Consider the following 111,579-nt stretch of genomic DNA (forward strand, 5'->3'; position numbering starts at 1 on the left):
GGCGCGACGCCAGCGCCATGGGTCTTAATGCCACCAGAAATTTCGATCTCGCGTGCGGAACCGCCCGGCTTGATGCTGAGGCCGATGGCGGACAGGCTGATGACCTTGCCCTTGACCAGCGAGGGCCTGGTGCTGCCGAAGGTCTCGATGCCCCGGCGCACGACAAGCCGTCCGTTGGGCTGGCTGATCTGGATCCCCACGGCGCCATCCGCATGGGTGGTGATGCGGTCGAACTCGGCCTGATCGACCGTGCCGGTATAGACGTTGAAGCCCCGGGCGCCTTGGCCAAAGGTTTCAATCGGCGCGTTCACTTTCAACTCATGCACGATGCCGAAATTGACAAAACCGATGCCGCTGGGGCCATGCGAGGTGATCTTCGCCTCTGCGGTCTAGCGATCCACCACGCCGCAGTTGTCCAGCACCATGTCGTTGACGCCGTAAAAGTCATCACCGGGCCGCGATTGCGCACCACATCGACATGCGCGCCATAGACGGTGAACACCCCGCCGGTGATCTGGTCCGGCGTGCCCGGCGCAATGCCGCCATCGCTGTAAACCGCATCGGTTTCCAGCCGTCGCACGCTCAGCTTGCCAGCCTTGTCACCACCGCCGCTAACAAAGATACCGCAGCCACGCACCGGCGCGCCATCCCGGCCCGCCGAGAGGCCGACAAGATCGGCGCTGATGGTGACATCAGTGTCTTGCTGCATGTTCCACAGCGTGAACGCCCCCTGCAGCACAGCCATGCCATAGCCCTGCGGCCGATCTGTCTCGTCGCGCGCATCCGCCGACACGATATCAAGATCCTTCACATCGACATGGCCACTGCGCACCTTGTCCCGTGCCAGAATTTGCACCCGCCCCGTGACGATGATCCCGCGCACCTCGATCCGCCCAAGGCTGGCAACCGAGGTGTCATTGAAGATCGCGCGTTTTTCCACCGAGGTCTGCAGGCGGATGCTGTGGATGCGGTTATCGGTGGACAGCTGAACCCCGTCGCGGCCCTCCGCGAACGTGATGCCAGAGCCGGGGTCTGCGCCGCGCAGCGATTGTCCCGGCGAAAGGGTGATGCTGGGCGCGTTGGTCAAAGCGTCTTGCACCACAATCAGATGCGCGGTTTTATCCTTGTGCGTCGCAACCAGCGCCTAAACAGATGCAACAGTTTTTTCCACGGAAGACATTTGGCATCTTCTCCGTTGTATAGGATGAATACCTCACATGTGCAGACTGCCTCCGGATCTACTCAAGGCTCCTTTGCGCGCAAGCTTCGCCATCAAGCATCTGTGAAGCTAGGTCGGTCCGACAGCCTGCCGGGACCCAGCACAGAAGCGGGTCATCCGGCTGGTCCTTATCCCGGATCGGGCTGTTTTTCGCCCGACAGATGGCCCGCAAACCTGCCTGACTGGCGCAGCTGAACCTATTCCAGCGGCTGTTCCGGCCCGACGATATGCACCGCCAGCAGGCAACCGTTTGGCGTGTAGGAATTGTGCTCGGTGCCATCGCGGTAAAACACCAGATCGCCAGCGCGAAACACCGTGCCGTCACTTTCAATCAACTCGCCCTCAAGTATCAGGAACTGCTCATGCCCCATGTGGCGATGGCTGCGCGTCGTCATCCCCGCTGGCATCCGGTAGACATGAAAGCCGGTGCCCAGCGGCAAATCCGTATCATGCTGCAAGATCGCATCGCCCAACGCCAGACCATCGGGATAGACAAATTCCTCAAACTTCGCGGTGTGGATATTGGCAATCCGGCGGTCGTCCGCTGCCATCGGTTTCATATTCAGGGTCATGTCAGCAGCCTTTCAGTTGGAAAAATGCGGCGCGCGATAGACTTCGCGGCCCTTGAACAGGGTCATCAGCACCCGCGTTTCGGCAATCGCATAGGGGTGGACGCTGTAGATATCGCGATCCAGCACGATCAGATCGGCAGAATAACCCGGCGTCAGCGCACCCGTGTAATGCCCGCGCCAGCAGGCGGCAGCGGCATGGGTGGTATAGCCCAAAACCGCTTCGGCCACGGTCAGGCGCTGATCGGGGAAGAACGGCTCCGCCACCCCGCGCGCCCGTGGTGGTTCGCGCGTCACCGCCGTGCCGATAATCTCAAACGGGTTCAGCGTGGTCACCGCCCAATCCGAGTTGATGCAATAAGGCGCGCCTGCGTCGATCAGCGACCGGAACGCATAGGTCTGCGCCGCACGCGCCGACCCAATCATCAGCATGGTTTCATCCGGGATGATCGGATCGTTGCAGGCCCAAAGCGGCTGGAGGTTCGCCATGACGCCCAGCGCCGCAAAGCGCGGGAAATCGGCAGGATCCACCACCTGACAATGCGCAATCTGGTGCAGCGAAGGCCAAGCCCCATTCACAGCCCGCGCCGCCGCAAACCCGTTCAGCGCGGCATGGGTCGCGGCATCACCAATGCAATGGACGTGAATCTGAAACCGTTCCGCATCCAGCGCGGTAAACAACGCGTCGATCTGAGCTTGCGGGAACATCAGCGCGGCATTGCCCCCGGCGGTATCCGCATAGGGTGCCAGCATCGCCGCCGTGCGGTTCTCCAGCCCGCCATCCAGGAAAAACTTCGCCGCGTTCAGGTGGAAATCCCGCCCGCCATGCGCCGCACGAAGCCTGCGCAGTCGGGTCATCATCGTCTCCACCGTATCGGCAGCCGTCACCAAACAAGCCCCCGCCACCCGCAGCGTCAACGCATCCTTTGCCAGTGCCCCGCCGTAAATCCGCGCGTGATGATCCAGAATCCATGGATCAATCACCCCGGTGATGCCGTGCTTGTTCGCCAAAGCCTGCCCCGCCAACACCCCCTGTCTGTGCACATCATCCCCGGTTTGCGGCAACCGTTGCGTGGCCCAGTTGATCGCCTCCTCATGCAGCATCCCCGTCGCCACGCCGCGCGCATCGCGCACGATATGACCGTTCAACGGGTCCGGCGTATCCGCCCCCACGCCGATCATCACCAAGGCTGCCGAGTTCAAACAGGCGTTGTGAAAATTGCCATCGTAGATCAGGCAAGGCCGATCGGGCACCACCGTATCCAACACCTCGCGCGTCAGATTATGATCGCCAAAGAAGCCGCACTGCCAGCCCGCGCCCCAGATCATCGGCCCAGACTGCGCCGCCGTATGTGCCGCCATCACCGCCTGAATCTCGGCCAGCGTCACGCAATCATACAACTGCGCGGTTTCCACCAGATCCGTCCCGCCATTCAGCAAATGGATATGCGCGTCTTGAAACCCAGGCAGCACCAGCCGTCCGCCCGCATCAATCCGCCTTGCCCCCAGCGCGCGCTCCTCAGCAGCCTCGCCCAGCGCCACCACCAGCCCATCGCGCAACAGCACCGCCCCCGTCAGCGGACAGGCCGGGTCCATAGTGCGGATGCGGGCGTTGTAAATCAAAGTCTCAGTCATGGTGCTCCCTCGGCGGTACATCCAACGCCCGCTCGCGCAGCAAGGCCAGCGGATCTTGGCAATCTAAAGGCGAGCATATCCGATAAACCTCCAGCGCTGCCTCTGAAATTACCCCCGCCTGATACAAAGTCATCGCTGCCGCATAGCGCTGCCGCCCAGATCCCGGCAGACCCAGCGGAATATGCACCCCTTCAGTCATTGTCACGATACGCCAACCGCGCATCCGCATCGCGCCGCTTCTCGGATCGGTTCAACAGATACCCCGCCAAAGCCACACCACAACCGACCACCAGCACCGTCAATGTCGCCAAAGCGTTAATATCCGGCGTCACCCCCAGCTTGACCTTCGACCAGATCAGCAGCGGCAAGGTGGTGTTGCCCGGCCCCGTGGTGAACGAGGTGATCACCACATCATCGAGTGAAATCGTGAACGCCAGCAACCAGCCCGACAGGATTGCCGGAAAGATCACCGGCAAGGTCACATCAAACAGCACCGCCCAAGGCTTCGATCCCAAATCCATCGCGGCTTCTTCAATGGCGCGATCCGCTTGCAGCATCCGCGACTGAATGATCGTGGTCACAAACACCATCGAAAAGGTGATATGCGCCAGCGTCACCGTGGTAAATCCGCGCGCCGATGGCCAACCGAGGAATTTCGCCATCAGAATGAACAGCATCAGCGAGGATATTCCGGTGATCACCTCGGGCATGATCAGCGGTGCCGTCACCAACCCGGAAAACAACGTCCGCCCTTTGAACCGCCGGAACCGCGCGAGGGTAATTCCCGCCATCGTGCCCAATATCGTCGCCGCCGTGGCAGAAGTGACCGCGATCTTCAGCGACAATAGAAGCGCCGCACCAACCTGCTTGTTTGACAGCAATGAGACATACCACTTGGTCGAAAACCCGCCCCAGACCGTCGCCAACCGCGATCCGTTGAACGAATAGACCATCATCGACATGATCGGGATGTAGAAGAACGCGAAGCCAAAGCACATCACGGTGATCAGGAAGACGGGGCGGCGTCTCATGGTTCCTCTCCCGCTTCGGCCTTGGTCTGATAATGCGTGTACAGCATCATCGGCCCGACCATCAGCAGCAGCAACGCAATCGCCACCGAAGCCGCCATCGGCCAATCCGAAGCCGAGGAAAACTCATCCGCAATCACCCGCCCGATCATCGGGCTGGACGCATCCCCCACCAGCGTCGGAATAACCAACTCCCCCGCCGCCGGGATGAATACCAGCATCGCGCCCGCGATAATCCCCGGCAGCGATTGCGGCAAAGTCACATCAAGAAACACCCGGAACGGACGCGAGCCCAAATCCATCGCCGCCTCATCCAGCACCGGGTCCAACCGCTCCAGATTGGCATACAAAGGCAGGATCATGAACGGCAGGTAGGTGTAAACCATCACCAGAACCACCGCGAAATTGCTGTGCATCATCGGGATGCTCGACAGATGCCAGCCCGCCGGGGTCAGCGTATTATAGGCATCGGTGAGCAAAGCATTGAACCAGGAATTCTTCCCCATCAGCCCCATCCACGCGTAAACCCGCAGCAGGAACGAAGTCCAAAACGGTAAAATCACCAGCATCAGCAGGATATTCCGCCAACTCGCCGACACCCGCGTCAAGGCCAGTGACATTGGGTAGCCCAACAGCAGGCACAACACCGTCGCTGTCGCCGCGTTGCTCAATGAGACTAAAAACGCCCTTATGTAGAGCTCATCATGCAACAGCCGGGAATAGCCGACAAAGCTGATCCACGGATGATCACCACCATAGCCAAACGGCGGCGCGGTTGGCGTGCGGCTGCCAAAGGAAATCGCCAACACCAGACAGAACGGGATAAAGAAAAACAGCAGCAGCCAGACATATGGCAACCCGATGATAACATCGCGAAAGCCCCGACCCTGTAGCCAATGCGCGATCCGGTTGCGCATCATTCCACCAGCAAAATTGCCGCAGCCGGCGCGAAGCTCAGGTAAACCTGATCATCCCAATCCGGCCGCCCGCCCGCGCTCCGGCCTGCATTGACCGAATGCACCGAGATCAACTCGCCCGACGGCAAAGTGATGCGGTAGAGACTATCCTTGCCGAAATAGGCCAGATCCTTGACCTGACCCGCAATCACATTCGCCCCCTCGGGCCGCACCTGACTGATCACCAGTTTCTCGGGCCGTACCGCCAAAGTCACCTCTTGCCCCACGTTCAGCCCCGGCACCGCGCGCGCCTGCACAGCGCCCTGAAAGGCCGCGACCTCTACCGTGGCCAAATCGCCCGCCAAGGCTCGCACCTTCGCCGGAAACGCCGTAATAGAGCCGATAAACCCCGCAACGAACCGTGAGTTCGGGTATTCATACACCTCGGTCGGCGCTCCGACCTGTTTCACCCGCCCCTTGTCCATCACCGCGATCCGGTCCGAAAGCGTCATCGCTTCCTCCTGATCATGCGTCACCACGATGAAGGTCACGCCAGTGCGCTCCTGAATGGACATCAGCTCAAACTGGGTATGCTCGCGCAACTTTTTATCCAAAGCCGCCAATGGCTCGTCCAGCAACAACAGCTTCGGTTGCCGCGCCAAAGCCCGCGCCAAAGCCACCCTTTGCCGCTGGCCGCCAGAAATCTGATGCGGTTTGCGATGCCCAAAGGCCGTCAACTGCACCAGTTCCAGCATTTCAGCCACCCGCGCCTTGCGCTGCGCTGCCGTCATATCCTCGTGCTTCAGCCCATAGCCGACGTTCTTCTCGACGCTCATATGCGGGAACAATGCATAGCTTTGGAACATCATATGCACCGGGCGCTGCCACGGCGGCACGCCCGCCATATCCTGCCCGTCGATGAAAATCTGCCCAGCGCTGGGCTCTTCAAACCCCGCCAGCATCCGAAGCAAGGTGGTCTTGCCACAGCCCGACCCACCCAACAGCGAGAAAATCTCGCCCTGCGCCACGGTCAACGATACGTCTTGCACGGCTTGAAATGTGCCGAATTTCTTCGACACATTGTCTATACGGATGAACGGATCAGCCACCCTAACCCGCCTTGATCTCGGCCCAAATCCGGGTGATTTCGCGATCCTGCTCCTCGGATTGTGGCGCGGGGGTATAAAGCCGCTTCAAGGTTTCCGCATCGGGGTAGACCGCCGGGTCCCCGGTGATCGCCGGATCGACCAGAGCCGTCGCGGCTTGGTTGGCATTGGCATAGCCGGTGAAATTGGTGCAGGCCGCAATCACATCAGGCCGCAGCAGGTAATCAATAAACTTATGGGCGCCTTCGACGTTCGGCGCATCGCTGGGAATGCACCAGTTGTCAAACCACGCCGGAGCCCCGGTTTTCGGCACGAAATATTGCAGGTCGATCTTGATCCCCGCCTCTGCCGCCCGCGTCTTTGCCACGCCGTAATCGCCCGACCAGGTATTCGCCACGCAAATCTCGCCATTCGGCAGGGTGTTCAGATAGTTGGCATTGTCGAAGGTGGATACATATTGCCGGATCGGTGCCACCGCCTCGGCCATCTTGCGATATTCCGGTTCCCGCGCCGAACTGGCATCTAAGCCAAGATAGCTCAGCACCATGAAGCCAAAATCTGTCGGGCTATCCAGCAGCGAAATCCCGCAATCTGCCAGCTTCGCGGCGTTCTCGGGGTTCAGCAGCGTGCCCAAATCCGACAAATCCGCATCTGGCAGCCGTTCCTTCACCATGTCCATGTTGAAGGTGAAGCCCACCGAGCCCCACATATACGGCACGCCATATTGGTTTCCGGGATCAAAGCCCTCAACGATCTTCAAGATCGCCGGGTCCAGATTGGCCCAGTTGGTCAGCTTGGCACGATCTGGCTTTTGATACACACCAGCTTTGATGAAACTCGCCAGCTTCAGGCTCGACATCAGCACCACATCATAGCCGGTCGATCCCGCCAACATCTTGGCCTGCATCTCTTCCGCCGAGGCGTAAAGATCGTAAACCACCCCCACCCCGGTTTCTTTCTCAAAATCCGCCAGCGTCGTCTCGCCGATGTAATCCGACCAGTTGTAGACATTCACCGTCGCTGCCGCAGCCCAGGATGGCCGGGCATAGGGCGCGGCCAAAGTGCCGCCAAGCAGTCCAAGCGCGTGGCGCCGTGTCAGTGTCATGGCCGTCTCCCTGATTTTATGGTTTTCATGCAGGTTAACCCTGCGATTTTGACTGGCAAATCAATTCGTCATTGCGTGCTGCGATTTCCGCTTCGGGCGGGGCCTTTGCCAAAGTCATCACCGGCATCAGCGCACGCAAGGAATCATGGTGCCGCTTCAGCCCATATTCGAGATCCGACAGATGAAAGCCCTCAAACGCGGTGGACAGCATCGACTCGTTCGACCAGATCGACAGTTGCTGATCCTCAGCCGAGGTATCGCGGTCAATCCGATACGCCAGATACCGCGCCGCCTTCATGCGACGGCTTTCTACTGGCTGCCGATAAATCCGCCCCGTCACACGCGTCTTCCCCGGTGAGATCGGGATTTCCTGATAATACTGCACCGACTCCGGCGTGAAGGCGAACACCGCATTTGGAAACAGCCCGTAATAGGTCCACTCCGTTTGCAAATGCTCAGGCAACCATTCCTGCCGCTCGGTGATCGCCAGATACATCTTCACCGACCACCGCCGCGCCTGGGCATCGCCAAACGTGCCAATCGACACGTTCAGCCCGCCATCCAGATGCAGATCTCGGTAGGTCCGGCCATACAAATCCTGCAGCGCCGGATGCGCCATCGGCACATGGTAGCCTTCATTGTCGACATCACGCACCGATTTCCAGTTCACCGGCAGTTCCGTCGCCCAATGCGGCATATCCAAGGGCAGCACACCCTCGCTGCGATAGCCCTCAAAATCGGCGTCATAGGGGGCCAGCATATCCGCCACCGAGGGCTGCGGCCCCGCAAAGAACCGGATGAAGATAAAGCCGTGGAAAATCTCCATCTCAATCGGCTTCAACCCAAACTGGCTCCGGTCGAGCGCGCCAAAGCTGGAAGGCTGCGCCGCCCCCCGCAACGACCCGTCCAGATTATAAACCCAGCCGTGAAACGGGCAGACCAAGGCCCCTTTGCAATGCCCCTTCTCACCATCCACCACCCGCGCGCCACGATGGCGGCACAGGTTATGAAATGCCCGCACCACGCCATCCTGCCCCCGCATCACCACCGCGCGCTCGCCCAAAAGGTCAAAGCCCAGCCAATTCCCCGGCTCGGCCACATCATTGACATGCCCCACCACCTGCCAATACGTCAGGAACAACTTGTCGCGCTCCAAGGCAAACATCGCCTCAGAGTGATAGGTCCAAGCCGGAAGCCCACGGCGATCCCAATCATTCGGAATTGTCAGGCTGGCTGCATCATGTTGGGTCATCAGCTGACCTCCATTTCTTGTAAAAGCCATTGGTGAAAGCGGTGAATCTCATATTCCTCGGGCATCAACGTGCCACCGCGATAGGCAGGAGAGGCCATCCCCCGCTGGTTCATCTCTGCCGCTTCGCCATCCTGCCGCAGCACGATCTTGGCAAATGCCGCCACCTCGCAGGCATCAAACCCCGGCTGCGCCAAGGTCTCGGGCGAGAAATGCCACGCCACCACCAGCGCCGTGCGCAATGGCCCCAGCGGCACGATCCGCACCGAGCGCACGTGATCAACATGCGCCACCACATAAGCCGTCGGCCAGTAGGTGACGAACTGATACCCCGCCGCCCGCTCCGCTTCGGTCAACCCCCCAAACACCGGCCCACAAGCCGCGCCCGTAGGCGTCCAGCTTTCCGCCCCCAGCTTGAGGTTCCCCGACGGCACTTCCCCCGCCCAACCCACAGCCTCCGACGCCGCCATGATCCCCTGCGCATAAACAGGCACGAGGTCGCACAATTCAGGATGTATCCCCGGACAATGCAGACATTCCGAGTAATTCTCCCAAAACACCTTCCAGTTACAGGCAATCTCGGTCCGCCAGACATGCCCCGTCACCAGCCGCTGCATCGGCCAATGATCCAGCACGTCCAAATCCACATCCGCCACCAAATCGCGCGGCGACTCTGCCGTGTTCAGAAACAGAAACCCCGCCCAAACCCGCAACGCCACCGCCAGCAACCCATGCGCGGCGCGATCAAAATCCGAGGTCGGCACCGCATGACCCGTCGCCACCAAGCGCCCGTCATCCGCCGCATAGGCAAAGGCGTGATAGGGGCAGCGGATCAGCTTGCCCAACGGCTGCACCGCCTCCCGGCACAATTCCGACCCGCGATGCCTGCAAACATTGTGAAACGCCGAAACCCCGCCCTCCGCCGCTCGGCACACGATCACATCCGCCGCACCGACCTGCACCCGCCGCATCATCCCGCGGCCAAAATCCTCCAGCCGCCCAACGCAAATCCAGTTCCGCGCGAACACCGTTGCCATCTCGCGCGCATACCACTCCGCATCGGCATAAACCGTCGCCGGAAGCGTCGTAGGGCAGAACTCCAGTCGTGGCGAAGGTAGGGGCGAGATCTGAGTCATGGCAAACCAGTGCTGTTTCCTGATGCTCGCAAGATTCTGACTGGTCTGTCAATCAGAATTTGTATAGCTTACCAAAAGCGATATTTCAGCTAAGAAAGCGCCATGAATCACGCACCCACCATTCCCCCGCCGCGCAAACTGTCGCGCGAAACCCGCCGCGCCCAGGTGATTGAGGCCACCATCGACGTGCTGGCCGAACAGGGCTACGCCCGCACCACCCTCACCGATGTGGCGCGCCGCGCGGGCATCTCGCATGGCCTCGTCAACTTCCATTTCCAGACCAAAGACGCGCTTTTGGCTGAAACCCTCGGCTATCTCTCCGACGAATACCGCCAGAACTGGGACACAGCACTAGAGGCCGCCGGACCATCCCCTGCCCACCAGCTCGACGCCCTGATCCGCGCCGATTTTGAACCCGCGATCTGCACCCCGGCCCGCCTGTCCGCATGGCTGTCGTTCTGGGGCGAGGCGCAAAGCCGCCCGCTCTACCAAGCCAAGTGCGGCGAGAATGACCGGCTTTACATCACCAAACTGGAAGAAATCTGCGCCGCGCTACTTCGCGAAGGTCGCTACCCCGGCGACCCCATCCTGATCTCGCGCGTCCTGCGCGTCACCTCCGAAGGCGTCTGGGTCGACCTGATCTCCACCCGCGAACCCTATTCTGCCACCGAGGCCCTCCAAACCGTCCAAGCCGCCGCCATGGCGTTCTTCCCAAGGCATTTCGGGGCGGAGGGGTTGTTGTAGGGGGGGGGGGCGTCGCGAAAACACTTCCAAACAGACAGAACCCCTCTAGACTGGAAGTTGCCTTCGGGCGGCGGATGAGGGAAACCTCGCTTAGAGGCCATTGCGGACACCCCCTTACGTTGCCAAACCTGAGCAGGTTACTGATTGCCCTGTATCGCTTTCAACAACTCCATCAGCCCCTCGGTATACGGATCGCCCGCATCGGCCGTGACGCCATCAGCTTTACCGCGCAGGGCCACGGCGGTTGCGATAGCTGCACCATGGGTAAAATCGACAAGGATGTTGACCCATACTGCCGCCTTGCTTTGCGTCACGTCCGCGTCAATCAAGAACTTGGCTATGTCCTCGGTTATCCGTTGCGCCTGCAGCGGGAAGACATCTGGGCCGCTGAAAATTAGCAGCGTAAGTTCGGGATGCCTGACAACGCAGGCATGATAGGCGTGCAGAAGTGCCTCCACCCGGCACAGACCCCCTCCAGACTCTGATACCGAAACGCCAGAGTAGACTTGATCGGCAATGGACTTGATCAAGCTATCACGGTCCCCGAAATGGTGGTAAATCGTCATCGGATTCACCCCAAGACGCTTGCCCAAAGCGCGCATGGTGAAGCCATCGGCTCCGCTGGAATCCAGCAATTGCAGCGCGGTAGCCAACATGTCCTCGCGTGAGGGGATGGCCTCCTCGCGCGATGGACGCCCTCTTGGGCGGTTCATGTTGCGATCCGGTAGTGCGACTGCACAAGGCCCGATTTGAAGCGGCGGGTATTGTCGTGGACGAGCGGAATGTCGAAGGAAAGCTGGCCAAACAGAGCTCGACCCTGTCCAAGCAGAATTGGCACACTTGAAATCACCATCTCGGTAATCAGTCCGGCGCGAAGGAACGACTGGATGATCTGCCCGCCATCCACATAGACCCGTCGGCATCCTTGAGCCTCTAACATGGCCATAACCTGTTCGGGTGACTTGTCCGTGATTTCGACTTTGCCTAGAAGATCCTCAGGAAGCGGCTGATCTTTCAATGTCCGCGACATGACGAGAACACGGCGGGTGTAGGGCCACGGCTTTACATGCCGAATCCCCTCATAACAGCCGCGCCCCATCACGATGACGTCGATGTCCTTGATGAAAGCATCATAACCATGATCTTCGGTGGGGTCGTCTCGTTCAAGCAACCAGCCGATGTCGCCGTCTTCGCGGGCGATAAAGCCGTCCAGACTAGTTGCGATGAAGACATGTCCGGTGATCATGGCGAACTCCATTAATTATACGATGTATATTTATGGATTGCCGAGATCACATTGTCAATCTGTCACCTCTCTCTGATCATCTGTAAGGTGGGAATGTCCAATGCGTTAGCATAGCTACCGCATCCCTGCCTTTGCCGACTCGAGGCATTCCATGCGCCGTTGCAAGGCCGTTTCGACGCTGATCCGGCAACCCCACCCCAAAAATGGTTAACCCTTCATTAAAAAATTCGTAACCCACTGATATAAAACAGTAAACCAAAGGTCCCAACTCGGGACCACACCCAACCCCCCAAATCCCACCCCCTTCACAACCGCGTGCCACCCCTCCAAACCACCCTTGCACCCGCCCGGAGCTTGAGGGATTGTCCCGCCATGCCCTCCGCCCGCATCCTCCCCCTGATCGTCGCGACAGCCCTGCTGATGGAGAATATTGACAGCTCCGTCCTCTCCACCTCCCTGCCCCAGATCGCCAAAGATCTGAACTCCGATCCGATCCACCTGAAGCTGGTCCTCACCACCTACCTGCTCGCCCTCGCAGTCTTCATCCCCGCCTCGGGATGGATGGCCGACCGGTTCGGGGCGCGCAAAATCTTCCGCCTCGCCATCGTCGTGTTTGCCCTAGGCTCCATCGCCTGCGCCCTCTCGACCAACCTGATCGAACTCGTCGCCGCCCGCGCCCTGCAAGGTCTGGGGGGCTCGATGATGACCCCGGTGGGCCGCCTGATCGTGCTGCGCGGCACCCCGCGTGCTGGGCTGGTTGGAGCGCTGGCCTGGCTGACCGTGCCCGCCTTGCTTGGCCCGGTGCTCGGCCCCCCCTTGGGCGGCTACATCACCACCTACTGGGATTGGCGATGGATATTCTGGATCAACATCCCAATCGCCGTGCTGGGGGTGATCCTCGCCACCCTGTTCATCCCCGACCTGCGCGAACCTGAACCGCGCCGCTTTGACACCGCGGGCTTCCTGCTGCTTGGCCCCGGCCTTGCGGGCTTTCTGACCGGCGCGACGCTGATGGGCCTGAACCTTGCCACCCCGCTGGCCGTGTTCGGCTTGACTGCCACGGGTGCCGGCCTGATAGCCCTCTACGTCCGCCACGCCCTGCGCACCCCCGAGCCGATGGTCGACCTGCGCCTGCTGGCGCTGCCCACCTTCCGCATCTCTGTCACCGCAGGCACGCTGTTCCGCGTCGGAGTCGGCGCCCTGCCCTTCCTGCTGCCCCTAATGCTGCAACTTGGCTTCGGTCTGAACCCGTTCCAATCCGGTATGATCACCTTCGCCTCAGGCATCGGCGCACTGGTGTTGAAATTCGCCGCCCAACCGATCCTGCGCCGCTTTGGCTTCCGTCGGGTATTGTTGGTCAACGCGCTGATTTCCTCGGTGTTCATCCTCGCCCCGGCCAGCTTTACCCCGCAAACGCCGTGGCTGCTGATGCTGGGCGTGTTGTTCGTGGGCGGCCTCTCGCGATCCCTGCAATTCACCTCGGTGAACGCCATCGCCTACGCGGAAGTACCCTCCGAGCGACTGTCCTCGGCCACCTCTTTCACCGCCGTGCTGCAACAACTTTCCGGCTCTATCGGCATCACCTTGGCCGCAATGACGCTAGAGGGCGCGGGCTATTTGCGCGGCACATCGGCCACCGATCTGGGCAACTTCCCCGTGGTGTTCATCGTAATCGCCTTGCTGTCGCTCTCCTCCGCCATGATCTTCGCCAAGCTCTCGCCGCAAGCTGGTTCGCAACTGGTCCGCTCCGCCGCCGATTGACCTGCTTGGATTGACAGCAGACGGCTTTCCGCCGACTCTGACCAAAACGAAAGGCCCGCGCATGGACATTAACCTGACCTTTGAGCGCCCCGAAGAAGGGCCGAAATCCGGCCCCGTCACCATCGGCTGGTTTCTGACGCAAGACAAAGGCGCGGTGCTGTATGACCCGCCCGAGCGGGTGCTGTTTCGCCAAGCCAACAAGACCCACGCCAAATCGGCCAGCCGCTGCCCGGCGGTGATCCAGTTGGAAAGCCGTTATTTCATGATCAAATGCCCATTTGACATGCATCTCGGCTTTGGCCGCGACGACAAAGGCAAACCGCATCTGATCAACCGGGCCGGGGCGGCCTCGACCATCCGCGCCAACAAGCTGGGCGAGGTGATGACTTTGGTGTCAGAAACCGAATGGCGCTACCCGGATCGCCCGACCGTGCAGATGTCGCTGCCCTACTGCTTTATCGCGGATGAGCTGGTCTATATCACCCAACTTTCCGCCTTTGCCCACTATCGCCGCGAACAACTTCCCGGCACGATCTTTGGTGGCCGCTTTCCGTTGAACATCTGGCCGCGCCCGCTGATGTGGGCATTTGAGTGGCACGAGCCCGAAAAGGATATCATCCTGAAACGCGGCGAGCCTTTGTTCTACTGCCAGTTTGAAGCCGAAGGCCCGGATCGGCCGGTCCAGGTGATTGAGGCCGAAAAGACGCCTGAATTGCAGAAGTATCTGGAGCAGATTGGTGGCGTGGTGAATTACGTCAACCAGACCTTCGGGCTGTTCAAAGCCGCTGAGGCGCTGCGGCCGAAGAAATTGCTGACGCCGAAGGAACGTGGGTAGGGTGGGTGCAACCCACCGCTCGGACCGCCGGGTTGCACCCACCCTATGCGTTTGCCTGAAAAGGGGTTTTCCATGCGCTGCTTTCTGGAAATCTACGATCTTGCCAGCGAAACTTCGCGCGTTGTCTTGCAAACGGATCGCCACATCGAGGCACCAAATTGGAACCCTTCCGGCGAGACCTTATTGATCAATGCCGAGGGGCGGTTGTTTCGCGTGGCCCTTGATGCCCCTGCGCTGGCCCCTGTGGAAACCGGTGTGGCGGTGAAGCTGAACAACGACCACGGTATCAGCCCGGATGGCAGCCAGATCGTGATTTCCTCGCATCATGAGGGCCAAGGCTCGCAGATTTATCTGCTGCCTGCCAAGGGGGGCGATCCGATCAGGATTTCGCCCGAGGCCCCAAGCTGGTGGCATGGCTGGTCAGCGGATGGTAAGGTGCTCGCCTATGTTGCGGCGCGGGGCGAGAAGAAGGTGATCGACGTCTACACCTTGCCTTTGGGGGGCGTTGAGTCGCGGTTGACCATGGGGGAAGGCCATTGCGATGGACCTGACTTCTCCGCCGACGGTCGCCAAATCTACTACAACTGCGACCGCGACGGCCACGCGCAGATCTGGGTGATGGCAGCGGATGGCACGGGTCAACGCAAGCTGTTCGCGGATGACTACGTCAACTGGTTCCCGCACCCCTCACCCGACGGTCAGCACCTGCTGTATCTGGCCTATCCGCCCGGCACGCTTGGTCACCCGGCAAACCTGCCCGTAGCACTCTGCATGTGCGACCTCCGAGGTGAGAACCGTCGCCGGATTTTAGAGTTCATCGGCGGCCAAGGCACAATGAATGTGCCAAATTGGGCACCGGATTCCAGTGCCTTCGCCTATATGCGTTACGAACCCTGAATAGGGCCAACCTGAAGCGGAGTTGGCGGCCGCACCCCCATCATCCGGTGGGTGTTGCTCCAGACCGAGATATAGACCTCTGCCGTCCCGCTGGGTGACAAATGCTCAGGCGTCAGGCCGACAATCCGCACCCGCAGATGATCGCGGTGGCGTAGGGGTTCGGTCATAACAGCGGTCGCGGCTGGCCCCAACTGGCCCAGATGCCGCAGACTGCGACGCGGCAGCAGCCCCAGCAAAGGCCGCTTCGCCTGCGCGTAAATCCCGATCTTGCCATCCGTTTGCAACTGCAACTCTGCCGCATCGCCAATGCACAAGCCACTTTTGCCGATATGTAGCTGCAAGTCTTGCACCGGGGCCTTGTGAATCAATACCTGCAAAATATCCTGCATCCGCGCTGCCTTTTTCTAGTTCTGGTTTCCGATTGGGCTGCAAACCCGTCGCAGGGCAAGACCGTTCAGCCCCCCGCAGGTTGCAAACACCAGAACGGGCGGCATCGTGCCGACCCCATCTGCTCGAATAGGCGGATTCGTGTTCTTATCTGCGCAAACCCAGCATAAATTTGCCAGAGTGTCCTTGATCCACAGCATTGCAAAGCAAACCACAACTCCCCAAATATCGCACAAGGCCACCGCGATGGGCTGGAGATCCGGGCATCGTTGGGGCGCTTAGCAAAAGGAGTGATACCGATGAATTTAGAGAAATTCACGGAACGGTCGCGCGGTTTCATCCAAGCAGCGCAAACCATTGCCATGCGGGAAAGCCATCAGCGGCTGGCGCCCGAACACCTGCTGAAAGCCATCATGGACGATGATCAGGGGCTGGCCAGCAACCTGATCCGCCGCGCCGGGGGGGAACCTTTGCGCGTCGTGGAATCTTTGGCTTTGGCGATGGGCAAGCTGCCGAAAGTCTCGGGTGACGCACAGCCGTTCATGGACCCGAACTTGGTCAAAGTGCTGGATGAGGCTGAGAAAGTCGCCAAGAAATCGGGCGATTCGTTTGTTCCGGTTGAGCGTCTGTTGATGGCGCTGGGCATGGTCAAATCTGCCGCGAAGGATGCCTTGGACGCAGGTGCTGTCAGCCCGCAGAAGCTGAACTCTGCGATCAATGACATCCGCAAGGGCCGCACGGCGGATTCTGCCTCCGCCGAGGAAACCTATGATGCGCTGAAGAAATACGCCCGTGATCTGACCGAGGCCGCCGAGCAGGGCAAGATTGACCCGATCATTGGCCGCGATGAAGAAATCCGCCGCGCCATGCAAGTGCTGTCGCGCCGCACCAAGAACAACCCGGTGCTGATCGGCGAACCCGGCGTCGGCAAGACCGCGATTGCCGAGGGCCTTGCCCTGCGCATCGTCAACGGTGACGTGCCGGAATCCTTGCGCAACAAGAAACTGATGGCGCTGGACATGGGCGCTTTGATTGCCGGTGCGAAGTATCGCGGCGAATTTGAGGAGCGTCTGAAAGGCGTTCTCAATGAGGTCACCGCCGCCAATGGCGACATCATCTTGTTCATCGATGAGATGCACACGCTGGTGGGCGCTGGCAAATCCGATGGCGCGATGGACGCCGCTAACCTGATCAAACCGGCGCTGGCACGGGGTGAGCTGCATTGCGTGGGGGCGACGACCCTTGATGAATACCGCAAATACGTCGAGAAAGACGCCGCATTGGCCCGCCGCTTCCAGCCTGTGATGGTGTCGGAGCCGACGGTTGAAGACACCATCTCAATCCTGCGCGGTATCAAGGAAAAATACGAACTGCACCACGGCGTTCGCATTTCCGACTCGGCATTGGTCGCGGCAGCCACGCTCAGCCATCGCTACATCACCGACCGTTTCCTGCCCGACAAGGCCATCGACCTGATGGACGAAGCCGCCAGCCGGTTGCGGATGGAGGTGGATTCCAAGCCCGAAGAACTCGACCAGTTGGATCGGCAGATCTTGCAACTGCAGATCGAAGGCGAGGCGCTGAAGAAGGAAGATGACGCGGCCTCCAAAGACCGTCTGGAAAAGCTGGAAAAGGAACTCTCCAACCTGCTGGAACAATCCGACGCGATGACCGCCAAATGGCAGGACGAACGTGACAAGCTGGAAGTCGCCCGCGATCTGAAAGAGCAACTCGACCGCTTCCGCGCCGAGCTGGATCAGGTCAAGCGCGACGGCAATTTGGGCCGTGCGGGTGAATTGTCTTATGGCATCATTCCTGGACTAGAAAAGAAGCTGGCCGAAGCGGAAGCCCGTGAAGGTGATCTGCTGGTGTCCGAAGCCGTCCGCCCGGAACAAATCGCCGAAGTCGTCGAGCGTTGGACCGGGATTCCCGTCGCCAAAATGCTGGAAGGCGAGCGTGAAAAGCTGCTGAAGATGGAGGAAGAACTTGGCAAACGCGTGATCGGCCAACAAGCCGCAGTTACCGCCGTGGCCAACGCTGTCCGCCGGGCGCGGGCTGGGCTGAATGACGAGGGGCGGCCTTTGGGCAGCTTCCTGTTCCTAGGGCCAACCGGGGTGGGGAAAACCGAACTGACCAAAGCTGTCGCCGAGTATCTGTTCGACGATGACGCGGCGATGGTGCGGATTGATATGTCCGAATTCATGGAGAAACACTCGGTGTCCCGCCTGATCGGCGCGCCTCCGGGCTATGTCGGCTATGACGAAGGCGGCGTGTTGACCGAAGCCGTCCGCCGCCGCCCCTATCAGGTGGTGTTGTTCGATGAGGTGGAAAAGGCACACCCCGACGTGTTCAACGTGCTGTTGCAAGTGCTGGACGATGGCATGCTGACCGACGGTCAGGGCCGCACCGTCAGCTTCAAGCAAACGCTGATCGTCCTGACCAGCAACTTGGGCGCGCGGGCGTTGTCGGAACTGCCGGAAGGGGCTGATCAGCTGGGCGCGCGGGCGCAGGTGATGGAGGCGGTGCGGCAGCACTTCCGCCCGGAATTCCTGAACCGTCTGGACGAGCAGATCATCTTTGATCGTCTGAACCGCGTTGATATGGCCGGGATCGTGGAAATCCAGTTGCGCAAACTCGAAGCGCGTCTGGCTAGCCGTAAGATCACGCTGGATCTTGACCCGCAGGCGAAGGCTTGGCTGGCCGATGAAGGCTACGATCCGGTGTTCGGCGCGCGTCCGCTAAAACGGGTGATCCAGAACCATCTGCAGAACCCGCTGGCCGAGATGATCCTGTCGGGAGACGTACTGGATGGCGCGACGATTAAGGTCAGCGCCGGGGCCGATGGGCTGATCATCGGTGACCGGGTGTCAGCGTCTCGGCGTGAGCGTCCGGCGCAGGCCGTGGTGCATTAAACACCCCGCTTTGCGAAACCAAAGCAGCCCGCCCTTGTTTACAGGGGCGGGCCTTTCCATTCAATGCTCGGCAAGCTGCCCAAAACACTTGCGGGCGAGCCCGAGGCGCGCTCAGATGGTTTGCCAAACGCCTGTTGTTCAAGAACACTCGCCAACCTCTACTTAAAAGGCCAAACATGATCCGCCATATCGTCGCGCTGCGCTTTCCGGCTGGCACATCTCAGCAAACCAAAGATGATCTTTATGCGGCGCTGGCCGGGTTGAAATCGCAGATAGATGGTATCCTGTCATTCCACGTTTCGCGAAACGTCACCGTTGAGCCGCTGTCGCGTGGGTTTGATGATGTATTCTGGTTCGATTTTCGTGACACGGCGGTGCGCGACGCCTATCTGGTTCACCCCGCCCATCAGGCCATCGGGGCGCGGATCGTGGCTGCCACAGAAGGCGGCGCTGAGGGAGTGTTCGTGTTTGACGTCGCGGTACCATGAGCCCCGAAGATCGCGCCTTTCTGACCCAGTTGTTCAGCACCGCCGTCCGCGCCGCTGACCCCACTCAGGCCCTGCGTGCCCATCTGCCTGCCCGTCCAAAGGGTCGTGTCGTGGTGATCGGGGCGGGCAAAGGGGCGGCACAACTGGCGGCGGCGTTTGAGGATTTGTGGGATGGGCCGTTAGAGGGCGTGGTGGTGACCCGTTACGGCTACGGCTGCGCGACAAAGCGGATCAAAGTAATGGAATCGGCGCATCCGGTGCCGGATCAGGCCGGGTTGGCGGCCTCAGCCGCGCTGTTTGAGGCGGTGCGGGGGCTTTCGGCGGATGATCTGGTGGTGGCGCTGATCTGCGGTGGCGGCTCGGCTTTGCTGCCCTTCCCGCCGGGGGATCTGACGCTGGAGGATGAGGCGGGGTTGAACCGGGCTTTGCTGGCCTCGGGCGCGCCGATTTCGGTGATGAACGCGATCAGGAAGCAGGTGTCGGGCATCAAGGGTGGGCGGTTGGCAGTGGCCTGCCATCCGGCGCGGGTGGTTTCCTTGGTGGTGTCGGACGTGCCGGGGGATGATCCGGCACAGGTGGCCTCGGGGCCGACGGTGCCGGACCTTGTTAGCCGCGAAGATGCGCGGGCGATGGTGGCGGCTTGGCGGATTGAATTGCCTGCAAAGGTCGCGGCTTGGTTGGCCGGGGACGAGGGGCGCGCGCCCGATCCGGGCGATCCGGCGTTTGCGGGGCATGAAGTGCGGGTGATCGCCTCGGCGCGGATCAGTCTGGAGGCGGCGGCGGCGGCTTCTTCGGTGCCTGCAGTAATCTTGTCCGATGCGATTGAGGGTGAGGCGCGGGATGTCGGGCGGGTTCATGCCGCGATTGCGCGGGAGGTGGCGAGCCGGGGGCGGCCCTTTGCGCGGCCTGTGGTGATCTTGTCGGGCGGTGAGACGACGGTGACGTTGCGGGGCAAGGGGCGGGGCGGGCGGAACTCGGAGTTTTTGCTGGCGCTGGCTTTGGCGGCTGAGGGGGTGGAGTTCGCGGCCTTGGCGGCGGATACGGATGGGATCGACGGCTCGGAAAACAATGCCGGGGCCTTCGCGGACGGCGGCTCGATGGCGCGGCTGCGCGGGCTGGGGCTGCATCCTGCAAAGCTGCTTTCGGGCAATGATGCCTACTCGGCGTTTCAGGCTTTGGACGATCTGTTTGAACCGGGACCGACCGGGACCAATGTGAACGATTTCCGGGCGATTTTGATCCGGTGAGGCGGTGGTCCCAACTCGGGACCTTTTTTATGTGTTGTAAATCAATATGATGTAGTGGTGGATTTAAGGATTTGTTAAGGAATGGGTGGTTTGAGAGATGCGCGACGAGTTTAGCTTTGTGAATGTGGCTCTGCACTTTGAACACAAACTTACCTGAAAATGGCGGGGTGAACCCCGCCCTACGGTGATTGTGATTGTGCTTGAAATGGTCCATTTGATCAAAATAGTTCACCGCCGCAGGGCGCACCCGAAATGTTGGTTTCCGTCACCGATGCCAAAGGCCAGTTGACCGAACTGGTGCGCCGCGCCGAAGCGGGGGACGAGGTTGTGCTGACCGGTCATGGTCAAGCGGCGGTGCGGCTGGTGCCGATAAGGCCACGGCCCGACGCCAAAGCCAGACATGCGCTGTTGCAGGCGGTGCGGGCGAGTGCTGTCGCAAAAGCCACGGCGGGGGCAGATGCAGCGCGCAGTCAGGACTTTCTGTATGACGACGATGGTTTGCCGAAGTGATCGCGGTGGACACCTCGGCCCTGATGGCCGTTCTGCTCGGGGAGCCGCAGGCCGAGGCTTGCATGGTGGCGCTGGAACAATCCGGCGATCTGTTGATTTCCACCGGGACGGTGGCTGAGGCGCTGATTGTCGCCGCGCGGCGCAATCTGGGCGCGGAAATGACGCGGCTGATCGAGGGTCTTGGCTTTGAGATCGTCTCTGTCAGCGCGGCAGCGTCTCGGCGGATTGCGGTAAGCTATGCGCAATGGGGCAAGGGGATTGATCCGGCGGGGCTGAACTTTGGCGATTGCTTTGCCTATGAAGTGGCACAGGAGCATGATTGCCCGTTGCTGTTTGTCGGCAGCGATTTCGCCCGCACCGATGTGCGATCGGCGCTGTCTGTGGCTTAAACTTACCCCGACAGTTTCGCCAACGCCGCCTTCAGCCCCGCAACCTTCGCCCGGTCGGTGCGCTTTTCGCTGCCGGATTGGAAGCCGAAGGCGAGGGCTTCGCCGCCGCTGGGCTGCAGGCTGGAACAGGAGGCGTGTATTTCGCGCAAAGGGAGATGGGCGAGTTTTGGCAATATTTCCAGTGAGATGCCTGATCCGGGCATGATGATCAGGTCTTGGCCTGCGATTTGCATCATGGCTTTGAGCGTTTCGGTGCCAGCGGCAGCGGTTAAGGCACCGCCGGATGTTAGGATGCGGCGGAAGCCTAGGGCTTTGGCGAGAGTGACGGCTTCGGGCTTGTTCGGGGTCAGGTCGATGCAGCGGTGCAGCGTGGTGTCTAAGCCTGCGGCCTCGTCCAGCAGCACCCGCAGGACGGCTTCATTCAGCCGGCCGTCATGGTGGCTTGCGCCGAGAACGACGCCTTTGAGGCCCGCTTGCCGGGCGGCGCGGATGTCGGCGCGCATCACCTCGACCTCGGTCACGGTATAGGTGAAATCACCGGATCGCGGGCGGATGATTGGGTAGCACAGTGCGCCGGATTGCGCGGCCAGTTGCATCAGGCCAAGCGTGGGTGTGAGACCGCCGAGGGCGAGGGCGGCGCAAAGCTCGATGCGGTCGGCCCCGCCTGCGATGGCTTCGGTGAGGCCACCGGGATCATCGACGCAGACTTCCAGCAGGATTTTAGCCATATTTGGCCTCCCCCGCAGCTGCGGCTCCGGCGAGGCCCGCGTCAGCAGAGACGATGGCGGGAACGACCAGCGATGTATCGGTTTGGCGCAGGATGCGGGCGCGGGTGGCGGCATCGAGGGCGGCGATCAGGGTATGGTCGTTGGCAAGGCCGCCACCGACGGGAACGATGTCAGCCCCGATCAGGTTGACCACCATGGCGAGTTGGCCCGAGAGCAGATTAAGCCAACGCGTGACGGTTGGGCTGGGGCCGACTTTCCATGCGGCGAGGATGGCTTCGGCGCTGGCGTCTTGCCCGCTGAGGTGTTTGTGCAGGCGTTCCAACCCACGCGCGCCTCCGATGGTGTCAAGGCAGCCGATTTGGCCGCATCCACAGGCAAAGGCGGGGTCGTGGACGACGGGGCCATGGCCCCATTCGCCGGCATAGCCGCCCGGCCCGGTGACGATCTGCCCGTTCAGCACGAGGCCACCGCCAACCCCGGTGCCAAGGATGATACCGAAAACGTTACGGTGACCTTTACCCGCGCCCGTGATGGCTTCGGCCATGGCAAAGCAATCGGCGTCGTTCAGGATCAGCACAGGGCGGTTCAGGGCGGCTTGCAGGTCGGCGGTGACATTGCGGCCATCCAGACAGGGGATGTTGGCGACTTTGATGCGGCCCGTAGCGGGATCGACGACTCCGGTGATTGAGATCGCGATGGCAGATTCGGTGCTGTGAAAGGCGGCGAGGGCGGCGGTGAAGGCGGCGAAATCCTGCGCGGGGGTGGCGGTTTCGCCTAAGGGTTCAAGGCTGCCGTTGTGGCTGCGCGCCGCTTTGATGCGGCTGCCGCCGATATCGAAGACTAGGATCATGTGGCGCACTCCTTGACAGGCTTCTCTGTTGGCCGCATGACGCCGGAAATCAAGGGAGATCGCAATGCCGGATGACCGTTTAATCGTGGCGCTGGATGTGCCGAACATCGTGCAGGGGCTGGATTTGGCCGCGCGGTTGGGCGATGCGGTGTCGTTTTACAAGATCGGGCTGGGGATGCTGACCGGGGGTGGTTTTGCTTTGGCCAACGAGCTGAAGCAGGAGCAGGGCAAGCGGGTTTTCCTCGACATGAAGCTGTTCGACATTGGCGCGACGGTGGAAGCGGCGGTGCGCGGCATTGCGCAGTATGATCTTGATTTTCTGACCGTGCATGGCGATCCGCAGGTGGTGCGGGCGGCGGCGGAGGGACGGGCCGGGAGCGGCTTGAAGATTTTGGCGGTGACGGTGCTGACCTCACTCGACCGTTCGGATCTGGACGCGAATATGATCCGGGCGGGGGATCTGCGCGAGATCACGATTGAGCGGGCCGCTAGAGCGTTGGAGGCGGGGGCAGATGGGGTGATTGCCTCGCCGCAGGAAGCCGCTGCGATCCGAGCTTTGCCGCAAGCGATGGGTAAGCTGATCGTGACGCCGGGGGTGCGGCCTGCGGGGGCGGCTTTGGGCGATCAGAAACGAGTGGCGACGCCAGCGCAAGCGATTGCGGATGGGGTGGATCATATCGTGGTCGGGCGTCCGGTGTGGCAGGCGGCCGACCCAGCAGCGGCGGCGCGGGCGATTGTGGCGGAGATGACGTCACCGCAGGTAAGGGCACCAAATCGGTGAATTGGGCGGGTTAGAGACTGTTTTGGAGTGCTGCTGGATATGGCGAGCGGGGGTTTCACACCCCCGCACCCCCGTGGGATATTTGAGCGCAGAGGATAACAATTTTAGATAAGTTTTAGCGACTGAACTCGGCGGTGGTGCCCCAGAGTTGTTTGATACGTTCGTCGCGGCCACAGCTTTCGCGGTAGAACTTGTAGGCGTTTTGCTTTTCCTTCGGGCCACGCCGGGTCAGCACCAGATCGGTGCTTTTGTAGTAATCCTGATGATAGGCCTCGGCGGGCCAGAAGGTTTTCGCGCTCAGAACCGGGGTGACGATGGTTTGGCCAAGCACGGCTTGGGCTTTGGCGATTTCAGCCTTGGCGATCTGCTTTTCGGCGGTGTTAGAGACGAAAATGGCGGAACAGTGGGTTTTGCCACGGTCGCAGAATTGCCCGACCGCATCGACGACATCGGTCGAGTGCAGGAACTTGTCGATCACTTCGTCATAGGTGATCTTCACCGCCTCGTAATGGCCATCGTGATCGTGATAGGTGGGGTTTTGCGATGCACCACCAGTGTAGCCGGACACCACATCCTTGACCCCCGGCACGCTCTCAAAGTTCGATTCGACGCACCAGAAACAACCACCTGCGAGCGCGGCGGTTTGTGTTTTGGCTGTGGCGGCACTGGCGAACAGGATCAGGGCGAGGCTGAGGCGGATCATTTTGAACTCCATTTCTTTGGATAAGCCAAAGGGTCGCGCGCAATTCGAGCAATTCACCCATCCGTGATGGTCATGCCATGGTGATGGCCCCCTTGGCCTTTCTTCTGCGCCGCAATAGCGTGGCGGGCAAACAGGAGATCGCCATGACCGACCACGTTTCCACCCATCAGGCCGAGGAAGACGCCCGCAACGAGGATATTCTGATCTATGTGAACGGGCGCATCGGGCCGAAAGCGCAGGCGGTGGTGTCAGTTTACGATTCAGGCTTCATGCTGGGCGATGGGGTTTGGGAGGGGATCCGGCTGTATAACGGCCGCTGGACCTTTTTGGATGAGCATATTGAGCGGTTGTTTGAGGCGGCGAAGGCGATTGATTTGGATATCGGCCTGACGCCGGAACAGGTGATTTCAGCCGTGTTAGAGACGCAAAAGGCCAATGGTATGGTCACGGACGCCCATGCGCGGCTGATGCTGACGCGGGGGGTGAAGACGCGGCCGTTCCAGCACCCGAAGCTCAGTCAGCGCGGGCCGACGATGGTGATTATCATGGAGCATTCGCGCCAGAAATTACCCCGCCCGATCCGGTTGGCGACGGTGCCGCATCTGCGGGGTTTGCCGATGACTCAGGACCCGAAGCTGAACTCTCATTCCAAGCTGAACTGCATTCTCGCCTGCATCGCGGCGGAAAAAGCCGGGGCGGATGAGGCGTTGATGCTGGATGTGAATGGTTTTGTGAACACCACCAATGCTTGCAACTTCTTCATCGTGCGCAAGGGGGCGGTTTGGACCTCGACCGGGGATTATTGCATGAATGGCATCACCCGCCAGAAGGTGATTGATCTGTGTCGCGCCAACGACATTCCGGTGCTTGAGCGCAATTTCAGCCTTGTAGAGACGTATTCGGCGGATGAGGCGTTTCTAACGGGGACGTTTGGCGCGCAAACTCCGGTGGGGTCAATTGACGGGCGGGTGATTGGATCCGGGCAGATGGGGCCGATGACGGAACGGTTGCGCGGGCTGTATAAGGCGATGGTGGAGGCATGAGCGGGGTTGGAAAACGCATCGCGATGTGGTCGGGGCCGCGCAATCTGTCCACCGCAATGATGTACAGCTTTGCGGCGCGCGGCGATTGCACGGTGTGGGATGAGCCATTTTATTCCGCTTATCTGGAATATACCGGGATTGATCATCCGATGCGCGACGAGATTATCGCGTCGCATGAGCCTGACCCGGATGTGGTGGCCTCTATCTGCAAGGGCCCAGTGCCGGGCGGCAATGCGGTGTTTTACCAAAAACATATGACCCTGCATATGATCCCGCAGTTTGATCGGCGCTGGATGCGGTCTTGCAGCAATGTCTTCTTGATCCGGCATCCGGCGCGGGTGGTGGCGAGCTACGCCAAAAAACGCGAGGGCACGACGCTGGCCGATATCGGCTTTGTGCAGCAGGCGGAGTTGTTTGATGAGGTGGCTGCATGGTCGGGCAGCACTCCGGTGGTGATCGACAGCGACGATATTCGCGCCGACCCGGAGGCGATGCTGCGCAAGCTATGTGCTGCGATTGAGGTGCCGTTTACCCGCAAAATGCTGCACTGGCCTGCGGGGGGAAATGAGGCCGATGGCGCTTGGGCACCGCATTGGTACGCGGCGGTGCATCGTAGCACCGGATTTGAAGGGGCCGAGGGGCCGCTGCCAAATTTGGGCGGAGTGTATGCGGATTTGGCGGCGCAGGCGCTGCCGTATTACGAAAAGCTGGCGGCGTTCAAGATTTAGCCGAGCAGTTTTGCCAGACCCATCGCAACGGCAGGATTGCCGGAAACCTTCAATTTTCCTGTCGCCAGTGCCATCATCGGGTTCAGTTTGCCTTTCAGCAGGCTGATCAGATTTTCTTGGCTAAGGCGCAGGGTGCAATCTGTGTCGCGGTCTCCGGTGCTGGCAGTTCCGTCGGCCAGAACGATCAACCCGTCTGCACCACAATCAAATTTCAAGCTGCCGGAAAAGCTTTTGATTTCCAAAACCTTGCGTATCTCTGCCGCGATGTGTTCCAGTGCCATGATGCTCTCCGTGATCTGCGGAACAGGATAGGGTGGCAAGCATCACAAGCAAGCGTGCCGCCGCGTCACGGCAGCGGCGAAGGGGGCCAAGTTCAGCCCCCTCCGCAATTTTAGCCCTTATCAGCAACCCGCGCGTTGCGGCTGGCGATCAGGCGGAGGCGCAGGGCGTTGAGGCGGATGAAGCCTTCGGCGTCTTTTTGGTCGTAAGCGCCAGCATCTTCTTCGAAGGTGACATGCTTTTCGGAATAGAGGCTGTAGTCGGACCAGCGCGCGACGGTGCGGGCGGAGCCTTTGTACAGCTTCACGCGGACGGTGCCGGTGACGTATTCTTGCGTCTTGTCAATCAGCGCCTGCATCGCCTCCCGCTCGGGCGAGAACCAGAAGCCGTTGTAGATCAGCTCGGCATAGCGCGGCATGATGCTGTCTTTCAGGTGGCCCGCGCCGGAGTCGAGGGTGATCTGCTCGATGCCGCGATGCGCTTCCAACAGGATGGTGCCGCCGGGGGTCTCATAAAGGCCGCGCGATTTCATGCCGACGAAGCGGTTTTCCACCAGATCGAGCAGGCCGACGCCATGCTTGCCGCCGATGTCGTTCAGGCGGGCGAGGATGGTGGCGGGGGAGAGGGTTTCGCCGTTGATCGAGACGGCATCGCCATGCTCGAAACCGATTTCGACATATTCCGGGGTGTCGGGGGCTTTTTCCACTGGGGTGACGCGCTGATAGACGAATTCTGGGGCTTCCACAGCCGGGTCCTCCAGCACTTTGCCTTCGGACGAGGTGTGTAGCAGGTTGGCATCAACCGAGAACGGCGCTTCGCCGCGCTTGTCTTTGGCGATTGGGATTTGGTTGGCTTCGGCGAATTCCAGCAGTTTGGTGCGGCTGGTCAGATCCCAGAGGCGCCACGGGGCGATGACTTTGATGGCGGGGTCGAGGGCAGCGGCGGAGAGTTCAAACCGCACTTGGTCGTTGCCCTTGCCGGTCGCGCCATGTGCGACGGCATCAGCGCCAGTTTCATGCGCGATGCGAACCAGATGCTGCGAGATCAGCGGGCGGGCGATGGAGGTGCCGAGCAGGTAGAGGCCTTCATACAATGCGTTGGCGCGGAACATCGGGAAGACGAAATCGCGCACGAATTCTTCGCGCACATCGACGACATGGATATTCTCGGGCTTGATGCCCATCAAAATCGCCTTTTGCCGCGCCGGTTCGAGTTCTTCGCCCTGCCCCAGATCGGCGGTGAAGGTGACGACCTCGCAGCCATATTCGGTTTGCAGCCATTTCAGGATAATCGAAGTATCCAGACCGCCGGAATAGGCGAGGACGACTTTCTTCGGGGCAAGCTTGGCGGTCATTGGGGAACTCCACTGCGGGTTTCGCCCGCGATTATCGGGAAATGGCGGCGAGGGCAAGGCGGGGCGGTTGACAGGGGGGGATTGGGGTGAATCAGTACAGCTAATGGTAGCGTTGGAGGTCCTCGTGAAGAGCTGGCTGATTTTAGTTCATTCCGTGCGGCAGGTGTTTGGAAATCTGGAGGCAGCGTTGCGCGTCTCGGGTTTGCTCTATCTTGCGCAGGTGTTGGTGCAGTTCTTAGTCTTGGGTTCGTTGCTTTCCCTGAGCGTAGCAGAGCGGCAGGCAATGGTTGAAAGTGGCCGCTTTCCATGGATAGGCATGTTTATCTTCCTGCTGGTGGCGGTGGTTGGTAGCCTGTGGATCGCCGTGGGCTGGCACCGCTACGTGCTGACTGAAGATCACCCCGGTATCGTTCCGCCGTTTCATGGCGACCGGATGTTGGGGTATTTCGGTAAAGGCGTATTAATTGCGCTGATTATGATCGTTCCTTCAATGATTGCGGGCGCGGTTGGGGGCGCTCTGGCGAGTATTATTACGTCCCCCAGCAAGGGGGTCAGCTTTGTCGTCGGAACCCTGCTGATCTATGTGATTCTGCTGCCGATCGGTGCCCTGGCGCTGCGGCTTAGTACAATGTTGCCCGGGGCGGCCTTGCGCGCAGGTGTCCCTGTTTTCAGCGGATGGGAGGCAACGAAGGGCGAGACCGGAACGTTCATCGCTTTGGTGGTGCTATGGGCCGTAATCGCAGGATTGATCCAAGTGATCGGCACCTATGTTTTTGGCAGTTTCTTCATCCTCGCCTTCGCGTGGCAAGTGTTGTCCGAATGGGTGATCTTGATGGTTGGCATCTCGATCCTGACCACGCTTTACGGACATTACGTCGAAAAACGCCCCTTGGTCTGAGCGCGGTTGACAGGATCGCCTGCGGCTGACTCTGTAAAGCATTGGTTAAATCATGGAGGGTCCTATGAAAGGCGTGCAGATTTTCTCACATTCGATGCGGCAGGTGTTGGATAATCTTGGCCCGGCGCTGAAAGTGTCGGGGGTGCTGTATTTGGTGCAGGTGGTGATCACTGGGGCGCTGGGTTATGCGGTGGCCTCCACCGGGATGAACGGAATGGGCGGCGGTATGGGACTGGGCGTGGTTTTGGTGCTGGTGGTCTCGCTGATCACGGGCATCTGGATCGCAGTGGCATGGCATCGCTACGTGTTGCTGGGGGAAGAACCTGCGGGATATGTCCCGCCGTTTATGGGCGAGCGGATGGGGTCGTATTTCATCAAATCTTTGCTGATCGGGTTGGTTTTGATGGTGCTGGGCATGATCCTGGGCATGGTGGTTGGGACGTTGTTTGGCCGGCTGCTGATGGGCAACATGCTGGTCGGGATGCTGCTGATGGCAGTGATGGTGCAGGTGCCGATGATTTATCTGGGCCTGCGGATGGCGGCGGCGCTACCGGGCACGGCTTTGGGGCAGAACCCACCGCTGATGGCTGGTTGGGAGGCAACGACAGGCGAATGGCGGCCGTTGCTGCAACTCGCGGTGATCATGGCTTTGGCGCTTTGGCTAGTGAATCTGATCAGTTGGTTCGTGTTTGGTGGCTATGGCGTGACGGCGCAGCTGTGGCAAGTTATCGCGGGCTGGCCTGTCACCATGGTCGGGCTGTCAATTTTGACGACGCTTTATGGCCATTACATTGAAAAGCGGCCGCTGGTCTGACTTGCTTTTCGGCCTCTGGCGGGCGTAATCGGGGATATGAGTGATTTTTCTGATGCCGCCCGCCAATCCACCCGTGCTTTGCGCGAGTTATTTCCGCGCACGCCGCTGCAGCGCAATGATTATCTGTCGCGGCGCTACGGTGCCGAGATTTGGCTTAAGCGGGAAGATTTAAGCCCGGTGCGCAGCTATAAATTGCGCGGGGCGTTTACGGCGATGCGCAAGGTGCGGGCTAATAATCCGGGCCAGACGGCATTCGTCTGTGCCTCGGCGGGCAATCATGCGCAGGGCGTGGCGTTTGCCTGCAAGCATTTCGGCGTGAAGGGCACGATTTTCATGCCAGTGACGACGCCGCAGCAGAAAATCGACAAGACGCGGGCGTTCGGTGGCGATGCGGTGCGGATCGTGCTGACCGGGGATTATTTTGACCAAACTTTAACAGCGAGCCAGAAGTTTTGCGCCGAGCAGGGTGCGCATTTCCTGTCGCCGTTTGACGATGAGGATGTGATCGAAGGCCAAGCCTCGGTCGCGGTGGAGATGCTGGAGCAGTTGGGCCGCGCGCCGGATTTGGTGGTGCTGCCGGTGGGTGGCGGCGGTCTGGCCTCGGGTGTCACGCGGTTTCTGCGGGTGGAAGCACCAGGGACTGCCTATCGTTTCGTTGAACCTGTCGGCGGTGCCAGCCTGACCGCGGCGCTGGCGGCGGCGGAGCCTGTGAAGTTGAAGTCGATCAACAGCTTTGTCGATGGCGCAGCGGTGGCGCGGCTGGGCGATAAGACCTTCGCGGCGCTGTCTTGGGTGAAACCCGCCGAAGTTCTGCTGGCCCCCGAAGACCGGATTTGCGTGACGATGTTGGAAATGCTGAATGTCGAGGGCATCGTGCTGGAACCTGCGGGAGCGCTTTCGGTGGATGTGTTGCAGAATTTGGCTGCAGAGATTGCCGGGAAAACCGTGGTTTGCGTGACTTCGGGCGGGAATTTTGACTTTGAGCGGCTGCCGGAAGTGAAAGAGCGCGCGCAGCGTTATTCTGGGGTGAAGAAATATTTCATCCTGCGGATGCCGCAGCGCCCCGGTGCGTTGAAAGAGTTCCTCGGCATGCTCGGGCCAGAGGATGACATCGCGCGGTTTGAATATCTGAAGAAATCGGCCCGCAACTTTGGTTCAGTTCTGATTGGGATTGAGACCAGCCAAGCCTTGAATTTCAAAAACCTGTTCGATCAGCTGGACGCCGCTGCTTTCACCTACCGCGACATCACCAATGATGAGATTCTCGCCGAGTTTCTGATCTAAGCCGCGCTGGCCTTTTGCCCCGCCACCAATGCCGTTTTGGACGCCTGATAGCTGCTGCAAACCTGCGCCAGATCCACGCCCGCATCACCAGCTGCCGCGCGGCGTTCGCCATCCTGACAAAACGCGGCGAATTGCGCGAAGCCTAGGTTCAGCGCTGCACCTTTCAGAAAATGCAGATCCGCCTCAAGCGTCTTGGCCCCGACGGTCTTGGAAATCCGCCCAATCACCTCATCGGCTTCTTCCAGAAACATCGCGACCACTTCGGCGAAATCATCTTCGCCGATCTCTGACCGAAGCTCATTCACCCTATCCCATGCGATCACAGCACACCTGCCTTTCACCACCCCATGAAGCCAGATTGCGCGCCATCGGTTAACAATCGGTAACTGCTAACACCCCAGATAAGCACAGTTTTAAGTTTCACTTGCCGTTAAGAGGTTGGGTGCAGACAGGAAAAAACCAAAGGTGAGGCCCGTGTTGTGAAATCCGCTTTTCTTCCGCTGACAGAGCTTGCCCGCAGGCCCGGCGCCTTTGCGCAGCTCCCGGTTTTGGTGGTGGATGACAGCAAGGCGCAGCGCAAAATCCTGCAAATGCAGCTGACCCGCTGGGGCTATCAGGTCACTGAGGCGGCTTCGGGGGATGAGGCTTTGGCATTATGCAGGGCGCAGGATTTCGACATTGTGCTGTCAGATTGGATGATGCCCGGCATGACGGGGCTGGAGTTTTGTAAGGCTTTTCGGGCACTTCCGCGCGAAGGCTATGGCTATTTCATTCTGCTGACCTCGAAATCCGAAAAGACCGAAATCGCCGATGGGTTGGAGAATGGCGCAGATGATTTCCTGACCAAACCCGTCAGCGCGGATGAGTTGCGCGCCAGGTTGCGGGCGGGCGAGCGGATTTTGGGGATGCAGGATGAGTTGGTCGAGAAGAACCGGCTGATTGGCAGCACGTTGCAGGAATTGCAAAAGCTGTATGATTCGCTGGACCGTGATCTGATTGAGGCGCGCAAGCTGCAACAGACGCTGGTGCGCGACCGTTTGCGGGATTTTGGAGCAGGGAAGGCGGCGCTGATGCTACGGCCTTCGGGCCATGTTGGCGGCGATCTGGTGGGCAGTTTCGTGGTCGATGCGGCGCGAATCGTGGTCTATTCGGTCGATGTGTCTGGGCATGGCGTCGCCTCGGCGATGATGACGGCGCGGCTGGCGGGGCTGCTGTCGGGGGCGTCACCGGATCAGAATATCGCGCTGAAACTGACTGTGGATGGCGACCGGGATGCTTGGCCGCCGGCGATTGTGGCAGCTAGGCTGAACCGGATGATGCTTGAGGAGTTGCAGGTCGATCAGTATTTCACGCTGGGCTATGCCGAGATCAATCTCGAAACCGGGGGCGCGACTCTGGTGCAGGCGGGCCATCCGCATCCGCTGCTGATCCGGGCGGATGGGCGGATTGAACGCTTAGGCGATGGTGGTTTGCCGATTGGGCTGATTGAGGGGGCGGAGTACCCGCAAATCAGCTTTGCCTTGGCTCCGGGGGATCGGTTGTTTTTGGTATCCGATGGCGTGACGGAGTGTCCAAACCCGGCAGGTGAGGAGTTGGGCAGCGAAGGTCTGATCAAATTACTGCAGCATAACAGCAGGTTACGCAGCCAAGACCTGTTGGAAGCCTTACTGTGGGATCTGAACGTTTTTGTGGGTGGCGGGGTATTTCCCGACGATGTCTCGGGCCTGATCTTTGATTACCTTGGCCCCCAGCCCGATTCGATCTGACGCAACGCCAGCGCCAACATCGCCCGGTCGCCCGGATTGCCCAACAGCCGCAGCCCTGCCTCTGGCTGCATCCAGATCGCCTGATGACCGGGTTCCGTCGGTGGACCGATGCGCAACACCGGACGCGCGAGATAGACGGTGCAGATCTTTTCCGCCCACAGGCCGTATTCCGGCATGAAGGTGAAGCGGCGAAACGCCCCCAGCCGCCGGATACCCGCGATGTGATAGCCGGTTTCCTCCATCACCTCGCGGTGCAGGGCAGCTATGGGATGCTCGCCTTTGTCGATGCCACCGCCGGGCAGTTGATATTCGGGCTCAGGCTCGGCTTGAAACGTGGTCAGAATCGCGCCGCGATCCCACAAAACCGCGTAAACCCCCGGTCTGCGGGTATAGTGACGCCCCGTTTCCGGGCTGCTGGCATAGCGTTTGATCATGCTTGCCCCTTGGGTGTGCGGTTGCTCTGCCTATATAGGCGCGGTATGCCAAGCTTGGCACGTTTAGGAAACCCCATGACCTCCCCTTTGCAAATCGCTTGGGACGATACCGTCCTGCCCTTTCAACTCGACCGTTCTGACATCCGTGGCCGGGTGGCGCGGCTGGATGGTGCGCTCGACAATGTGCTGAAACAGCACAACTATCCGCCGGTGATCGAGGCTTTGGTGGCCGAAGCTGCGGTCTTGACCGCACTTATCGGCCAATCAGTGAAGCTGCGCTGGAAGCTCAGCTTGCAAATTCGCGGCAAGGGTCCGGCGCGGTTGATTGCGACCGATTACTATGGCCCTTCGGAAGAAGGCGAGCCCGCGCGCATCCGCGCCTATGCCAGCTATGATGCGGAACGGTTGGATCTGGAGGCCGAGCCGTTCAGCCAGATCGGTGAAGGATATTTCGCGGTGATGATTGATCAGGGGCAAGATATGCAGCCCTATCAAGGCTTTACCCCAATTGCGGGCAAGTCTTTGTCGGATTGCGCGCAGACCTATTTCGCGCAATCCGAGCAAATTCCGACCCGATTCGCGCTGACCTTCGGCAAGAACCAAGTGCCGGGCGAGGCTTCGCGCTGGCGGGCGGGCGGCGTGATGTTGCAGCATATGCCGCCAGTGGGGGGATCGGTTGCTGCGGAAGCGGGCACGGGTGAGGGCGGTTTGCTCAGCCATGTCGATATTTTGGCAGGGGATGAAGCCGAAAACTGGACGCGCGCCAATGCTTTGCTGGATACCGTCGAAGAGATCGAGTTGATCGGCCCGACGGTTGCGCCGACCGATCTGCTGGTGCGGCTGTTCCACGAGGAAGACCCCCGGGTGTTTGACGCCCAAGTGGTGCATTTCGGCTGCTCTTGCTCGCCCGATAAGGTGGTGCAGGCGATGTCGATCTATTCGGCGAAAGACATCAAGCACATGACCACGCCCGAGGGTGTAGTGACGGCGGATTGCCAATTCTGCGGCAAACATTACGAGTTCGATCCGAAAACCCTTGGGTTTGACGCAGTGAAAGCGCCGGGTGATGCGGGATGAGATTGCCCGTCTGAAAGATGCACTCGCCCGTCCCGCGGGCGAGTCGTCGGATTTTGACCTGAACCCAGTTTTGCTTCCCGATACGCGCGTTTTGCGCGCGGCGGCGGTGCTGATTGCGGTTTGGCTGCGGCCAGACGGCGCGCGGTTGATCCTGACCAAGCGGTCCTCGCATCTGAAACATCATCCGGGCCAGATTGCGTTTCCGGGCGGCAAGGTGGATGCGGGGGATAGCGGTCCAGAGGCGGCGGCGTTGCGCGAGGCGTGGGAGGAGATTGGTCTGCCGCCGGATCGGGTTGAGGTTTTGGGCCGTTTGCCGAGCCATGAAACTGTGACCAACTATGTGATCACACCAATTTTAGGCCTTGTTAGAGACGATTTTATCCCGGTGCCCGAGGCGGGTGAGGTGGATGAGGTGTTCACCGTGCCGCTGGCGCATGTGTTGGATCAAGGCCGATTTGTCATTGAGGGCCGGGTCTGGAAGGGCCAGCCGCGTCGCTATTTCGCGGTGCCTTATGGGCCATATTACATCTGGGGGGCTACAGCGCGGATTTTGCGCAATCTGGCAGAGATGGCGTCATGAAGATTTCCGGTGATTGGATCTCGCATCCCGGCACGCAAGCGCTGTGCGCTGTCTTGGCGCAGGCGGGGCATCAGGCGCTGTTTGTGGGTGGTTGTGTCCGCAACGCGCTGCTGGGGTTGGCGGTTGCGGATATTGATATTGCGACGGATGCGCGACCGGCAATCGTCTCTGACATTGCGGAAAGAGCGGGTTTTCGGGCTGTTCCGACCGGGATTGAGCATGGCACAGTGACGGTGATCGCGCAGGGTGTGGCGCATGAAGTCACCACATTTCGCCGCGATGTGGAAACCGATGGGCGGCGGGCAGTGGTGGCATTCTCAACCGATGTGGCCGAGGATGCCGCACGGCGCGATTTCACCATGAACGCGCTTTATGCGCGGGCGGATGGCACGGTGTTGGACCCTTTGGGCGGTTTACCTGATCTGATCGCACGGCGGGTGCGGTTTGTGGGTGAGGCAGAGGCGCGGATTCGCGAGGATTACCTGCGCATCCTTCGGTTTTTCCGGTTTTACGCGGTTTATGGTGATCCCGTGCGCGGGATTGATGTCGAAGGGTTGTCGGCTTGTGCGACCAATGTGAATGGCATTGACGGACTTTCCCGCGAGCGTATTGGGGCCGAAATGCGCAAACTGCTTGGCGCGCGCGACCCTGCACCAGCGGTGGCAACGATGGCACAAACTGGGATTCTTGCGCGGGTTCTGCCAGGATCAGATGCCAAGGCGCTGAGCGTTCTGGTGCATGTGGAGGGTGATCTACCACCGCGATGGCAACGACGTTTGGTGATTTTGGGCGGAACTGATCCGGGCGGAGCGTTGCGGCTTTCTAGGGCAGAAATAGGCTCTAATGTGGCTATTAGAGACGAAATTGGATCGACTTTGACGCCTGCCACTTTGGGCTGGAAGCACGGACGCGCGGGTGCCACAGATACAGTGCTGTGCCGTGCGGCTGTGTTTGAAGCGCCGTTGCCGCGGAACTGGCAAAGCGAGATCCTGCGGGGTGTTACTAGCACACTCCCCGTGACAGCCGCCGATCTGATGCCCGCGCTGCAAGGCCCCGCGTTAGGCAAAAAACTGCACGAAATACAGGCGCGCTGGCTTGCCTCTGACCTTTATCTGCGCAAGTCTGACCTGCTGGCGTAAGGTTTCCTTCGCCCCCCTGCGGCGCTATATGCCAAGGGCAACGCGCGAGATCATCATGTTTAAGTTCTTTGAGGGTCTTGTTGACCCCTATGCCAGCTACGTCCAAACCGACACGCCGCCACGCAAGCTATGGCCGTTTCTGCGCGACTATGTGCGGCCCTTTAAGGGGGTTTTTGCTGTCACGGCACTGGTCGCGACGGCCAATTCGGCGTTTGATGTGGGGCTGATTTGGTATGTCGGGCGGCTGGTGGATATGCTCGCCAATGGAAATCCTGTTCAGGTCTGGGCTGATCATGGCAGCGAGATTATCCTTGTGGCACTTGCAGTTCTGATCTTGCGTCCCTTGGTGGGCGGCACGGGTGTGGCGCTGCTGCACAACACCATTCTGCCGAATTTCGGCACGATGATGCGCTGGCGGGCGCATCGGCATGTGCTGCGCCAACCCGTGGGCTGGTTCGAGTCTGACTTCGCCGGACGGATCGCCAACCGGATCATGCAGGCACCTCCGGCGGCGGGCGAGGCGGTATTTCAGACCTTTGACGCTGTGGCTTTTGCTTCGACGACACTGGTGGGGGCTGCGATCATGCTTGCCGGGGCGGACGTGCGGTTGCTGTTGCCGTTGGTGCTTTGGTTTGTGGGTTATGTCGCGCTGATGCGGTGGACAATTCGGCGGGCGGGGCCAGCCTCGACGGCGTCGAGCGAGGCGCGCTCGGCGGTGACCGGGCGGGTGGTGGATGCCTATTCTAACATCCATTCGGTGAAGCTGTTCGCGCATCACGACCTTGAGGAAAACTACGGGCGCGAGGCGATTGAGCGCGCGAGGCAGACGTTTTTCACCGAAATGCGCGTCGTCACCAAGATGGATATCATCCTGACTGGGCTGAATGGCTTGCTGATCGTGGCGGTGACGGCCTGGGCAATGTGGCTTTGGTATCATAGCCTTGCCAGCGTTGGCACGGTGGCGGCTGCGGTGACTTTGGTGCTGCGATTGAACAATATGACCTATTGGATCATGTGGGCGACGACCAATCTGGTGCAGAACCTTGGCACCGTGCAAGAAGGGATGCAGACCATCACGCAGCCGATCGCACTGGTGGATCAGCCGGGGGCCGGGGCGTTGCAGTTCCGTCAGGGGCGCGTGCAGATTGAGGGCGTCTCACACCATTACGGGCGCGGTTCGGGTGGGTTGCAGTCGATCTCGTTGGATGTAGCGCCGGGGGAGAAGATTGGGGTTGTCGGGCGATCGGGTGCGGGTAAGTCGACATTGGTGAAGCTGATGCTGCGGTTTTACGATGCCGAAGCGGGGCGGATTTTGATTGATGGGCAGGATATCGCGCTGGTGACACAGGATTCAGTGCGCAGGCGGATTGGGATGGTCAGTCAGGACAGCAGTTTGCTGCACCGCTCGGTGCGCGAGAATATCCTCTATGGGCGGCCAGAGGCGACGGAAGCGCAGATGATTGCGGCGGCGAAACAGGCCGATGCACATGAGTTTATCCTTACATTGCAGGACCCTGAGGGGCGGATGGGCTATGACGCCCATGTCGGGGAACGCGGCGTGAAACTGTCGGGCGGGCAGCGGCAACGGGTGGCTTTGGCGCGGGTGATCCTCAAAGATGCGCCGATTCTGATCCTGGATGAGGCGACCAGCGCCTTGGATTCCGAGGCGGAAGCGGCAATTCAAGACGCACTTTTCGGCGTGATGCAGGGCAAAACAGTGATCGCGATTGCGCATCGGCTGTCGACGATTGCGGCGATGGACCGGATTGTGGTGCTGGAGGATGGCCGCGTCGCTGAACAGGGCAGCCATGCGGAACTGCTTAAGGCGAATGGGCTTTACGCTCGGTTCTGGGCGCGTCAATCGGGCGGGTTCATTGGGTTGGAGACGACTGAGTTGGAGTTGGACCTATGAGGCTATTTCCCACGATCAAACCATTCCGCCCCGCATCGACCAATCCGCCCGCGACAACGTGGAAATTCTTCCTCTGGGCGGTGCAGGGAGCTTGGCCGGGGATTCTATGGGCGACGTTTTGGTCGGCCTGTTCGGGGTCACTTGAGGCGATTTCGGCGACGATCCTAGGCGATGTGATTGATGCGGCGAATACCGCCAACCCGGAGACGGTGTTCAGCGATCATATCTGGCTGTTCGTTTCTTTCGTGGGGTTTTATCTGATCGCGCGCCCGCTGATCTTCGGCATGACCACCCATGCTGCGGCGATTATTGTCGAGCCCAACCTGTTCCCGTTGATTCTGTCGCGGATGCACCGTTGGACTTTGGGCCAAGCGGTGACGTTTTTTGACAATGATTTCGCCGGACGGATTGCGCAAAAGCAGATGCAGGTGGCGCGGGCGGCGACGGATGTGGTGTCGGGCAGTATTGAAACCATGGCGTTTTCGCTGGCCTCAGTCATCGGCTCGGTAGCGCTGCTGAGCACGATCAACGGCTGGATTTCGCTGCTGCTGGTGGCGTGGATTGCGGCTTATATCCTGTTTATCAAAGGTTTTCTGAAGAAGGTCCGGGGCGCTTCGGCCTCGCGGGCGGCGGCGCGGGCGATGGTGACCGGGCAGATTGTCGATACCGTCACCAATATGAAAACCGTCAAGCTGTTCGCGCATTCGCGGCATGAGGATGGCGTGGCGCTGGAGGCGATGAATGCTTTCCGCGATAAGGCGATTGAGTATGGCATTATTTCCAGTTGGTTCCGGCTCTCCCTGATGGCTTTGGCCGGGGTGCTGCCAGTGCTGCTGGTGGGCGCCACGGTTTATCTGTGGTCACAAGGTGGCGCGACCGCTGGTGATATCGCGGCGGCGGGGGCGATTGCGTTCCGTTTGGCGCAGATGACCGGGTGGGTGTCATTCAGCCTGATGGCGGTCTTTGGCAATCTGGGCGAGGTCGAGGATGGCGTGAAGACGCTGACGCCACCCTATACGTTGATCGACGCGGTGGGCGCTGTGGAGATGCCGCGCGTGCAAGGCGAAGTGCGGATGGAGCATGTGACCTTTGCCTATGGCCGCAAGACCGACGACGGGCGGGGCGGCGTGGATGATCTGAACCTGACGATCAAGGCCGGGGAAAAGATTGGCATTGTCGGGGCCTCGGGGGCGGGGAAATCGACCTTGGTGGCATTGCTTTTGCGGCTCTATGACGCCGAAAAAGGCCGGGTTTTGATTGATGGCATTGATGTGCGGGCGGTGACGCAGGAAAGCTTGCGCCGTCAAATCGGTATGGTCACGCAGGAAACCGCGATGTTCAACCGCACGGCGCGCGAGAACATCATGTATGGCAACCCGGATGCCACCGAGGAGATGATGATTGCGGCGGCCAAGCAGGCCGAGGCGCATGAGTTCATCCTGAACCTGCGGGATTTTGCCGGACGCAAGGGCTACGACGCCTATTTGGGCGAGCGTGGGGTGAAGCTGTCTGGCGGGCAGCGGCAGCGGATTGCGCTGGCGCGCGCGTTCCTGAAAGACGCGCCGATTCTGGTGTTGGATGAGGCGACCTCGGCGCTGGATTCGGAAGTGGAGGCCAGTATTCAAGAGGCGCTGACCAAGGTGATGCAGGGCAAAACCGTGCTGGCGATTGCGCACCGTCTCTCGACGATTGCCGAGATGGACCGGATTGTGGTGCTTGACGCGGGCCGCGTTGTGGAACAGGGCAGCCATGCGGAACTGCTGGCGCAAGCTGGGCTATACGCGCGCTACTGGAATCGCCAATCGGGTGGTTTCATCGGCACCGAAGAAAAGGAAGCGGCAGAGTGAAAGTAACCATCGACCGGCTGGGCCACCTTGGCGACGGGATCGCGCAAGGGCCTTTGGGCGCTATTTTTGTGCCCGGAATGTTGCCGGGCGAGGAAGTCGAAGGTGATTTGCAAGGCGATCAGTTGGCGGATTTCCGCATTGTGACGCCCTCGGTCAACCGGGTGAAACCGCCGTGTACGCATGCCAAAACCTGCGGCGGTTGCATGATGCAACACGCCTCGGATGCGTTTGTCGCCGATTGGAAGCTGGGCATTGTGAAGGGCGCGTTGGCTGGGCAGGGGTTGGAGGCTGAGTTCAGGCCGATCATCACCTCACCGCCGAAATCGCGCCGTAGGGCAACGATTGCGGCGCGGCGCACCAAGACCGGGGCGCTGATGGGGTTTCATGCCCGCGCGTCCGATATGGTGGTCGAGGTGCCAAACTGCCAGTTGCTGCATCCCGATCTGATTGCCACCTTTCCGGGGCTGCAAGCTTTGGTCAAGCTGGGCGGCTCGCGCACGGCTGAGGTTTCGCTGACGGTGACGCGCTCGCTGTCGGGTGCCGATGTGATGGTGGTGGGTGGCAAGCCGCTGGACGGCCAGTTGCAGCTGGAACTGGCGCGGGTGACCGAGACTTACGGCTTCGCGCGGCTGACCTGGAATGGTGATACCGTAGCCCTGCGCACCGCCCCGATGCAGCGGTTTGGCCGCGCGCTGGTCTCGCCGCCGCCCGGCGCATTCTTGCAGGCGACGGTGGAGGGCGAGCAGGCGTTGCTGCGCACGGTGGCTTTGGCGATCGGCTCGGCGAAGAAGATCGTTGATCTGTTCGCAGGCGTCGGCACCTTTGCTTTGCCACTGGCGGAACGCGCCGAGGTGCATGCGGTGGAGGGTGAGGCTGCGATGACGGCGGCGCTGGCAAAGGCTGCCAATAACACCGAGGGGCTGAAGCGCGTCACGGTGGAAACCCGCGATCTGTTCCGCCGCCCGCTGGAAGATGATGAATTTAAAGGCGTTGAGGCTGTGGTGATCGATCCTCCGCGTGCGGGAGCCGAGGCACAGATGGCGGTGCTGGCGCGCAGCAAGGTTCCGGTGATTGCCTCTGTGTCTTGCAACCCGATCAGCTTTGCCCGCGATGCTAAGGTATTGATTGCAGGCGGTTATCATTTGGATTGGGTGCAGGTGGTCGATCAATTCCGCTGGTCTGCGCATGTGGAATTGGTGGCAAAGTTCAGCCGCCCTTAAGCCTTTGTCACTTTTGTTGAAAAAACTGTGATCGGCCGTGCCGATTCGCGGACTAGGCAACCTACGGTTTTTTCGCTATTGCGCAGGGAAAATATAATAACGAACGGGCAGTCGATGCGGGTTTTGCGGATTATTCTGGTGGTTTTGGCTGGGCTGGCGTTGACCGCATGCTCGTCGAAATTCAAAACATATCACGGGCCAGAGATCACCTCGGTGCAGGTGCAGAAGGCCAATCGCAAGATGTATCTGCTACACAACAGCAAGGTCATCAAAGCCTATGACATCGGTTTGGGTGGCGTTCCGACGGGTCCGAAAGAATATGAGGGCGATCTCAAAACCCCCGAGGGCATCTATTACATCACCCATCGCAACCCGGATTCGCGCTACCATCTGTCGCTTGGCATCAGCTATCCCAACACTGAAGACCGCGCCCATGCGGCGCTATTGGGCAAAGCTCCGGGTGGGGATATCATGATCCACGGTGGGCCGCCGCGCAAAGCCAATGGCAAGCCGCGCAAGGTGTCCAGCGCGGATTGGACGGCGGGCTGCATCGCGGTGACAGATGAAGAAATCGAACGGATTTACGCGATGATCAATCCGGGCACGCCGATTGTGATCCTACCCTAAGACATAAAAGGGGGCCGCACTGGCCCCCGTTTTCGTCTGCGTCGGCTATGAGTTCGCTTGGATCAGCCGCCCAATACCAGCGTCCACCATATCTTACCGGATTCCTCTTGGAACCAAGCAAAGCCAATTTCGCGCGCTTTGGAATTCAGGATGACATCGCGGGTATCGGCTTCGCCCATCCAAGCGGATAGGGTTTCCAGCTCGGTTTGATAGGTCTCGGAAATCGTCTCGCCCAAGAACTGACCGGTGTAGCCGACGCGTTGCACCCGCAGCAGCGGCGACGAGCCGTCCGAACCAAAATGCCACGGCCGATTCTGCACCGACATGTCGCGGGAGTGGGTGAGGGCGGCAGCGTTCAGAGCGGCATTATAGGCAAGCGATTGCACCCCTTTGGCGGTGCGCAATGCATTCACCGAATCAAGCAAACGGAACGGGATCTTTTCAGCCTCGGCCGCCGTGATGCGATAGACTCGCGGCAACGCTGCGCCAGTGGCGTCCACCGGAGGGGCCGAACTCATAGCGCAGGAGGCGAGGAGTAACGTTGCGCTGCCCGCGACAAGGGCTGTTCGTCTGTTCATCTGCTTACACCCTATTCGGACCGCCTGTGGCCCTTTGTTTGCCTGTGCTTAGCGAAGTCCGTCCCCGGTTTCAAATCCAACCCATAGAAATTGTGTCAAACTTGGCGTCAGATCGCCTACTAACGCGTCTTTGATTTGCGGCGGGGCCGCCAAAGCGGTAAAAGCCGTCGCAGAGCAGATGAAAAATGGAGAAGCCGTATGGCCGCCGCACCCCGCAATACGCTGAACCGCCGCCTGTTTCTGAGCGGTGCAGCGACGGTTTTGACCGCCGCAGCCCTTCCCGCCGCAGCACAGCAGGCTGGCACAACCGAGATGGATAAGCCGCTGACGGGTCCGATCCGCAACAATATCTCGGGTTTTCGGATGCTGGACTGGCGCGATTACTTCGACAATACCCGCAACGGTGTCATCGTCGCCGATCTCGAATCGCGCGCGCTGCACTACTGGTCGGAAGATCAAGCTGTCTATCGGCTTTACCCCAGCTCGGTGCCATTGAACGAAGAACTGACTCGGCGCGGCCACACCAGCGTCATTCAGAAGGTGGTCAATCCGACGTGGATTCCGACCGCAGGCGAGTTGGAGCGGAACCCGGATTGGCCGAAAGTCGTGCCCGGTGGGTCGCCCGAAAATCCGCTGGGGGTGCGTGCGCTGTATCTCGACTGGCCCGCCTATCGCATCCACGGCACGCATGACACCCGCAAGATCGGGCGGCGGTCGTCGAACGGCTGTGTTGGGCTGTATAACGAGCATATTCTGGAACTGTTTGCCTTGGCTAAGGTCGGCACTCAGGTGGTGTTCATCTAACAATTCGGCGCTGGTTTGATGGCCGCAGAACTGCCGTGTCAGGCGGTTTTGCGGGCCTACGTTGCCTTTGAAACCAAAGTGTTTTCGGTTCTGCCGCGCATCTCTGCGAACCCCTCTGCAAGGTGTTGCTAAATTGACGACAACCTGACGCGCTTTGGGCCTGATTTTGGTGCGACGTTGCAATTTCGATGAGAGCCGGGTTAGAGAGCAGATACGAGGAATATTCTTGGGTGCGTGCCGTCGCCTCTGCGAATTTGGCGGTATGCAGAAAACTGGAGATAGACATGAAAAAAATCGCTCTCGCTGCCGCTTTGTCGGTTGCTGCTACCACCGCTTTCGCTGGCGGCGTTGTTGAACCCGTAATGGAACCGGAAGTTGTCAAAGCGGCAACCACGTCGTCCTCGGGCGGCATCCTGATCCCGCTGCTGCTGCTCGTTATTGTGGCTGCTGCAGTTTCGTCCAACTAATCCTTGGATCGAATTTGGAATGGGCGGCAGAGCAATCTGCCGTCCTTTTCTATTTTACGGGCTGAATCGAGGAAGCTCTGTTGTAGCCGACACTAATTTTAGAATTTCAAGCTAAACATGCACATTCACTAAGAACTGATTGATTGCTAAGGCGTTCGTCGCTAAATTTTCCGCACGGATGCACAGGTTTTATCTGGCCACGCAAAGCGCTGCGGTTTTGTAGCCAAGGTGTTGTGATCAGGATCGGCGGCGCAACCGTGTGGTGCCTTTCGCAGGTGGTTTTTTTGAGGATGATCTGGTCGCGCAAACCCGCGCGGATTTGACGTTTATTGGAGATACCCATGAAGAAGATTGCTTTTGCTGCCGCTTTGTCGCTGGCAACAACCTCTGCTTTTGCAGGCGGTGTTGTCGAACCGGTGATGGAGCCGGAAGTTGTTGCGGCGCAAACCGCATCCTCGTCGGGCGGGGTCATTATCCCGCTGTTGCTGCTGGTGCTGGTCATCGCAGCGGTGGCGTCGAGCGGTGGCGGCGGTAGCGACCCGGTTGAAGTGGTTGCCACAGGCGGCTGATCGGGCAGAAAGCCCTGCCTCACACGGCAGGGCTGAGGCGCTAGATCCATCCGGCGAGGTTTTCCTCGATCACCTGCACCAGTGCGTTGATGTGGGCAGCTTCGTCGTTGAGGCATGGGATATAGGTGAACACCTCACCGCCCGCGTGTTCGAAAGACTCGCGGATTTCACCGTTGATTTCTTCCAGTGTCTCGATGCAATCGGCTGAGAATGCCGGGGCCATTACGGCGATGCGTTTTTTGCCCTGCTTGGCGAGTTCTGCGACATGCTTGACGGTATAGGGCTTCAGCCATTCCTCGCGGCCAAACACTGACTGGAAGGTCACATCAATGGTGCCCTTGTCCCAACCCAACCGCTCACGCAGCAACCGCGTGGTTTTGGCGCATTGGCAGTGGTAGGGATCGCCCTGCATCAGATAGCGGATCGGCATGCCGTGGTAGGATGTGACCAGCACGTCGGGCTTGTGATCCAGGCGCGCATAGGCGCGTTCCACTGATTGCGCGAGGGCCTCGATATAGGCGGGGTGGTCGAAGTATTCCGGCACGGTGCGGGCGGCAGGCTGGCGTTTTTCTTTCATCAAAGCTGCGAAGAACGCGTCGTTGGCGGTGGCCGAGGTGGCACCAGCGTAATGTGGATAGAGCGGGAAGAACAAAATCTTCTCGCATCCCGCCGCGACCATGTCTTTGACTTTCGACTCGGTAGATGGGTTGCCATAGCGCATCGCGAAATCGACCATAATGCTGTCGCCATGCTTGGCAGCAATAGCGGAGGCAATTGCCGCAGTCTGCGCTTTGGTGATCGTCAGCAGTGGGCTTTCGTTTTTCTCGTGGTTCCAGATCAGCTTGTAATTCGCCCCTGATGTGAAGGGCCGCTTGGTCAGGATGATCAGTTGCAAAAGTGGCTGCCACTTCCAATCTGGGATATCGACGACGCGCTTGTCAGACAGAAACTCTGACAAGTACCGCCGCAGCGACCAATAGTCATAGCCATCCGGCGTGCCGAGATTGGCCAGCAGAATGCCGATCTTGGCCTGTTTCACCGGTGGGTGATCAGCGGGGGCAGCGGCGAGGCGTCCGGTTCCGGGGGCGATATCAGTCATGTTGGCTCCTAAAGCTGACCCCGAGATAACGCGGCGGGCTGCCACGTCAACCGTTCTTGACTGCGGCCTTTAGCGCGTCTTCCAGCCGGGCCGTGGCCGAACCGGGCCGCAGCGGCTTTTGCTGGGCTTCATGCGGCGCCCATCCGGTCAGGCAGATCACCTCAAACGTCGCCGGGATCAGGTCTTCGGATGTGGCAAAGGTTTCAGTGTAAATCTGCGCCGCACGAGTCATCACCGCGCGACGGGTCGGATGTTTCAACCGCGCGGCCAAGGCATTGCCCTCGCCCATCGCCCGCAGATCGGACATCAGGTGAAAGGCGTCGCGGTAGAACACGGTCTTGGTGAAGCTGTCCGCCACAGGCAGCGCAAAGCCCGCGCGTTGCAACAAGCCACCAAGGTCACGAATCTCGCCCATCGGCAGCACGCGGGGGGAAATCCCGCCTGTGGTTTCCGCCTCCGCCTGCGCCAGACAGGCGCGGAGTTCATGCAGGGTTTGGCCACCAAACAGCAAGCCCAAGAACAAACCATCCGGGCGCAGGGCGCGGCGGCATTGCACCAACTGCCCGACCGGATCATTTGCCCAATGCAGGGTGAGGGCGTTGATCACGAGATCCTGCGCCCCGATTTGCAGGCTTAGGGTCTCGTCATCGGCAATCGACGGAAAATCTGACCACAAATGCGGAAAAGCGGTCACCACGAGCGGATTTATAAACGACCTATTAACTTCGCTCAGGCGATCCTGCACTTCAGCGACCGCTTCTTCTTGCAGGAAGAAGGCGCTCGCGCGGGTGCGGTGCAGGGCAAGAGCTTTGCGGTCGGTCAGGGTTGGCGTCATGGGGCGCGACCATAGGGGGAAGGCATGGGATTGCAAGCCGCGCTGCATCTGATCTACCCGCCGCAGTGTCTGACCTGCGATGCGCGGGTGACAACCGATTTCGGCCTGTGTGGGGCCTGCTGGCGCGAGACGCCGTTCATCACCGGGCTGGTCTGCGATCACTGTGGCGTGCCTTTGCCGGGCGAGGAGACCGGCAAGCCCGAGCATTGCGATGACTGCCTGACCATCGCGCGACCGTGGTCGCAGGGGCGGGCGGCCATGCTGTACAAGGACAACGCGCGCAGGATCGTGTTGGCGCTGAAGCATGGCGACAGACTGGATCTGGCGCGGCCTGCGTCGCAATGGCTGCATCGAGTGGCGGGGTCGATGATCAAACCTGGGATGATCGTGGCTCCGATCCCGCTGCATTGGCTGCGACTGATCAAACGGCGCTACAATCAGGCGGCTTTGCTGTCGGCGGCGGTGGCGAAGCTGGCGAGCCTCGATCATTGCCCCGATCTGCTGATTCGCCGTCGTCATACTGGCAGCCAAGAGGGCCGCAGCCGCGATGGCCGCTTTGCCAATATGGCGGAGGCTTTGGCGCTGCATCCGCGCCGTGCGAACCGGGTAGAGGGGCGGCATGTGCTGCTGATCGACGATGTGATGACCTCGGGCGCGACTTTTGCCGCCGCTGCCGAGGCGTGTATTGCAGGCGGTGCAATAGGGATTTCTGTTCTGGCCCTAGCCCGCGTTGCGAAGGATGCCTAAATCCTTATAGTCACTTCTGACTCTAAGGATTTGCTGATGAAAACCGTTGAGATTTATACCACCCAGACCTGCCCCTACTGCATCGCGGCCAAGGGCTTGCTGAAGAAAAAAGGTGTGGCTTACAAGGAAATCGACGTAGGTTCTGACCCCAGCTTGCGCCAAGCGATGACTGAACGCGCCGGACGCCGCTCGGTGCCGCAGATTTTCATTGGCGGTGCCCATGTTGGCGGCTGCGATGATCTGCACGCGCTGGACCACGCCGGCAAACTTGATCCGTTGTTGGCCTGATGCGCGCGGGACTGGTGCAACTGAGGGTTGGCGATGATCCGACGGCCAATCTGGCGGTGACGCAGGCGCGGATTGCCAAGGCGGTGGCAGGTGGGGCTGGCTTTGTGCTGACGCCGGAATGTACCAATCTGCTGTCCTCTAGCCGCACGCATCAGCGTAGCGTTATGCGGCATGAAGATCAGGATGAAACCCTCGCCGCTTTGCGTGATCAGGCGGCCAAGGCAGGGATTTGGCTGCTAATCGGGTCTTTGGGCGTGCTAACCCACGATGCAGATGGCCGCTTTGCCAATCGGTCGTTTCTGATCGCGCCCACAGGCGAGATCGTAGCGCGCTACGACAAAATCCACATGTTCGACGTGAATGTGTCGGAGACTGAGGTTTACCGCGAATCAGCAGGCTATCGTCCCGGCACCATGGCCGTTCTGGCCGAGACACCCTTCGCCAAAATCGGCATGACCGTCTGCTACGACGTGCGCTTCCCGCATCTCTATCGCCGTCTTGCGCAGGCGGGCGCGCAGATCATCACGGTTCCGGCGGCGTTCAACCACATCACTGGCGCTGCACATTGGCATACGCTGCTGCGGGCGCGGGCGATTGAAACCGGATGCTTCGTGCTGGCCCCGGCGCAGAGCGGCTTTCATCCCGAGACTGACGGCAAGGGCCGCAACACCTACGGCCATTCCCTTGCGATTGCCCCTTGGGGTGAGGTTTTGGCCGATGCTGGCACCGAGCCCGGTGTCACTTTTGTTGACCTTGACCTTGATGCGGTAACCAAAGCCCGTGCCCGCGTCCCCTCTCTCAGCCATGATCGGGAGTTTACCGGGCCATGATCGACCCGCGCACCGACGAGATTGCCGTGGCACTGTTTGGCGAGCTGTTCATGGCGGATCAACTGGCGCGCAACCGCATCTCGAAGGCGCTACCGAAGGGCATGCAGTTGTCGCATTTCTCGGTGCTGAACCACTTGGCCCGGCTGAACGAGGAACGCACCCCGGCGCAACTGGCCCGTGCGTTTCACGTCACCCGCGGTGCTATGACCAACACCCTCGCTAAACTGGAATGGGCGGGTCATATCCATATCCGCCCCGATTGGGACGATGCGCGGCAGAAATTTGTCGCCATCAGCCCGTCGGGAAGGTCAGCCCGCGATGCCGCCGTGGCCTCGGTTTCACCGCTGATTGCCGAGGTCGTCAACGCATTGGGAGCCGATAAGGTCCGTGCAGTGTTACCCGTATTGCGCGAATTGCGTGTGCGGTTAGAAGGCGAAGACTGATGCGGTTGCGCCTTCTGCCCCCCAACGTCAACGCAGCGATCCTGCGCTATTATCGCCGCACCGAACAGGCCGAGTTGGACCTGATCGCGGCGGGCGTGGCCTTTTATGCCTTCCTCGCGATCTTCCCCGCTGCCGCCGCGATCATCGCGATTTGGGGGTTTATTTCCAATCCTTCGGTGATCCGCGATGAAATCGAACTGCTGCGCGGCTTTCTCCCGCATGACGCCTATTCGCTGATCTTCGGTCAGGTTGAGGCTTTGCTGGCCGTGCCAGCCGGCAATCTCGGCCTGACCACATTGCTGTCCACCGCTCTGGCGTTGTGGTCGGCGCGGGCCGGGGTCGCGGCGCTGATCCGAGGCCTGAACGCCATTCACCACCTGCCGAACCGCTCTGGCCATTGGCACCAGTTGCGCGCGATCGTGCTAACTTTTGTGCTGGTCGGGCTGGTGCTGGCGGCGCTGGTGATGGCGGTCGTCCTGCCGGTGGTGATCGCCTACCTGCCCAGTGCCGTCCCCAGCTCGATGCTGGCCGATTCCAACCTGCTGCTGGGCATCGTGGCCGCCGTGCTGGCCGTGGGTCTGGCCTATCGCTTGGGTCCAAACTACACCAGCACCAAGCCGCCGCTGTTGTCGTGGGGCCTGCTGGTGGCGGTGATCCTGTGGGTGTTGGCGACGCGCGGCTTCACTTTGTATCTGGCGAATTTCGCGTCTTACAACCGAGTTTACGGCTCCATCGGTGCGGTGGTCGTGCTGCTGATGTGGCTTTATGTCAGCGCCTATGCGGTGCTTTTGGGCGCGGCAGTGGATGCCGAACGCAACCGCAACCGCCGCCCGTTTCAGTAGTCTTTTTCCAGCACGATGCCCAAGCCAGTATCGCCATCTGAGCCTGACTTCGCCCGCAGCGTCACAGATTTGCTGACATCCAAGTTCAGGTTAATCTCAGACTGGCCATTCTGATCCACCGTGACTTCGGAATAGACGTTCTTGGTGAGATACTTCCCCGCCGTTACCGCAGCCCCACCCGCCGCATCGGTTTTCACATCGAGATTGTCCAATCCGAAGCCCTCGCGCAGTTTTGAGACAATGCCCTGTCCGCCGCGCCCGGCCAAAGTCGCCACGGCATTGGCCAGTTGCAGCGCTTGAAACGCCGAGAGGTTCTCTAGGCCCTGCCCGAACAGCAGCTGAGCCAAGACTTCTTCCTGCGGCAGTTCCGGGGTGGAGGTGAAGGTCACCACCGGATCGGTCGCGGGGCCGTCGATCGTCACGCCGCTGGTGATGCCGTCGTTTTGCGTATCGGCAACGATATGAATATAGGGCACCAGGTCGCCTTGCATCTGCAACACCGCCTCAGAGAGAACGAGGCGCTTGCCTAAAAGCTCCAACCGCCCGCGGATCAGCTCGAACGCGCCCGAGGGCACCACGGCATCGGTGCTGCCCAGCAGGCGCAATTCGCCGCCCATTTCGACATCCAAACCCCGACCCCGGATGAACAGGCTGGGGGCCGACACCGTAATGTCCAAGCCATAGCCCAGTCCGCTGCCGCCTGCGCCGCCGTTTTTGCCCGTGGCAATCAGCCCCGCCCGTGCGCGTGTGGCGCGCACGGGTTTCGGCTCATTCTTATGCTCCAGCCCCGGCAAACCGCCGGCGCCGCCGAACCCTGTAGAGGGCACACGCAGCTCGGTTTCAGACAAGCCAATCCGGCCCGCGATCATCGCGCCGCCCATCAGCGGCCCCTTGAGCGTGACACCGCCGTTCAGCGTGGTTTCATAAAGGTCAGGATCGCGCAGCGTCACCTGCCGCAGATCCACCGCCAGATCGCCTGTGTAGGGTGCGCTGAGGCCTGCGGTGCCGTTCACCGCGATGCTGCCACCAGACGAGACAGCCGTGGTCACATCAATCGCAGCCTGCCCGCGCGCCAGATTGGCCCGCGCGGTGATGTCCTGCAAGGCAAAGCCCAAGCTCGGGTCAGCCAAACGGCCGCCTGACAGCGTCACCGGGCCGGACAAAGACTCCAGCCGCAATGGGCCATTCAGCCGCAGATCAAAACCCATCTGCCCTGAAATCGCCCTCGGCTGGATGAAGGCATTGGCCAGAGCAGCCTGCGCCGTGCCCTTGATCGCCAGATCACCCGAGCCGAACCCCGTCGCGATTTTGCCCGTCACCGTCGCATCAATCTGTCCCGGCCCCTTGCCTTCCAGATCCAGCGCCACGCCTGACGCATCCTGCACCGCCGTGCCCGTCACCGTCAAAGCGCCCGGAAACTCGGGCACGATCAGCGCAAGGTTCTTCAGCCGCGCCGTCAGATCAACCGTCTGCTTGTCGCCGGTCACACTGCCAGAGGCTTGCGCCTCCAGTTGCGAGTTGGACAGCGTGGCGCTGTCGACTTGGATCACGCTATCTTTCATCGACAGTACCAACCCCACGACAGAGTTGCCCGCCAACAGCTTATCCGCCTGCGGATTGCCAATCGACAAGCCGCGGCCATTGGCATCAAACGTCAGCTTGCCCGCCGCCAATGTCCCGGTCAGATGCGCTTCTCCGCCAAGCGCGCCGCGATACTGTCCGCCCAAACTGCCCAAATCGCGGAACAGCAGATTGGCTGTGATGTCGCTGCCCGTGCTCGCCAAGCTGCCTGAGGCTTTCATCTTCAACGACGATGCCTGCACCGTCAGATCGCGGAGCGTGGTGCCCTCGGTACTGCGCAGCACTGAGGCCGTCACAGTGGCCTGCCCACGCAACAGATTATCCAACTCGGCCTGACCAACCTGCATATCGGTGCCCGTGGCACTGCCCGTCAGATCGAAAGCCCCGGTGATCGGGCTGCCATTGCCACTGACCGAAACCTCTGCCGCCCCCGCCAGATTGCGCCCCGCCAAGCCCGACAGCCGCGACAGATCTTCCATCTTGGCGCTGGCTTTGCCTGTGATCGCAAATGCATCGCCAAGCCCTTCAATCTTGCCATTCAGTAGCGCCGAATAGTCCTCTCCGGTCAAGCTCATCCGTTGCACGGTGACGCTGCCATCGCCTTCGCGCCAATAGGCCGAGGCATCGCCCCAGACCACCGAGCCCAGTGCGCGGCCAAGGTTTAGATCATTCGGCTCCAGCCCTTCGGCGGTATACTTGAAATTGCCGCCCACCTGCCGTTTGCCTGCAAGCCGCGCGATCCGGCCAGAACCGAAAAGGCTAAGGCTGCTGGCGCGAAAATCGGCTGTGTCATAGCCCAGAATAGCGATGGTGGCGTTCCAACCTTCATCCTGCGTGGCATCATAGCCCAAAGCGATATCAGCCGAGTTAACCTTGACCGGAAGCGTGGTCGTCAGCGGCAACACCACCGGGCTGCCATCCGGCGCTGCGATCTTTCCGGTCAAGTTGAACTTTTGCGGCAAGCCATCCGAGGCCAACGACAGCGAGCCTTGCAGCGCCAGCGCTTTGGCCTTCACCGTCAGGCTGTCCAGCGCCAAACGGCCATCCGGCCAGCGTTGGCCAGCCGTAGTCAGGCTGACCGAATTTCCAAAGAACTCGGCATAAGACGGCAGGAACAACGGGGCCAAATCGCCCGCCAGATTGGTCGAAAACGCCGTGGCGCCATCTTTTTGACCCGTCAGGGTGATCTTGCCCGCCAACCGATCGACGCCATCGGTGGTCAGCGCGACATCGGCGGCGAAATCGGAAACTGGGCCTGCCCCCTTTACAGTCAGCGCCACCGAAGGCGCGCCGGGCAGCCGCAACTTGACCGAAGCAATGCCGCCAGCCGCTTCTTCCGCCGCCAGATCAATCGACACCTGCTGCGTGGCGTTGACGTAAGATGCGGTCAGCGAGACTTTGCCCGCCGGCCCCGCATCGGTGCGTTCCAGCACCAGACTGCCCTTGCCCTCGCCGCCGGACAAAGACATCGAGGCTTCCAGCGTCGCCTCCAGCCCGGTGCCCAGCACACTTGGCCCCAATACGATATGCTTGGCCGCGATCTGGCCAATCTCAACCGAAACCGGAAGTTCGGGCAGCGCGAAGGTCCCCGCTTCGGGCGATGGCGCGCCTGATCCGGCCACTGGCAGGCGATCCAGCACGATCTCTCCGGCGGTCAGCTCATTCACCACCACTTCGCCCGACAACAGCGCAGATCGGCTCCAGTCCAGTTTCACATCGCGCAGGGTCAGCCAAATGCCGTTATCGTCGGCAATGGTCAATTCGGTCAGGCTGGCTTGCGACGACAAAGCGCCCGAAAAGCCCGTCACCACCACCTTGCGGCCAGCACCCGACAGACTGTCTTCCAGAAACGCGGTTAGGTAATCGCGATCATCGGTTTGCGCGTGGCCGCTCAGCGGCATCAAAGCCAGACAGCTGGCGAGGAATAATTTCCGCATCAGAACGCCTGCCCCAAACCAACGTAAATCTGCACCCCGTCGCCAGTATTGCCGCCCACCGGCCCCGCCACATCCAACCGGATCGGCCCCACCGGAGTCGCATAGCGCACACCGACGCCCGCGCCTGCGTGCCAATCCCCGGAATCGCTGAAGAACTCACTGGCGTCGATCCGGCCGATATCGACAAAACCCACCACGCCGATGGAATCGGTCACCTTCATCCGCGCCTCAAATGAGCCGCCGATAAAGGTCTTACCCCCGGTCTGGAACGTCCCGCCCATCCCATCGCTTAACACATTCACGCCCAAGGATTGGTAGGGCTGCCCGCGCACCGTGCCACCGCCGCCCGAGTAGAATAAATAATCGCGCGGCGTGCCCAACAGACTTGAGCCGAACACCACGCCCGCCTGCACCCGCCCCGCCAGCACCAGCCGCTTTGCCTCGCCCAAGGCCCGATAGCCACGCAGATCAAACGTCGCCCGCACGCCGCTATCGGTATCACCAAAGCCTAAGAATGGCTTCACCTCGCCCGTGACATAGAAGTTCCGCGTCGCATCGGTTTTGCTGTCACGCCGATCCCAGATCACACTGATCGGCAACGACAAAGCGCGATAGGTGGATTGCCCAATCGGATCGGTGATGCGGGCGTAGTCATAAGACAGCCCCGCTTTGCCCGACAACTGCTCTGTCACCACCTGGCTGAGCGTCACGGTCGCGCTGAACAAATCGGCGTCGTAATCGGCCTCGTTCATCCTGCCATAGCTAAAGGCTACACCCGCCGTGGTATCCGGGCTAAAGGTGGCCGGACGCTCCAACGAGACGCCGAGCATATAATCTGCCCCACCCACTGCCGATCCAATATTGGTGACATCGCCGCTGATCTTCAGCCGCTCACCGCCGCCAAACAGGTTGCGATGCAGCCAAGCAGCGTTCAACGTCGCGCCATCATTGCTGCTCAGCTCAGCGCCGAACGTGTAGCGGCGCTTCTTTTCTTCCACCAAAGTCGCCGTAATCCCGAGCAAATCGGGCGAGGTGATGAAATCATCCTCGGTCAGCGTCACCGATTTGAACACGCCGGTACGGCGCAGACGCGAGGCCGCCCGCTCCAACTCGGCAGGGCTAAAAGCCTCACCCTCCGGCAGACCAGTAATCGCGCGCACCCGCGCCAGCCGCATCCGGTCTGCGCCTTTGATTGTTAGCCGCCCAAAGCGCAGGGCGGGCCCCGGATCAAGCACCACATCCGCCGCCAATTTAGCGCTGGCGTGATCCGCTGTCAGCTTTTGGCTGGCCACCTCCGCCTTGGCATAAGAGCGATCGCGCCAGCCGTTCACGCCAGCCGTCACCGCTTCCAGGATCACGCCACTTTCGGCGGTCTTGCCTACGGCAAAGCCCTCGGGCAGTTCGGTGCGCTTGGCCAAGGGGGCAATGCGCGCCTGACTGAAGGCAAACTCCGGCCCCGGCTCCACCACCACCTTGATGGTCGAGACCGACCCCGGCGCATCCAACGGCGCAATACTGGCGGCCTCGACACCATCGACATAGACGTGGATCACCGCCGAATAATACCCGCGCGCATAAAGCGCGTTCAGCAGGCTGGCATATTCCGCCCGCGCATCGGTGAAAATATCCTGCGCCAGCGTGTTGCCAGCCTTTTCCGAGGCCAACAGAATCGAAGCCGCGCGCAGCTCTTCCTCCAACGCTTTCGGCGCGTCTGGCACAGTAAACTCAAGCCGATCAAGGGCTTGCCCGGCTGTGCCCGCGACCAGACACAGCATCAAAGCCCCCGCGACGATGCGCGACGTTTTCTTGACCTGAACACTATACATGGATACCCCGCCTCAACTTATCCACACTATGCCGTGATCAGCCGCAAAGGGCAACGCCGCCGCCCATCACGATTTCTACGCATAGGCGGTTCGCCGCGCCCTTGACGCAAGCGCAGTTTGCGCCGAACTGTTAGCGCAAACCAAACAGAGGGCTCGCCATGTATACCGCTGCCGAAAACCGCTATGAGTCTATGCCCTACCGCCGCTGTGGCAACTCCGGCCTGAAACTGCCCGCGATCTCGTTTGGGCTGTGGCACAACTTTGGCGACGACACACCGCACGCCACCAAACGCGCGATGTGCCACACCGCCTTTGATCTCGGCATCACTCATTTTGATCTGGCCAACAACTACGGCCCACCACCCGGTTCCGCTGAAACCGCCTTTGGCGAGATCCTGAAAACCGATTTCAAACCTTATCGCGACGAGATGATCATTTCGTCGAAAGCGGGCTATGACATGTGGGGCGGTCCTTACGGCGAATGGGGTTCGCGCAAATATCTGATCGCGTCTTGCGACCAATCGCTAAAGCGGATGGGGCTGGATTACGTAGATATTTTCTATTCGCATCGCTTTGATCCCGAGACACCGCTGGAAGAAACCATGATGGCGCTGGATCATATCGTCCGTTCCGGTCGCGCGCTCTATGTCGGGATTTCCAGCTATAACACCCAGCGCACCCGCGAAGCCCATGCCATTCTGAAAGAATTGGGCACACCCTGCCTGATCCATCAGCCAAGCTATAACATCCTCAACCGCTGGGTCGAAACCGATGAGCTGAAAGACGCGCTCAGCGAGCTTGGCATGGGGTCGATCGCCTTCGTGCCGCTGGCGCAGGGCTTGCTGACCAACAAATACCTCAATGGAATCCCCGGGGGCAGCCGCGCCGCGCAGGACAAGTCTTTGCACCCTTCCGTGGTGGAAAAGGCAATTGAATCGGTGAAAAAGCTGAACGAGATGGCGCAGGCGCGTGGTCAGACCCTTGCGCAGATGGCGATTGCTTGGGTACTGCGTGGCGGCGGCATCACCTCGGCGTTGATCGGTGCCTCCAAACCTTCGCAGATCGTCGATTGCGTCGGGGCGATCAACAACCTTGATTTCACGCCAGCAGAACTTGCTACCATCGACGCAATTTCCGAAGAGAAATCCATCAACCTCTGGGCGAAATCCTCTGAGTGATCTGAGGGTTTGAAAACACAGGCGGGCCGGGGTCAACTAGCATCTCGGCCTGAAGAACACAGACCAACACGCGCACCACAACATGCCGAATTCAGGAAGCTCCCGTGCAGGGGTCTTGCATTCTGCAACATAACCTTAGGCGGAGAATTTAGAAAGTGGTGCCGCTGAAGAGACTCGAACTCCCGACCCCATCATTACGAATGACGTGCTCTACCAGCTGAGCTACAGCGGCACTTTCTGGTGGCTTCTCCTAGGGCGCGGCCAAAACGAAGTCAACCCCCGCCACGCCGTTCAATTTGCACTCCGCGCCACGGCGGCAAGATCGATGATCTCGGGCTTTGCCACCACATCTGGCACCACAGCCGCCACAACTACGGGTGCGCTGACCAGCAGCGGCAACAACTCCGCCCCGGTCACACTGGGTCCGTTCACCTCGACCGGCTCACGCCAGCTGAGCGTGTCAAAGCCGCCGCAATTCTCACAGATCGGCTGCCACAGGCTGTGGATCGCCTGGCATTTATCGCAGCACCATTGCGGCCCGCGTGGGGCTGTCAGCGCCTTCGACAACCAGCCGCGCACCACCGCGTCATCGCTGCCTTCGCCACGTTCTATCGCCGCCATAATAGCCAAGGCGCGTTGTGTCGGATGCCGGGTGATCAGATCGCCCAGCGCGCGGCGTGCTGCGGGGAATTCCTCGGCGGTGATGTTCAACTCGGCCAGCAGCAGGCGCGTTTCGTCGCTGTCAGGGTGGATCGCCGTCAGCGCGCGGAAGCGTTTCAGGCGTTGCTGCGGCACTTCGTCGGGTTCAATCTCGGCAAAGGCGGCGGCAATCTCCGGATGCGGCAGCATCTCCCACGCCTTTTTCAGCACACGGGTGGCGGATTTCTTGTCACCCTTGTCGATCAATCCGCGCCCGGCCATCACCGCCGCCGGGATCAGATCGGGCGACTTCCTGTTAGCCTCAATCGCAGCTTCGCGCGCCTCGACCGTCGCGGTTTCATCCATCACCCCGCGCGCCTCTTGCAAGGCCAGCACGGCATCCCGCCGACGATATACGTCCTTCGGCAACGCCCCGCCCTTCAGCTTGGCTCCCAAAGTCACCCGCGCGCCCTTCCAATCGGCTTTCTCCGATTGCAGCTTCAGCAAAATATCCTGCGTCTCGGCGTGCTTCGGTTTCAGCGCAAACGCCTTCTCGGCCAAAGCCAGCGCGGTGTCGGTGTCGCCTTCCGCCAGCTTTTGCTTCATCAGCCCGCGAATCCCGACAAAGCGCGAGGAATCACTGGCCAGCAGGGTCTTATAGGCCTCGGTCGCGCGCTTGGTATCGCCCGCAGCCTCCGCCGCCTGCGCCACCAGCAACGTGGTCAATTCCGGTCGTTCCAGAAACTTCGCCGCCCGCTGCGCCCGCATCAGCGCCAAGCGCCCCTCGCCTGCGGCCAGCGCCATCAGCCCATCGTTCAGCGCCTGATAACCTTTGCGTTCGCGATTGCGGTCGAAATAGCGCGAGATCGCGGTTTCATCGCCATTCAGAAAGCGCAGAGTTGCGACAATGAAACCCACCAGCTTCATCAACCCCCATAGGGCCGCCACCAAGAGCAGCAGCAGGATCGCGGTCTGCAATGGGCCAAGCGTAAACTCCCAGCCGCCCATCGAAATCCGCACGCCTTCGTCGCTGTGCAGCAGCATATCCGCGCCATAGGTCAGACCCGCAATCGCGGCGATGAACAGCAGAACCTTGATCAGTGACCAGATCATCGCGTGCTCCTATTGCATCGCTGCGGCAAGGCCCGCAACTGCCGCGACTGCTGCCTGCCGCTTTTGCGCCATGGCCTGCCAATCGCTCAAAGCCGTCGCCGCTTCGGGGGGAAGTGCGGCTATTTCGGTCAGTGCGGCAGAAATATCGCCCGCCGCCAGCGCGGCTTCGGCCCGCGACAAGATCGCATCGGGGTCATTGCCTTCATGCGGCGTCAAGGATCGCGCCCCGGTCTGAGTGCGCAGGAAATTCGCCACCCGGTCCGACCAACTTTCGCCCATATTCGCCCGCAAGGCCGCCTCTAAAGCTGCACGCGAGGCCGCTGGAAACGCATCTTGCAGCGCGGCCAAGGTCGGCAGCCCGGTTTGCGCATTTTCCGCCAACACTGCAGGCACATCGCCCAAAGCGGGCAAAGCCGAGGCATAGGCCGAGCCACTGTCCAAAGCCGCCTGAACCCGACCCAAAGCCGCGCGGGCCTCAGACGCTTTCGCCGTAGCTTCGGCATCTGCTTTGATCCGGGCGGCGGTGTCTTCAGCCTGCTTCAACACCGCATCCGCCGCCGCTTTCTGAGCCGCAAGCGCTGCTGCCGAGGGTGCATTGCCGCTGATCGGCATGGCTTCAATAGCCGTCAGCCGCTGTTCCAACGCCGCAATCTGCTGCTGAAGCGGTGCTATATCTGGGGCAGCCTGATCGGCCAACGCCGCCACCCGCGCCTCAAGGTCGCTATCCGGTCCGGCAATCGGCCGCGCTGCAAGTTCGGCAATCTGCGCTTTCAGGCTTTCCGTTTCGGCCTGCTGCGCGGTCAGCGCCGCTTGCAGCGCAGAAGTGTCCTGAATGGGCCAGCCCCCCGGCAAATACTGCGCCAGACCATAGCCTAACCCCGCAGCGATCACCCCGCCCAATATAGGCGCGACCCAACCCGGCCTGCGTGCAGGGTCTGCGGGCTTGACCGGCTCCGACGCAATCACCGGGGGTGCCTCAAGCTCGCTCGTCTCTGTGTCAGTCATCGCAGACCTCGCTTTTGCGCTTTGGGCCATCGCACTGCGGCCGCTGTTGCTTTGAAGTTAGGCCGAGGACCGCAGTGGTTCAAGAAGTCATCCACGCCCACGCAGCGCCTGAACCGCCCGCTGCATCGCCGCACTGTCCGGGCGGGTGGCGATTTCGGTAAACACCGCAGGAAAATCAAAGGCTTCCGCCACAGCAGGGCTGAGTGCCGCCAGCCAGATCGGCGCTTTTGCCGCAATGCGCCGCAATTCGTCCGCCAGCAGTTTTGCGGAGCGCGGCGAAAAAATCGGCAGGATCGCCGGGCCGGATTCTTGCAGCACCGCGATGGCTATGTCAGTCAAGCTTTGGACTATCTGCCGATAGATGACCAGTGAAACAGTCTCTATTCCTGCCGAAATCAGCCTTTTCTCCAAATCACCCGCGCTGTCTTGCCCCCGCAGCAACAGCAGACGCCCAACTGGCGCGGCCGCAATGATATGCGCCAGTAGATCATCGGCAGCGCCCGAAGCCGAGTTGGCCTTAAACCCCGCCGCCCGCGCCGCTTCAGCCGTGCGATTGCCGACACAGAACGCTTGCTTCGGTAGCGCGGTCCCGGCAGCGGAAATCCGCCCGGCAGCTTCCGCTCCAGTCTCAGAGGTCAGCACAACGGCGGCAAAATCGCTAGACGGCAGCGGAGGCGACAAAAACTCTGGCCGCATCAAGGGCGAAATCAGCGCACCGCCGATCTGATCCGCAAACCGTTGGCTCTGCGCCAAAGGCCGCGTCAGCAGGATGGTGGGTTGGGATTGTCTGGCCATGGCCTTGGTGTTACCTGCGATAAGGCAAGCAATCAACGGCGGACCATGACGGGAACTCTTACCTTTCTGGGCATCGAGTCCAGCTGCGACGACACCGCTGCCGCCGTGATCCGTCATCTGCCGGGGCAGCTGCCACAGATTTTGTCCTCTGTGGTGGAAGGCCAGACCGCCCTGCACGCGGCGTTCGGCGGCGTGGTGCCGGAAATCGCCGCCCGCGCCCATGCCGAGCGGTTGGATCATTGTGTGGAGCAGGCGTTGGCGGAAAGCGGCGTCACTTTGGCTGGCTTGGATGGCATTGCGGTGACGGCGGGGCCGGGGTTGATCGGCGGCGTGTTGTCTGGCGTGATGCTGGCGAAGGGGCTTTCGCTGGCAACTGGCTTGCCGATGGTGGGGGTGAATCACCTCGCAGGTCATGCCTTGACGCCGCGACTGACCGATCAACTGGCGTTTCCCTACCTGATGCTGCTGGTGTCGGGCGGGCATTGCCAGTTCTTGATCGTGCATTCTGCTGAACAGTTTCAACGGCTTGGCGGTACGATTGATGACGCACCCGGCGAGGCCTTTGACAAAACCGCCAAGCTCTTGGGTCTGCCGCAACCCGGCGGTCCCGCCGTGCAGGCCGAGGCCGCGCTGGGGGATCCGAAGCGTTTCACCTTCCCGCGCCCGCTGCTGGATCGCCCCGGCTGCGATATGTCGTTCTCGGGCCTGAAAACTGCTTTGCTGCGCGCCCGCGATGCGGTGATTGCCGAAAAGGGCGGGCTCACCCTCCAAGACCGCCGCGATCTCTGCGCTGGATTTCAACTCGCCGTGGCCGAAGTTCTGGCCGAGAAAACCCGCCGCGCCTTGGCGATTTATGCCGAGCTTACTCCTACCGAACCTGCGCTCGCCGTGGCTGGTGGTGTGGCCGCGAATACGGCCATTCGGGCAAGGTTAGAGACGGTTTGTGCGCAAGCTCGTACCCGCTTCCTCGCCCCACCCTTGCAACTTTGCACCGATAATGCGGCGATGATCGGCTGGGCGGGGATCGAGAGGTTTCGGGCAGGAGCCATCGACGGCATGGATCTGGTCGCCCGCCCGCGCTGGCCGCTGGACGCGACCGCTGCGCCCATGATCGGTTCCGGCAAGAAGGGGGCCAAAGCATGATCGGCATTGTCGGCGCAGGCGCGTTTGGCACGGCCTTGGCAGTGGCTTTGGGCCGCGAGGGTCGTGACGTGCGGCTCTGGGCGCGCGACGCAGCGCATATTGCCGAAATCGCCCGCTCCGGCGCCAATGAAGCGCGACTGCCGGGGATCAATCTGCCCAAAACGATCTCTGTTACGGCAGATATCGCAGATTTGACCGGGGCAGAGGTGGTGCTTCTCTCGCTACCGATGCAAGCACTTCGCGGCTTTCTTTTCGCCAATCGTGCGCTGAACGGCCTGCCGCTGGTGGCCTGCTGCAAAGGGGTTGATTTGACCACGCTGAAAGGCCCCACTGCGCTGATCGAGGCGGCCTGCCCGGAGTCACCTTTCGCCATTCTGACCGGCCCGAGTTTCGCCGCCGATATCGCGCGCGGCCTACCCACCGCGTTGACCTTGGCCTGCGCTGAAGGTGAGGCTTTGCAACATCTGCTGTCCACGCCGACGCTGCGGCTGTATCGCACCACGGATGTGATCGGGGCGGAACTGGGTGGCGCTTTGAAAAACGTCATCGCCATTGCTGCTGGCATCGTGATGGGCGCAGGGCTTGGCGATTCCGCCCGTGCGGCCTTGATGACGCGGGGGTATGCCGAGATGGCCCGACTTGCGCAGGCGTTGGGCGGGCGGGCGGAAACGCTGGCGGGGCTATCGGGATTTGGCGATCTGGTGCTGACCTGCACCTCGACTCAATCGCGGAACTTCCGCTTTGGTCAGGCGCTTGGCGCAGGTCAGGCTTTCGACCCCAATGTCACCGTCGAGGGGGCGGCCACCGCAAAAGCAGTCTCTAACATGGCCAAAATCATGCAAATTGACATGCCGATCACCGCGATGATCGCCGCCTTGATCGACCAACACATCACCTTGCCGCAGGCGATCTCAGCCCTGCTGTCCCGCCCTTTGAAACAGGAGTAACCCATGCGCGTCGCCCTTATCTGCAAAGACAAACCCGACCATCTGCAAACCCGACTGGACAATCGCACCGCGCATCTGGCGCATATCGAAGCCTCGGGCGTGGTGGAAATGGCCGGGCCGTTTCTGGACAATGGCGCGATGACCGGCAGTCTCGTGGTGCTGAACGTCGAAACCCTGGCAGAGGCCGAAGCTTGGGCCGCAGCCGACCCCTATGCCAAGGCAGGTCTGTTTGATAGCGTGATGATCAGCGAGTGGAAAAAGGTCATCGGCTGATGGGTTTCTGGCTGTTCAAATCCGAGCCTGACACATGGGGCTGGTCCGACCAAGTCGCGCGCGGGGCTGCGGGTGAGGAATGGCATGGCGTGCGCAACTATCAGGCGCGCAACAACATGCGGGCGATGCAGGTGGGGGACCTTGGGTTTTTCTACCACTCAAACATCGGCAAAGAGATTGTCGGGATTGTCGAGGTTTGCCGTGAGTCGCAGCCTGACAGCACCTCCGATGATCCGCGCTGGGATTGTGTTTGCATCCGGGCGGTGCAGCCCCTGTTGCGGCCTGTGACGCTGGAGACTTGCAAGGTGCAGCCGGGGCTGGAGAAGATGGTCTTGATCAACAATGCGCGGCTTTCGGTGCAGCCAGTGACGGCTGACGAATGGCGGATCATCTGCAATCTGGGCGGTTTAAGCTGATTGGAAACGGGGGGCCCATTACCCCTAAAGGACCCCCCATCCACCCCACGTGCTCCCTCAGCACCACACGTGTTCTGTAAAAGGTCCTAGGCTACTGCCTGTTCCTTCAAACTATGCAAAGCTGCCGAGTCGCGCAAACGGCAAGTGCTTGGGAATTATATCAAATCGAAACGATCAGGCCTTCGGCTCTGGCAGGAAAAACGCGGCCAGACCCAGCAACGGCAGATAGGCGCAGATTTTGTAAACCGCCACGATTCCCCACGCATCCGCCAGCACACCAAGCCCTGCCGCGCCAAAAGCGGCGATGCCGAAAGCCAGCCCGAACAACAGGCCGGCCACCATTCCGGTGCTGTGCGGCATCAAATCTTGCGCATAGACCACCATTGCCGGGAATGCCGAGGCCAGCATCAGCCCGGCGAGCGCCGCGACCAGCACGGTTGGCACTAGTGGCAGCCACGGCATCGCCAAAGTCAGCGGCAGGATACCAAGGATCGACCACAGGATCACCTTGCGACGTCCGATCTTGTCGCCGATGGGCCCGCCAATGATCGTGCCAGCCGCCACAGCCGCCAGAAAGATGAACAAACAGATCTGCGATTGCCCGACACTGAGGCCAAAGCGCTCGATCAGGTAGAAGGTGTAATAGTTCGACAGCGACACAGAATAGAGGAACTTCGAGGTCATCAGCACGATCAGAATGAACATCCCCAAGCGCACCGTGGCTTTCGGCACTGCCACCGCTGACCGTGCCCTGCTCCGCCGCGCCAAGGCACGCCCCGCGCCAACGGCAGTATACCAGCGCCCCACCAGCCACAGCAGCACCATGCCCAGCATCGCCACCCCGGCGAACCATTCAATCGAGACTTGCCCGCGCTCCATCACCACAAAGGCAGCCGCCAGCGGACCCAAAGCAGAGCCCGCATTGCCGCCGACCTGAAACAAAGATTGTGCGAATCCGGGTCGCATCCCGGCAGCCAACCGGGCGATCCGCGATGCTTCGGGATGGAAGATCGACGAGCCAAGCCCGATCATCGCAACCGACCCCAGCACCGCCGCGAAGGTTTGCGCATTGGCCAGCAGCACCAGACCAATCCCCGTCGAAGCCATGCCCGCCGCCAAAGCATAGGGTAGGGGTCGTTTGTCGGTATAAAGCCCGATCAGCGGTTGCAGGATCGAAGCGGTGCCCTGAAACACCAATGTAATCAAACCGATCTGCGCGAAGGAAAGCGCCAGATTGTCCTTCAGCAGCGGATAGGCTGCCGGGATCAGCGATTGCATCAGATCGTTCAGAAGATGCCCCAAGGCGACGGCCAGAATGATCGGCACGACCGTGGCGTCAGCGGTTTGCGAGGGGTGAGGTTCGGCAGACATTGGAAACCTTTTGCAGAAAGCCCCGCACCATCGCGCGGCTTTCTGGAAATGGCAATGTCTGGAGAGGCCTATCGCGGCCCGCAGATCATTTGGCGTAAACGGCTTCTTTGCTGAAATGCTTGGTCAGCATGTAATAGACCACGGCGCGATATTTGTTGCGCTCACCGCGACCATAGGTGTCGATCACCGCATTGATCGCTTCCATCAGCGCCGGGCTGTCAGCCAGACCCAGCTTTTTGATCAGGAAGTTATTCTTCACAGTTTCCAGCTCAGAATTGTCCGAACCCGCGACAGTCGCGCTGTCGGCGTTATAAATCGCCGGACCGCAACCAATGGTCACTTTGGTCAGCAGATCCATATCCGGGTTGATCTTGCACTTGTTTTTCAAATCTTCGGCGTATTTCGCGATCAGATCGTCACGCTTGCTCATTCCAATAATCCCTCGTTTGTCGGACCGATAAAGCTGCCAGATGGGGCAGGGTGGCCGCACATTAGGCGATGGAGTAATTCACTCAAAGGGAAATATGGCTACAGGTTCCCCCTTCGGCGGAGACCATCTGACGCAACGTCACAACGCAAAAGGCCCGAGGTTTCCCCCGGGCCAGCGCTGGATGTGTCAGAACTCAGTAGCGGTAGTGTTCGGCCTTGAACGGGCCTTCGACTTTCACGCCGATGTAATCCGCCTGATCCTTGCGCAGCTCGGTCAGCTTGACGCCGATTTTTTTCAGATGCAGGCGCGCGACTTTCTCATCCAGCTCTTTCGGCAGGATATAGACGCCCGGCGCGTAATCTTCGCCTTTGGTCCAGAGTTCGATCTGCGCCAGAACTTGGTTCGTGAACGACGCCGACATCACGAAAGACGGATGACCGGTGGCGTTGCCAAGGTTCAACAAGCGGCCTTCTGACAGCAGTATGATGCGATTGCCCGAGGGCATCTCGATCATATCGACCTGCTCTTTGATGTTGGTCCATTTGTGGTTTTTCAGGGCTGCAACTTGGATCTCGTTGTCGAAATGGCCGATGTTACCGACAATGGCCATATCCTTCATCTCGCGCAGATGCTCGATAAGAATGACGTCGCGATTGCCAGTGGTGGTGATGAAGATATCGGCGTTGGCGACTTCATCTTCCAGCAGCGTCACTTCATAGCCGTCCATCGCGGCTTGCAGCGCGCAGATCGGATCGACTTCGGTGACTTTGACGCGGGCACCCGCACCACGCAGGGACGCCGCCGAGCCTTTACCCACATCGCCGTAACCACACACAACAGCCACCTTACCCGCCATCATGGTGTCGGTCGCACGGCGGATACCATCCACCAGCGATTCCTTGCAGCCGTATTTGTTGTCGAATTTCGACTTGGTGACGCTGTCGTTGACATTGATCGCCGGGAAGGGCAGTTGGCCCTTTTTGTGCAGATCATAGAGACGATGCACGCCGGTGGTGGTTTCTTCGGAAACGCCTTTGATCGCGGCTTTGGTTTTGGCGAACCAGCCCGGCGATTGCTTCATCCGCTTCTGGATTTGCAGCTTGATGACTTCTTCTTCTTCGGATTGCGGCACGGACAGCACGTCTTCACCCGCCTCCATCCGCGCGCCGAGCAGCACATACAGCGTCGCGTCGCCGCCATCGTCGAGGATCATGTTTGCACCCTCAGGGAACATGAAGGAACGGTCAAGATAATCCCAATGCTCGGTCAGGGTCTGGCCCTTGATGGCAAACACCGGGACACCAGCTTCGGCGATGGCCGCAGCTGCGTGGTCTTGGGTCGAGAAGATGTTGCAAGACGCCCAGCGCACATCGGCACCAAGCGCGGTCAGCGTCTCAATCAAGGCAGCGGTTTGGATCGTCATGTGCAGCGAGCCGACAATCCGCGCGCCTTTCAGCGGCTTGGTGGTGCCAAATTCCTCGCGGCAGGCCATCAGGCCCGGCATTTCGGTTTCAGCGATGACCAGTTCTTTGCGGCCATATGCAGCCAGCGCAATATCCTTAACGATGTAATCTTTCGCCATCTGGCACACTCCTTGATCCTATGGTTGCGGGGCAGATAGCATTTACAGGACCTCTCGACAACAGAGGCCGTGAGTGGCAGGAAAATGCGGCAGGAGGCCGTCATGAAACAACCGCGCGCATGGCAACGGATGCTATCTGGCCGCAGGCTTGACCTGCTGGACCCGACGCCGATGGATATCGAGATCGCCGATATCGCGCATGGCTTGGCGTTTGTGGCGCGCTGGAACGGTCAGACGCGGGGCGATTTTGCCTATTCGGTGGCGGAACATTCGCTGCTGGTCGAAGAAATCTACGCGCGCCAGAACCCAGCCAATCCGCGTTGGCAGCTAGCGGCTTTGCTGCATGACGCGCCGGAATATGTGATTGGTGATATGATCAGCCCGGTGAAATCTGCGGTGGGGCCAAGCTATACGGAACTGGATCTGCGGCTGACAGCGGCGGTGCATCTGCGCTTTGGTCTGCCTGCGGTGCTGCCGGTGGTAGTGAAAAAGGCGATCAAGGCGGCGGATAAAATCTCGGCTTGGCTTGAGGCGGTGCAGATCGCGGGGTTTTCGGAACCCGAGGCGGACAAGCTGTTTGGCAGGCCGGATACCGCGTTGTTGCGTGGGCTGGAGATAAAACTAAGACCGCCCGCACAGGTGCGGGCGGATTATGTCGCGCGGTATTTGGATTTGCTGGCGGCGCTCAAGACCTAAACCCGATCGCTGGTTTGCTTGGTCCAACGGGCTTCCGTCGGACGGCTGGGAAAGCGATCGCGCGGAGTTGGGACCGGGCTGGCGCGCAGGGCGATCAGCAGGGCATCTGCGAGAATTTTTAACATGACTTGCTCCTATTTGCTTGTTGTCATAGTGTGTTTATAGCGCATTTCAGCCCAAGCCCCGAGTCAGCGATTTTTCCAAACTGTTAGATTGGCTTTCATGTCTGTAGACTGGAAAAGCTTCCCCTCCCTCACTGCCTTGCGGGCGTTTGAGGCGGCTGCACGGTTGCAAAATTTTTCCCGCGCCGCCCGCGATCTGAACGTCACCCACGCCGCCATCGCGCAACAGGTGCGCGCCCTTGAGGCTGATCTGGGGCGCGAGTTGATCTATCGGCAGGGTCGCGGGCTGGCACTGACCGCTGAGGGCGCAAAGCTGGCGCAGGCGCTGACCGACGGCTTCCACGGCATTGAAGTTGCAGTGAATGATCTGCGCGGCGCCGATCCCAACGCGCCGCTGCGGGTGACGCTGACCCCGGCTTTCGCTGCGCAATGGCTGATCCCGCGTCTGGGGGCGTTCTGGAAGGCGCATCCCGAAATCGGATTATCGCTGCACCCCGAACATCGCGTGATGGACTTGCGCCGCGACAGCCTTGATCTGGCGATCCGCTTTGGCGATGGCAAATGGCCGGGGGTGGAGGCCGAGGTTCTGACCTCGGCGCATTACATCATTGTCGCCGCGCCGGCGCTGTTGCAGGGGCGTGAAGGACTAACCACCTCAGAAATGTCGGCAATGCCTTGGGTGATTGAACCGGATTGGCCCGAGGCTTTGATTTGGTTGCGCAGTTTTGGGCTGAAACCAGATGCGATGAACATCACCTACATTCCAACCGAAGAATTGGCACTTTCCGCTGCGCGGCAGGGTTTGGGCCTGCATGTTGAAGCCGCCGCCTTGATGGAGAAAGATCTGGAAAGCGGTGATCTGATCGCTGTGGGCGAGATTAAGGATGAAAGCCTTGCCTATTATTTGGTCACAAGGCCGGGCGCGAAACGCGCCGAGTTGAAAACCTTCATGAAATGGCTGAAGGCCGCCATTTGAGGCGGCCTTCGGTTTTCTTACCTGCGAAAGATCAGATCGACATTTCGTCCGGCTGCTTGCCCGCAGCCAATTCTGCTGCAAACCAACGCGGTTTGCGGCCACGGCCCGACCAAGTGTCCGATGAATCCGCCGGATTGGCGTATTTCGCGACAGCTGGCGAGCGTTTGCGCGCAACCGTCACGCCGGTCAGCTCAGCCAGAGAAAAGCCCTTCGCGCGGGCGAATTCTTCAATCTCGGCAAGAGCCTCTTTCTTTTTGCGATCCTCAAAGGACGCAATAGCCTTTACCACTTGCGATTGCAGATCTTTCAACTCTTTAAGAGACAGCCCGTTGATATCAATGGTCACGTAAGCATCCTTTCAGGATTATGGTAAAGCCATTTAGGCTGAAAGGATTATTCTTTCAAGTACTCGCTTATTTTGGGCTGCGTTTGGCCAGAATCCGCTGCAAAGTCCGCCGATGCATCGAAAGTCGGCGCGCGGTTTCTGAAACGTTGCGGTCGCACATCTCATAGACCCGCTGGATATGTTCCCAACGCACCCGGTCCGCCGACATTGGATTTTCCGGCGGTTCCGGCATTGCAGCGCCCTTGGCAAGCAGCGCCTGCATCACATCATTCGCATCGGCGGGTTTCGAGAGATAATCCGTCGCACCGATTTTAACTGCCGCCACCGCCGTCGCAATCGCGCCATAGCCAGTCAACACCACGATCCGGCAATCCGGCCGACGCTCGCGCAGAGTTTCCACCACGTCGAGCCCGTTGCCATCCTCAAGGCGCAGGTCAATCACCGCATAGGCCGGAGGCCGCGCCAGCGCAATCGCCCGCCCTGCCGCCACGCTGCCTGCGGTTTCCGGCAAAAACCCGCGCTTTTCCATCGCTTTGGCGAGGCGCTTGACGAAAACCTCGTCATCATCGACCAACAACAAGCTGCGATCCGGTCCCAGTTCTTCGCCAAGATCATCTGCCATGAAATCCCCCGTTCATTCGTCTGCTAACCTAGGCCGCTAAAGGCTTATCGTCAAACGCGCCCTAGCTTTTCTCAATAAAGCAAGCAGCGCGGGTGGCGATTTGTTCGGCGGTATCATCACGGGTGAAGAAATCAGCGAAGCCGCTGCCGGGCAGCATCAGATAGGTGAAGGTCGAATGATCCATCATGTAATACTGATCGCCGGTGTCCTGTTTTTTGAAATAGGTCTTATAAGCGCGTGACGCCGCCTGCACTTGCTCAAGCGTGCCGGTCAGACCGATCATGTCGGGATGCAGGTTGGCGGTGAAATCCTTCAGCACCGCAGGCGTGTCGCGTTCGGGGTCGATTGAGATAAAAACCGGGGTGACATCCAGACCCTTGGCCTTCAGCAAATCCACCGCCTCGGCATTGCGCGCGCCATCCAGCGGGCAAACATCCGGGCAAAAGCTGTAGCCAAAATAGACCAGCGATGGCTTGGCCAACACATCTTTGTCGGTCACCGTCTTGCCGTCTTCATCCACCAAGGTGAATGCCCCGCCAATATCGCCGCCGCCGCCCGCCACAGCCGAGGTCCGGCAATCGGCAAAAGGATCATTGGCACTCCGCTGCAGCGCCACAAAATAAGTGCCGCCCAAAAGCCCCGCCACCGCAACAACCGCCAATCCGGCATAGATTTTTAGCATCCCGCTCTCCTCATTGCGCATTGATCCGCGCCGAACCAACCCTTATCAATCGCAAAGCCGCCGTAATGGCCAGCCCCCGCCAAGGCATCCCATGTCAAACCAGCGTGACATAACCGCCCAATCCGCACATTTTCGGCCCGAGCGGGCGGATTGGCTGCGGCTGCGCACGTTGATCTTTCAGCGCTGGATGGCAAGCTTTGGTCAGTTGGCGGCGCTTTTGGTGGCAACGCGCTATTATGGCATGCAACTGCCTCTGGGCTTGTGTTTTCTGGCGGTTGGGCTGGCGGTCATTGCCAATCTGATCGCGATGTTCATCTTCCCGCAGAACAAGCGGCTGACCGAGCTTGAGGCGATGCTGACGCTGCTGTTCGATCTGGCCCAACTGTGCTTTCTGTTGTTCCTGACCGGCGGACTGGCCAACCCCTTTGCGCTGCTGGTACTGGCCCCAGTGACGGTATCTGCCAGCGCATTGGAACTGCGCAGCACCTTGATCCTTGGTGTGCTCGCGGCAGCCTTTGTCACCTTGATCGGCCTGCTCAACATCCCCCTGCGGCTGGCCGATGGCACGATATTCGCCATCCCCAGCCTGTTTACCTTCGGATTCTGGCTGTCTTTGCTGATCGGCATCGCCTTTCTTGGCCTGTATTCGCGTCGGGTGGCGACCGAGATGCGCTTGATGTCCGACGCACTTTTGGCGACGCAAATGGCTTTGGCGCGTGAGCAAAAGCTGACCGACCTTGGCGGTGTGGTCGCCGCCGCCGCGCATGAATTGGGTACGCCCTTGGCGACGATCAAGCTGATCAGCTCTGAGATGATGGATGAACTCGCGGATCACCCCGATCTCGCCGAAGACGCCCGGCTGATCCACGAACAAGCCAACCGCTGCCGCGATATCTTGCGCTCGATGGGCAAGGCCGGGAAGGATGATCTGCTGCTGCGGCAGGCCCCGTTGGAAACCGTGCTGCAAGAGGCCGCCGAGCCGCACATGGCGCGCGGCATCGAGGTGATCTTCACCATGGCAGGGGCAGGCCTGCCACCCGTAGTGGTGCGCCGCCCCGAACTGATCCACGGGCTTCGCAATCTGGTGCAGAATGCGGTGGATTTCGCCCGCAGTACGGTCTGGGTTGATGCGCAATATGCACCGGATCGCATCCTGCTGCGCATCATCGACGACGGCGAAGGCTTTCCGGCGCAAGTGCTGGGGCGGATCGGCGACCCGTTCGTGCGCTCGCGCCGTGATGAGCAGGATCTGGCGCGGCGTCCCGAATATGAGGGCATGGGGCTGGGCCTATTCATCGCCAAAACCCTGCTAGAGCGCACCGGGGCCGAATTGTCTTTCGCCAATGCCGCCGACCCGTTCCTGTCGCCAGAAGAACGCCCGGCGCGATCCGGGGCGATTGTCGAGGTGACATGGAAGGCCGCAGATATTCTCGCTGAAACGGCAGGGGCTTTGGGTGAAAACCAGCGCTTTATCGGCTAGCGGCATAAAAGCCTGCATGACTGCGCCATCCTTAACCCCCTATTAACGATCTACTCCTTAGGTTGATCAAAACATGGGACCCTCCCATTAAGATGGGGCTTTCGGATGATTTTTCCGCTTATTCTCGCCGTGGTTGCGGCTTCGCTGATGGCGGCCTGTATTGGGATGCTGGCGTTGTGGCTGCTACCCGCCCGCGAGTTTCCGGTGCAAGCCAGCGTCTTCACCGATACCGGTAGTGAGACGCTGTTTATGTTTGATGGTGAGATTATGGTCGATAGTACCGCCAATGCCCGCGCACTTTTGGCGGCCAGCCCGATGAAAGGGCCCGCCTGGGGCAGGTTGATGGCGTTCCTGACCGCGCGGTTTGAAGATTTAGAGGCGCAGTTGCAGCGGCTGCAAAACGATGGCGCGATTGAACTGCCTTCGGTGGGAAATGCCACGCCCTTGATCCTGAAGGCGGAACATGCGGGCGGGTTGACCAAACTGACGCTGATTGATGCGAGCAAAGACGGCCATCTCTCGGCGGGCGATGCCATTGCCCAGCGCGCAATGCTGGATGAATTGGCGCTGCTGCGTGAAACCGTCGCGACCGCGCCGATGTTGTTGTGGCGTGAGAATACGGCGGGTGACGTGGTCTGGGCAAATGGACCCTATCTGTTGCAGGCCTGTGACGTTCTGGGTGAGGACAAAGAATTGGGCTGGCCGCTGCCTAGGCTGTTTAACCGGGCGGCGGCGAAATCGGGCAAGGATCAAAGACAAAGCCTGTTGGCTGTCGGTAAGCCTGCGCTCTGGTTTGATATCTCTAGCCGACCCGAGGCTGACGGCGATTTGATGTTCGCGATTCCCGCCGATGCGGCGGTGCAGGCCGAAAGCGCCTTGCGCGATTTCATGCAAACCCTGACCAAGACCTTTGCCCAACTTCCCATCGGCCTTGCGATCTTTGACCGCCAGCGCAAGTTGCAACTATTCAACCCTGCCCTGATGGATCTGACCCAACTTCCCCCCGATTTCCTGTCACTGCGCCCTTCGCTGCTGGCGGTGCTGGATGCCATGCGCGATCGCAAAATGCTGCCCGAGCCGAAGGATTACCGCGACTGGCGGCGGCAGATTGTCGAGATTGAAAAGGCCGCCGCCACTGGGCTTTATGAGGAAACTTGGAGCCTGCCGGATGGCCAAACCTACCGGGTGGTCGGGCGACCGCATCCGAACGGGGCTTTGGCGCTGTTGATCGAAGATATCTCATCGGAAATGCAGCGCACCCGACGATATCGCGCCGATCTGGAGCTTGGCCAATCGGTGATTGATCATATGGATGAAGCGATTGCGGTGTTTTCGCAATCGGGGCAGTTGGTGATGTCGAACAACAGCTATGCAGCACTTTGGGGCCATGATCCGGCGGAAACTTTGGCAGACAACACCGTCCGCACCCTCTCGGCACATTGGCGCGTGCAATCAGCCCCCAGTGCCATCTGGGCCGAGATCGAAGAATACGTCGCCACCGTAGGGGATCGTAACAGCTGGCGCGGCGAGGTGCGCCTGCTGGATGGCCGTCTGATCGGATGCAAATTCGCGCCTTTGGCGGGCAGCTCAACGCTGGCAACCTTCAGGTCAATGCCACCCTCCGAATCGAGCCAGGCAAGGTTGGCCGAAGGTGCGGGCCTGCGGCGCGCCTGAACTTCGCGGCTTGCAGCGGCGGGTGGGGACAGTAGACTTGGGGCATGACAAAGCCGCATGCCGTTACCGCCTTTTTGCCCTCAGAGGCCGACACCGCCGATCTTGGCCGCTGGCTAGCGTCGCGGCTAGGCGCGGGCGATTCTGTGTTGCTGGAAGGCCCGATTGGTGTCGGCAAAAGCCATCTCGCCCGCGCCCTGATCCGCACCCGCTTGGGTCGGATGGAGGACGTGCCCTCGCCCACCTTCACCCTCGTGCAGACCTATCAGGCCGATGTCGAGATCTGGCACGCCGATCTTTACCGCCTGTCGCATCCCGATGAGGTTGCCGAGCTGGGGCTGGAAGACGCGCTTTCACAAGCGATTTGTCTGATTGAATGGCCGGACCGTTTGGGTCGCTTGACGCCCGCTCATGCCATTCAAATAGCGCTATCGACCAGCGGCGAGGGTCGGAATGTCACGCTGACTGCGCCGGACCACCCCGATCTGCTGGCAGAGTTCGCCCAAAGTTGGTCGCAATGAACGACCGCGCCGCCTTATCGCAGGCATTTCTGACCCAAGCTGGCTGGGGCAATGCCAATCGTCGGTTTCTCGCCGGAGATGCTTCGGATCGCAGCTATGATCGGCTTGAGCAAGGCGCGAAAACCGCCGTGCTGATGGATGCGCCGCCGGGAAAGGGCGATGATCCGGCAACATTTCTGGCAATTGCCGCGCATCTTTCGGCCATCGGCCTCTCTGCTCCAAGTTGCTACGCACAGGATCTGGAAAACGGCTTTCTACTGTTAGAGGACTTGGGTGACAATATCTATGCCACCCTTCTGAAAATGGCTCCGTCCCGAGAAAACAGTCTCTATACGGCGGCAACGCAGGTCCTTGCCCATCTGCAACGCCATCCACCCGCCGCCAACCTCGCTAATCTGACCGTGCAGGATTGGGCCGAAGCCGCCGGTTTTGCCCTCGACTGGTATCGCTTCGCAATCACCGGTGACCGTACCGACCCTGCCGATTTCCGCAACGCCCTCACTGACGTTATATCCCGCCACGCCGACAGCCCCCGCGTGATGGTCCTGCGCGATTATCACGCCGAAAACCTGCTTTGGCTGCCGGATCGGCCCGGCCTTGCCCGCGTCGGCGTGCTGGATTTCCAACTCGCCCAACTTGGCCAGCCCGGCTACGATCTCGTCTCATTGCTGCAAGACGCCCGAAGGGATGTTTCACGTGAAACGGAGGCCGCGATGATCCGCGCTTTCTGTCTGCAAACCGGCACCACGGCAGACAGCTTCCGCCCCACCTATGCCACGCTTGGCGCACAGCGCGCTCTGCGCATCATCGGAATTTTCGCTCGCCTCTGCCTGCAGAGCGGCAAATCCAACTACGTTCGCTTGATCCCCCGCGTCTGGCACCACCTGCAGCGCAACCTCTCCGAGCCAGAACTCGCCCCGCTCGCCAAAATATGCGCCAGCCTGCTGCCCGAACCCACCCCCGAAGCCCTTGCCCGAATAGGTGCCCAATGCGGCCACTTCCGTTAATGCTTTTCGCCGCAGGCTTCGGCACCCGCATGGGCGCCTTGACCGCCCATCGACCGAAACCGCTGATCGACGTGGCCGGGAAACCGCTGATCGACCACGCCTTAGCTGTTGCCGATGCGGCGGGGATCGCAAAAATCGTGGTAAACCTGCACTATCTTGGCGACCAAGTCGCCGACCATCTGAAAAACCGCGACGTCCTGTTTTCATGGGAGCGCAACCAGATCCTCGAAACCGGTGGCGGTCTGAAAGCCGCCCTTCCGCTGCTTGGCGATGGCCCGGTGCTGACCCTGAACACCGACGCGGTGTGGACTGGGCAAAACCCCCTCACCCAACTGCTCACCGCTTGGGATCCGGCTAAAATGGATGCGCTACTCCTGCTGCTTCCTACCGAAAACGCCCTCGGCCACAGCGGCAAAGGCGACTTCCACCTTGATCCTAACGGCCGCATTTCCCGCGCAAACGGTGTCAACGCCCCGATATATCTCGGCGCGCAAATTCTCAAAACCCAAGATCTTTCCGCCATATCAGATCCTGTTTTCAGCCTGAATCTCCTCTGGGATATTGCCATCGCGAACAACCGCGCCTACGGCCTGATACATCACGGCGGCTGGTGCGATGTAGGTCGCCCCGAAGGCATTGCACTGGCTGAGTCCTTGCATGTTTAACCCTTACACCCCCCGCATTTTCGCCCTGCCGCCCGGCACAGATTTTCCCGCCGAACTGGTCGCGGGCCTGATCGAGCGTATGGCGCACCAGCCGCCAGAAGCAATGGCGCGCGTCACGATTTACCTCAACACCGCCCGCATGGTGCGCCGCGTCAGCGACCTATTCGCGACCCATGGCGCGCGCTTCTTGCCGCGCCTGCTGCTGCTCAGCGATCTCGCAAAAGATCCCAGCCTCAACCTTACCCCCACCATTCCCCCACTGCGTCGTCGCCTGCAAATGGCCGAACTCATCGCCAAACTGCTCGACGCCCAGCCCGATCTCGCCCCTCGCGCGGCGCTTTATGACCTCGCCGACAGCCTCGCCAATCTGATGGATGAAATGCAGGGCGAGGGCGTTCCAGCAGAGGCTATCGCCGCCCTCGATGTCTCAACCCATTCCAAACACTGGGAAAGAACCCAAACCTTCCTGCGCATCGTTGCCCCGCTGTTCAGCGATGCCGCCGATGCCGAATCGCGCCAACGCCTCGCCGTGCAGCAACTTGCCCAGCGCTGGCAAAGCGCCCCGCCGCAAGACCCGGTGCTGATCGCGGGCTCCACGGGCTCACGCGGCACCACCGCCCTGCTGATGCAGGCGGTCGCGGCCCTGCCGCAAGGTGCTTTGATCCTACCCGGCTTTGATTTTGACACGCCCTCCAGCGTCTGGCAGGCGATGGATGATGCCCTGACCGCCGAAGACCATCCGCAATACCGCTTCCGCCACCTGACCGACCTGCTGCACATCTCCCCCAGCAGTATCAAACCCTGGAGAGACACCCTCCCGCCAGACCCCAACCGCAACCGCTTGATTTCGCTGTCCCTCCGCCCCGCCCCCGTCACCGATCAATGGCTGGTCGAAGGCCCAAACCTGCCCAATCTACCCCGCGCCACCGAAAGCCTCACTCTGATCGAAGCCGCCTCCCCGCGCGCCGAAGCGCTGGCCATCGCAATGATCCTGCGCGAAGCTGCCGAAGCTGGCACCAAGGCCGCGCTGATCACGCCCGACCGCAACTTAAGCCGCCAGGTCACCGCCGCCCTCGACCGTTGGGCCATCCTGCCAGACGATTCCGCAGGCCGCCCCTTGGCACTTTCCGCTCCCGGTCGCTTCTTGCGCCACACCGCTGCACTGCTCGGCCAACGGTTGACCGCCGACAGCCTGCTTACAATCCTGAAACACCCGCTGACCGCCTCCGGCCCCACACGCGGCCCGCATCTGTTGCTGACCCGCTATCTCGAACTCAAACTCCGCAAAACCGGCCCTGCCTTCCCCACTGGTCCCGATCTGCTGGAATGGGCGAAAGCGCGCACCGACAACGCTTTGCCATGGGCGCAATTCCTCGCCGACACACTGCAAAACCTCGACCAAATTCCGCGTCGGCCGCTGGCCGATCACGTTTCCCAACACCGCGCCTTGTCCGAATCCTTGGCACGCGGTCTTGACCCCTGCGACACTGGCGCACTTTGGGATAAGGCCGCCGGGATCGAAGCCCTCGCCCTGATGGAAACCCTCGCCGCCGAAGCCCCCTACGGCGGCACTTGCTCCGTCACTGAATACCGCGATCTGTTCGAGGCTCTCGTCAACAAAGGCGAGGTCCGCGAACCCGTGCAAGCCCACCCCAACATCATGATCTGGGGCACCTTAGAGGCTCGCGTCCAAGGCGCTGATCTGGTGATCCTTGGCGGCCTCAACGATGGCATCTGGCCAAAACTTCCCGAACCCGACCCGTGGTTGAACCGCTCGATGCGCAAAAAAGCGGCTCTACTCTTGCCAGAACGCCAGATCGGCCTCTCCGCCCACGACTACCAACAAGCCATCGCCGCCCCCCATGTGATCCTATCGCGCGCCATCCGCAATGCCGAGGCGGAAACCGTCCCGAGCCGCTGGCTCAATCGCCTGATGAACCTAATGGACGGTCTGCCGCAGCAAAATGGCAAGCAGGCGCTGGCCGAAATGCGCGCGCGCGGCACCAAATGGCTCACTCTCGCCCGCGCCCTAGAACAGCCCACGCCTGCGCAACAGGCCGACCCCCGCCTGCACCCCGCCAAACGCCCCGCCCCGCAGCCGCCCATCGCCGCGCGCCCGCCCAAACTGTCGCTCACCAATATCGAACGCCTGATCCGCGACCCCTACGCCATCTACGCCCGCTACATCCTGCGGCTCAATCCACTCGACCCACTGCACCAAACCCCCGACGCCCGCGACCGTGGCATCATCGTGCATGAGGTACTGGAGCGGTTCGTCAAAACCCGTCCCGAAACCGAAACCCGCGCTGAGGCCCGCACCCGCCTGGTCACGCTCGCCCGCCAAGTCCTTGCGCAAGAATCCCCCTTCCCCGCCGCCCGCGCTTTGTGGTTGGCGAAACTCGACCGCGCCGCCGACCATTTCCTGACCCAAGACGCCAAACACGGCGGAACCTCGCTTGCGCTGGAAACCCAAGGTGCCCTCAAACTCGACCCCCTCGATTTTACCCTGTTCGGCACCCCCGACCGCATTGACCGCCTCCCCGACGGAACCCTGCATCTCATCGACTACAAAACCGGAGCCGCCCCCAAAGCCGCCCAGCAAAAGCAATACGCCAAACAACTTCTGCTCGCCGCCGTGATGGCCGACCGTGGCGGTTTCGCCGATCTCGGCCCCTCTGACGTCGCAAAAATCAGCTACATCGGTCTCGGCACCAGCGAGGACGTGGTGGAAACGGACATCACCGAGGCTCTGCTGACCGAACACTGGGAAAAACTGCTGACTCTCATCTCCCGCTACCTGCGCCGCAGCACCGGCTACACCGCCCGCCGCGCGCTGTTTGAGGTCCGCCACGCGGGCGACTACGACCACCTCTCACGCTTTGGCGAATGGGAAATGTCCGACCGCGCCGTGGCAGAAATGGTTGGACCAGAACAAGTCGGAGAGCCAGAATGACCCGCAACGATGCCTCCGAACGCCAAGTCCAAGCCTCCAACCCAGCCGACACCGTCTGGCTTTCCGCCAACGCAGGTTCCGGCAAAACCCGCGTGTTGACCGACCGCGTTGCCCGCCTGCTGCTGCGTGGCGTTGAACCCCAACACATCCTCTGCCTCACCTACACCAAAGCCGCCGCGACCGAGATGCAAAACCGCCTGTTCCGCCGCTTGGGCGAATGGGCGATGAAGCCCGATGCCGACCTGCACCGCGCCCTCGCAGATCTCGGCGATGACACCCGCCACGCCCCCGGTGCGCTCGCCAAAGCCCGCCAGCTGTTCGCACGCGCCATTGAAACCCCCGGCGGTTTGCGCATCCAAACCATCCACAGCTTCTGCGCCACCCTCTTGCGCCGCTTCCCGCTAGAGGCTGGCGTTTCCCCGCAATTCACCGAACTCGACGACCGCGCCGCCCGCCTGCTGCGTGAAAACATCATCGAAGAAATGGCCGAATTTCGCGCCCCCGAAATCATGGCCGAAGTCGCCCGCGCCTATACCGGCGAAGATTTCACCGCGCTGATGGAGCAAGTCTCGGCCAAACGCGCAGGCTTCACCAAACCGCTGACCGAGGCCGAATCCCGTGATTTGTTCAATGTTCCCAATGTGGAAATCCCTCAAACCCTGCTGGCCGATGTGCTGCTCGGTATTGAATCCGATCTGATCGCCAACATCCTGCCCGCCCTGCAAAACGGCGGCCCCACCGATAGCAAAACTGCCGCAAAACTCGCCGCCCTCGATCTAACTGCCCCCAACCTCGCCACCCTAGGCGCCCTAGAAAACACCCTGCTCTATGGCGGCACCGCCAAAGCCCCATACGTCGCGAAAATTGGCGCGCTGCCCACCAAACCCACGCAAAAGCTGATCGGCAACCACCTGCCGCAACTCGACGCCCTGATGCTGCGAGTCGAAGCCGCCCGCCCCCGCCGCATCGCCCTGCAAGCCGCCCAGAAAACCGCCATTCTGCACCGCTTCGCCGCCAGTTTCCTGCCGCTCTACGAATCCGCAAAATCCGCCCGAGGCTTCCTCGACTTCGACGATCTGATCACCCGCGCCAAGGCCCTGCTGACCGATCCTTCCGTCGCCGCATGGGTGCTGTTCCGGCTTGATGGCGGCATCGACCATATCCTCGTCGATGAGGCGCAAGACACCAGCCCCGATCAATGGCGCGTGATCGAACTGCTGTCTGCTGAATTTACCGCAGGCCAAGGCACCCGCGATGAAACCCGCACTTTGTTCGTCGTCGGTGATAAAAAACAGTCGATCTATTCCTTCCAAGGCGCGGACGTCGCCGCTTTCGACGAAAAACAGACCGATTTCCAAACCAAATTCCGAGCCGCGCAAAAGAACTTCGTCCGCCTCGATCTCGAATATTCCTTCCGCTCGTCCACCGCGATTCTGCGCGTCGTCGATGAAACCTTCGCCGACCGCTTCCCCAAAGCGATGGGCTCATCTGTCCACCACCTCGCCTTCAAATCCGATCTGCCGGGCCGGGTAGATCTCTGGCCGCTTCTGGAAAAATCCGAAGACCCCAAGGATGAAAACTGGGAAGACCCCGTTGACCTGATCACCGATACCCACCACACCGCACGGCTAGCCGAACAAATCGCCAGCCATATCAAAGCGCTGATCGACGCAGGCACCCAAATTCCCGTCGATAAAGAAGAAGACCCAAACCTAAGCCGCCCTCTGCACGCGGGCGATGTGCTGATCCTCGTGCAGCGCCGCTCCGCCCTGTTCTCCGAAATCATCCGCGCCTGCAAAAAAGCCAACCTCCCCATTGCAGGCGCAGACCGCCTGAAACTCGGCGCGGAACTGGCGGTGAAAGACCTCGCCGCGCTGCTCTCGTTCCTCGCAACACCCGAGGACAGTCTGTCATTGGCCGCCCTCCTCCGTTCGCCGCTGTGTGGGTGGACCGAGGCCGAGCTTTACGCACTCGCCCAGCCCCGCCAAGGTCCCTTCCTGTGGGAAGCTTTACGTGGCAGCGCAGAGCATGAAAGCACGCTTGAAATGCTGCATGATCTGCTTAATCAGGCCGATTTCCTGCGCCCCTATGATTTGATCGAACGTGCCCTGACCCGCCACGACGGCCGCCGCCGCCTGCTCACCCGGCTTGGCCCCGAAGCGGAAGACGGCATTGACGAATTCCTCTCCCAAGCTCTCGCCTTCGAACGCAACGAAGTCCCCAGTCTGACCGGATTTCTGATCTGGATGGAAACCGATGACATCGAGGTCAAGCGCCAGATGGACAGCGAAGGCCACCGCATCCGCGTGATGACCGTCCACGGCGCAAAGGGTCTGGAAGCGCCCTTGGTGATCCTGCCAGACACCTGCGACCGCACCCCGCAAGACCGCGATGAGATTTACGCGCTGGAAGATGGCATCCCCGTCTGGAAAACCCCGTCTGACGAAAGCCCGCCACCGATTGCCACCGCGCGCAGCTTGCGCAAAGACAAGGGTGAGGAAGAAAGCCTCCGTCTGCTCTACGTCGCCCTCACCCGCGCCCGCACCTGGCTTATCGTCTGCGGCGCGGGCGAAGCAAAGAAGGATGGCGCATGGTATAAGCTGGTCCAGCAGGGCATGCAGGCCGCAGGCTCCGAACCCATCGCCGATGGCGCATTGCGCCACAGCTTTGGCAGCTGGCCTGATCCAGCACCAAAACAGTTTCTAATCTTGTCAAAATCGCCCGAACTTCCCCTCTGGGCAACGACTCTCGCCGCAACCCCCGAACGCCCCGCGCAGCCCCTCTCTCCCTCCAATCTCGGCGGCGCAAAGCTGCTCCCCGGTGAAACCGACGGCTCTGGGGAAGACGCCGCCAAAGCCCGTGGCACCGCTTTGCATCTTCTGCTTGAACATCTGCCCAATACCCCCCGTGCCGATTGGCCCGCTCTCAGCGCCGCCCTGATCCCCGACCCCGGCCAATGCGCCGACCTCATAGCCGAGGCCGAAGCCGTTCTGACAACCCACCCCCATATCTTCGCACCCGAAGCCCTCGCCGAAGTCACTTTCACCGCCACGTTCAACGGCCAGCCCATGCAGGGCACCATCGACCGCCTGTTGATCGCCGCAGATCACATCCTCGCCGTCGATTTCAAATCCAACCACCGCACCCCCGCCACCGCTGTAGAAACCCCCGAAGGCATCCTGCGGCAGATGGCCGCCTATGCCGAAGCCCTGCGCCAAATCTACCCCAGCCACCGCATCGACACCGCAGTCCTGTGGACCCGCACCGCCACCCTGATGCCGCTGCCCCCCGATATTGTGCGGGCTGCTATGCAACGCAGCACTATCCCTTGACGTCCGCCCCCGCCGTCCCTAGGTTCAATGCCTGACATTTCCCCCTCAGGAGTTCCCATCATGGGTGCCAATACCGTCGCTGTAACCGACGCCACTTTCGACGCCGAAGTTCGTAAATCCGCGATCCCGGTCGTCGTGGATTTCTGGGCCGAATGGTGCGGCCCCTGCCGTCAAATCGGCCCAGCCCTGGAAGAACTCGCCGCCGAATACGCGGGCAAGGTGAAGATCGTGAAGATCAATGTCGATGAAAACCCCGACAGCCCCGCCGCCCTCGGCGTGCGCGGCATCCCCTCGCTGTTCCTGTTTAAAAACGGCGAAGTTGTGTCGAACAAAGTCGGGGCAGCCCCGAAAGCGGCCCTCGCCAACTGGATCGCCACCGCGCTCTGAACCCCGCGAAAATCGGATCAAAGGCTCCCCTCGGGGGGCCTTTTTTCACAGCGGCCAGCCGTGCGCCCGCAAGCGATCCGCAATCTGCGCCTCATGGCCATCGCCCGACGATGCCAGCGCCTGCCGCTTGAAAAACCAATGCAGATAGGACGCATAGGGCTGTGGTCGATGCACCGCCTCAAACGCCCCCGCCACCCCCAACCGCCCCACCGATGCCGCGATATGGTGAAAATCAATCCGCGCAAACAGCACCGCTGGCTTGTCGGCAAAGAACCCGGTCAGCGCCATCGACGAATTCTCCGTCACCACATAATCGCAGCCCGCCAGCACCGGCAGCGAGCCCTGAACCAGCTCAAACCGCTCAATCCCCCGCAGCGCGTCCACCTCCGCCTCAGAATAAACCTCGCGCGGATGCAGTGTCGCCACGATCCGCCGCTCTGGGTCCGCCGCCAAAGTCGCCTGGATCATCTCAACCGGAGACGCGGTCTGAAAATGCCGCCGTTGCAACAATTTCCCCTGTAACGGCATGAAAATATAGCCCCCCCGCGCGGCGGTCAGCCCGCCAAACAGCCGCGCGCGCCAATAGCGCTGAAACCACGCCTGCCGCTCTCCACCCTGAAACGACAGCCCCGCCACCGCCCAATCCCAGCGATCATTCGTCGCCTCAATGCGGTAGAATTTCTCAAGGTAACAGCGTCTTAGGCTAAAACAAAACGACCCCGCCACCGCGCGATTGTAAACAAGGTGATAGCCCTCACCCGCAACCTCCGTCGCGTGCCCAGCGTATCGAACCTGCCAGCCCGCTGCCCGCACCACTCCCACCACAGCACCAAAAATCCCGATCCCCGCCTCGGCGCGGGCGCGCTTGTCACCGTCCAGATAGAAATTCAAAATCCGTTCCATGGCAGCAAACTATGCGTTTTCCCTCCGCCTCACCAGCCGCCCGCTTGCGCCCGGCGCAGCCGCCTTCCATATAAAGCCCAGCAGATGGAGCGCAAAATGTCCGAAGACAAATTCCCCGGTTGGCATGGCACCACCATTCTGGCCGTGCGTCGCGGTGGCGAGGTTGTGGTGGCCGGCGATGGCCAAGTTTCCTTGGGCAATACCGTGATCAAAGGCACTGCCCGCAAGGTCCGCCGCCTCTCGCCGGGTGGCCACGATGTGGTTGCAGGTTTTGCGGGATCGACCGCTGACGCCTTCACCTTATTGGAACGGCTAGAGAAAAAGCTGGAAGCTGCCCCTGGTCAACTCGCCCGCGCCTGCGTCGATCTGGCGAAAGATTGGCGGATGGACAAATACCTGCGCAATCTGGAAGCCATGCTGATTGTCACCGATGGCCGCGATCTTTACGTGATCACGGGTGCCGGAGATGTACTGGAACCCGAACATGATGTGGCCGCCATTGGATCGGGCGGCAACTTCGCCCTCGCCGCAGCACGGGGCCTGATGACCACCGATCTGCCCGCCGAAGACGTCGCCCGCCGCGCCATGGCGATTGCTGCCGAGATTTGCGTGTTCACCAACGGCAACCTGACCGTGGAACGGATTTCCAAATGACCAACCTGACCCCGCGTGAGATCGTCTCTGAACTCGACCGCCACATCATCGGCCAACGCGACGCCAAACGCGCCGTTGCTGTGGCCCTGCGCAACCGTTGGCGCTGCCGCAACCTGCCGGACGATATTCGAGATGAGGTTTACCCGAAGAATATCCTGATGATCGGGCCAACCGGGGTGGGCAAAACCGAGATCGCCCGCCGCCTGGCAAAACTGGCGAAAGCGCCGTTCCTGAAGGTCGAGGCCACCAAGTTTACCGAGGTCGGCTATGTCGGTCGCGATGTCGATAGCATCATCCGCGATCTGGTCGATGCCGCGATGATCGACACCCGCGCGCGGATGCGGGAAGACGTGGCGGCGAAGGCGAAGCAAGCCGCAGAGGAGCGGGTGGTTGAGGCTTTGGCGGGCAAAGACGCGCGCGAGCAGACCCGGGAGATGTTTCGCGGCAAGCTGCGGCGCGGGGAATTGGATACGACGGTGATCGAGTTGGAAATCGCCGACGCCGCCCCCGCGATGCCGATGATGGGCGGGCAGGGCATGGAAATGCAGATGCAAGGCCTGCAGGATTTGTTCAAAGCGTTCGGCGGGCGGACCACGCGCAAGAAGGTCACCGTGGCCGACAGCTATGATTTACTGATCGGGCAAGAGGCCGACAAGCTGCTGGATGATGAGGCGGTCAAGACGGTGGCACTGGCGGCGGTGCAGGACAATGGCATCGTGTTTCTGGATGAGATCGACAAAATCTGCGCGCGGGCGGATGCGCGGGGAGCCGATGTGTCGCGGGAAGGGGTGCAGCGGGATTTGTTGCCGCTGATTGAGGGAACGACGGTTTCCACCAAATATGGCCCGGTTAAAACCGATCATATCCTGTTCATCGCGTCCGGAGCGTTTCATGTCGCCAAGCCTTCGGATTTGCTGCCGGAACTTCAGGGGCGGTTGCCGATCCGGGTGGAGCTGGCACCGCTGACGGAGGGAGACTTTGTCCGCATCCTGACCGAAACGGACAATGCGCTGACCCGACAATATGCGGCGCTGATGGGGACCGAGGATGTCGCGGTTTCCTTCACGGCGGACGGGATCGCGGCGCTGGCGCGGATCGCGGCAGAGGTCAACAAATCCATCGAGAACATCGGGGCGCGCCGGCTTTATACGGTGATGGAGCGGGTGTTTGAGGAGCTGTCTTTCACCGCCCCGGACCGCTCGGGGGAAGAGGTCGTGGTGGACGCCGCTTTCGTCGAGAAAAATTTGGGCGCGCTGTCTCGGTCGGCGGATATTTCGCGCTATGTTTTGTAGGCGCCACGCGTGGACAGGGCTGCGATTTATATGATTTCAAAGGGTTAGGGATATGTCCTTAACCCTTTTTTCATACTTGTCCCGGCTTCATCTTGGCCTAAACACTCACATGCCGAGGTGTTAACAAACCCTGAACGCAAAAGCCTAATCCGTTGAAAAGCATGCGATCTACGCCCACGCCACGCGTGGACAGCGGCATTTCTGCGCCTGCAATATAACGTCACTTGACCCGCCCCTTGAAACCCCAGACTTTGGCCAAAAAAGGCCCGCCAATGACCCGATTTCTGTTGATCCTTTCCCTAAGCTTCCTGCTGGCCTGCGCGCCACGCGGCCATGTCACGCTTGAGCCGCAGGCGGCCTCGGTGGGGCAGGTCCAGAAGATCTTCATCGGCACTACCCGCAAGCAAGAGCAAGACGGTTCGTTCGGAACTTACCGATCAGAACAGATCAACTTCGCCCGCTACGACGTTTCCGTGCCGCCCGACCGCAAGCTGGGTGAGATCAACTGGCCGCCCCGTCACGGCAAGGCCAACCCTTTAAAACATTTCCTGACCACCGATGAGATCGTCTATCAAGACGACGTGCCGTTCCGCAAAGATTTGAAAACTCAACTGGCCGCGAATGGCGGCGAAGCGGTGATTTTCGTGCACGGCTATAACAACAATTTCTCAGAGGGGGTCTACCGCGTCGCTCAGTTTGCGCATGATCTGAAGCTGCCCGGCGCGGTGGTGCATTATGCTTGGCCCTCGGCTGCGGAGCCGCTGGGTTATGCCTATGACCGCGATTCTGCGCTGTTTGCGCGGGATGGCTTGGAATCTTTGATGCATGAGGTTGCGGCGGCGGGCGCGAAGCGGATTTTGATCGTGGCACATTCGATGGGCGCCGGGTTGACGATGGAGGCGCTGCGGCAGACGGCGATCCGGGGGGATAAGAAGACGCTCGGGCTGATCGGTGGGGTAATCTTTATTTCGCCGGATATTGATGTGGATGTGTTCAAAAGAAGCGCACATTCGATGGGGGCGCTGCCGCAGCCGTTTGTGATTTTTGGCTCGGATCGTGATAAATACCTGCGGTTGTCGGCGCTGCTGACCGGGCAGGATGAGCGGTTGGGGTCGCTAAAGGATGTGTCGCGGGTGGCAGATTTGAAGGTAACGTTCATGGATGTCGGCGCATTCTCGAAGGGGGCCGGGCATTTCGTGATGGGGGATTCGGCGGCTTTGATCGCGATTTTGGATCGACTGAGCGACGTTTCCAATGCTTTCGAGGCGGATCGGCAGGCGCGGATCGGGTTGCTGCCGGGGGTGGTTTTGACGGTGCAGAATGCGACTCAGATCGTGCTGCGGCCCGTGGCGACGGTGGCTTCGGATTTCACGCGGTAGGAGTGGTCCCGCATTGGGACCTTTGCATAAATAACGTTAAATCAATCGTTTAGTTTGAGGCGTTAAGGGTTTCTTAAGGTTCTAGCGCCTGCGCAGGTAGATGTAATATGCACCGGAGCCGCCGTGTTTTAGGTGGGCTTCCGAGATTTGCAGCACTGCGGGGCCGAGAGGCGGTAGGCGCAGCCAGTGTGGAACTTGATGGCGAAGAGCGCCCATGCGTTGCGGGATGGGGCCCACGTCATGGCCGCATTTGCCTTTTCCGGTGATCACCAGAACCAGCCGCATTCCGGCACTTTGAGCGTTGAGGATAAAGCGGATCAGTTCGGGGTGGGCTTCAGAAAGTGTCATGCCATGCAGGTCGATGCGGGCCTCGGGCGCGAGTTTGCCACGGGTCATTTTGCCATGGGTCTTGGCGTCCATTTGCAGCGGAGCAGCGGAAAGGGATTCTGACAGGGTGGGCAGAATGTCGTGACCGGGTTTGCTGCGGGATTTTTCGCCCAAACGGAAGTGCGGCAGACGTGGCGTTGCCGGAACTGCGGTTTGGGTCGGTTGTGGTTTTGGCTCGATCGGCTTTGGGAAAACGTGGCCCATCGGGTGCATCGGCTTGGCGGTGCGGGCGACAGTTTGCCAGATTTCTTCTTCTTCAGGGCGCAAAGTGCGGCGACGCATGGATCAGCCTTCCGGCAGCATGGCATAGGCGCGGTCGATGGGCAGCAGCAGGATCATGCGGCCGCCGTCTTTGATCGTGCCAGCGGCATCGCCTGCGCCGTCACCCGTGCCGAAGAAGATATCGGCGCGCTGGGGGCCTTTGATCGCGCCGCCGGCGTCTTGGGCGACCATCAGGCTGTGAATCGGGTTGTCGCCGGATTTCTCGATCCAGACTGGGACACCGAGCGGGGTGAAGGCGGGGTCGATGGCGACGGAGCGCATTGGGGTGATGCTGCGGCCCATGGCACCGATTGGGCCTTTGTCAGACGGTAGGTCGGCGATTTTGCGGAAGAAGATGTAGGATGGGTTAACGGCGAGCAGGGCGTTGCCTGCCGTGGGGTTCGAGCGGACGTACAGTTTGATGTCTTGGGCGGAGACTTGATCGGGGGTGCGCATGCCACGCGCGATCATTTCTTTGCCAACCGAGCGATAGGCGTGGCCGTTGCGGCCTGCGTAGCCGACGCGGATGACATGGCCGTTGGTCATTTTGATCCGGCCAGATCCTTGAATTTGCAGGAAGAAAACCTCTACCGGGTCTTCGAGCCATGCAATCTCTAAGCCACGGCCCCGGAGTGCGCCGCCTTCGATGGTGGCGCGGTCATAGTAGACTTGGCCGTCTTGCAGCTCGGGTGGGCGGGCGTAGATCGGGTAGGCGAAGCGGGGGGTGCGGGTGTAGGAGCCGTTGAGTTCGGGTTCGTAATAGCCGGTGAACAGCGCAGGGGGTTGGCCGATCAGGATGGGTTTGAACATCAACTCGAAGAAGGCTTTGGCCGAGGCGTCTGTCGCCCCAGCGTCGGCGGCGAGATGGCAGATCGGCTGCCAATCGGGAGCGTCGAGTTTATCGCAGGTCTCTTGGAACGCGGTGAGGGCGGCGAGATGGTTGTCCTCAGGCCAGCCCTCCAGCGCCTCAAAATCCAGCATTTGCGCCGGGGCAGGCGTGGCTGTCATCGTGAGGGCCAGAAGGCAGGAGGCGAGAACAGCACGCATCCGCCTTAGTCGCTGGTGCCGACGAGTTGCCAGTTCGGGTCTTGCACGCCCATGCGGCGCGCGAAGGTCCAGCCGTCGCGCTGGCGTTTGACCTCGGTGGCCGAGCCTTCGATGATCTCGCCGGCCTTGTTGCGCACCAGTGAGGTGAGTTCGCCAGTGTAGCGCAGGGTGATTTCGGCGGTACGGGTGGTGGGGTCGTATTCTGCATCCGACAGGGTCATTTCACGCAAGCCGAGGAAGTTGGCCTCTACCGTCTGGCCATCGCGTTCGCGGGCGTTGATGGCTTGGGTGAAGGAAGCCTCAACCTCATCGGCGAGGAAAGGGCGGACCGGGTCGATATCACCGCGCTCAAACGCCATCAGAATCATCTCATAGGCGCCGCGCGCGCCGTGCAGAAATTCGCCGACGGAAAAGCCGGGTTCGGCCTGTTTCATCGCGGCGAGGGCCAACGCGGCGGGGCTGCCTGCGGGGGCGTGATCGGTGATGTCGAGATCGACGCCGTCTTCAGCGGCAGGCTGCACCAGTTTCGGCTGCGGGCGCGCGGGGTCTTGCGGCACGGCGGGCTTTTCGAAGCCTTCGCGGCTGCCTAACACAGAACGCAGTTTCAGGATCAGGAACACGGCGATTCCGGCCAGAACGAGCAGTTGAATCAAGGAGGAATTCATAAGCGCCTCAAAACGGGGCCCGAGGGGTTGGTGATCCGGGCGTTGGACCCTTATGTAGGGGCTGGGGGCCGCCAAGTCTATGGTTTGGCCGCTAGATTGCACGGAGGGTGCTGAGATGTGGGTTTTTGCGCTGATTTTGGCATGGCCTTTGCTGGAAATTGGGCTGTTTGTGGTTGTTGGCGGCTGGTTGGGGCTGTGGGCGACGTTGGCCTGGGTGGTGTTGAGTGCGATGCTGGGGGTCGGGTTGATCCGCGGGCTTGGCATGGGGGCTTTGCGCGAGGTGCGTGGCGGCGGCGGTATCGCTGCGTTGCAGCCGATGGCGCATAGTGCGTTGATCATGCTGAGCGGGATGTTGCTGATCCTGCCGGGGTTTTTCACCGATTTTCTCGGCTTGGTGTTGCTGGTTCCGTTTGTGCGGACGGGGTTGATTGCCATGCTGGCTGCCCGTGTTCAGGTGCATGGTTTTGCGCGGCGTCGCGGCGAGGCCGACTGGGTGGATGCGGAATATGAGGAAGTGGTGCCCGAACGCGATAAGATTGGTGGGGTGACGCGGCCTTCGAAGTGGCGTGAGGATTGAGGCCTTTGAGATGACCTGCTAGGGGTATGCAGGATTTTTCAGGGAGTGGGGCTTATGGCCGAGGAAAATGGCGGCGCGCCGCAGATCAAGATGTCGGTTCTGGCGCAGTTTGTGCGGGATATGTCGTTTGAAAACATGGTGGCACAGAAGGGGCTGACGGCCAATGAAGTGCAGCCGGATATTCAGGTGCAGGTCAGTTTGGACGCGCGCAAGCGCGCGCAGGATCATCAGTTTGATATTGTGACGAAGTTCAAGGTGACCTCAAAGAACAAGGTGAACGGCGATACGCTGTTTCTGCTGGAGGTCGATTACGGCGGGATCTTCCATGTTGAGGGCGTACCGGAGGAGCAGCTGCATCCGTTTCTGATGATCGAATGCCCGCGGCTGCTGTTCCCGTTTGTGCGGCGGATTATCTCGGATGTGACGCGCGATGGCGGCTTCCCGCCGCTGAACATCGACACGGTGGATTTCTTGGCTTTGTATCGGCAGGAAATTGCGCGGCGGGCGCAGCCTGCGCCGGTGGCGAACTGAGTTTAGAGCGTTGAATTTGAAGGGCCGACCTTGCGGGGTCGGCCTTTTGCGTTTCAGATCTGATAATAGTCGCGATACCAGCGCACGAAATTTGCCATGCCGTCACGGACATTGGTTTGCGGTTGGTAGTTTGTGAGGGTTTTCAACAGGTTGGCATCGGCCCAAGTGGCGACGACATCGCCGGTTTGCATCGGCATGTAGTTGCGGATGGCTTTGCAGCCGGTGGCGTCTTCGATGGCTTCGATGAAATCCAACAGTTTGACCTTGTCGGAGTTGCCGATGTTGACGACTCGGTAGGGGGCGGCGGGAGAAAGGCTGTCTCCAGGGAGTATGTCTTCTGGGGTGGCTGGACGTTGCGGCACGGCGTCGATCAGCAGGCGGATGCCGCGCACGAGGTCGTCGACATAGGTGAAGTCGCGCCACATCTCGCCGTTGTTGTAGATGTCGATTGGGGTGCCTTCGAGGATGCCTTTGGTGAACTTATAGGGCGCCATGTCGGGGCGGCCCCAAGGGCCGTAGACAGTGAAAAAGCGGAACATGGTGACGGGCAGGCCGTAGATATGGGCGTAGGAATGCGCCATCGCCTCATTGGCCTTTTTGGTGGCGGCGTAGAAGGTGAGTTGGGTTTCGGTTTTATGGGTCTCAAGGAACGGCATTTCAGTGTTGGCACCGTAGACCGAGGAGGTCGAGGCCATCAGCAGGTGCTCGACGTTGAGTTCGCGGGCGAGATCAAGCACGTTGAAGCCACCTACAAGGTTGGCATTCAGATAAGCGCGTGGGTTTTCAAGGCTGTAGCGGACACCGGCTTGGGCGGCGAGGTGGATGATCACTTTCGGATTGGCGGCTCGCATCGCGGATTCGAGGGTAGTTTGGTCTTCCAGCAAGGCCTCGGTGTTGGTGAAGTTGGGGTTTTGCAGCAGCATGGCGAGGCGGCGCTGTTTCAGCGTCACATCGTAGTAATCGGTCATGCCATCGTAGCCTGCGACGCGAAAGCCCTCGGCCAAGAGGAGTTTGCAAAGGTGAAAGCCGATGAAGCCTGCGGAACCGGTGACAAAGATGGTTTTCATGGGGGCCTTTTTGGGGATGGGCGGTATAGGTTAATTTACGCCAATTTGAGGTTTTAAGCTATATTAGAGCCGCTTTTTCCAGATGGCCACCACGCCCATTTTGTCGACGAAGGCGGTGTGTGCGGCGGATTCTGCCTCGGTCAGACGGGGCGGTAGCGGGTTTGGGCGCGGGCGTGGACGCCAATCTGAGAGGGTTTTCGCGGGGCCAGAGGCGGTTTGCGTCGCAGGATTGAGCCCAAAATCCGGTTGCCTGCCGCCGACAAGTTCGAGATAGACCTCGGCCAGGATTTCGGAATCGAGCAGAGCGCCGTGCTTTTCGCGGGCAGAATTATCGACGCCAAAGCGGCGGCAGAGCGCGTCTAGGGTGGCGGGGGAACCGGGAAATTTGCGGCGGGCCATCATCAGCGTGTCGGTGGCGCGGGTCATCGGCAGAGTCGGCAGTTTGACGGCTGTTAATTCGGCGTTGAGGAATTTCATGTCAAAACTGGCATTGTGGATGATCAGTTGGGCTTCGCCAATGAACTCGAGGAAGGCTTGGGCGATGGCTTTGAAGACGGGTTTGTCGCGCAGGAACTCATCGCCGAGGCCGTGGACGTCAAAAGCGGCTTTCGGCATCAGGCGTTCGGGGTTGATATATTGGTGGTAGGTTTTGCCTGTGGGTAGGTGGTTGAACAGTTCGACCGCGCCGATTTCGACGATTCGATCGCCTTCGGAGGGTTCAAAGCCGGTGGTTTCGGTGTCGAGGACGATCTCACGCATGGCGGGCTCGGATATGGGCGATCAGGGATTTGACATAGGCTTCAGTGGCGGAAAGGTCCAGCGTTTCAACGATATGGGTGGCGAGGGAGCGTTTTTGGGTGTCGGGCATTTGGCGGCTGAGCAGGGTTTGGAAGTGCTGTTCGGTCATGCCGAGGCGTTGCAAAACGCGTTGGCGTTGCAGATCGGCGGGGGCGGTGACGAGGAGAGTGGCGTGGAATTCGTGTTGGCTGGATGTCTCGAACAGCAGCGGGGTGTCGAGGACGGCAATGTCGGCGGTGGTCTGCGCGAGGAAGGCGGCGCGGTCGGCGGCGACGAGCGGGTGGGTGATGGCTTCGAGTTTGGCGAGCAGGCCAGGATCGGCTGCAATCGCGCGTTTCAATGTTTCACGTGAAACATTCCCATCCATGGTGGCTTCGGGGCAGATTTCGCTGATTGGGCTGACCGCAAGACCGTCGCGGGCGTAGAGTTGGTGAACGGCGCTGTCAGCGTCCCAGATCGGCAGCCCTGCGGCGGCGAACATGGCAGCGGTGGTGGATTTGCCCATGCCGATGGAGCCGGTGAGGCCGAGGCGAAAGGTCATGCCGATAGCACGGCTTGGCGGGTGGCTTCGTCCACTTCTGGCCGTTGGTCGAACCAGCGTTCAAAGCCGGGGGCGGCTTGGTGAAGCAACATGCCGAGGCCATCGACCACGGTGCAGCCTCTGGCTTCAGCTTCGATAAGGAAGTGTGTTTTCAATGGGTTATACACTAAGTCAGTGACAAGCGCGTCACGTTCGAGTCCATCCAGCGGCACCCGGAAATCCGATTTGCCAGACATGCCGAGCGAGGTCGTATTGATGACGGTGGCGGCACCCTCCAGCATATTTGCGGCCTGCACCCAATCGTAAATCTGCAGCTTTGCGCCAAAATCTGCGCGGAGGGCCTGAGCCCGAGGCTGGGTGCGGTTGGCGATGCGAATCTCTGGCGCCCCGACCTCGATCAAGGCGGCGACTATTGCACGGGCGGCGCCCCCGGCACCAAAGACAGCGGCGGGACCAGCGGTGGGATTCCAGTGCGGCGCGTTTTGCCGTAGGTTAGCGATAAAACCCGCGCCATCGGTGTTATCGGCGTGAATCCGGCCATCTTTGCGAAAAATCAGCGTGTTGGCGGCGCCGATAAGCGCGGCGCGGTCCGTCACAACATCGGCGATTTTCAGGATCGCTTCCTTATGGGGGATGGTCACATTAACACCCACGAAGCCAAGTTTCGGTAGGATTTCAAGCGCTTGCCGAAGATCCTGCGGTGCCACATCCATCGGGATATAGTGGCCTTTAATGCCATACCGCTTCAGCCAGAAGCCGTGCAGCGCAGGCGAACGGCTGTGCGCAATCGGGTGGCCGATGACGCCGGCAAGTGGGATTCGGGGCAAATCTGTCATGCTGCGATGAAGCCTCTGGTGCCTAAATAGCCGATCAAGGGAAGAAGGGGCAGGCCGAGAATGGTGAAGTAATCGCCCTCGATAGTGGAAAACAGCCGTATGCCTTCTTCTTCGAGTTTGTAGCCACCAACGGATTCGCGCAAGGAGTGCCAGTTGCGGCTGATGTAATCGTCAAGATAGCCCTCGGAGATGAGCCGCATCGTCAGTTTCGCCTCTGACATATGCCGCCAAATCGGCTTGCCACCGTCATAAAGCACCAAGGCCGAGATCAGCTGGTGGGTTTGACCGCGGAATTCGGTCAGTTGAGCGTGGGCCTCATTCTGGGTTTCGGGCTTGCCAAAAACCCGACCCTTGAAAGCGAGGATCTGATCGCAGCCCAGCACAAGCGCATCGGGGTTTTTCTCGGCCAGTTTGCGGGCCTTCATTTCAGCAAGCGCATCGGCAATATCGCGGGGCGGGGCGGCATCGGCTTGAAGCGCTTGGCGGATGGCGTCTTCGTCGATGCGGGCAGGCTGTGCTGTGACCTCAAGCCCGGCGTTGCGCAAAAGCTGCAGGCGGATCGGCGATGCAGAGGCTAAAAGCAGCGGACGCATGATGGGGGCGGCCTTGTGGATAAGCTGGGTTTGTTCCGGCAGGTGGATTTGGGGGTAAGCTCGATTTAGCGCCGAAAAGGCGGGATGGGCAGGGTTTTGTCAAGCGCAGAGGCGAGGCTCGGCGGGTTTGCCCACATGGGGATGGCGCAAAGGCTAGACTGTGCGCGAGAGATATATCCAGAGGCTGTGGAGCAAGATGTGCCGCGTGATTTTCGTGTATGAGATTGATTTACAACGTATAAATGTGAATCACGAAAATCGTTCTATAGTTACGCACAGCCCGGACCTTGGGGATATAAGGCGGGAGAACCCGAGAAATTCCGTTATCCACGGCCCCTACAACAACATCTTTCTTTCTAGAATCTATTCTTTAAGAAGAAGCTAAGAAGTGAGGTGAACCTGTGGGCGACTTTCTGGCGACGTATTATCCTTGGATCAAGGCATTGCATGTGATTTCGGTGATCGCTTGGATGGCGGGCCTGTTCTACCTGCCAAGGCTGTTTGTATATCATGTGGAGCAGGTAGAACCCGGATCTGCCACAGACGTGATGTTTCAGCTGATGGAGCGGCGGTTGCTGAAGGCGATCATCAATCCGGCATCTGTGGCTACATGGGTGTTTGGACTGGCACTGGTGTTCACACCGGGGATCGTGGATTGGACGGCAGTTTGGCCTTGGACCAAGGCGTTTTGCGTGATTGCGATGACGCTGTTTCATCATTGGCTGGGGTGGCGGCGGAAGGATTTTGTCGCGGGGCGTAACAGCGTCACCGGCCGACAGTATCGCATAATGAATGAAGTGCCGACGCTGCTTATGATGATTATCGTGGTCTCGGTGATTGTGAAGTTCTGAAATCCCCAATCTGAAATCCTTGACTTGGGCGCAGGCTGGTCTTAGGTGGAGCTCAGCGCGGCCATTCGGCCCTCCCGCTTTCCATTGACATTGCTGCTGCTGACCCAAGCGTGGGGCCGCGCGCCTAAGGTGAATTCCACATGACCGTTGAGCATTTGAATCTTGCTGATCTGAAAGCCAAGACCCCGGCTGAGCTGCTGGCGATGGCGGAGGAATGGGAGATTGAAAACGCCCCAAGCATGCGCAAGGGCGAGATGATGTTCTCGATCCTGAAAGAACATGCCGAAGAAGGTTGGGAAATCGGCGGCGATGGCGTGCTGGAAGTGTTGCAAGATGGCTTTGGCTTCTTGCGCTCGCCATCTGCGAATTATCTACCTGGACCGGATGATATTTATGTCTCGCCGGATATTCTGCGGCAGTTCAGCCTGCGGACGGGCGATACGATCGAAGGCACCATGGCGGCGCCGAAGGAAAATGAAAAATATTTTTGTCTGACCAAGGTCACCCGGATCAACTTTGATGATCCTGAAAAGGCGCGCCACAAGGTTCACTTTGACAACCTGACGCCACTTTACCCGGATGAGCGGTTGAAGATGGAAGTTGAAGATCCGACGATCAAGGACCGCTCGGCGCGGATTATTGATCTGGTCTGCCCGATCGGCAAAGGCCAGCGTGCGCTGATCGTGGCGCCGCCGCGGACGGGTAAGACGGTGTTATTGCAGAACATTGCCCATTCGATCGCGACCAATCACCCGGAATGTTATCTGATCGTGCTGCTGATTGATGAGCGGCCCGAGGAAGTCACCGATATGCAGCGTTCGGTGAAGGGCGAGGTGGTATCCTCGACCTTCGACGAGCCGGCGACGCGGCATGTGGCGGTGGCGGAGATGGTGATCGAGAAGGCCAAACGGCTGGTTGAGCATAAGCGCGATGTGGTGATTTTGCTTGATTCGATTACCCGTCTCGGCCGCGCGTTCAACACCGTGGTGCCGTCCTCGGGTAAGGTTTTGACCGGTGGTGTGGATGCCAATGCCTTGCAGCGGCCGAAGCGGTTCTTTGGCGCTGCGCGGAATATTGAAGAAGGCGGTTCACTGACCATCATTGCCACCGCGTTGATTGATACCGGCAGCCGGATGGACGAGGTGATCTTTGAGGAATTCAAGGGCACCGGCAACAGCGAGATCGTGTTGGACCGCAAGGTCGCCGACAAGCGGGTGTTCCCGGCGATTGATATTCTGAAATCCGGCACGCGGAAGGAAGATCTGCTGGTCGAGAAGATCGATCTGCAGAAGACCTATGTGCTGCGGCGGATTCTGAACCCGATGGGCACCACAGATGCCATCGAATTCCTGATCTCGAAACTGAAGCAAACCAAGAGCAACGGTGAGTTTTTCGAGTCGATGAACGCATAACTTGCGTCTTAGTGCGCGGCAGGTTCATCAGTTGAATCGAAAATCGCTGCCTTTCGCATCGGCTCGAACGCGTTTTTCGATAAGAACGTTCTATTCAAACCTGACACGCTTTAATCAAAGGCTTGGCTATGGACACGATTTTCGCCCTCGCCTCGGCGCGGGGTAAGGCGGGCGTCGCGGTGATCCGGATCTCCGGGTCCTTGGCGCATGATGCGGTGGCCGGGTTCTGTGCGGTGCCGCTGCTCCGCCAAGCCGGATTGCGGCGTCTGGTCTGGCAGGGTGAGGTGTTGGATGAGGCCTTGGTGCTGGTGTTTGCGGCGGGGGCGAGTTTTACTGGTGAAGCCAGCGCCGAGTTGCAGTTGCACGGCAGCAACGCTGTGGTGGCCCGGGTGTTGCAGGCACTGGCGGCGACCGACGGGTTGCGGATGGCAGAAGCGGGGGAGTTTACGCGCCGGGCACTGGAGAATGGCCGGCTTGATCTGACGCAGGTGGAGGGGCTTGCCGATCTGATTGATGCCGAGACCGAAGCGCAGCGCAAGCAGGCGTTGCGGGTGTTGTCCGGGGCTTTGGGGCGACGGGTGGAGGCTTGGCGGCTGGATCTTGTACGGGCGGCGGCTTTGATCGAGGCGACGATTGATTTTGCTGATGAGGATGTGCCGCTGGATGTGACCCCCGAGGTTCAGACGCTGATTGATGGTCTGTTGGTCCAGTTGCGCCGCGAGTTGGATGGCGCGCAAGCTGCGGAGCGGATCAGGCACGGCTTTGAAGTGGCGATTGTCGGGGCGCCCAATGCCGGTAAGTCGACGCTGCTTAATGCGTTGGCGGGGCGGGAGGCGGCGATTACCTCGGAAGTTGCTGGCACAACCCGGGATGTGATTGAGGTTCGGATGGATATTGCCGGGCTGTCGGTGACATTGCTGGATACAGCGGGTCTGCGTGATTCGGTGGATGTGGTCGAGCGGATTGGCGTGGAGCGGGCGTTGGAGCGCGCACGTCAGGCTGATTTGCGGATTTTCTTGCAAGCCGACCCTGATGAGGTGCTGATGTTGTTGCCCGAGGTTGATGATCTCGTGGTGTTGGGGAAAGCGGATGTTCGCAATGGCGCGGCATTGGCGTCTTCAGGGGCGGTTTCCGGCAAGACGGGGGCCGGGATTGACTGGCTTATAGCTGAGATAGCGGCACGGTTGTCGGGGCGTGCGGCATCGGCGGGGTTGCTGATCCGCGAGCGGCAGCGTATCGCGATGCAGGTTGCGGTGTCTGGGTTGGAATCGGCACGGGGCAGAATGGGGCAAGCACAGAGTTTGCCAGAGCTGGTTGCGGTGGATTTGCGCGCGTCGATGCGGGCTTTGGAAATCATGGTGGGAAGAATCGATGTTGAGAATCTGCTCGATGAGATATTCTCCAGCTTCTGCATCGGGAAATGAGGTTGTTTCACGTGAAACATTTTGAGGTGATTGTCATTGGCGGCGGCCATGCCGGCGCGGAAGCTGCGGCGGCTTCGGCACGGATGGGCGCTCGGACGGCGCTGATTTCGTTGCGCCGTGATGGCATTGGGGTGATGTCGTGCAATCCGGCTATCGGAGGCTTGGGCAAGGGCCATCTGGTGCGTGAGATCGACGCGATGGATGGTATTATGGCTCTGGCGGCTGATCGTGCGGCGATTCAATATCGGATGCTGAACCGACGAAAAGGTCCGGCGGTGCAGGGTCCACGGGCGCAGGCCGACAGAAAGCTGTATCGGGCCGCTGTTCTGGATTTGTTGAGTGCTGAGGAAAATCTGACGATCCTGGAAGGTGAAGTCATTGCGCTGAAACAGCAAAATGGCAGGGTGACCGGAGTTACCTTGGCGGATTTGGTTGATTTATCGGCTGATTCCGTGGTGTTGACCGTTGGTACATTCCTGAATGGGGTGATTCATGTTGGCGATCAGCGGCGGCCTGGTGGCCGGATCGGTGATCGGCCCTCTGTGTTGTTGGCCGAACAATTGGCAGGGTTGGGGCTGGCGCACGGGCGCTTGAAAACCGGCACGCCGCCGCGTCTGGATGGCGGCACGATCAACTGGGATGTGTTGGAAATCCAGCCCGGCGACGAAGACCCGGTGGTGTTTTCTTTCCTGAACAAACTGCCGCAGGTGCGGCAGATTGCCTGTGGCATCACCCATACCAATGAGAAAACCCATACGATTGTGCGTCAGAATCTCAGTCGATCCGCGATGTATGGCGGCCATATCGAAGGGATTGGGCCGCGCTATTGTCCGTCTATCGAGGATAAGATCGTGCGATTCGCCGACAAAACCTCACATCAGGTGTTTTTGGAACCTGAGGGACTGGACGATAGCACTGTCTACCCGAACGGAATTTCGACCTCTTTGCCACAAGAGGTGCAAGAGGTCTATGTCCGCTCTATCCTTGGGCTTGAGAATGTGCGGATCACCCAGCCGGGCTATGCCATTGAATATGATTACTTTGATCCCCGCGGGCTTGATCTGTCGCTGCAGCTGAAAGCACTGCCGGGGTTGTTTCTGGCCGGTCAAATCAATGGGACCACCGGATATGAGGAAGCGGCGGCGCAGGGCCTGTTGGCTGGCTTGAACGCGGCAGCTTTGGCGCAAGCAAAAGATCCGGTGCATTTCAGCCGTTCGGAAAGCTATATCGGGGTTATGATTGATGACTTGACCACGCGGGGCGTGACGGAACCTTACCGTATGTTTACCTCGCGGGCAGAGTATCGCTTGACGTTGCGGGCGGACAATGCGGACCAGCGGCTGACACCGATAGGACTTGCTTTAGGCTGTGTTCGGGATGATCGTAAAGCGGCATTTTTGCGGAAGCGCGACGGTCTGGCGGCGGCGGCGGATGTGCTGCAGCAACGAGCATTCTCGCCGACCGAACTGAGCAGAGTCGGCATTTCGCTTAGTCAGGATGGCACACGACGCACTGCGCAGGCGCTGATGGCCCTGCCGGATGTGACGGTCGCGCAAATTGCCGCGTTGGTGCCCGAGTTTGCCGAGTTTGCCCCGGAGATTCAGCAACAGACGGCGACGGATGCGCTCTATGCACAGTATGTTGAGCGGCAAAAGTATGAGATTGCCGCCTTGAAGCGCGAAGAATCGGCTGAAATTCCAAACGGGTTTGTGTTCACTGGCCTGCCCGGGCTTTCAACCGAGTTGGGCGCAAAGCTGTCGCATGTGCGACCGGCCAATTTGGCGCAAGCGGCGCGGATTGAGGGAATGACGCCGGCTGCGCTGACGCTGATCTTGGCGCATATCCGCAAGGCCCGTCGAGAGGTCGCCTCGCAATGAACCGTGACGAGGTTGAGGTTCCTGCTTGGCTGAATGTTTCACGTGAAACACTGGAGCGGCTTATTGCCTATTGCGCGTTGGTCGAAAAATGGAATCCAGCCATAAATCTCATCTCCAAATCGGGAATTTCTGAGATTTGGGACAGACATGTCATTGATTCTGCGCAGCTTATTCGACAAGTACCCGCTGAAGCTGGCCTCTGGTGCGATTTGGGCAGCGGCGGCGGGTTTCCGGGCATCGTGCTGGCCATTCTTGCAAAGGAATTGCAGCCAGAGACGCGGATGATTCTGGTGGAAGCAGATCGTCGGAAATCGGTGTTTCTGTCCGAAGCCTCACGTCTCTTGGATATCGCTGTCAGTGTTAAAACCCAGCGTATTGAAGATCTTGAGCCACAGAATGTTGATGTCCTTACTGCGCGGGCATTGGCGCCATTATCTACTCTGTGTGGCTACGCATATCGGCATTTGAAGCCGCAAGGCGTGGCGATTTTTGCGAAGGGCGCCGCTGCGGCGCGCGAAATCGAGGATGCGCAGAAGCTGTGGCGGTTCAACTGTGATGCGATGCAAAGCCATACCGACCCTGAATCGCTTGTTCTGGCAGTGAGGGGCATTCAGCGTGCATGACCTTATTGGCGCGGATGGGCCGCGTATTCTGTCGATTGCCAACCAAAAAGGCGGGGTGGGCAAGACAACCACCGCGATCAACCTTGCGGCTGCTTTGGTCGAGCAGGGGGCGCGGGTGCTGTTGGTGGATCTGGATCCACAGGGCAATGCCTCGACCGGCCTGGGCTTCGCACCGACAGATCGCAAAAAGACCACCTATGATTTGCTGTTGGAGGAGACCCCGCTGGTTGAGACGGTGGTTGGCACCGACTTCGCGGGCTTGTTGCTTTGCCCCTCCAGCGCCGATCTGTCTTCCGCCGATATTCAACTGGTCTCTAATGAGAAGCGCAGCTTTTTGCTGCATGATTCACTGCGCGAACCGCGGGTTGAAACGCTGGATCTTGACTTTATTTTGATTGATTGCCCGCCGTCCCTGAGTTTGCTGACGATCAATGCGATGGTGGCAAGTCATGCCGTGCTGGTGCCGCTACAGGCCGAGTTTTTCGCGCTGGAGGGCTTGTCGCAACTGATGTTGACCATTCGCGAAGTGCGGCGCAGCGCCAATCCGGGGCTTCGCATTGAAGGCGTGGTGCTGACGATGGTGGATGGCCGCAACCGACTTTCGCAGCAGGTCGAACATGATGCGCGTACGACCTTGGGGGATTTGGTGTTCAAAACGATGATTCCGCGCAATGTGCGGCTCAGCGAAGCGCCGTCTTATGCGCAGCCTGTTCTAAGCTATGACAGCGCGTCGAAAGGCTCAGAAGCCTACCGAGCTCTGTCGACCGAGATTTTGCTGCGGCATCCGGTGCGCAATCGTTTCAAAGAGGAGACCGTCTGATGGAAAAGAAGTTTGATCGACGCGGCCTTGGCCGCGGCCTTTCGGCGCTGATGGCAGATGTGAATCTTGAAGCACCGTCAGCTGCATCCGAGACCCGGCGCTCCGAATTGATGCTGCCTGTCGAAAAGATTGTGCCGAACCCCGATCAGCCGCGGCGCGATTTCCAGCCGGAAGCGTTGAAGGATCTCGCGGATTCTCTGCGTCAGAAGGGTGTCATTCAGCCCCTCATCGTGCGCAAAAAGCCCGGTCAGGATCTTTACGAAATCGTCGCAGGCGAACGGCGTTGGCGGGCGGCGCAGATTGCGCAACTTCATGAACTGCCGGTGATTGTCCGCGAGTTCAGTGATTCGGAAGTGCTTGAGATCGCGATTATTGAAAACATCCAGCGCGCCGAGCTGAACTCTATCGAAGAAGCGCTGGCCTATCGCCAGTTGATGGATAGGTTCGGCCATACCCAAGAAAAGATTGCCGAAGCCTTGTCGCGCAGCCGCAGTCATATCGCCAATTTGCTGCGCTTGCTGGCACTGCCGGAAGACGTACAACAAATGGTCAAATCCGGCACTTTGTCTGCCGGACATGCCCGGGCGCTGATCACCACTGGCAATGCAACGGAGCTGGCGCTGCAAGTGGTTGGACGCGGTCTTTCGGTGCGCGATACTGAGGAACTGGTACGAAAATCTGCCATCGACCCCGCCAAGAGGCGCTCCCTACGGCAGCGCAGTGAGAAAGATGCGGATACGCGCGCGTTGGAATCCGATCTTTCGGCCAATCTGCATATGTCGGTGCAAATCGACCATCTTCCGGGCGGCGAGGGCGGCAAGCTGACGATCAGCTACCGCTCGCTTGATCAGCTTGATTTGCTGTGCCGGGTGCTGTCGGTGATCCCGCGCGACGCGGAGTTTTAGGCCCGTATCTTTTAGGCGGTCGCCAGATCGCGCAAGACAGCGTTCAGCACCATACGACCATTTGGTGTTGTGCGCAGTCGGTCGCCGGTGATTTCAACCATACCAATATCGGACAATTCGCAGATTTTTTGAGCGTTTAGCGCTGTGCCAGAAATATTCTGGTAGCGCGCCAGATCCAGTCCTTCGCTAAGACGCAATGACATCAGCAGATATTCCAAGCTGTGTTCTTCTGCGGTCAGGGCGCTGCGCGGCAGTTCGGGCATTTTGCCGGATTTAATCATGCCCAACCAAAGTGCTGGAGACTTCGGCGCCTCTGTTGCCCATCTTGTGCCCTGCAGAGTCATGCGTCCATGCGCGCCGGGGCCTATGCCAACATAGTCGCCGCCGCGCCAATAAATTAGATTGTGGCGCGATTCGCAGCCGCTTTTGGCGTGATTTGACACTTCATAACCGGGTAGCCCGGCCTTGTCGCAGAGCGCTTGCGTCAGCTCAAACATCTCAGCCGAAAGATCCTCGCTTGGCAAGCCGCGCAGGCCCCCCTTGGCAAAGCGATCCGCAAAGGCGGTGCCATCTTCAATGGTCAACTGATACAGCGACAGGTGATCAATCGCCAGCTCTAGCGCCTTGCCCAGCTCATCACGCCAAGCCGCAAGACTTTGATCCTGCCGGGCATAGATCAGATCGAAGCTGACGCGATCGAAGCAATGTCGAGCGATATCAAAGGCTTTGCGCGCTTCCTCAGCGCTGTGCCTGCGACCGAGGCGGCGTAAATCTTCATCGCTCATCGCCTGCATCCCCATCGAAACCCGCGTCACCCCGGCTTGCTGAAAGCCACGAAAGCGTCCGGCCTCGACAGAACCGGGATTGGCTTCCAGGGTGATTTCGGGATCGTTCGACATTGGCCAAGTGGCCCGGATGCGCTCAATGATCGCCGCAACCAACTCTGGCTCCATCAAGGACGGGGTGCCGCCGCCGAAGAACACCGAATTCAAAATCCGGCCGTGGGTTTCTTGCCCCAGCCGATCGATCTCGGACACATAAGCGCGCTGCCACTGCTTCTGGTCAATATGGCTGGCGACATGGCTGTTGAAATCGCAATAAGGGCATTTCGACTCGCAATACGGCCAATGCAGATACAGACCAAAGCCGCCATGCTGCCAGTCTTCCATCACTAGCCCTTAAATGCCGTGACTTCGATTTCAATTTTCATCTCTGGGCGGATCAGCCCGGCGATCACCATCGTCGCGGCGGGCCGGATCTGCCCCAACGTCGCACCCAGCACCGGCACCAGCGCCTCCACCAACTCCGGCGCAACCACGGTATACTGCACCCGCACAATATCAGCCATCTCGAAGCCCGCCTCGGTCAAAACCCTCGCGATGGTGGCAAAACAATTTCGTGCCTGATCGGCGATCTCCTCCGGCATCTGCATCGTCGCATAATCATAGCCCGTGACGCCCGACACGAAACACCAGCCGCCTTTGACGATGGCGCGGCTATAGCCCATTGTCGCTTCAAACGGCGATCCGGTGGAGATTTGTTTCACGTGAAACATCCTTCTACAAGTTTGCGAAACGCATCAGCACGCTGGCTGATCTGGTTTTTCTGCCAGCGATCCATCTCACCAAAGGTCTGATCGCTGCCCAAAGGCTGGAAAATCGGATCATAGCCATGGCCTTGATCGCCGCGCATCGGCCAAACAATCTGCCCCGCCATCATCCCTTCAAACACTTCATCATGGCCATCCGGCCAAGCCAAGACCAAAGTGCAGCGAAACTGCGCCAGCCGAGGTTCTGGCGCTGCAATCGCCTCCAGTTTGTCCCAAGTCTTCGTCATCGCCATGACAAAATCTCGCCCGGTCGGAGTCTCTGCCCAGTCCGCCGTATAGACGCCCGGGGCCCCGCCTAAAGCTTCAATTGTGATGCCAGAATCATCGGAAAGCGCAGGCAATCCCGTGGCCTGCGCCGCCGCATGCGCCTTGATCCGGGCATTGCCGACAAAGCTATCCTCGGTCTCAACCGGTTCCGGCAGACTCAGATCACCGGCCGATACCACAGAAATCCCAAACTCCTCCAACAGCTTAGCGATTTCTTCCAGCTTGCCGCGATTATGTGTCGCAACCAGCAGCCGATTGCCCGAAAACTTCCGCATCACGCGATCCCCAAAGCCGCCTTCTGCGCGGCAACCAGTCGGGCAACCCCGGCTTCAGCCAGATCCAGCAACTCGCCCATCTCATCGCGCGAGAACGTCGCCCCCTCCGCCGACATCTGCACTTCAATCATCCGGCCGCGCCCGGTCAGGATGAAATTGCCATCCGTCCCAGCCGCAGAATCCTCAGGATAATCCAGATCCAACACCGGCTGTCCGGCATAAATCCCGCAAGACACCGCCGCAACATGGTCCATCATCGGATCGCTGACAATCACCCCGGTTTTCAGCAACTTATTCATCGCCAACCGCAACGCCACCCAACCGCCGGTGATCGAGGCACAGCGGGTGCCGCCATCCGCCTGAATAACATCGCAATCAATCACAATCTGCCGCTCACCCAAAGCCGAGCGATCGACCCCAGCCCGCAACGCCCGCCCGATAAGCCGTTGAATTTCCTGCGTTCTGCCTGATTGCTTGCCCGCAGCCGCCTCGCGACGCACGCGCGAATTCGTCGCTCGTGGTAACATGCCATATTCCGCCGTCACCCAGCCCAAGCCGGTGTTCTTCAAAAACGGTGGTGCCTTGTCCTCAATGGTGGCCGAGCACAAAACATGCGTCTCACCCATCTTGATCAGGCAAGAGCCCTCTGCATGTTTCATCACGCCGATTTCCATCGAAACCGCGCGCATTTCGTTCAATTTCCGACCAGAGGGGCGCATCGCATCATCCTTTTTCGCTTTGCTCCAGATAGTCCCGCACCCCTCACCGATGCAACCCTCATTGACGTTCGCGCCAGAGCCTCCTTAATGGACGAGCCTCCCTATTGGACGGGCCGCGTTGATCGACCCCACAGAGAATGCAACATGACCGACGGCAGCAAGATCCTCACCGAGATGAACGAGCGCTCGCGCGAGGTGTTCCGCCGCGTCGTCGAAGGCTACTTGGCCTCAGGCGATCCGGTCGGCTCACGCACCCTGACGCGCAGCATGACAGAGCGGCTGTCTGCCGCAACCATCCGCAACGTCATGCAGGATCTTGAATTTCTCGGTCTGCTCGACAGCCCGCATATTTCGGCAGGCCGCATCCCGACCCAACTTGGCCTGCGGATGTTCGTCGATGGCCTGCTGGAAGTCGGCACGCTGGCTGCCGAAGACCGCCAGCTGATTGACACCGCCTCCGCCAGCAACGAGCCGGATATCACCAGCCTGCTCGACCATATCGGCGGCACACTGTCGGGTATCACCAAGGGCGCGTCCGTCGTGCTTGCGCCCAAAGCCGAGGCGCCGATCCGCCATATCGAATTTGTCAGCCTTGCCGCCGAACGCGCCCTGGTGGTGCTGGTCTTCGCCAACGGCCATGTCGAAAACCGCGTCTTCACCCCGCCGCCCGGCCAAACCCCGTCGTCAATGCGTGAGGCCGCGAATTTCCTCAACGCGTTGGCCGAGGGCAAAACCCTCTCGGAACTCCGCCGCAGCATTGGCCAAGATATCGCCAAACGCCGACAGGAGATTGATTCGCTCGCCCGTGCCTTGGTGGAGAGCGGCATTGCGCTTTGGGACAATTCGGATGAGCATTCCGAGCGCCTGATCGTGCGGGGCCGCTCCAACCTGATCGAGAATTCAGCCGAATCCCAAGATATCGACCGCGTCCGTGTGCTGTTCGATGACCTTGAACGCAAGCGGGATATCGCCGATTTCCTCGAACTGGCCGAAACTGGCGAAGGTGTGCGCATTTTTATTGGCTCCGAGAACAAACTCTTTTCACTTTCGGGTTCCTCTCTGGTGGTCTCTCCCTATATGAACGCTGATCGCAAGATCATTGGCGCGGTGGGCGTGATTGGACCGACCCGGCTGAACTATGGCCGGATTGTTCCAATCGTCGATTACACTGCCCAACTGGTCGGCAGGCTTTTGTCCGAACGCGGTTCGGGCTAAGGCATGGCCAAAGACGGAACGAATGTAAGGAAGACGAAAATGGCGCAGGAAAACACCGCCCCAGAGGCTGACGATCTGGCGGGGCTCGAAGATTATGTCGCAGCCGAAGAACTCGACGCCCTGCGCGCCGAGCGTGACGACATGCGCGACCGCTTCATGCGCGCGCTGGCCGATGCCGAAAACGCCCGCAAGCGCGGCGAGCGCGATCGCCGCGAGGCCGAGCAATACGGCGGCTCGAAACTCGCCCGCGACATGTTGGCGGTTTACGACAACCTCAAGCGCGCGCTGGACGCTGCAACCGAGGAAACCCGCGCGCAGGCCGGAGCTTTGATTGAGGGGCTGGAACTAACCCTGCGCGAACTGACCAATGTGCTGAAAAAGCACGGTGTGGATGAAGTTAACCCCGCAATCGGCGACACCTTCGATCCGCAGCAGCATCAGGCGATGTTCGAAGCGCCGCTGCCAGGCACCAAAGCTGGCCAGATCATCCAGGTCATGGGCGTCGGCTTCATGCTGCATGACCGCCTTCTGCGTCCGGCACAGGTCGGTGTGTCCTCGAATACCCAAGGTTAAGTTCCTTGACGGCTCCCGGAGGGTTTCACACCCTCCGTTCCTCCCTTGGAGCATTTTGCCAAGACCAAGCTCAAGGTTTCAGCATTTCCTTTAGATCGTAGACCAAACGCAGCGCCTGCATGGGCGTCAACTCGTCCGGCAGCACGCTTTTCAGCGTTGCTTCCAGCCGAGACTCCTTCACAATGGCTTTCGGTGCAGGCGCGGGCATCGCCCGGAACAGCGGCAGATCATCAATCAACGCCTTTTGCCGCGAACCGCCCTCGCGCTCTCCGGATTCCAGCGCCTCCAGCACCACCTTTGCCCGTTCGATCACAGTGGCAGGCAGCCCTGCCAACCGTGCCACCTGCACGCCGTAAGAGCGATCCGCCGCACCTTTCTTGACCTCGTGCAGGAAAATTACCTCGCCGTCCCATTCCTTGACGGTGACAGTGGCATTCTCCACCCCCGCCAACTTTCCGGAAAGCGCGGTCATCTCATGATAATGCGTGGCGAACAGCGCGCGGCAGCGGTTGGTTTCGTGCAGATGCTCCATCGTCGCCCAAGCGATCGACAGCCCGTCATAGGTTGCCGTGCCGCGCCCGATCTCATCCAAAATAACCAAAGCCCGATCATCGGCTTGGTTCAAAATCGCGGCGGTTTCGACCATCTCGACCATGAAGGTGGATCGTCCGCGCGCCAAATCATCCGAAGCCCCCACCCGGCTGAACAACTGGCTGACCAGCCCAATATGCGCCGCAGTCGCAGGCACAAAGCTGCCCGCCTGCGCCAGCAGCGCAATCAACGCGTTCTGCCGCAGAAAGGTCGATTTACCCGCCATGTTCGGCCCGGTCAAAAGCCAGATCGCCGGCGTTGTGGCTTCCGTCAAAGCGCAGTCATTGGCGACAAATGCCCCGCCGCCCTGCCTGCGCAGCGCGCGTTCTACCACCGGATGCCGCCCACCGGTCACGATGAAGGCGTGACTGTTATCGACGCGCGGCTCCGCCCAGTTTTCCGCCGCCGCCAAATCCGCAAAAGCGCCGCTTAAATCAATCTCGGCCAACCCGCGCGCGGCGGCTCCAATCGGGCCAGATTGATCCAAAATTGCGGCTCTAAGCGCCTCATAGTGCCGCTTTTCGATCTCCAAGGCGCGATTGCCCGCGTTGAGGATCTTGGTCTCAATTTCATTCAATGGCAGAGTGGTGAATCGCACCTGATTGGCAGTGGTTTGGCGGTGGATGAAGGTTTCTGACAGCGGAGCCGCATGCATTTTTTCCGCGTGCAGGGCAGTGGTTTCAATAAAATACCCCAGCACGTTGTTGTGCTTGATCTTCAGGCTTTGCACGCCAGACAGCGCGATATATTCCGCCTGCATCTGCGCGATCACGCCGCGCCCCTCGTCGCGCAGACGGCGCGTCTCATCCAGATCGGGGTCAAACCCAGCCGCGATATAGCCGCCATCGCGCGCCATCAATGGCGGTTCGGCGATCAGCGCTTCATCCAGCAGGTCGATCAGCGCGCCATGCCCCACCAATACTTTCGCCGCATCAGCCAGCAGCGGCGGTACATCCACAAGGCGCGCAGCGATGCTTTCGGCTTGCGTCAGCCCGGCTCGAATCGCGGCTAAATCCCGTGGCCCACCACGCTCCAATGCCAACCGCGACAACGCGCGGTCGATATCCGGCACACGGCGCAGATCGACGCGGAGGTCTTCGCGTAAACGGCTCTGTTCTAGCAGAAATCGCACCGATTCCAGCCGCAGGTGAATCACGCCCAGATCACGCGAGGGGCTGGAAATCCGACGCTCCAACAGCCGCGCGCCTGCTGCGGTGGCGGTGCGATCCACAGCGGCCAGCAGCGACCCCTCGCGCCCACCCGACAAGGCTTGGCTGATTTCCAAGTTGCGTCGGGTTGAAGCGTCAATCTGCATCGCGCCATTGGCATTTTCGCGCAGGGGCGGGCGCAGCAGGGGCAGTTTGCCGCGTTGTGTCAGGTCGAGGTAATCGACCAGCGCGCCTATTGCTGACACTTCAGCCCGTCCGAACGCGCCGAACGCGTCGAGGGATCCGACGTTCCACAGCTTGCACAACCGCTGTTCCGAGCTGGTGGAATCGAAACTGCCGCGTGATAGGGCGGTGAGCGCTGCCCCCGTTTCAGTCACGATCAAAGCCAAATCACGCTCTCTGGTCTCGGACACCAGCACCTCACGCGGTGCCAGTCGCGCCAGTTCCGGCCCAAGCCGCACTTCGGAACAGGGCATCACCCGCACTTCGCCGGTAGAAATATCTACCCATGCCAGAGCGCTTTCCTCGCGGACTTCGGCGAAGGCCACCAGATAATTGTGCCGCCGGGCCTCCAGCAGCGAATCTTCGGTCAAGGTGCCGGGCGTCACCAACCGCACCACATCGCGCTTCACCACGGATTTCGCGCCGCGCTTTTTTGCTTCGGCGGGGTCTTCCATCTGTTCGGCAATCGCCACCCGAAAGCCCTTGCGGATCAGCGTCAGCAGATAGCCCTCGGCGGCATGATAGGGCACACCACACAAAGCAATCGGCTTGCCATTGTGAAAGCCGCGCTGCGTCAAGGTGATGTCCAAAGCCTCGGCCGCGGCCACAGCATCCTCGAAAAACATCTCGTAGAAATCGCCCAGACGGTAGAACAGCAAAGCGCCGGGGTTCTGCGCTTTAATTTCCAGATATTGCGCCATCATCGGCGTTACGGTGTCGTCGCTCACATTCATCCCCCTGATCGCCTGTCACCCTACAAAACCGGGGGGACGACGGAAAGGCTCTATGCGTGCAAGCCTCGCGCCGTTATCACCGTCAGACTTGCAGACAAGCAGGATGGCCCCCTGATGACCAGAATGAAAATCACGCCGGAAGAGGCGCTTGCTTACCATTTAGAGCCGCGACCGGGGAAATATGAGGTGATCGCCTCAACCCCGATGGCGACGCAGCGCGATCTGTCGCTGGCGTATTCGCCCGGTGTGGCGGTGCCGGTGCAGGCGATCGCCGACAATCCGGCAGCGGCGTATGACTATACCGTCAAGGGCAATATGGTGGCGGTGATCTCGAATGGTACAGCCATTCTGGGCATGGGCAATCTGGGCGCTTTGGCGTCAAAGCCGGTGATGGAAGGCAAGGCGGTGCTGTTCAAGCGCTTTGCCGATGTGAACGCCATCGACATTGAGCTGGATACCGAAGACCCCGAGGAGATCATCAAGGCGGTCAGCCTGATGGGCCCGACCTTTGGCGGCATCAATCTTGAGGATATCAAGGCACCCGAGTGCTTTATCATCGAGCAAAGGTTGAAAGAAATCATGGACATCCCGGTGTTCCATGATGATCAGCACGGCACGGCGGTGATCTGCGTGGCGGGGCTGATCAATGCGCTGGAAATCAGCGGCAAGAAGATCGGCGAGGTGCGCATCGTGCTGAATGGCGCAGGCGCGGCGGGGATTGCTTGTCTGGAACTGATGAAGGCGATGGGGGCCAAGCACGATAACTGCATCATGTGCGACACCAAGGGCGTGATCTATCAGGGCCGCACCGAGGGCATGAACCAGTGGAAATCCGCCCATGCCGCGCGCACCGATCTGCGCACTCTGGACGAGGCGATGGTGGGGGCGGATGTGTTTCTTGGCGTTTCGGCCAAGGGGGCGGTGACGCAAGCGATGGTTGCCAGCATGGCCGACAATCCGGTGATCTTCGCGATGGCGAATCCGGACCCGGAAATCACCCCGGAAGAAGCCCATGCAGTGCGCGCCGATGCGATTGTGGCCACGGGGCGCAGCGATTATCCCAATCAGGTCAATAACGTACTGGGCTTCCCCTATCTGTTCCGCGGCGCTTTGGATATTCACGCCCGCGCCATCAACGATGAGATGAAGATCGCCTGCGCCCGCGCTTTGGCGGCTTTGGCGCGCGAAGATGTGCCGGATGAGGTGGCGATGGCCTACGGGCGCAAGCTGTCGTTTGGCCGTGATTATATCATCCCGACGCCGTTTGATCCTCGGCTGATCTATGTGATCCCGCCTGCGGTCGCCAAAGCCGGGATGGATACTGGCGTGGCGCGTCGCCCGATCATTGATATGAGGGCTTATGAGCACAGCCTGAAGGCGCGGATGGACCCGACGGCGTCGATCCTGCAAGGTATCCATGCCCGCGCCAAGCAAGCACAGGCGCGGATGATCTTTGCCGAGGGCGATGATCCGCGTGTCTTGCGCGCCGCCGTCGCCTATCAGCGCGCCGGTTTGGGCAAGGCTTTGGTGGTAGGCCGCGAGGCCGATGTGAAGGAAAAGCTGGAAGCGGCGGGGCTTGGCGATGCGGTGCGTGAGTTGAAAATCGTCAACGCCGCCAATTCCCGAAATCTCGAAGCCTATAAGGATTTTCTATATACCCGCTCGCAGCGCGAAGGCTTTGACCGTCATGATGTGCATCGTCTCGCCAGCCGGGATCGGCATGTGTTCTCGGCGCTAATGCTGCAACACGGTCATGGCGATGCGCTGATCACTGGCGTCACGCGCAAATCGGCGCATGTGCTTTCGTTGATCAACCATGTGTTTGACGCCAAAGCCTCGGATGGCGCGGTGGGGGTGACAGCTTTGCTGCACTAGGGCCGGATAGTGCTGATCGCCGATACCTTGGTGCATGAATGGCCGGATGAGGTCGATCTGGCCAATATCGCGGTGAAGGCCGCCGGGGTGGCGCGCAACCTGGGGCTAGAGCCTCGGGTGGCGTTTGTCAGTTTTTCGACCTTCGGCTATCCGGTGTCGGAGCGCGCCACCAAAATGCACGCGGCCCCCAAGGTGTTGGATAAGATGGGCGTGGATTTTGAGTATGAGGGCGAGATGACGGTGGATGTCGCGCTGAACGCTGAGGTGATGGCGCAGTATCCATTCTGTCGCCTGTCAGGCCCGGCGAATATTCTGGTGGTGCCAGCGCGGCACTCGGCTTCGATCTCGGTCAAGCTGATGCAGGAAATGGCGGGGGCGACGGTGATCGGGCCGATTCTGACCGGGGTGAAGAAGCCTATTCAGATTTGCTCCACCAACTCGACGGTGAACGATATTCTGAACATGGCGGTGATGGCGGCGTGTAAGGTTGGCTAAAGATCGATCAGCGCCACGGTGACGCGGCGCTGCAATTCCGGGATGGCGCGGGGGTGGGCAAGGTAGTCGGCCACGGGCATCATCCGCCAATACTGGCCCTCGTCGCCAAAGCGGATGGCGGCAATTTCGGCGGCGGTGATCCTGCCCGCGAAGAATACCGAAAGCCGGGTCGCGTCCATCATGCTGGGCCAAACCTTGCGCCAGATCAGCCGATCTGGTGGCAGAACTAGCCCAAACTCCTCGCGCAACTCGCGCAAAAGGCAGGCTTCGGGCGTCTCATCGCCCTCGCGCCCGCCACCGGGAAGATCCCACATCGCGGCCCAAGGCAGGCCGGGTTTGTCGTCGCGCAGATAGGTCAGCAAGGCGTCGCCGCACAGCAGCGCCACCTTGCAGCCAACAAAATCCATCAGCGCGCGTCAGTTGTCATTGATGTCTTTGTCCCACAGCTTGACCTGACCCTTTTTCACCCCAACCGTGGCGCGCAGGCCGATCCACGACGCCAGCGACAGCAGGGCAAAGATCAGCAGCGTCAGCGGTAAGCTCACCGACAGACCGATGCCCAGGAACACTCCCGTCAGCACCGCGCCCAGCGCAAAGCCAAGGAAGATGAAGCCGGGCAGCAGCACCTCGGCCACACCCAAGGCAAAGCCACCAGCGATCCAGACCCACCATACTGTCCACATTTATACACGCCCTTTCAACATCTTGAACGCATCGCCAAAGGCATCCAAGGCCTGCGCTGGCACGATGATCATCTGCTTGCCAGCGCCTTGCCCCACGGTGGTCAAAGCCTCGACCTGCTTCAATGCCACCTGATATTGAGCGGCCTCAATGCCGTTTTCCTTGATCGCGCCTGCGATCACTTCGGTCGCGTAGGCTTCGGCATCTGCCAAAACGCGGCGGGCCTTGGCACCTTGTTCGGCGGCGTAAAGTTCCGCATCGGCGTTCAACTCCACCGCGCGCTTTTTGCCCTCGGCTTCGGTCACTTGCGCCCGACGCGCGCGTTCGGCGTTCAACTGCTGCATCATGGCGTGGCGGGTGGCTTCATCCAGCGACACATCAAGGATCTCGGCGCGGGTCACTTCGATGCCCCAATCTTCCACCATTGCACGCACATGCTCGCGGATATTCGCGGTCAACTCGTTGCGGTTGGATTGCACCTGATCCAGTTCCATCTTGCCGATTTCCGAACGCACGATGCCCGCAACCGTGGTCGCAATCGCGCTATCGACATCCTTGATCCGGTAGACGGTTTTTTCCGGCGCGATCACCCGGTAGAATACCGAGGTTTCGACCTTGACCAGCACGTTGTCGGTGGTGATGGCGTCTTGATGTGCTGTGGGCAACTGACGCTCCAGGATCGAAACCTTATGCGCGACGCGATCCAGAAACGGCACGGTAAAGTTGATGCCTGGCCCGAGAACCGAGCGCAGGCGACCCAAACGTTCAACCACATACTTATCGCTTTGCGGCACGATCCGCACCGCCTTGAACAAGGCCACGATGATAAACAGCGCGATGGCGGCAAACACCGCACCGCTGCCGAGGAACTGGTCGAAGTTCATGAAAATCTCCTGTGTCAAATCAAATGGCGGCTGTGGAGCCTGCACCAAGGTGCCCCTTTTTGCTGCGCTTCGCAACGGGCGGCTATTTTTGCGGTATGCGGCGGGATACCTTTCGGTTTGACCTTGCGCTATGTTATCGCTCACATTGCGCGGGGGAGGCGGCTTCATGTCATGCTTTGAAATCCTAGACCCAGCCTTTGGCCGCT

114 protein-coding genes, 1 tRNA gene and 1 pseudogene (2 of these 116 only partly in view) are annotated in these 111,579 nt (G+C 60.2%); 62 read left to right on the forward strand and 54 right to left on the reverse strand.

Annotation, left to right across the window (positions count from 1 at the left end; translation table 11 throughout):
- The 11 genes from ACS5RD_RS02260 to ACS5RD_RS02310 all read right to left on the reverse strand — a co-directional run.
- Window positions 1-311, reverse strand: the 5' portion of a protein-coding gene (locus tag ACS5RD_RS02260) for a hypothetical protein (protein WP_489929808.1). 82 nt of this gene lie to the left of the window's left edge; 311 of the gene's 393 nt are visible here — the first part of the coding sequence; the start codon lies at window positions 309-311; its stop codon lies beyond the left edge, outside the window.
- A gap of 2 nt (window positions 312-313) precedes the next feature.
- On the reverse strand, window positions 314-1,087 hold the full coding sequence (locus tag ACS5RD_RS02265) for a hypothetical protein (RefSeq protein ID WP_489929809.1): 774 nt from the start codon (window positions 1,085-1,087) through the stop codon (window positions 314-316).
- 329 nt (window positions 1,088-1,416) lie between these two features.
- Window positions 1,417-1,791, reverse strand: coding sequence for a cupin domain-containing protein (locus tag ACS5RD_RS02270; RefSeq protein WP_489929810.1), 375 nt, complete (start codon window positions 1,789-1,791; stop codon window positions 1,417-1,419).
- Window positions 1,792-1,803: 12 nt separating this feature from the next.
- The gene (locus tag ACS5RD_RS02275) at window positions 1,804-3,423 is read right to left on the reverse strand and encodes an amidohydrolase (protein WP_489929811.1); all 1,620 of its coding nucleotides are present in this window, start codon (window positions 3,421-3,423) and stop codon (window positions 1,804-1,806) included.
- A complete protein-coding gene (locus ACS5RD_RS02280) occupies window positions 3,416-3,628 on the reverse strand; it encodes a hypothetical protein (RefSeq protein ID WP_489929812.1) in 213 nt (70 codons plus the stop codon). Before ACS5RD_RS02280 ends, ACS5RD_RS02275 begins: the two co-directional genes overlap by 8 nt.
- Window positions 3,615-4,454, reverse strand: a complete 840-nt coding sequence (locus tag ACS5RD_RS02285) for an ABC transporter permease subunit (protein WP_489929813.1) — start codon at window positions 4,452-4,454, stop codon at window positions 3,615-3,617. The genes ACS5RD_RS02280 and ACS5RD_RS02285 overlap by 14 nt, the downstream gene beginning before the upstream one ends.
- Complete coding sequence (locus ACS5RD_RS02290) at window positions 4,451-5,368, reverse strand: ABC transporter permease (RefSeq protein ID WP_489929814.1); 918 nt, start codon at window positions 5,366-5,368, stop codon at window positions 4,451-4,453. The genes ACS5RD_RS02285 and ACS5RD_RS02290 overlap by 4 nt, the downstream gene beginning before the upstream one ends.
- Entirely contained in the window at window positions 5,368-6,456 is a 1,089-nt protein-coding gene (locus ACS5RD_RS02295; RefSeq protein WP_489929815.1) for an ABC transporter ATP-binding protein, read from the reverse strand. Before ACS5RD_RS02295 ends, ACS5RD_RS02290 begins: the two co-directional genes overlap by 1 nt.
- Window position 6,457: 1 nt before the next feature.
- A complete protein-coding gene (locus tag ACS5RD_RS02300) occupies window positions 6,458-7,558 on the reverse strand; it encodes a polyamine ABC transporter substrate-binding protein (RefSeq protein WP_489929816.1) in 1,101 nt (366 codons plus the stop codon).
- A 34-nt stretch (window positions 7,559-7,592) separates the two neighbouring features.
- Complete coding sequence (locus ACS5RD_RS02305) at window positions 7,593-8,810, reverse strand: aromatic ring-hydroxylating oxygenase subunit alpha (protein WP_489929817.1); 1,218 nt, start codon at window positions 8,808-8,810, stop codon at window positions 7,593-7,595.
- Complete coding sequence (locus ACS5RD_RS02310) at window positions 8,810-9,943, reverse strand: aromatic ring-hydroxylating oxygenase subunit alpha (protein WP_489929818.1); 1,134 nt, start codon at window positions 9,941-9,943, stop codon at window positions 8,810-8,812. The genes ACS5RD_RS02305 and ACS5RD_RS02310 overlap by 1 nt, the downstream gene beginning before the upstream one ends.
- A gap of 102 nt (window positions 9,944-10,045) precedes the next feature.
- Between ACS5RD_RS02310 and ACS5RD_RS02315 the strand changes: the two genes are divergently transcribed.
- Window positions 10,046-10,687, forward strand: a complete 642-nt coding sequence (locus ACS5RD_RS02315) for a TetR family transcriptional regulator (protein WP_489929819.1) — start codon at window positions 10,046-10,048, stop codon at window positions 10,685-10,687.
- Between the two features lie 137 nt (window positions 10,688-10,824).
- Here ACS5RD_RS02315 and ACS5RD_RS02320 read toward each other — a convergent pair whose 3' ends face one another.
- Window positions 10,825-11,400: a TetR/AcrR family transcriptional regulator gene (locus tag ACS5RD_RS02320; RefSeq protein ID WP_489929820.1), complete on the reverse strand. Its 576-nt coding sequence runs from the start codon at window positions 11,398-11,400 to the stop codon at window positions 10,825-10,827.
- A complete protein-coding gene (locus ACS5RD_RS02325; protein WP_489929821.1) occupies window positions 11,397-11,933 on the reverse strand; it encodes a dihydrofolate reductase family protein in 537 nt (178 codons plus the stop codon). The genes ACS5RD_RS02320 and ACS5RD_RS02325 overlap by 4 nt, the downstream gene beginning before the upstream one ends.
- 372 nt (window positions 11,934-12,305) lie before the next feature.
- Here ACS5RD_RS02325 and ACS5RD_RS02330 point away from each other — a divergent pair, with 372 nt between their 5' ends.
- From ACS5RD_RS02330 to ACS5RD_RS02340, 3 genes are all read left to right on the forward strand, one after another.
- Window positions 12,306-13,694: a DHA2 family efflux MFS transporter permease subunit gene (locus ACS5RD_RS02330; protein WP_489929822.1), complete on the forward strand. Its 1,389-nt coding sequence runs from the start codon at window positions 12,306-12,308 to the stop codon at window positions 13,692-13,694.
- Between the two features lie 61 nt (window positions 13,695-13,755).
- Window positions 13,756-14,529 carry a hypothetical protein gene (locus ACS5RD_RS02335; protein WP_489929823.1) on the forward strand — a complete coding sequence of 258 codons (774 nt, stop codon included), beginning with the start codon at window positions 13,756-13,758 and terminating at the stop codon, window positions 14,527-14,529.
- A gap of 72 nt (window positions 14,530-14,601) precedes the next feature.
- The gene (locus tag ACS5RD_RS02340) at window positions 14,602-15,426 is read left to right on the forward strand and encodes a TolB family protein (RefSeq protein ID WP_489929824.1); all 825 of its coding nucleotides are present in this window, start codon (window positions 14,602-14,604) and stop codon (window positions 15,424-15,426) included.
- On the opposite strand, the gene ACS5RD_RS02345 is transcribed toward ACS5RD_RS02340, so the two are convergent.
- Window positions 15,414-15,815 (reverse strand): hypothetical protein, encoded by a 402-nt coding sequence (locus ACS5RD_RS02345; protein ID WP_054004458.1) that lies wholly within the window; start codon window positions 15,813-15,815, stop codon window positions 15,414-15,416. The two genes, ACS5RD_RS02340 and ACS5RD_RS02345, sit on opposite strands and share 13 nt — an antisense overlap.
- A 297-nt stretch (window positions 15,816-16,112) precedes the next feature.
- Between ACS5RD_RS02345 and clpB the strand changes: the two genes are divergently transcribed.
- From clpB to ACS5RD_RS02370, 5 genes are all read left to right on the forward strand, one after another.
- Window positions 16,113-18,725 (forward strand): ATP-dependent chaperone ClpB, encoded by a 2,613-nt coding sequence (clpB, locus tag ACS5RD_RS02350; protein ID WP_489929825.1) that lies wholly within the window; start codon window positions 16,113-16,115, stop codon window positions 18,723-18,725.
- Window positions 18,726-18,901: 176 nt separating this feature from the next.
- Window positions 18,902-19,213 (forward strand): Dabb family protein, encoded by a 312-nt coding sequence (locus ACS5RD_RS02355; RefSeq protein WP_489929826.1) that lies wholly within the window; start codon window positions 18,902-18,904, stop codon window positions 19,211-19,213.
- Window positions 19,210-20,460 carry a glycerate kinase type-2 family protein gene (locus ACS5RD_RS02360; RefSeq protein WP_489929827.1) on the forward strand — a complete coding sequence of 417 codons (1,251 nt, stop codon included), beginning with the start codon at window positions 19,210-19,212 and terminating at the stop codon, window positions 20,458-20,460. The genes ACS5RD_RS02355 and ACS5RD_RS02360 overlap by 4 nt, the downstream gene beginning before the upstream one ends.
- A gap of 252 nt (window positions 20,461-20,712) precedes the next feature.
- Window positions 20,713-20,970 carry a type II toxin-antitoxin system Phd/YefM family antitoxin gene (locus tag ACS5RD_RS02365; protein ID WP_489929828.1) on the forward strand — a complete coding sequence of 86 codons (258 nt, stop codon included), beginning with the start codon at window positions 20,713-20,715 and terminating at the stop codon, window positions 20,968-20,970.
- 5 nt (window positions 20,971-20,975) lie between these two features.
- Window positions 20,976-21,359, forward strand: coding sequence for a type II toxin-antitoxin system VapC family toxin (locus ACS5RD_RS02370; RefSeq protein ID WP_489929829.1), 384 nt, complete (start codon window positions 20,976-20,978; stop codon window positions 21,357-21,359).
- A 2-nt stretch (window positions 21,360-21,361) separates the two neighbouring features.
- Here the strand turns inward: ACS5RD_RS02370 and ACS5RD_RS02375 are convergent, their stop codons facing one another.
- The gene (locus tag ACS5RD_RS02375) at window positions 21,362-22,087 is read right to left on the reverse strand and encodes a copper homeostasis protein CutC (protein WP_489929830.1); all 726 of its coding nucleotides are present in this window, start codon (window positions 22,085-22,087) and stop codon (window positions 21,362-21,364) included.
- A complete protein-coding gene (locus tag ACS5RD_RS02380) occupies window positions 22,080-22,937 on the reverse strand; it encodes an ROK family protein (RefSeq protein ID WP_489929831.1) in 858 nt (285 codons plus the stop codon). The genes ACS5RD_RS02375 and ACS5RD_RS02380 overlap by 8 nt, the downstream gene beginning before the upstream one ends.
- Before the next feature lie 64 nt (window positions 22,938-23,001).
- Here ACS5RD_RS02380 and pyrF point away from each other — a divergent pair, with 64 nt between their 5' ends.
- A complete protein-coding gene (pyrF, locus tag ACS5RD_RS02385; RefSeq protein ID WP_489929832.1) occupies window positions 23,002-23,718 on the forward strand; it encodes an orotidine-5'-phosphate decarboxylase in 717 nt (238 codons plus the stop codon).
- A gap of 115 nt (window positions 23,719-23,833) precedes the next feature.
- On the opposite strand, the gene ACS5RD_RS02390 is transcribed toward pyrF, so the two are convergent.
- Window positions 23,834-24,421, reverse strand: a complete 588-nt coding sequence (locus tag ACS5RD_RS02390; RefSeq protein ID WP_489929833.1) for a peptide-methionine (S)-S-oxide reductase — start codon at window positions 24,419-24,421, stop codon at window positions 23,834-23,836.
- 143 nt (window positions 24,422-24,564) lie between these two features.
- Between ACS5RD_RS02390 and ACS5RD_RS02395 the strand changes: the two genes are divergently transcribed.
- Together ACS5RD_RS02395 and ACS5RD_RS02400 are read left to right on the forward strand one after the other, a co-directional pair.
- Window positions 24,565-25,464, forward strand: coding sequence for a D-amino acid aminotransferase (locus tag ACS5RD_RS02395; protein WP_489929834.1), 900 nt, complete (start codon window positions 24,565-24,567; stop codon window positions 25,462-25,464).
- Entirely contained in the window at window positions 25,461-26,192 is a 732-nt protein-coding gene (locus tag ACS5RD_RS02400; RefSeq protein ID WP_489929835.1) for a sulfotransferase-like domain-containing protein, read from the forward strand. The genes ACS5RD_RS02395 and ACS5RD_RS02400 overlap by 4 nt, the downstream gene beginning before the upstream one ends.
- On the opposite strand, the gene ACS5RD_RS02405 is transcribed toward ACS5RD_RS02400, so the two are convergent.
- Together ACS5RD_RS02405 and ACS5RD_RS02410 are read right to left on the reverse strand one after the other, a co-directional pair.
- On the reverse strand, window positions 26,189-26,473 hold the full coding sequence (locus ACS5RD_RS02405; RefSeq protein WP_054006809.1) for an SCP2 sterol-binding domain-containing protein: 285 nt from the start codon (window positions 26,471-26,473) through the stop codon (window positions 26,189-26,191). The genes ACS5RD_RS02400 and ACS5RD_RS02405 overlap by 4 nt on opposite strands.
- Before the next feature lie 110 nt (window positions 26,474-26,583).
- Window positions 26,584-27,825 carry an argininosuccinate synthase gene (locus tag ACS5RD_RS02410; protein ID WP_054006808.1) on the reverse strand — a complete coding sequence of 414 codons (1,242 nt, stop codon included), beginning with the start codon at window positions 27,823-27,825 and terminating at the stop codon, window positions 26,584-26,586.
- A gap of 124 nt (window positions 27,826-27,949) precedes the next feature.
- On the opposite strand from ACS5RD_RS02410, the gene ACS5RD_RS02415 reads away from it, so the two are divergent.
- From ACS5RD_RS02415 to ilvA, 3 genes are all read left to right on the forward strand, one after another.
- A complete protein-coding gene (locus tag ACS5RD_RS02415; protein ID WP_489929836.1) occupies window positions 27,950-28,723 on the forward strand; it encodes a hypothetical protein in 774 nt (257 codons plus the stop codon).
- Window positions 28,724-28,787: 64 nt separating this feature from the next.
- Window positions 28,788-29,537 carry a hypothetical protein gene (locus tag ACS5RD_RS02420; protein WP_489929837.1) on the forward strand — a complete coding sequence of 250 codons (750 nt, stop codon included), beginning with the start codon at window positions 28,788-28,790 and terminating at the stop codon, window positions 29,535-29,537.
- A gap of 36 nt (window positions 29,538-29,573) precedes the next feature.
- Entirely contained in the window at window positions 29,574-30,821 is a 1,248-nt protein-coding gene (ilvA, locus tag ACS5RD_RS02425; protein ID WP_489929838.1) for a threonine ammonia-lyase IlvA, read from the forward strand.
- Here the strand turns inward: ilvA and ACS5RD_RS02430 are convergent.
- Window positions 30,818-31,126 (reverse strand): Hpt domain-containing protein, encoded by a 309-nt coding sequence (locus ACS5RD_RS02430; protein WP_328287148.1) that lies wholly within the window; start codon window positions 31,124-31,126, stop codon window positions 30,818-30,820. The two genes, ilvA and ACS5RD_RS02430, sit on opposite strands and share 4 nt — an antisense overlap.
- A gap of 195 nt (window positions 31,127-31,321) precedes the next feature.
- On the opposite strand from ACS5RD_RS02430, the gene ACS5RD_RS02435 reads away from it, so the two are divergent.
- Window positions 31,322-32,587, forward strand: a complete 1,266-nt coding sequence (locus tag ACS5RD_RS02435; protein WP_489931321.1) for a PP2C family protein-serine/threonine phosphatase — start codon at window positions 31,322-31,324, stop codon at window positions 32,585-32,587.
- On the opposite strand, the gene ACS5RD_RS02440 is transcribed toward ACS5RD_RS02435, so the two are convergent.
- A complete protein-coding gene (locus ACS5RD_RS02440) occupies window positions 32,557-33,021 on the reverse strand; it encodes an NUDIX domain-containing protein (protein ID WP_489929839.1) in 465 nt (154 codons plus the stop codon). The two genes, ACS5RD_RS02435 and ACS5RD_RS02440, sit on opposite strands and share 31 nt — an antisense overlap.
- Before the next feature lie 75 nt (window positions 33,022-33,096).
- Between ACS5RD_RS02440 and hslO the strand changes: the two genes are divergently transcribed.
- The 7 genes from hslO to ACS5RD_RS02475 all read left to right on the forward strand — a co-directional run bounded on the left by hslO (window position 33,097) and on the right by ACS5RD_RS02475 (window position 41,423).
- Window positions 33,097-34,098, forward strand: coding sequence for an Hsp33 family molecular chaperone HslO (gene hslO, locus ACS5RD_RS02445; protein ID WP_489929840.1), 1,002 nt, complete (start codon window positions 33,097-33,099; stop codon window positions 34,096-34,098).
- Entirely contained in the window at window positions 34,088-34,678 is a 591-nt protein-coding gene (locus ACS5RD_RS02450) for a CoA pyrophosphatase (protein WP_489929841.1), read from the forward strand. Before hslO ends, ACS5RD_RS02450 begins: the two co-directional genes overlap by 11 nt.
- A complete protein-coding gene (locus tag ACS5RD_RS02455) occupies window positions 34,675-35,817 on the forward strand; it encodes a CCA tRNA nucleotidyltransferase (RefSeq protein ID WP_489929842.1) in 1,143 nt (380 codons plus the stop codon). Before ACS5RD_RS02450 ends, ACS5RD_RS02455 begins: the two co-directional genes overlap by 4 nt.
- Before the next feature lie 55 nt (window positions 35,818-35,872).
- Window positions 35,873-37,729, forward strand: coding sequence for an ABC transporter ATP-binding protein (locus ACS5RD_RS02460; protein ID WP_489929843.1), 1,857 nt, complete (start codon window positions 35,873-35,875; stop codon window positions 37,727-37,729).
- A complete protein-coding gene (locus ACS5RD_RS02465) occupies window positions 37,726-39,576 on the forward strand; it encodes an ABC transporter ATP-binding protein (protein ID WP_489929844.1) in 1,851 nt (616 codons plus the stop codon). Before ACS5RD_RS02460 ends, ACS5RD_RS02465 begins: the two co-directional genes overlap by 4 nt.
- Window positions 39,573-40,796, forward strand: coding sequence for a class I SAM-dependent RNA methyltransferase (locus ACS5RD_RS02470; protein WP_489929845.1), 1,224 nt, complete (start codon window positions 39,573-39,575; stop codon window positions 40,794-40,796). The genes ACS5RD_RS02465 and ACS5RD_RS02470 overlap by 4 nt, the downstream gene beginning before the upstream one ends.
- Window positions 40,797-40,910: 114 nt before the next feature.
- Complete coding sequence (locus ACS5RD_RS02475; protein WP_489929846.1) at window positions 40,911-41,423, forward strand: L,D-transpeptidase family protein; 513 nt, start codon at window positions 40,911-40,913, stop codon at window positions 41,421-41,423.
- A gap of 62 nt (window positions 41,424-41,485) precedes the next feature.
- Here the strand turns inward: ACS5RD_RS02475 and dalA are convergent, their stop codons facing one another.
- Window positions 41,486-42,001: a divisome-associated lipoprotein DalA gene (dalA, locus tag ACS5RD_RS02480; protein ID WP_489929847.1), complete on the reverse strand. Its 516-nt coding sequence runs from the start codon at window positions 41,999-42,001 to the stop codon at window positions 41,486-41,488.
- 198 nt (window positions 42,002-42,199) lie between these two features.
- Between dalA and ACS5RD_RS02485 the strand changes: the two genes are divergently transcribed.
- The 3 genes from ACS5RD_RS02485 to ACS5RD_RS02495 all read left to right on the forward strand — a co-directional run bounded on the left by ACS5RD_RS02485 (window position 42,200) and on the right by ACS5RD_RS02495 (window position 43,841).
- The gene (locus tag ACS5RD_RS02485) at window positions 42,200-42,805 is read left to right on the forward strand and encodes a L,D-transpeptidase (RefSeq protein WP_489929848.1); all 606 of its coding nucleotides are present in this window, start codon (window positions 42,200-42,202) and stop codon (window positions 42,803-42,805) included.
- Window positions 42,806-43,089: 284 nt separating this feature from the next.
- Window positions 43,090-43,272 (forward strand): hypothetical protein, encoded by a 183-nt coding sequence (locus ACS5RD_RS02490; protein WP_054006793.1) that lies wholly within the window; start codon window positions 43,090-43,092, stop codon window positions 43,270-43,272.
- Between the two features lie 341 nt (window positions 43,273-43,613).
- Window positions 43,614-43,841: a hypothetical protein gene (locus tag ACS5RD_RS02495; RefSeq protein ID WP_054006792.1), complete on the forward strand. Its 228-nt coding sequence runs from the start codon at window positions 43,614-43,616 to the stop codon at window positions 43,839-43,841.
- Window positions 43,842-43,881: 40 nt separating this feature from the next.
- Here the strand turns inward: ACS5RD_RS02495 and hemH are convergent, their stop codons facing one another.
- Both hemH and ACS5RD_RS02505 read right to left on the reverse strand, forming a co-directional pair.
- Complete coding sequence (hemH, locus tag ACS5RD_RS02500) at window positions 43,882-44,940, reverse strand: ferrochelatase (RefSeq protein ID WP_489929849.1); 1,059 nt, start codon at window positions 44,938-44,940, stop codon at window positions 43,882-43,884.
- 46 nt (window positions 44,941-44,986) lie between these two features.
- Window positions 44,987-45,775: a methyltransferase domain-containing protein gene (locus ACS5RD_RS02505; protein WP_489929850.1), complete on the reverse strand. Its 789-nt coding sequence runs from the start codon at window positions 45,773-45,775 to the stop codon at window positions 44,987-44,989.
- Between the two features lie 24 nt (window positions 45,776-45,799).
- Here ACS5RD_RS02505 and ACS5RD_RS02510 point away from each other — a divergent pair, with 24 nt between their 5' ends.
- From ACS5RD_RS02510 to ACS5RD_RS02530, 5 genes are read left to right on the forward strand one after another with little or no spacing between them, the layout of a single operon-like run.
- On the forward strand, window positions 45,800-46,522 hold the full coding sequence (locus ACS5RD_RS02510) for a double zinc ribbon domain-containing protein (RefSeq protein WP_489929851.1): 723 nt from the start codon (window positions 45,800-45,802) through the stop codon (window positions 46,520-46,522).
- 36 nt (window positions 46,523-46,558) lie between these two features.
- A complete protein-coding gene (grxC, locus tag ACS5RD_RS02515; RefSeq protein ID WP_054006848.1) occupies window positions 46,559-46,810 on the forward strand; it encodes a glutaredoxin 3 in 252 nt (83 codons plus the stop codon).
- Window positions 46,810-47,640, forward strand: coding sequence for a carbon-nitrogen hydrolase family protein (locus ACS5RD_RS02520; RefSeq protein ID WP_489929852.1), 831 nt, complete (start codon window positions 46,810-46,812; stop codon window positions 47,638-47,640). The genes grxC and ACS5RD_RS02520 overlap by 1 nt, the downstream gene beginning before the upstream one ends.
- Window positions 47,640-48,083, forward strand: a complete 444-nt coding sequence (locus tag ACS5RD_RS02525; RefSeq protein WP_489931322.1) for a MarR family winged helix-turn-helix transcriptional regulator — start codon at window positions 47,640-47,642, stop codon at window positions 48,081-48,083. Before ACS5RD_RS02520 ends, ACS5RD_RS02525 begins: the two co-directional genes overlap by 1 nt.
- Window positions 48,083-48,925, forward strand: coding sequence for a YihY/virulence factor BrkB family protein (locus ACS5RD_RS02530; protein WP_489929853.1), 843 nt, complete (start codon window positions 48,083-48,085; stop codon window positions 48,923-48,925). Before ACS5RD_RS02525 ends, ACS5RD_RS02530 begins: the two co-directional genes overlap by 1 nt.
- Here ACS5RD_RS02530 and ACS5RD_RS02535 read toward each other — a convergent pair.
- Together ACS5RD_RS02535 and ACS5RD_RS02540 are read right to left on the reverse strand one after the other, a co-directional pair.
- Window positions 48,919-52,443, reverse strand: coding sequence for a translocation/assembly module TamB domain-containing protein (locus ACS5RD_RS02535; protein WP_489929854.1), 3,525 nt, complete (start codon window positions 52,441-52,443; stop codon window positions 48,919-48,921). The genes ACS5RD_RS02530 and ACS5RD_RS02535 overlap by 7 nt on opposite strands.
- A complete protein-coding gene (locus ACS5RD_RS02540; protein ID WP_489929855.1) occupies window positions 52,443-54,269 on the reverse strand; it encodes an autotransporter assembly complex protein TamA in 1,827 nt (608 codons plus the stop codon). The genes ACS5RD_RS02535 and ACS5RD_RS02540 overlap by 1 nt, the downstream gene beginning before the upstream one ends.
- A gap of 158 nt (window positions 54,270-54,427) precedes the next feature.
- On the opposite strand from ACS5RD_RS02540, the gene mgrA reads away from it, so the two are divergent.
- Window positions 54,428-55,447, forward strand: a complete 1,020-nt coding sequence (mgrA, locus tag ACS5RD_RS02545; protein ID WP_489929856.1) for an L-glyceraldehyde 3-phosphate reductase — start codon at window positions 54,428-54,430, stop codon at window positions 55,445-55,447.
- Between the two features lie 156 nt (window positions 55,448-55,603).
- Here the strand turns inward: mgrA and ACS5RD_RS02550 are convergent.
- From ACS5RD_RS02550 to ACS5RD_RS02565, 4 genes are all read right to left on the reverse strand, one after another.
- Window positions 55,604-55,679, reverse strand: a tRNA-Thr gene (locus tag ACS5RD_RS02550).
- A gap of 59 nt (window positions 55,680-55,738) precedes the next feature.
- Window positions 55,739-57,199 carry a heme biosynthesis protein HemY gene (locus ACS5RD_RS02555; RefSeq protein ID WP_489929857.1) on the reverse strand — a complete coding sequence of 487 codons (1,461 nt, stop codon included), beginning with the start codon at window positions 57,197-57,199 and terminating at the stop codon, window positions 55,739-55,741.
- Window positions 57,200-57,208: 9 nt separating this feature from the next.
- Window positions 57,209-58,204: a COG4223 family protein gene (locus ACS5RD_RS02560; RefSeq protein ID WP_489929858.1), complete on the reverse strand. Its 996-nt coding sequence runs from the start codon at window positions 58,202-58,204 to the stop codon at window positions 57,209-57,211.
- 87 nt (window positions 58,205-58,291) lie between these two features.
- Window positions 58,292-58,999, reverse strand: a complete 708-nt coding sequence (locus tag ACS5RD_RS02565) for a uroporphyrinogen-III synthase (RefSeq protein WP_489929859.1) — start codon at window positions 58,997-58,999, stop codon at window positions 58,292-58,294.
- A 45-nt stretch (window positions 59,000-59,044) separates the two neighbouring features.
- On the opposite strand from ACS5RD_RS02565, the gene tsaD reads away from it, so the two are divergent.
- From tsaD to ACS5RD_RS02585, 4 genes are read left to right on the forward strand one after another with little or no spacing between them, the layout of a single operon-like run.
- On the forward strand, window positions 59,045-60,142 hold the full coding sequence (gene tsaD, locus ACS5RD_RS02570) for a tRNA (adenosine(37)-N6)-threonylcarbamoyltransferase complex transferase subunit TsaD (RefSeq protein WP_489929860.1): 1,098 nt from the start codon (window positions 59,045-59,047) through the stop codon (window positions 60,140-60,142).
- The gene (locus tag ACS5RD_RS02575; RefSeq protein ID WP_054006778.1) at window positions 60,139-61,089 is read left to right on the forward strand and encodes an NAD(P)H-dependent glycerol-3-phosphate dehydrogenase; all 951 of its coding nucleotides are present in this window, start codon (window positions 60,139-60,141) and stop codon (window positions 61,087-61,089) included. Before tsaD ends, ACS5RD_RS02575 begins: the two co-directional genes overlap by 4 nt.
- A gap of 3 nt (window positions 61,090-61,092) precedes the next feature.
- A complete protein-coding gene (locus ACS5RD_RS02580; protein ID WP_054006777.1) occupies window positions 61,093-61,362 on the forward strand; it encodes a YciI family protein in 270 nt (89 codons plus the stop codon).
- Window positions 61,362-61,778: an EVE domain-containing protein gene (locus tag ACS5RD_RS02585; protein ID WP_489931323.1), complete on the forward strand. Its 417-nt coding sequence runs from the start codon at window positions 61,362-61,364 to the stop codon at window positions 61,776-61,778. The genes ACS5RD_RS02580 and ACS5RD_RS02585 overlap by 1 nt, the downstream gene beginning before the upstream one ends.
- 174 nt (window positions 61,779-61,952) lie before the next feature.
- On the opposite strand, the gene ACS5RD_RS02590 is transcribed toward ACS5RD_RS02585, so the two are convergent.
- The 3 genes from ACS5RD_RS02590 to ahcY form a co-directional block, all read right to left on the reverse strand.
- Complete coding sequence (locus ACS5RD_RS02590) at window positions 61,953-63,149, reverse strand: MFS transporter (RefSeq protein WP_489929861.1); 1,197 nt, start codon at window positions 63,147-63,149, stop codon at window positions 61,953-61,955.
- 85 nt (window positions 63,150-63,234) lie between these two features.
- A complete protein-coding gene (locus ACS5RD_RS02595; RefSeq protein ID WP_054006774.1) occupies window positions 63,235-63,579 on the reverse strand; it encodes a DUF2853 family protein in 345 nt (114 codons plus the stop codon).
- 193 nt (window positions 63,580-63,772) lie between these two features.
- Window positions 63,773-65,161 (reverse strand): adenosylhomocysteinase, encoded by a 1,389-nt coding sequence (gene ahcY / locus ACS5RD_RS02600; protein ID WP_489929862.1) that lies wholly within the window; start codon window positions 65,159-65,161, stop codon window positions 63,773-63,775.
- Window positions 65,162-65,263: 102 nt separating this feature from the next.
- On the opposite strand from ahcY, the gene ACS5RD_RS02605 reads away from it, so the two are divergent.
- Complete coding sequence (locus ACS5RD_RS02605; protein WP_489929863.1) at window positions 65,264-65,857, forward strand: HD domain-containing protein; 594 nt, start codon at window positions 65,264-65,266, stop codon at window positions 65,855-65,857.
- On the opposite strand, the gene ACS5RD_RS02610 is transcribed toward ACS5RD_RS02605, so the two are convergent.
- Entirely contained in the window at window positions 65,854-65,982 is a 129-nt protein-coding gene (locus tag ACS5RD_RS02610) for a hypothetical protein (protein WP_489929864.1), read from the reverse strand. The genes ACS5RD_RS02605 and ACS5RD_RS02610 overlap by 4 nt on opposite strands.
- A gap of 97 nt (window positions 65,983-66,079) precedes the next feature.
- Here ACS5RD_RS02610 and ACS5RD_RS02615 point away from each other — a divergent pair, with 97 nt between their 5' ends.
- The gene (locus tag ACS5RD_RS02615; RefSeq protein ID WP_489929865.1) at window positions 66,080-66,955 is read left to right on the forward strand and encodes a LysR family transcriptional regulator; all 876 of its coding nucleotides are present in this window, start codon (window positions 66,080-66,082) and stop codon (window positions 66,953-66,955) included.
- Between the two features lie 31 nt (window positions 66,956-66,986).
- On the opposite strand, the gene ACS5RD_RS02620 is transcribed toward ACS5RD_RS02615, so the two are convergent.
- From ACS5RD_RS02620 to ACS5RD_RS02630, 3 genes are all read right to left on the reverse strand, one after another.
- Entirely contained in the window at window positions 66,987-67,301 is a 315-nt protein-coding gene (locus ACS5RD_RS02620; protein ID WP_489929866.1) for an H-NS histone family protein, read from the reverse strand.
- A gap of 67 nt (window positions 67,302-67,368) precedes the next feature.
- Window positions 67,369-67,923, reverse strand: coding sequence for an ActR/PrrA/RegA family redox response regulator transcription factor (locus tag ACS5RD_RS02625; protein ID WP_054006769.1), 555 nt, complete (start codon window positions 67,921-67,923; stop codon window positions 67,369-67,371).
- Window positions 67,924-67,984: 61 nt separating this feature from the next.
- Entirely contained in the window at window positions 67,985-68,605 is a 621-nt protein-coding gene (locus ACS5RD_RS02630; RefSeq protein WP_489929867.1) for an SCO family protein, read from the reverse strand.
- Window positions 68,606-68,696: 91 nt separating this feature from the next.
- On the opposite strand from ACS5RD_RS02630, the gene regB reads away from it, so the two are divergent.
- From regB to trxA, 8 genes are all read left to right on the forward strand, one after another.
- Entirely contained in the window at window positions 68,697-70,085 is a 1,389-nt protein-coding gene (regB, locus tag ACS5RD_RS02635) for a sensor histidine kinase RegB (protein ID WP_054006767.1), read from the forward strand.
- A 105-nt stretch (window positions 70,086-70,190) separates the two neighbouring features.
- A complete protein-coding gene (locus ACS5RD_RS02640) occupies window positions 70,191-71,759 on the forward strand; it encodes a PAS-domain containing protein (protein WP_489929868.1) in 1,569 nt (522 codons plus the stop codon).
- Between the two features lie 44 nt (window positions 71,760-71,803).
- Window positions 71,804-72,277, forward strand: coding sequence for a tRNA (adenosine(37)-N6)-threonylcarbamoyltransferase complex ATPase subunit type 1 TsaE (gene tsaE / locus ACS5RD_RS02645; protein ID WP_489929869.1), 474 nt, complete (start codon window positions 71,804-71,806; stop codon window positions 72,275-72,277).
- Entirely contained in the window at window positions 72,274-73,284 is a 1,011-nt protein-coding gene (locus ACS5RD_RS02650; RefSeq protein WP_489929870.1) for an aminoglycoside phosphotransferase family protein, read from the forward strand. Before tsaE ends, ACS5RD_RS02650 begins: the two co-directional genes overlap by 4 nt.
- Complete coding sequence (locus ACS5RD_RS02655) at window positions 73,266-73,949, forward strand: nucleotidyltransferase family protein (protein ID WP_489929871.1); 684 nt, start codon at window positions 73,266-73,268, stop codon at window positions 73,947-73,949. The genes ACS5RD_RS02650 and ACS5RD_RS02655 overlap by 19 nt, the downstream gene beginning before the upstream one ends.
- Window positions 73,942-76,902: a double-strand break repair protein AddB gene (gene addB, locus ACS5RD_RS02660; protein ID WP_489929872.1), complete on the forward strand. Its 2,961-nt coding sequence runs from the start codon at window positions 73,942-73,944 to the stop codon at window positions 76,900-76,902. The genes ACS5RD_RS02655 and addB overlap by 8 nt, the downstream gene beginning before the upstream one ends.
- Window positions 76,899-80,234, forward strand: a complete 3,336-nt coding sequence (gene addA, locus ACS5RD_RS02665) for a double-strand break repair helicase AddA (RefSeq protein ID WP_489929873.1) — start codon at window positions 76,899-76,901, stop codon at window positions 80,232-80,234. The genes addB and addA overlap by 4 nt, the downstream gene beginning before the upstream one ends.
- Before the next feature lie 60 nt (window positions 80,235-80,294).
- The gene (gene trxA / locus ACS5RD_RS02670; RefSeq protein WP_054006760.1) at window positions 80,295-80,621 is read left to right on the forward strand and encodes a thioredoxin; all 327 of its coding nucleotides are present in this window, start codon (window positions 80,295-80,297) and stop codon (window positions 80,619-80,621) included.
- 45 nt (window positions 80,622-80,666) lie between these two features.
- Here the strand turns inward: trxA and ACS5RD_RS02675 are convergent, their stop codons facing one another.
- On the reverse strand, window positions 80,667-81,524 hold the full coding sequence (locus ACS5RD_RS02675; RefSeq protein ID WP_489929874.1) for a hypothetical protein: 858 nt from the start codon (window positions 81,522-81,524) through the stop codon (window positions 80,667-80,669).
- A gap of 96 nt (window positions 81,525-81,620) precedes the next feature.
- On the opposite strand from ACS5RD_RS02675, the gene hslV reads away from it, so the two are divergent.
- The 3 genes from hslV (at window position 81,621) to ACS5RD_RS02690 (ending at window position 84,849) form a co-directional block, all read left to right on the forward strand.
- Window positions 81,621-82,178: an ATP-dependent protease subunit HslV gene (gene hslV / locus ACS5RD_RS02680; RefSeq protein WP_489929875.1), complete on the forward strand. Its 558-nt coding sequence runs from the start codon at window positions 81,621-81,623 to the stop codon at window positions 82,176-82,178.
- Window positions 82,175-83,470: an ATP-dependent protease ATPase subunit HslU gene (gene hslU / locus ACS5RD_RS02685; RefSeq protein WP_489929876.1), complete on the forward strand. Its 1,296-nt coding sequence runs from the start codon at window positions 82,175-82,177 to the stop codon at window positions 83,468-83,470. The genes hslV and hslU overlap by 4 nt, the downstream gene beginning before the upstream one ends.
- Window positions 83,471-83,742: 272 nt before the next feature.
- The gene (locus tag ACS5RD_RS02690; protein WP_489929877.1) at window positions 83,743-84,849 is read left to right on the forward strand and encodes an alpha/beta hydrolase; all 1,107 of its coding nucleotides are present in this window, start codon (window positions 83,743-83,745) and stop codon (window positions 84,847-84,849) included.
- A gap of 81 nt (window positions 84,850-84,930) precedes the next feature.
- On the opposite strand, the gene ACS5RD_RS02695 is transcribed toward ACS5RD_RS02690, so the two are convergent.
- The 3 genes from ACS5RD_RS02695 to ACS5RD_RS02705 are packed head-to-tail and all read right to left on the reverse strand — an operon-like array spanning window position 84,931 to window position 87,209.
- On the reverse strand, window positions 84,931-85,518 hold the full coding sequence (locus tag ACS5RD_RS02695) for a Smr/MutS family protein (protein WP_489929878.1): 588 nt from the start codon (window positions 85,516-85,518) through the stop codon (window positions 84,931-84,933).
- A gap of 3 nt (window positions 85,519-85,521) precedes the next feature.
- Window positions 85,522-86,544, reverse strand: coding sequence for a murein transglycosylase A (mltA, locus tag ACS5RD_RS02700; RefSeq protein WP_489929879.1), 1,023 nt, complete (start codon window positions 86,542-86,544; stop codon window positions 85,522-85,524).
- 5 nt (window positions 86,545-86,549) lie between these two features.
- Window positions 86,550-87,209: a Tim44/TimA family putative adaptor protein gene (locus tag ACS5RD_RS02705; protein ID WP_489929880.1), complete on the reverse strand. Its 660-nt coding sequence runs from the start codon at window positions 87,207-87,209 to the stop codon at window positions 86,550-86,552.
- A gap of 115 nt (window positions 87,210-87,324) precedes the next feature.
- Here ACS5RD_RS02705 and ACS5RD_RS02710 point away from each other — a divergent pair, with 115 nt between their 5' ends.
- A complete protein-coding gene (locus ACS5RD_RS02710) occupies window positions 87,325-87,786 on the forward strand; it encodes an FxsA family protein (protein ID WP_489929881.1) in 462 nt (153 codons plus the stop codon).
- A 54-nt stretch (window positions 87,787-87,840) separates the two neighbouring features.
- Window positions 87,841-88,317, forward strand: a complete 477-nt coding sequence (gene secB / locus ACS5RD_RS02715; protein WP_054006751.1) for a protein-export chaperone SecB — start codon at window positions 87,841-87,843, stop codon at window positions 88,315-88,317.
- Window positions 88,318-88,370: 53 nt separating this feature from the next.
- On the opposite strand, the gene ACS5RD_RS02720 is transcribed toward secB, so the two are convergent.
- The 5 genes from ACS5RD_RS02720 to ACS5RD_RS02740 form a co-directional block, all read right to left on the reverse strand.
- Window positions 88,371-89,384, reverse strand: coding sequence for an NAD-dependent epimerase/dehydratase family protein (locus ACS5RD_RS02720; protein ID WP_489929882.1), 1,014 nt, complete (start codon window positions 89,382-89,384; stop codon window positions 88,371-88,373).
- 63 nt (window positions 89,385-89,447) lie between these two features.
- Window positions 89,448-90,143 carry a DNA polymerase III subunit epsilon gene (gene dnaQ / locus ACS5RD_RS02725; RefSeq protein ID WP_489929883.1) on the reverse strand — a complete coding sequence of 232 codons (696 nt, stop codon included), beginning with the start codon at window positions 90,141-90,143 and terminating at the stop codon, window positions 89,448-89,450.
- On the reverse strand, window positions 90,136-90,723 hold the full coding sequence (coaE, locus tag ACS5RD_RS02730) for a dephospho-CoA kinase (protein ID WP_489929884.1): 588 nt from the start codon (window positions 90,721-90,723) through the stop codon (window positions 90,136-90,138). Before coaE ends, dnaQ begins: the two co-directional genes overlap by 8 nt.
- Complete coding sequence (locus ACS5RD_RS02735) at window positions 90,720-91,559, reverse strand: shikimate dehydrogenase (RefSeq protein WP_054006747.1); 840 nt, start codon at window positions 91,557-91,559, stop codon at window positions 90,720-90,722. Before ACS5RD_RS02735 ends, coaE begins: the two co-directional genes overlap by 4 nt.
- Window positions 91,556-92,152 carry a Maf family protein gene (locus ACS5RD_RS02740; protein WP_489929885.1) on the reverse strand — a complete coding sequence of 199 codons (597 nt, stop codon included), beginning with the start codon at window positions 92,150-92,152 and terminating at the stop codon, window positions 91,556-91,558. Before ACS5RD_RS02740 ends, ACS5RD_RS02735 begins: the two co-directional genes overlap by 4 nt.
- Before the next feature lie 401 nt (window positions 92,153-92,553).
- Here ACS5RD_RS02740 and hemJ point away from each other — a divergent pair, with 401 nt between their 5' ends.
- The 7 genes from hemJ to ACS5RD_RS02775 all read left to right on the forward strand — a co-directional run bounded on the left by hemJ (window position 92,554) and on the right by ACS5RD_RS02775 (window position 100,064).
- On the forward strand, window positions 92,554-93,003 hold the full coding sequence (hemJ, locus tag ACS5RD_RS02745; protein WP_489929886.1) for a protoporphyrinogen oxidase HemJ: 450 nt from the start codon (window positions 92,554-92,556) through the stop codon (window positions 93,001-93,003).
- Between the two features lie 140 nt (window positions 93,004-93,143).
- On the forward strand, window positions 93,144-94,415 hold the full coding sequence (gene rho, locus ACS5RD_RS02750) for a transcription termination factor Rho (RefSeq protein ID WP_426032336.1): 1,272 nt from the start codon (window positions 93,144-93,146) through the stop codon (window positions 94,413-94,415).
- Between the two features lie 128 nt (window positions 94,416-94,543).
- On the forward strand, window positions 94,544-95,839 hold the full coding sequence (mnmE, locus tag ACS5RD_RS02755) for a tRNA uridine-5-carboxymethylaminomethyl(34) synthesis GTPase MnmE (protein ID WP_489929887.1): 1,296 nt from the start codon (window positions 94,544-94,546) through the stop codon (window positions 95,837-95,839).
- A gap of 11 nt (window positions 95,840-95,850) precedes the next feature.
- A complete protein-coding gene (gene mnmG, locus ACS5RD_RS02760) occupies window positions 95,851-97,716 on the forward strand; it encodes a tRNA uridine-5-carboxymethylaminomethyl(34) synthesis enzyme MnmG (RefSeq protein WP_489929888.1) in 1,866 nt (621 codons plus the stop codon).
- On the forward strand, window positions 97,713-98,339 hold the full coding sequence (gene rsmG / locus ACS5RD_RS02765; protein ID WP_489929889.1) for a 16S rRNA (guanine(527)-N(7))-methyltransferase RsmG: 627 nt from the start codon (window positions 97,713-97,715) through the stop codon (window positions 98,337-98,339). Before mnmG ends, rsmG begins: the two co-directional genes overlap by 4 nt.
- Complete coding sequence (locus tag ACS5RD_RS02770) at window positions 98,332-99,159, forward strand: ParA family protein (protein ID WP_489929890.1); 828 nt, start codon at window positions 98,332-98,334, stop codon at window positions 99,157-99,159. The genes rsmG and ACS5RD_RS02770 overlap by 8 nt, the downstream gene beginning before the upstream one ends.
- Window positions 99,159-100,064, forward strand: a complete 906-nt coding sequence (locus ACS5RD_RS02775) for a ParB/RepB/Spo0J family partition protein (protein ID WP_054006740.1) — start codon at window positions 99,159-99,161, stop codon at window positions 100,062-100,064. The genes ACS5RD_RS02770 and ACS5RD_RS02775 overlap by 1 nt, the downstream gene beginning before the upstream one ends.
- 11 nt (window positions 100,065-100,075) lie before the next feature.
- Here ACS5RD_RS02775 and hemW read toward each other — a convergent pair whose 3' ends face one another.
- Genes hemW through rph form a run of 4 tightly spaced genes read right to left on the reverse strand, consistent with a single transcriptional unit; the run spans window position 100,076 to window position 102,934 of the window.
- The gene (gene hemW / locus ACS5RD_RS02780; protein ID WP_489929891.1) at window positions 100,076-101,233 is read right to left on the reverse strand and encodes a radical SAM family heme chaperone HemW; all 1,158 of its coding nucleotides are present in this window, start codon (window positions 101,231-101,233) and stop codon (window positions 100,076-100,078) included.
- A 2-nt stretch (window positions 101,234-101,235) separates the two neighbouring features.
- Complete coding sequence (locus ACS5RD_RS02785) at window positions 101,236-101,610, reverse strand: RidA family protein (RefSeq protein WP_489929892.1); 375 nt, start codon at window positions 101,608-101,610, stop codon at window positions 101,236-101,238.
- Entirely contained in the window at window positions 101,607-102,218 is a 612-nt protein-coding gene (rdgB, locus tag ACS5RD_RS02790; protein WP_489929893.1) for an RdgB/HAM1 family non-canonical purine NTP pyrophosphatase, read from the reverse strand. Before rdgB ends, ACS5RD_RS02785 begins: the two co-directional genes overlap by 4 nt.
- Window positions 102,215-102,934, reverse strand: a complete 720-nt coding sequence (rph, locus tag ACS5RD_RS02795) for a ribonuclease PH (protein ID WP_489929894.1) — start codon at window positions 102,932-102,934, stop codon at window positions 102,215-102,217. The genes rdgB and rph overlap by 4 nt, the downstream gene beginning before the upstream one ends.
- Before the next feature lie 144 nt (window positions 102,935-103,078).
- Between rph and hrcA the strand changes: the two genes are divergently transcribed.
- On the forward strand, window positions 103,079-104,149 hold the full coding sequence (gene hrcA / locus ACS5RD_RS02800; RefSeq protein ID WP_489929895.1) for a heat-inducible transcriptional repressor HrcA: 1,071 nt from the start codon (window positions 103,079-103,081) through the stop codon (window positions 104,147-104,149).
- A 39-nt stretch (window positions 104,150-104,188) separates the two neighbouring features.
- Window positions 104,189-104,722: a nucleotide exchange factor GrpE gene (locus ACS5RD_RS02805; protein ID WP_054006735.1), complete on the forward strand. Its 534-nt coding sequence runs from the start codon at window positions 104,189-104,191 to the stop codon at window positions 104,720-104,722.
- A 70-nt stretch (window positions 104,723-104,792) separates the two neighbouring features.
- On the opposite strand, the gene mutS is transcribed toward ACS5RD_RS02805, so the two are convergent.
- Window positions 104,793-107,438, reverse strand: coding sequence for a DNA mismatch repair protein MutS (gene mutS / locus ACS5RD_RS02810; RefSeq protein ID WP_489929896.1), 2,646 nt, complete (start codon window positions 107,436-107,438; stop codon window positions 104,793-104,795).
- Window positions 107,439-107,552: 114 nt separating this feature from the next.
- On the opposite strand from mutS, the pseudogene ACS5RD_RS02815 reads away from it, so the two are divergent.
- A pseudogene (locus ACS5RD_RS02815) lies at window positions 107,553-109,808 on the forward strand (NADP-dependent malic enzyme).
- Here ACS5RD_RS02815 and ACS5RD_RS02820 read toward each other — a convergent pair.
- From ACS5RD_RS02820 to ACS5RD_RS02830, 3 genes are read right to left on the reverse strand one after another with little or no spacing between them, the layout of a single operon-like run.
- Window positions 109,805-110,215, reverse strand: coding sequence for an NUDIX hydrolase (locus tag ACS5RD_RS02820; protein WP_489929897.1), 411 nt, complete (start codon window positions 110,213-110,215; stop codon window positions 109,805-109,807). The pseudogene ACS5RD_RS02815 and the gene ACS5RD_RS02820 sit on opposite strands and share 4 nt — an antisense overlap.
- Before the next feature lie 9 nt (window positions 110,216-110,224).
- A complete protein-coding gene (locus ACS5RD_RS02825; protein ID WP_054006731.1) occupies window positions 110,225-110,491 on the reverse strand; it encodes an NfeD family protein in 267 nt (88 codons plus the stop codon).
- Entirely contained in the window at window positions 110,492-111,373 is an 882-nt protein-coding gene (locus ACS5RD_RS02830; protein ID WP_054006845.1) for an SPFH domain-containing protein, read from the reverse strand. It lies immediately after the preceding gene.
- Window positions 111,374-111,539: 166 nt separating this feature from the next.
- Here ACS5RD_RS02830 and ACS5RD_RS02835 point away from each other — a divergent pair, with 166 nt between their 5' ends.
- Window positions 111,540-111,579 carry the start of an SMP-30/gluconolactonase/LRE family protein gene (locus ACS5RD_RS02835; RefSeq protein ID WP_489929898.1) on the forward strand. 854 nt of this gene lie beyond the right edge of the window, so only the first 40 of its 894 coding nucleotides appear in the window; its start codon is at window positions 111,540-111,542; its stop codon lies beyond the right edge, outside the window.

The sequence above is a fragment of the Cypionkella sp. PAMC25878 genome (genome assembly GCF_058135695.1).

Coding starts and splice junctions, on each gene's coding strand:
- ACS5RD_RS02655 (WP_489929871.1), top strand. CDS start 73,266: ATGCGGCCACTTCCGTTAATGCTTTTCGCCGCAGGCTTCGGCACCCGC.
- ACS5RD_RS02720 (WP_489929882.1), bottom strand. CDS start 89,384: ATGAAAACCATCTTTGTCACCGGTTCCGCAGGCTTCATCGGCTTTCAC.
- ACS5RD_RS02595 (WP_054006774.1), bottom strand. CDS start 63,579: ATGAGCAAGCGTGACGATCTGATCGCGAAATACGCCGAAGATTTGAAA.
- ACS5RD_RS02695 (WP_489929878.1), bottom strand. CDS start 85,518: ATGCGTCGCCGCACTTTGCGCCCTGAAGAAGAAGAAATCTGGCAAACT.
- ACS5RD_RS02605 (WP_489929863.1), top strand. CDS start 65,264: ATGAAACAACCGCGCGCATGGCAACGGATGCTATCTGGCCGCAGGCTT.
- hemW (WP_489929891.1), bottom strand. CDS start 101,233: ATGGAAGACTGGCAGCATGGCGGCTTTGGTCTGTATCTGCATTGGCCG.
- ACS5RD_RS02345 (WP_054004458.1), bottom strand. CDS start 15,815: ATGCAGGATATTTTGCAGGTATTGATTCACAAGGCCCCGGTGCAAGAC.
- mnmE (WP_489929887.1), top strand. CDS start 94,544: ATGGACACGATTTTCGCCCTCGCCTCGGCGCGGGGTAAGGCGGGCGTC.
- ACS5RD_RS02560 (WP_489929858.1), bottom strand. CDS start 58,204: ATGACTGACACAGAGACGAGCGAGCTTGAGGCACCCCCGGTGATTGCG.
- ACS5RD_RS02410 (WP_054006808.1), bottom strand. CDS start 27,825: ATGACCGCCAAGCTTGCCCCGAAGAAAGTCGTCCTCGCCTATTCCGGC.
- ACS5RD_RS02315 (WP_489929819.1), top strand. CDS start 10,046: ATGAATCACGCACCCACCATTCCCCCGCCGCGCAAACTGTCGCGCGAA.
- ACS5RD_RS02640 (WP_489929868.1), top strand. CDS start 70,191: ATGATTTTTCCGCTTATTCTCGCCGTGGTTGCGGCTTCGCTGATGGCG.
- mgrA (WP_489929856.1), top strand. CDS start 54,428: ATGTATACCGCTGCCGAAAACCGCTATGAGTCTATGCCCTACCGCCGC.
- ACS5RD_RS02610 (WP_489929864.1), bottom strand. CDS start 65,982: ATGTTAAAAATTCTCGCAGATGCCCTGCTGATCGCCCTGCGCGCCAGC.
- ACS5RD_RS02440 (WP_489929839.1), bottom strand. CDS start 33,021: ATGATCAAACGCTATGCCAGCAGCCCGGAAACGGGGCGTCACTATACC.
- ACS5RD_RS02585 (WP_489931323.1), top strand. CDS start 61,362: ATGGGTTTCTGGCTGTTCAAATCCGAGCCTGACACATGGGGCTGGTCC.
- ACS5RD_RS02335 (WP_489929823.1), top strand. CDS start 13,756: ATGGACATTAACCTGACCTTTGAGCGCCCCGAAGAAGGGCCGAAATCC.
- ACS5RD_RS02340 (WP_489929824.1), top strand. CDS start 14,602: ATGCGCTGCTTTCTGGAAATCTACGATCTTGCCAGCGAAACTTCGCGC.
- dalA (WP_489929847.1), bottom strand. CDS start 42,001: ATGAACAGACGAACAGCCCTTGTCGCGGGCAGCGCAACGTTACTCCTC.
- ACS5RD_RS02330 (WP_489929822.1), top strand. CDS start 12,306: ATGCCCTCCGCCCGCATCCTCCCCCTGATCGTCGCGACAGCCCTGCTG.
- ACS5RD_RS02740 (WP_489929885.1), bottom strand. CDS start 92,152: ATGCGTCCGCTGCTTTTAGCCTCTGCATCGCCGATCCGCCTGCAGCTT.
- ACS5RD_RS02405 (WP_054006809.1), bottom strand. CDS start 26,473: ATGGCACTGGAACACATCGCGGCAGAGATACGCAAGGTTTTGGAAATC.
- ACS5RD_RS02830 (WP_054006845.1), bottom strand. CDS start 111,373: ATGAACTTCGACCAGTTCCTCGGCAGCGGTGCGGTGTTTGCCGCCATC.
- ACS5RD_RS02290 (WP_489929814.1), bottom strand. CDS start 5,368: ATGCGCAACCGGATCGCGCATTGGCTACAGGGTCGGGGCTTTCGCGAT.
- ACS5RD_RS02505 (WP_489929850.1), bottom strand. CDS start 45,775: ATGACGCCAACCCTGACCGACCGCAAAGCTCTTGCCCTGCACCGCACC.
- dnaQ (WP_489929883.1), bottom strand. CDS start 90,143: ATGCGTGAGATCGTCCTCGACACCGAAACCACCGGCTTTGAACCCTCC.
- ACS5RD_RS02325 (WP_489929821.1), bottom strand. CDS start 11,933: ATGATCACCGGACATGTCTTCATCGCAACTAGTCTGGACGGCTTTATC.
- ACS5RD_RS02365 (WP_489929828.1), top strand. CDS start 20,713: ATGTTGGTTTCCGTCACCGATGCCAAAGGCCAGTTGACCGAACTGGTG.
- ACS5RD_RS02735 (WP_054006747.1), bottom strand. CDS start 91,559: ATGACAGATTTGCCCCGAATCCCACTTGCCGGCGTCATCGGCCACCCG.
- ACS5RD_RS02420 (WP_489929837.1), top strand. CDS start 28,788: ATGAAAGGCGTGCAGATTTTCTCACATTCGATGCGGCAGGTGTTGGAT.
- ACS5RD_RS02825 (WP_054006731.1), bottom strand. CDS start 110,491: ATGTGGACAGTATGGTGGGTCTGGATCGCTGGTGGCTTTGCCTTGGGT.
- mutS (WP_489929896.1), bottom strand. CDS start 107,438: ATGAATGTGAGCGACGACACCGTAACGCCGATGATGGCGCAATATCTG.
- ACS5RD_RS02510 (WP_489929851.1), top strand. CDS start 45,800: ATGGGATTGCAAGCCGCGCTGCATCTGATCTACCCGCCGCAGTGTCTG.
- ACS5RD_RS02400 (WP_489929835.1), top strand. CDS start 25,461: ATGAGCGGGGTTGGAAAACGCATCGCGATGTGGTCGGGGCCGCGCAAT.
- ACS5RD_RS02590 (WP_489929861.1), bottom strand. CDS start 63,149: ATGTCTGCCGAACCTCACCCCTCGCAAACCGCTGACGCCACGGTCGTG.
- ACS5RD_RS02395 (WP_489929834.1), top strand. CDS start 24,565: ATGACCGACCACGTTTCCACCCATCAGGCCGAGGAAGACGCCCGCAAC.
- pyrF (WP_489929832.1), top strand. CDS start 23,002: ATGCCGGATGACCGTTTAATCGTGGCGCTGGATGTGCCGAACATCGTG.
- tsaD (WP_489929860.1), top strand. CDS start 59,045: ATGACGGGAACTCTTACCTTTCTGGGCATCGAGTCCAGCTGCGACGAC.
- hslV (WP_489929875.1), top strand. CDS start 81,621: ATGTCCGAAGACAAATTCCCCGGTTGGCATGGCACCACCATTCTGGCC.
- ACS5RD_RS02465 (WP_489929844.1), top strand. CDS start 37,726: ATGAGGCTATTTCCCACGATCAAACCATTCCGCCCCGCATCGACCAAT.
- ACS5RD_RS02495 (WP_054006792.1), top strand. CDS start 43,614: ATGAAGAAGATTGCTTTTGCTGCCGCTTTGTCGCTGGCAACAACCTCT.
- ACS5RD_RS02775 (WP_054006740.1), top strand. CDS start 99,159: ATGGAAAAGAAGTTTGATCGACGCGGCCTTGGCCGCGGCCTTTCGGCG.
- ACS5RD_RS02580 (WP_054006777.1), top strand. CDS start 61,093: ATGCGCGTCGCCCTTATCTGCAAAGACAAACCCGACCATCTGCAAACC.
- hslU (WP_489929876.1), top strand. CDS start 82,175: ATGACCAACCTGACCCCGCGTGAGATCGTCTCTGAACTCGACCGCCAC.
- hrcA (WP_489929895.1), top strand. CDS start 103,079: ATGACCGACGGCAGCAAGATCCTCACCGAGATGAACGAGCGCTCGCGC.
- ACS5RD_RS02615 (WP_489929865.1), top strand. CDS start 66,080: ATGTCTGTAGACTGGAAAAGCTTCCCCTCCCTCACTGCCTTGCGGGCG.
- ACS5RD_RS02485 (WP_489929848.1), top strand. CDS start 42,200: ATGGCCGCCGCACCCCGCAATACGCTGAACCGCCGCCTGTTTCTGAGC.
- ACS5RD_RS02630 (WP_489929867.1), bottom strand. CDS start 68,605: ATGCTAAAAATCTATGCCGGATTGGCGGTTGTTGCGGTGGCGGGGCTT.
- trxA (WP_054006760.1), top strand. CDS start 80,295: ATGGGTGCCAATACCGTCGCTGTAACCGACGCCACTTTCGACGCCGAA.
- secB (WP_054006751.1), top strand. CDS start 87,841: ATGGCCGAGGAAAATGGCGGCGCGCCGCAGATCAAGATGTCGGTTCTG.
- hslO (WP_489929840.1), top strand. CDS start 33,097: ATGACCTCCCCTTTGCAAATCGCTTGGGACGATACCGTCCTGCCCTTT.
- rsmG (WP_489929889.1), top strand. CDS start 97,713: ATGAACCGTGACGAGGTTGAGGTTCCTGCTTGGCTGAATGTTTCACGT.
- mltA (WP_489929879.1), bottom strand. CDS start 86,544: ATGCGTGCTGTTCTCGCCTCCTGCCTTCTGGCCCTCACGATGACAGCC.
- ACS5RD_RS02450 (WP_489929841.1), top strand. CDS start 34,088: ATGCGGGATGAGATTGCCCGTCTGAAAGATGCACTCGCCCGTCCCGCG.
- ACS5RD_RS02565 (WP_489929859.1), bottom strand. CDS start 58,999: ATGGCCAGACAATCCCAACCCACCATCCTGCTGACGCGGCCTTTGGCG.
- ACS5RD_RS02375 (WP_489929830.1), bottom strand. CDS start 22,087: ATGGCTAAAATCCTGCTGGAAGTCTGCGTCGATGATCCCGGTGGCCTC.
- ACS5RD_RS02540 (WP_489929855.1), bottom strand. CDS start 54,269: ATGTATAGTGTTCAGGTCAAGAAAACGTCGCGCATCGTCGCGGGGGCT.
- ilvA (WP_489929838.1), top strand. CDS start 29,574: ATGAGTGATTTTTCTGATGCCGCCCGCCAATCCACCCGTGCTTTGCGC.
- ACS5RD_RS02535 (WP_489929854.1), bottom strand. CDS start 52,443: ATGCGGAAATTATTCCTCGCCAGCTGTCTGGCTTTGATGCCGCTGAGC.
- ACS5RD_RS02805 (WP_054006735.1), top strand. CDS start 104,189: ATGGCGCAGGAAAACACCGCCCCAGAGGCTGACGATCTGGCGGGGCTC.
- ACS5RD_RS02705 (WP_489929880.1), bottom strand. CDS start 87,209: ATGAATTCCTCCTTGATTCAACTGCTCGTTCTGGCCGGAATCGCCGTG.
- ACS5RD_RS02460 (WP_489929843.1), top strand. CDS start 35,873: ATGTTTAAGTTCTTTGAGGGTCTTGTTGACCCCTATGCCAGCTACGTC.
- addA (WP_489929873.1), top strand. CDS start 76,899: ATGACCCGCAACGATGCCTCCGAACGCCAAGTCCAAGCCTCCAACCCA.
- ACS5RD_RS02555 (WP_489929857.1), bottom strand. CDS start 57,199: ATGATCTGGTCACTGATCAAGGTTCTGCTGTTCATCGCCGCGATTGCG.
- rho (WP_426032336.1), top strand. CDS start 93,144: ATGACCGTTGAGCATTTGAATCTTGCTGATCTGAAAGCCAAGACCCCG.
- ACS5RD_RS02305 (WP_489929817.1), bottom strand. CDS start 8,810: ATGACCCAACATGATGCAGCCAGCCTGACAATTCCGAATGATTGGGAT.
- ACS5RD_RS02270 (WP_489929810.1), bottom strand. CDS start 1,791: ATGACCCTGAATATGAAACCGATGGCAGCGGACGACCGCCGGATTGCC.
- ACS5RD_RS02300 (WP_489929816.1), bottom strand. CDS start 7,558: ATGACACTGACACGGCGCCACGCGCTTGGACTGCTTGGCGGCACTTTG.
- addB (WP_489929872.1), top strand. CDS start 73,942: ATGTTTAACCCTTACACCCCCCGCATTTTCGCCCTGCCGCCCGGCACA.
- ACS5RD_RS02530 (WP_489929853.1), top strand. CDS start 48,083: ATGCGGTTGCGCCTTCTGCCCCCCAACGTCAACGCAGCGATCCTGCGC.
- ACS5RD_RS02490 (WP_054006793.1), top strand. CDS start 43,090: ATGAAAAAAATCGCTCTCGCTGCCGCTTTGTCGGTTGCTGCTACCACC.
- ACS5RD_RS02475 (WP_489929846.1), top strand. CDS start 40,911: ATGCGGGTTTTGCGGATTATTCTGGTGGTTTTGGCTGGGCTGGCGTTG.
- ACS5RD_RS02575 (WP_054006778.1), top strand. CDS start 60,139: ATGATCGGCATTGTCGGCGCAGGCGCGTTTGGCACGGCCTTGGCAGTG.
- ACS5RD_RS02285 (WP_489929813.1), bottom strand. CDS start 4,454: ATGAGACGCCGCCCCGTCTTCCTGATCACCGTGATGTGCTTTGGCTTC.
- ACS5RD_RS02650 (WP_489929870.1), top strand. CDS start 72,274: ATGAACGACCGCGCCGCCTTATCGCAGGCATTTCTGACCCAAGCTGGC.
- coaE (WP_489929884.1), bottom strand. CDS start 90,723: ATGACCTTTCGCCTCGGCCTCACCGGCTCCATCGGCATGGGCAAATCC.
- ACS5RD_RS02455 (WP_489929842.1), top strand. CDS start 34,675: ATGAAGATTTCCGGTGATTGGATCTCGCATCCCGGCACGCAAGCGCTG.
- tsaE (WP_489929869.1), top strand. CDS start 71,804: ATGACAAAGCCGCATGCCGTTACCGCCTTTTTGCCCTCAGAGGCCGAC.
- hemH (WP_489929849.1), bottom strand. CDS start 44,940: ATGACTGATATCGCCCCCGGAACCGGACGCCTCGCCGCTGCCCCCGCT.
- ACS5RD_RS02275 (WP_489929811.1), bottom strand. CDS start 3,423: ATGACTGAGACTTTGATTTACAACGCCCGCATCCGCACTATGGACCCG.
- ACS5RD_RS02820 (WP_489929897.1), bottom strand. CDS start 110,215: ATGGATTTTGTTGGCTGCAAGGTGGCGCTGCTGTGCGGCGACGCCTTG.
- ahcY (WP_489929862.1), bottom strand. CDS start 65,161: ATGGCGAAAGATTACATCGTTAAGGATATTGCGCTGGCTGCATATGGC.
- ACS5RD_RS02520 (WP_489929852.1), top strand. CDS start 46,810: ATGCGCGCGGGACTGGTGCAACTGAGGGTTGGCGATGATCCGACGGCC.
- ACS5RD_RS02310 (WP_489929818.1), bottom strand. CDS start 9,943: ATGACTCAGATCTCGCCCCTACCTTCGCCACGACTGGAGTTCTGCCCT.
- regB (WP_054006767.1), top strand. CDS start 68,697: ATGTCAAACCAGCGTGACATAACCGCCCAATCCGCACATTTTCGGCCC.
- ACS5RD_RS02710 (WP_489929881.1), top strand. CDS start 87,325: ATGTGGGTTTTTGCGCTGATTTTGGCATGGCCTTTGCTGGAAATTGGG.
- ACS5RD_RS02690 (WP_489929877.1), top strand. CDS start 83,743: ATGACCCGATTTCTGTTGATCCTTTCCCTAAGCTTCCTGCTGGCCTGC.
- ACS5RD_RS02320 (WP_489929820.1), bottom strand. CDS start 11,400: ATGAACCGCCCAAGAGGGCGTCCATCGCGCGAGGAGGCCATCCCCTCA.
- ACS5RD_RS02360 (WP_489929827.1), top strand. CDS start 19,210: ATGAGCCCCGAAGATCGCGCCTTTCTGACCCAGTTGTTCAGCACCGCC.
- grxC (WP_054006848.1), top strand. CDS start 46,559: ATGAAAACCGTTGAGATTTATACCACCCAGACCTGCCCCTACTGCATC.
- ACS5RD_RS02390 (WP_489929833.1), bottom strand. CDS start 24,421: ATGATCCGCCTCAGCCTCGCCCTGATCCTGTTCGCCAGTGCCGCCACA.
- ACS5RD_RS02380 (WP_489929831.1), bottom strand. CDS start 22,937: ATGATCCTAGTCTTCGATATCGGCGGCAGCCGCATCAAAGCGGCGCGC.
- clpB (WP_489929825.1), top strand. CDS start 16,113: ATGAATTTAGAGAAATTCACGGAACGGTCGCGCGGTTTCATCCAAGCA.
- rph (WP_489929894.1), bottom strand. CDS start 102,934: ATGCGCCCCTCTGGTCGGAAATTGAACGAAATGCGCGCGGTTTCGATG.
- ACS5RD_RS02355 (WP_489929826.1), top strand. CDS start 18,902: ATGATCCGCCATATCGTCGCGCTGCGCTTTCCGGCTGGCACATCTCAG.
- ACS5RD_RS02625 (WP_054006769.1), bottom strand. CDS start 67,923: ATGGCAGATGATCTTGGCGAAGAACTGGGACCGGATCGCAGCTTGTTG.
- ACS5RD_RS02675 (WP_489929874.1), bottom strand. CDS start 81,524: ATGGAACGGATTTTGAATTTCTATCTGGACGGTGACAAGCGCGCCCGC.